The organism is Streptomyces sp. CA-142005 (genome assembly GCF_050942335.1).
Taxonomy (GTDB): Bacteria; Actinomycetota; Actinomycetes; order Streptomycetales; family Streptomycetaceae; genus Streptomyces.
Map to the genome: position 1 here is coordinate 55,239 of NZ_CP192079.1, position 115,343 is coordinate 170,581.

78 protein-coding genes and 7 pseudogenes (1 of these 85 only partly in view) are annotated in these 115,343 nt (G+C 67.2%); 43 read left to right on the plus strand and 42 right to left on the minus strand.

Annotated features, from left to right (window positions below; all coding sequences use genetic code 11):
• Window positions 1-386: 386 nt before the first annotated feature.
• Together ACQPXS_RS46830 and ACQPXS_RS46835 are read right to left on the minus strand one after the other, a co-directional pair.
• Window positions 387-1,244 carry an ABC transporter ATP-binding protein gene (locus ACQPXS_RS46830; RefSeq protein WP_433456430.1) on the minus strand — a complete coding sequence of 286 codons (858 nt, stop codon included), beginning with the start codon at window positions 1,242-1,244 and terminating at the stop codon, window positions 387-389.
• Between the two features lie 441 nt (window positions 1,245-1,685).
• A complete protein-coding gene (locus ACQPXS_RS46835) occupies window positions 1,686-2,009 on the minus strand; it encodes a WhiB family transcriptional regulator (protein WP_433456432.1) in 324 nt (107 codons plus the stop codon).
• 998 nt (window positions 2,010-3,007) lie between these two features.
• Between ACQPXS_RS46835 and ACQPXS_RS46840 the strand changes: the two genes are divergently transcribed.
• Together ACQPXS_RS46840 and ACQPXS_RS46845 are read left to right on the plus strand one after the other, a co-directional pair.
• Window positions 3,008-3,181: a hypothetical protein gene (locus tag ACQPXS_RS46840; RefSeq protein ID WP_433456434.1), complete on the plus strand. Its 174-nt coding sequence runs from the start codon at window positions 3,008-3,010 to the stop codon at window positions 3,179-3,181.
• An 812-nt stretch (window positions 3,182-3,993) separates the two neighbouring features.
• Window positions 3,994-4,329 carry a histone-like nucleoid-structuring protein Lsr2 gene (locus ACQPXS_RS46845; RefSeq protein ID WP_433456436.1) on the plus strand — a complete coding sequence of 112 codons (336 nt, stop codon included), beginning with the start codon at window positions 3,994-3,996 and terminating at the stop codon, window positions 4,327-4,329.
• A 1,076-nt stretch (window positions 4,330-5,405) separates the two neighbouring features.
• Here ACQPXS_RS46845 and ACQPXS_RS46850 read toward each other — a convergent pair.
• A pseudogene (locus ACQPXS_RS46850) lies at window positions 5,406-5,633 on the minus strand (IS701 family transposase); the annotation flags it as partial.
• Window positions 5,634-5,740: 107 nt separating this feature from the next.
• On the minus strand, window positions 5,741-6,619 hold the full coding sequence (locus tag ACQPXS_RS46855; protein ID WP_433456438.1) for an alpha/beta fold hydrolase: 879 nt from the start codon (window positions 6,617-6,619) through the stop codon (window positions 5,741-5,743).
• Between the two features lie 123 nt (window positions 6,620-6,742).
• On the opposite strand from ACQPXS_RS46855, the gene ACQPXS_RS46860 reads away from it, so the two are divergent.
• A complete protein-coding gene (locus ACQPXS_RS46860; protein WP_433456439.1) occupies window positions 6,743-7,654 on the plus strand; it encodes a LysR family transcriptional regulator in 912 nt (303 codons plus the stop codon).
• Window positions 7,655-8,276: 622 nt separating this feature from the next.
• Window positions 8,277-9,992, plus strand: a complete 1,716-nt coding sequence (locus ACQPXS_RS46865) for a PucR family transcriptional regulator (protein ID WP_433456440.1) — start codon at window positions 8,277-8,279, stop codon at window positions 9,990-9,992.
• 545 nt (window positions 9,993-10,537) lie between these two features.
• On the opposite strand, the gene ACQPXS_RS46870 is transcribed toward ACQPXS_RS46865, so the two are convergent.
• The 3 genes and pseudogenes from ACQPXS_RS46870 to ACQPXS_RS46880 form a co-directional block, all read right to left on the minus strand.
• Window positions 10,538-11,659, minus strand: a complete 1,122-nt coding sequence (locus ACQPXS_RS46870) for a DegT/DnrJ/EryC1/StrS family aminotransferase (RefSeq protein ID WP_433456441.1) — start codon at window positions 11,657-11,659, stop codon at window positions 10,538-10,540.
• Window positions 11,656-12,120: a sugar 3,4-ketoisomerase gene (locus tag ACQPXS_RS46875; RefSeq protein WP_433456443.1), complete on the minus strand. Its 465-nt coding sequence runs from the start codon at window positions 12,118-12,120 to the stop codon at window positions 11,656-11,658. The genes ACQPXS_RS46870 and ACQPXS_RS46875 overlap by 4 nt, the downstream gene beginning before the upstream one ends.
• 587 nt (window positions 12,121-12,707) lie before the next feature.
• Window positions 12,708-13,213: pseudogene (locus ACQPXS_RS46880) on the minus strand (transposase family protein).
• Window positions 13,214-13,891: 678 nt separating this feature from the next.
• Here ACQPXS_RS46880 and ACQPXS_RS46885 point away from each other — a divergent pair.
• Entirely contained in the window at window positions 13,892-15,001 is a 1,110-nt protein-coding gene (locus ACQPXS_RS46885; protein ID WP_433456445.1) for a SagB/ThcOx family dehydrogenase, read from the plus strand.
• 171 nt (window positions 15,002-15,172) lie between these two features.
• On the opposite strand, the gene ACQPXS_RS46890 is transcribed toward ACQPXS_RS46885, so the two are convergent.
• The 3 genes from ACQPXS_RS46890 to ACQPXS_RS46900 all read right to left on the minus strand — a co-directional run bounded on the left by ACQPXS_RS46890 (window position 15,173) and on the right by ACQPXS_RS46900 (window position 19,091).
• The gene (locus ACQPXS_RS46890) at window positions 15,173-16,549 is read right to left on the minus strand and encodes an IS1380 family transposase (RefSeq protein WP_433456447.1); all 1,377 of its coding nucleotides are present in this window, start codon (window positions 16,547-16,549) and stop codon (window positions 15,173-15,175) included.
• Window positions 16,550-16,927: 378 nt separating this feature from the next.
• The gene (locus ACQPXS_RS46895) at window positions 16,928-17,941 is read right to left on the minus strand and encodes an IS110 family transposase (protein ID WP_433456449.1); all 1,014 of its coding nucleotides are present in this window, start codon (window positions 17,939-17,941) and stop codon (window positions 16,928-16,930) included.
• Between the two features lie 250 nt (window positions 17,942-18,191).
• The gene (locus ACQPXS_RS46900; protein WP_433456451.1) at window positions 18,192-19,091 is read right to left on the minus strand and encodes a hypothetical protein; all 900 of its coding nucleotides are present in this window, start codon (window positions 19,089-19,091) and stop codon (window positions 18,192-18,194) included.
• Between the two features lie 931 nt (window positions 19,092-20,022).
• Between ACQPXS_RS46900 and ACQPXS_RS46905 the strand changes: the two genes are divergently transcribed.
• The 9 genes from ACQPXS_RS46905 to ACQPXS_RS46945 all read left to right on the plus strand — a co-directional run bounded on the left by ACQPXS_RS46905 (window position 20,023) and on the right by ACQPXS_RS46945 (window position 29,896).
• Entirely contained in the window at window positions 20,023-21,180 is a 1,158-nt protein-coding gene (locus tag ACQPXS_RS46905; protein ID WP_433456453.1) for an inositol-3-phosphate synthase, read from the plus strand.
• A gap of 80 nt (window positions 21,181-21,260) precedes the next feature.
• On the plus strand, window positions 21,261-22,268 hold the full coding sequence (locus ACQPXS_RS46910; protein WP_433456455.1) for an SCO3242 family prenyltransferase: 1,008 nt from the start codon (window positions 21,261-21,263) through the stop codon (window positions 22,266-22,268).
• Window positions 22,265-23,134, plus strand: a complete 870-nt coding sequence (locus ACQPXS_RS46915) for a sugar phosphate isomerase/epimerase family protein (RefSeq protein WP_433456457.1) — start codon at window positions 22,265-22,267, stop codon at window positions 23,132-23,134. Before ACQPXS_RS46910 ends, ACQPXS_RS46915 begins: the two co-directional genes overlap by 4 nt.
• Window positions 23,135-23,270: 136 nt before the next feature.
• Complete coding sequence (locus ACQPXS_RS46920) at window positions 23,271-23,933, plus strand: EboA domain-containing protein (RefSeq protein ID WP_433456643.1); 663 nt, start codon at window positions 23,271-23,273, stop codon at window positions 23,931-23,933.
• Entirely contained in the window at window positions 23,903-24,751 is an 849-nt protein-coding gene (locus ACQPXS_RS46925) for a TatD family hydrolase (protein WP_433456459.1), read from the plus strand. The genes ACQPXS_RS46920 and ACQPXS_RS46925 overlap by 31 nt, the downstream gene beginning before the upstream one ends.
• Window positions 24,752-24,753: 2 nt before the next feature.
• Complete coding sequence (gene eboE, locus ACQPXS_RS46930; RefSeq protein WP_433456461.1) at window positions 24,754-25,938, plus strand: metabolite traffic protein EboE; 1,185 nt, start codon at window positions 24,754-24,756, stop codon at window positions 25,936-25,938.
• Window positions 25,935-27,359, plus strand: a complete 1,425-nt coding sequence (locus tag ACQPXS_RS46935; RefSeq protein WP_433456463.1) for an alkaline phosphatase family protein — start codon at window positions 25,935-25,937, stop codon at window positions 27,357-27,359. Before eboE ends, ACQPXS_RS46935 begins: the two co-directional genes overlap by 4 nt.
• The gene (locus ACQPXS_RS46940; protein ID WP_433456465.1) at window positions 27,356-28,594 is read left to right on the plus strand and encodes a cytochrome P450; all 1,239 of its coding nucleotides are present in this window, start codon (window positions 27,356-27,358) and stop codon (window positions 28,592-28,594) included. Before ACQPXS_RS46935 ends, ACQPXS_RS46940 begins: the two co-directional genes overlap by 4 nt.
• Before the next feature lie 87 nt (window positions 28,595-28,681).
• A complete protein-coding gene (locus ACQPXS_RS46945) occupies window positions 28,682-29,896 on the plus strand; it encodes an amidase (RefSeq protein ID WP_433456467.1) in 1,215 nt (404 codons plus the stop codon).
• An 819-nt stretch (window positions 29,897-30,715) separates the two neighbouring features.
• Here the strand turns inward: ACQPXS_RS46945 and ACQPXS_RS46950 are convergent.
• From ACQPXS_RS46950 to ACQPXS_RS46965, 4 genes and pseudogenes are all read right to left on the minus strand, one after another.
• The gene (locus tag ACQPXS_RS46950) at window positions 30,716-32,230 is read right to left on the minus strand and encodes an MFS transporter (protein WP_433456469.1); all 1,515 of its coding nucleotides are present in this window, start codon (window positions 32,228-32,230) and stop codon (window positions 30,716-30,718) included.
• Window positions 32,231-32,622: 392 nt separating this feature from the next.
• Window positions 32,623-33,105: pseudogene (locus tag ACQPXS_RS46955) on the minus strand (carotenoid oxygenase family protein); the annotation flags it as partial.
• Between the two features lie 32 nt (window positions 33,106-33,137).
• A complete protein-coding gene (locus ACQPXS_RS46960; RefSeq protein WP_433456471.1) occupies window positions 33,138-34,427 on the minus strand; it encodes a hypothetical protein in 1,290 nt (429 codons plus the stop codon).
• Between the two features lie 450 nt (window positions 34,428-34,877).
• Entirely contained in the window at window positions 34,878-37,016 is a 2,139-nt protein-coding gene (locus tag ACQPXS_RS46965) for an ATP-binding SpoIIE family protein phosphatase (protein WP_433456473.1), read from the minus strand.
• A 323-nt stretch (window positions 37,017-37,339) separates the two neighbouring features.
• Here ACQPXS_RS46965 and ACQPXS_RS46970 point away from each other — a divergent pair, with 323 nt between their 5' ends.
• Entirely contained in the window at window positions 37,340-37,987 is a 648-nt protein-coding gene (locus tag ACQPXS_RS46970) for a response regulator transcription factor (RefSeq protein ID WP_433456475.1), read from the plus strand.
• Between the two features lie 362 nt (window positions 37,988-38,349).
• Here ACQPXS_RS46970 and ACQPXS_RS46975 read toward each other — a convergent pair whose 3' ends face one another.
• Both ACQPXS_RS46975 and ACQPXS_RS46980 read right to left on the minus strand, forming a co-directional pair.
• A complete protein-coding gene (locus tag ACQPXS_RS46975; protein ID WP_433456477.1) occupies window positions 38,350-39,576 on the minus strand; it encodes an MFS transporter in 1,227 nt (408 codons plus the stop codon).
• 257 nt (window positions 39,577-39,833) lie between these two features.
• Window positions 39,834-40,640, minus strand: a complete 807-nt coding sequence (locus ACQPXS_RS46980; protein WP_433456479.1) for a class I SAM-dependent DNA methyltransferase — start codon at window positions 40,638-40,640, stop codon at window positions 39,834-39,836.
• A gap of 653 nt (window positions 40,641-41,293) precedes the next feature.
• Between ACQPXS_RS46980 and ACQPXS_RS46985 the strand changes: the two genes are divergently transcribed.
• From ACQPXS_RS46985 to ACQPXS_RS46995, 3 genes and pseudogenes are all read left to right on the plus strand, one after another.
• Window positions 41,294-42,400 carry an FAD-dependent oxidoreductase gene (locus ACQPXS_RS46985; RefSeq protein WP_433456481.1) on the plus strand — a complete coding sequence of 369 codons (1,107 nt, stop codon included), beginning with the start codon at window positions 41,294-41,296 and terminating at the stop codon, window positions 42,398-42,400.
• A 218-nt stretch (window positions 42,401-42,618) separates the two neighbouring features.
• On the plus strand, window positions 42,619-43,038 hold the full coding sequence (locus tag ACQPXS_RS46990) for a hypothetical protein (protein ID WP_433456483.1): 420 nt from the start codon (window positions 42,619-42,621) through the stop codon (window positions 43,036-43,038).
• 227 nt (window positions 43,039-43,265) lie between these two features.
• Window positions 43,266-43,678: pseudogene (locus ACQPXS_RS46995) on the plus strand (hypothetical protein); the annotation flags it as partial.
• 22 nt (window positions 43,679-43,700) lie between these two features.
• Here ACQPXS_RS46995 and ACQPXS_RS47000 read toward each other — a convergent pair.
• Window positions 43,701-45,734, minus strand: a complete 2,034-nt coding sequence (locus ACQPXS_RS47000) for an APC family permease (RefSeq protein WP_433456485.1) — start codon at window positions 45,732-45,734, stop codon at window positions 43,701-43,703.
• Between the two features lie 127 nt (window positions 45,735-45,861).
• Here ACQPXS_RS47000 and ACQPXS_RS47005 point away from each other — a divergent pair, with 127 nt between their 5' ends.
• A complete protein-coding gene (locus ACQPXS_RS47005; protein WP_433456487.1) occupies window positions 45,862-47,085 on the plus strand; it encodes a sensor histidine kinase in 1,224 nt (407 codons plus the stop codon).
• 469 nt (window positions 47,086-47,554) lie between these two features.
• Here ACQPXS_RS47005 and ACQPXS_RS47010 read toward each other — a convergent pair whose 3' ends face one another.
• Both ACQPXS_RS47010 and ACQPXS_RS47015 read right to left on the minus strand, forming a co-directional pair.
• On the minus strand, window positions 47,555-49,060 hold the full coding sequence (locus ACQPXS_RS47010; RefSeq protein WP_433456489.1) for an MFS transporter: 1,506 nt from the start codon (window positions 49,058-49,060) through the stop codon (window positions 47,555-47,557).
• A 650-nt stretch (window positions 49,061-49,710) separates the two neighbouring features.
• Window positions 49,711-51,072, minus strand: coding sequence for a S53 family peptidase (locus ACQPXS_RS47015; protein ID WP_433456491.1), 1,362 nt, complete (start codon window positions 51,070-51,072; stop codon window positions 49,711-49,713).
• A gap of 703 nt (window positions 51,073-51,775) precedes the next feature.
• On the opposite strand from ACQPXS_RS47015, the gene ACQPXS_RS47020 reads away from it, so the two are divergent.
• Window positions 51,776-52,966 carry a YcaO-like family protein gene (locus tag ACQPXS_RS47020; protein WP_433456493.1) on the plus strand — a complete coding sequence of 397 codons (1,191 nt, stop codon included), beginning with the start codon at window positions 51,776-51,778 and terminating at the stop codon, window positions 52,964-52,966.
• On the plus strand, window positions 52,963-54,471 hold the full coding sequence (locus ACQPXS_RS47025) for a TfuA-like protein (protein ID WP_433456495.1): 1,509 nt from the start codon (window positions 52,963-52,965) through the stop codon (window positions 54,469-54,471). The genes ACQPXS_RS47020 and ACQPXS_RS47025 overlap by 4 nt, the downstream gene beginning before the upstream one ends.
• 126 nt (window positions 54,472-54,597) lie before the next feature.
• On the opposite strand, the gene ACQPXS_RS47030 is transcribed toward ACQPXS_RS47025, so the two are convergent.
• Both ACQPXS_RS47030 and ACQPXS_RS47035 read right to left on the minus strand, forming a co-directional pair.
• Complete coding sequence (locus ACQPXS_RS47030) at window positions 54,598-56,421, minus strand: glycoside hydrolase family 15 protein (RefSeq protein ID WP_433456497.1); 1,824 nt, start codon at window positions 56,419-56,421, stop codon at window positions 54,598-54,600.
• Window positions 56,422-57,465: 1,044 nt separating this feature from the next.
• Window positions 57,466-57,657: pseudogene (locus ACQPXS_RS47035) on the minus strand (IS30 family transposase); the annotation flags it as partial.
• A 588-nt stretch (window positions 57,658-58,245) separates the two neighbouring features.
• On the opposite strand from ACQPXS_RS47035, the gene ACQPXS_RS47040 reads away from it, so the two are divergent.
• A complete protein-coding gene (locus ACQPXS_RS47040; RefSeq protein WP_433456645.1) occupies window positions 58,246-59,589 on the plus strand; it encodes an MFS transporter in 1,344 nt (447 codons plus the stop codon).
• 83 nt (window positions 59,590-59,672) lie between these two features.
• On the opposite strand, the gene ACQPXS_RS47045 is transcribed toward ACQPXS_RS47040, so the two are convergent.
• On the minus strand, window positions 59,673-60,452 hold the full coding sequence (locus tag ACQPXS_RS47045; RefSeq protein ID WP_433456499.1) for an IclR family transcriptional regulator: 780 nt from the start codon (window positions 60,450-60,452) through the stop codon (window positions 59,673-59,675).
• Window positions 60,453-61,256: 804 nt separating this feature from the next.
• Here ACQPXS_RS47045 and ACQPXS_RS47050 point away from each other — a divergent pair.
• Window positions 61,257-61,505, plus strand: a pseudogene (locus ACQPXS_RS47050) (IS630 family transposase); the annotation flags it as partial.
• Window positions 61,506-61,776: 271 nt separating this feature from the next.
• On the opposite strand, the gene ACQPXS_RS47055 reads toward ACQPXS_RS47050, so the two are convergent.
• The 4 genes from ACQPXS_RS47055 to ACQPXS_RS47070 all read right to left on the minus strand — a co-directional run bounded on the left by ACQPXS_RS47055 (window position 61,777) and on the right by ACQPXS_RS47070 (window position 64,311).
• Window positions 61,777-62,634 (minus strand): ETX/MTX2 family pore-forming toxin, encoded by an 858-nt coding sequence (locus ACQPXS_RS47055; RefSeq protein ID WP_433456501.1) that lies wholly within the window; start codon window positions 62,632-62,634, stop codon window positions 61,777-61,779.
• Window positions 62,635-63,197: 563 nt separating this feature from the next.
• Window positions 63,198-63,650, minus strand: coding sequence for an IS110 family transposase (locus ACQPXS_RS47060; protein ID WP_433456503.1), 453 nt, complete (start codon window positions 63,648-63,650; stop codon window positions 63,198-63,200).
• Between the two features lie 245 nt (window positions 63,651-63,895).
• A complete protein-coding gene (locus tag ACQPXS_RS47065; protein ID WP_433456505.1) occupies window positions 63,896-64,165 on the minus strand; it encodes a hypothetical protein in 270 nt (89 codons plus the stop codon).
• A 2-nt stretch (window positions 64,166-64,167) separates the two neighbouring features.
• Window positions 64,168-64,311, minus strand: a complete 144-nt coding sequence (locus tag ACQPXS_RS47070; RefSeq protein ID WP_433456507.1) for a hypothetical protein — start codon at window positions 64,309-64,311, stop codon at window positions 64,168-64,170.
• Between the two features lie 358 nt (window positions 64,312-64,669).
• Here ACQPXS_RS47070 and ACQPXS_RS47075 point away from each other — a divergent pair, with 358 nt between their 5' ends.
• Entirely contained in the window at window positions 64,670-65,827 is a 1,158-nt protein-coding gene (locus ACQPXS_RS47075) for a globin domain-containing protein (protein ID WP_433456509.1), read from the plus strand.
• Between the two features lie 2,141 nt (window positions 65,828-67,968).
• Here ACQPXS_RS47075 and ACQPXS_RS47080 read toward each other — a convergent pair.
• Window positions 67,969-68,175 (minus strand): hypothetical protein, encoded by a 207-nt coding sequence (locus ACQPXS_RS47080; protein ID WP_433456511.1) that lies wholly within the window; start codon window positions 68,173-68,175, stop codon window positions 67,969-67,971.
• A 1,536-nt stretch (window positions 68,176-69,711) separates the two neighbouring features.
• Window positions 69,712-70,287: an ATP-binding protein gene (locus tag ACQPXS_RS47085; protein ID WP_433456513.1), complete on the minus strand. Its 576-nt coding sequence runs from the start codon at window positions 70,285-70,287 to the stop codon at window positions 69,712-69,714.
• A 646-nt stretch (window positions 70,288-70,933) separates the two neighbouring features.
• Here ACQPXS_RS47085 and ACQPXS_RS47090 point away from each other — a divergent pair.
• From ACQPXS_RS47090 to ACQPXS_RS47100, 3 genes are read left to right on the plus strand one after another with little or no spacing between them, the layout of a single operon-like run.
• Window positions 70,934-72,040, plus strand: a complete 1,107-nt coding sequence (locus ACQPXS_RS47090; RefSeq protein WP_433456515.1) for an FAD-dependent oxidoreductase — start codon at window positions 70,934-70,936, stop codon at window positions 72,038-72,040.
• A 14-nt stretch (window positions 72,041-72,054) separates the two neighbouring features.
• Entirely contained in the window at window positions 72,055-72,735 is a 681-nt protein-coding gene (locus ACQPXS_RS47095) for an SDR family NAD(P)-dependent oxidoreductase (RefSeq protein WP_433456517.1), read from the plus strand.
• A complete protein-coding gene (locus ACQPXS_RS47100) occupies window positions 72,732-73,895 on the plus strand; it encodes a glycosyltransferase family 4 protein (protein WP_433456519.1) in 1,164 nt (387 codons plus the stop codon). Before ACQPXS_RS47095 ends, ACQPXS_RS47100 begins: the two co-directional genes overlap by 4 nt.
• 7 nt (window positions 73,896-73,902) lie before the next feature.
• Here the strand turns inward: ACQPXS_RS47100 and ACQPXS_RS47105 are convergent.
• Together ACQPXS_RS47105 and ACQPXS_RS47110 are read right to left on the minus strand one after the other, a co-directional pair.
• Window positions 73,903-74,149, minus strand: a pseudogene (locus ACQPXS_RS47105) (IS982 family transposase); the annotation flags it as partial.
• Between the two features lie 358 nt (window positions 74,150-74,507).
• Window positions 74,508-75,881 (minus strand): sugar porter family MFS transporter, encoded by a 1,374-nt coding sequence (locus ACQPXS_RS47110; protein ID WP_433456521.1) that lies wholly within the window; start codon window positions 75,879-75,881, stop codon window positions 74,508-74,510.
• Between the two features lie 814 nt (window positions 75,882-76,695).
• On the opposite strand from ACQPXS_RS47110, the gene ACQPXS_RS47115 reads away from it, so the two are divergent.
• From ACQPXS_RS47115 to ACQPXS_RS47125, 3 genes are read left to right on the plus strand one after another with little or no spacing between them, the layout of a single operon-like run.
• Window positions 76,696-77,205 carry a thiopeptide-type bacteriocin biosynthesis protein gene (locus ACQPXS_RS47115; protein WP_433456647.1) on the plus strand — a complete coding sequence of 170 codons (510 nt, stop codon included), beginning with the start codon at window positions 76,696-76,698 and terminating at the stop codon, window positions 77,203-77,205.
• Window positions 77,202-78,344: a lanthionine synthetase C family protein gene (locus tag ACQPXS_RS47120; protein WP_433456523.1), complete on the plus strand. Its 1,143-nt coding sequence runs from the start codon at window positions 77,202-77,204 to the stop codon at window positions 78,342-78,344. The genes ACQPXS_RS47115 and ACQPXS_RS47120 overlap by 4 nt, the downstream gene beginning before the upstream one ends.
• A gap of 11 nt (window positions 78,345-78,355) precedes the next feature.
• On the plus strand, window positions 78,356-79,309 hold the full coding sequence (locus tag ACQPXS_RS47125) for a thiopeptide-type bacteriocin biosynthesis protein (RefSeq protein WP_433456525.1): 954 nt from the start codon (window positions 78,356-78,358) through the stop codon (window positions 79,307-79,309).
• Between the two features lie 242 nt (window positions 79,310-79,551).
• Here the strand turns inward: ACQPXS_RS47125 and ACQPXS_RS47130 are convergent, their stop codons facing one another.
• The 7 genes from ACQPXS_RS47130 to ACQPXS_RS47160 form a co-directional block, all read right to left on the minus strand.
• Entirely contained in the window at window positions 79,552-80,418 is an 867-nt protein-coding gene (locus tag ACQPXS_RS47130) for a 3-hydroxybutyryl-CoA dehydrogenase (protein WP_433456527.1), read from the minus strand.
• Window positions 80,376-81,581 carry a CocE/NonD family hydrolase gene (locus tag ACQPXS_RS47135; RefSeq protein ID WP_433456529.1) on the minus strand — a complete coding sequence of 402 codons (1,206 nt, stop codon included), beginning with the start codon at window positions 81,579-81,581 and terminating at the stop codon, window positions 80,376-80,378. Before ACQPXS_RS47135 ends, ACQPXS_RS47130 begins: the two co-directional genes overlap by 43 nt.
• 7 nt (window positions 81,582-81,588) lie before the next feature.
• Window positions 81,589-83,079: a purine-cytosine permease family protein gene (locus tag ACQPXS_RS47140; RefSeq protein WP_433456531.1), complete on the minus strand. Its 1,491-nt coding sequence runs from the start codon at window positions 83,077-83,079 to the stop codon at window positions 81,589-81,591.
• Entirely contained in the window at window positions 83,076-83,819 is a 744-nt protein-coding gene (locus ACQPXS_RS47145; RefSeq protein WP_433456533.1) for an enoyl-CoA hydratase/isomerase family protein, read from the minus strand. The genes ACQPXS_RS47140 and ACQPXS_RS47145 overlap by 4 nt, the downstream gene beginning before the upstream one ends.
• A complete protein-coding gene (locus ACQPXS_RS47150; RefSeq protein ID WP_433456535.1) occupies window positions 83,816-85,003 on the minus strand; it encodes an acyl-CoA dehydrogenase family protein in 1,188 nt (395 codons plus the stop codon). The genes ACQPXS_RS47145 and ACQPXS_RS47150 overlap by 4 nt, the downstream gene beginning before the upstream one ends.
• A gap of 105 nt (window positions 85,004-85,108) precedes the next feature.
• Window positions 85,109-87,190 carry an acetate--CoA ligase family protein gene (locus ACQPXS_RS47155; protein WP_433456537.1) on the minus strand — a complete coding sequence of 694 codons (2,082 nt, stop codon included), beginning with the start codon at window positions 87,188-87,190 and terminating at the stop codon, window positions 85,109-85,111.
• The gene (locus ACQPXS_RS47160) at window positions 87,187-88,023 is read right to left on the minus strand and encodes an SDR family oxidoreductase (protein WP_433456539.1); all 837 of its coding nucleotides are present in this window, start codon (window positions 88,021-88,023) and stop codon (window positions 87,187-87,189) included. Before ACQPXS_RS47160 ends, ACQPXS_RS47155 begins: the two co-directional genes overlap by 4 nt.
• 232 nt (window positions 88,024-88,255) lie before the next feature.
• Here ACQPXS_RS47160 and ACQPXS_RS47165 point away from each other — a divergent pair, with 232 nt between their 5' ends.
• The 7 genes from ACQPXS_RS47165 (at window position 88,256) to ACQPXS_RS47195 (ending at window position 96,975) form a co-directional block, all read left to right on the plus strand.
• Entirely contained in the window at window positions 88,256-89,137 is an 882-nt protein-coding gene (locus ACQPXS_RS47165; RefSeq protein ID WP_433456541.1) for a TetR family transcriptional regulator C-terminal domain-containing protein, read from the plus strand.
• A complete protein-coding gene (locus ACQPXS_RS47170) occupies window positions 89,124-89,768 on the plus strand; it encodes an NUDIX hydrolase (protein WP_433456543.1) in 645 nt (214 codons plus the stop codon). The genes ACQPXS_RS47165 and ACQPXS_RS47170 overlap by 14 nt, the downstream gene beginning before the upstream one ends.
• A 552-nt stretch (window positions 89,769-90,320) precedes the next feature.
• Entirely contained in the window at window positions 90,321-91,097 is a 777-nt protein-coding gene (locus tag ACQPXS_RS47175; RefSeq protein WP_433456545.1) for a class I SAM-dependent methyltransferase, read from the plus strand.
• Window positions 91,094-93,748 carry an SUMF1/EgtB/PvdO family nonheme iron enzyme gene (locus ACQPXS_RS47180; RefSeq protein ID WP_433456547.1) on the plus strand — a complete coding sequence of 885 codons (2,655 nt, stop codon included), beginning with the start codon at window positions 91,094-91,096 and terminating at the stop codon, window positions 93,746-93,748. The genes ACQPXS_RS47175 and ACQPXS_RS47180 overlap by 4 nt, the downstream gene beginning before the upstream one ends.
• The gene (locus ACQPXS_RS47185) at window positions 93,745-94,011 is read left to right on the plus strand and encodes a hypothetical protein (protein WP_433456549.1); all 267 of its coding nucleotides are present in this window, start codon (window positions 93,745-93,747) and stop codon (window positions 94,009-94,011) included. The genes ACQPXS_RS47180 and ACQPXS_RS47185 overlap by 4 nt, the downstream gene beginning before the upstream one ends.
• 248 nt (window positions 94,012-94,259) lie before the next feature.
• Window positions 94,260-95,291, plus strand: coding sequence for a hypothetical protein (locus ACQPXS_RS47190; protein WP_433456551.1), 1,032 nt, complete (start codon window positions 94,260-94,262; stop codon window positions 95,289-95,291).
• A 475-nt stretch (window positions 95,292-95,766) separates the two neighbouring features.
• A complete protein-coding gene (locus ACQPXS_RS47195; RefSeq protein WP_433456390.1) occupies window positions 95,767-96,975 on the plus strand; it encodes an IS110 family transposase in 1,209 nt (402 codons plus the stop codon).
• A 68-nt stretch (window positions 96,976-97,043) separates the two neighbouring features.
• Here the strand turns inward: ACQPXS_RS47195 and ACQPXS_RS47200 are convergent, their stop codons facing one another.
• Entirely contained in the window at window positions 97,044-98,804 is a 1,761-nt protein-coding gene (locus tag ACQPXS_RS47200; protein ID WP_433456553.1) for a zinc-ribbon domain-containing protein, read from the minus strand.
• 310 nt (window positions 98,805-99,114) lie between these two features.
• On the opposite strand from ACQPXS_RS47200, the gene ACQPXS_RS47205 reads away from it, so the two are divergent.
• Entirely contained in the window at window positions 99,115-102,597 is a 3,483-nt protein-coding gene (locus ACQPXS_RS47205; protein ID WP_433456555.1) for a DEAD/DEAH box helicase, read from the plus strand.
• Between the two features lie 4 nt (window positions 102,598-102,601).
• On the opposite strand, the gene ACQPXS_RS47210 is transcribed toward ACQPXS_RS47205, so the two are convergent.
• Window positions 102,602-104,284, minus strand: a complete 1,683-nt coding sequence (locus ACQPXS_RS47210; protein WP_433456557.1) for an Hsp70 family protein — start codon at window positions 104,282-104,284, stop codon at window positions 102,602-102,604.
• Between the two features lie 70 nt (window positions 104,285-104,354).
• Window positions 104,355-106,382, minus strand: a complete 2,028-nt coding sequence (locus tag ACQPXS_RS47215) for a hypothetical protein (RefSeq protein WP_433456559.1) — start codon at window positions 106,380-106,382, stop codon at window positions 104,355-104,357.
• 678 nt (window positions 106,383-107,060) lie between these two features.
• Between ACQPXS_RS47215 and ACQPXS_RS47220 the strand changes: the two genes are divergently transcribed.
• The gene (locus tag ACQPXS_RS47220; RefSeq protein ID WP_433456561.1) at window positions 107,061-107,795 is read left to right on the plus strand and encodes a hypothetical protein; all 735 of its coding nucleotides are present in this window, start codon (window positions 107,061-107,063) and stop codon (window positions 107,793-107,795) included.
• Between the two features lie 175 nt (window positions 107,796-107,970).
• Here ACQPXS_RS47220 and ACQPXS_RS47225 read toward each other — a convergent pair whose 3' ends face one another.
• Window positions 107,971-108,729 carry a hypothetical protein gene (locus ACQPXS_RS47225; protein WP_433456563.1) on the minus strand — a complete coding sequence of 253 codons (759 nt, stop codon included), beginning with the start codon at window positions 108,727-108,729 and terminating at the stop codon, window positions 107,971-107,973.
• Between the two features lie 229 nt (window positions 108,730-108,958).
• Between ACQPXS_RS47225 and ACQPXS_RS47230 the strand changes: the two genes are divergently transcribed.
• The 3 genes from ACQPXS_RS47230 to ACQPXS_RS47240 all read left to right on the plus strand — a co-directional run bounded on the left by ACQPXS_RS47230 (window position 108,959) and on the right by ACQPXS_RS47240 (window position 110,789).
• Window positions 108,959-109,084 carry a hypothetical protein gene (locus ACQPXS_RS47230; protein ID WP_433456565.1) on the plus strand — a complete coding sequence of 42 codons (126 nt, stop codon included), beginning with the start codon at window positions 108,959-108,961 and terminating at the stop codon, window positions 109,082-109,084.
• A 212-nt stretch (window positions 109,085-109,296) separates the two neighbouring features.
• Window positions 109,297-109,662, plus strand: a complete 366-nt coding sequence (locus ACQPXS_RS47235; protein ID WP_433456567.1) for an effector-associated constant component EACC1 — start codon at window positions 109,297-109,299, stop codon at window positions 109,660-109,662.
• Window positions 109,659-110,789: a caspase family protein gene (locus tag ACQPXS_RS47240; RefSeq protein ID WP_433456569.1), complete on the plus strand. Its 1,131-nt coding sequence runs from the start codon at window positions 109,659-109,661 to the stop codon at window positions 110,787-110,789. Before ACQPXS_RS47235 ends, ACQPXS_RS47240 begins: the two co-directional genes overlap by 4 nt.
• Window positions 110,790-111,818: 1,029 nt before the next feature.
• Here ACQPXS_RS47240 and ACQPXS_RS47245 read toward each other — a convergent pair.
• Entirely contained in the window at window positions 111,819-112,259 is a 441-nt protein-coding gene (locus ACQPXS_RS47245) for a hypothetical protein (RefSeq protein ID WP_433456571.1), read from the minus strand.
• A gap of 585 nt (window positions 112,260-112,844) precedes the next feature.
• On the opposite strand from ACQPXS_RS47245, the gene drmD reads away from it, so the two are divergent.
• Window positions 112,845-115,343: the 5' portion of a DISARM system SNF2-like helicase DrmD gene (gene drmD / locus ACQPXS_RS47250; RefSeq protein ID WP_433456573.1), read on the plus strand. 717 nt of this gene lie beyond the right edge of the window; 2,499 of the gene's 3,216 nt are visible here — the first part of the coding sequence; its start codon is at window positions 112,845-112,847; the stop codon falls past the right edge of the window.

Genomic DNA, 115,343 nt, shown 5'->3' on the forward strand with positions numbered 1-115,343 from the left:
TCCTGATGTTCCGTCAAGTAGTCGCGGATTCGGGGCTTGTTGCGTCCCAGGATGGTGACGCGGACGATTTGGGCGCCTGCCGGGTGTGCCGTTTCCTGACCGATGCACCAGATGCCGCTCTCCCACTCGGGTGCTGTCGCTGCAGGACAGCCGGGCCCGACGGAGATGTATGTACCGATTTGCGATTCCCGCTGCAACGGCCACAAGAAGGCTGCGGGGTCGGCCTCGTCACGAGGGGCCCGGCGGGCAGCCACAGCACGGCATGCTGACAGAGCGTAAGAAAAATCCCCGCCTTTTGCCATTTCCGGAGCGCGGCACGGCACATCCGCCCGGGTGCGCACGGGAGGCGCTGCCCGATGCGTGTTACGCCCCCTTGTACAGGCCGGCTACGGGAGCCGGGACGGCCCCGGCCGCCCGTCGATGTGGCCAAGCGGCCGGTATCCCGCCAGCTCCACCACGTCCGACACTCCCACGGTGCGCGCGTTGCCGGACACGCCCAGCACTACATCGTCCACGACACGTCCGCCGGACAGGCTCACCACGCGGTCTGCGGTAGCGGCCACGCGAGCGTCATGCGTGACCACCACGAGGGTCTGGCCCCTCTCATGGAGCCGGCGCAGCAGGTGCAGCGCCCCACCGGCATCCCTGGCTTCCAGGCCGTCGGCCGCCTCGTCGACGAGCAGCAGCGCCGGACGATGGACCAATGCCACCGCGATGGCGACCCGTCGCCGCTCGCGGCGGGACAACTCCCCCGGAAGGCATCCCTCATAGCCCTGAAGCCCGCATACGTTCAGCACCTCGGCGCGCCGCTCGCGGGCCGCCGCGGACGAACCGCCCGCCAGCAGCACGCGCAGCTCGATCATCCCGGCCACGGTCGAGGGAGGAAGCAACGGCAACGACGAAAGGACCAGCCCGACGCGCTGCCGGCGCAACGCCACCCACCGTTCGCCCGACCATTCATCCACCCGCTCACCGGCCAGATCCAGGCGTCCGCCATCGGGCCGCTCCAAGCCGGCCAGCACATGCAACAGCGTCGACTTGCCCGCACCGGGCGGCCCTGTCACGGCGACGAACTCCCCGCAACCGGCCACGAGATCCACCCCTCGCAAGGCCCGCACCACGGTGCCCGGACGCCGGTACGTCTTGACCAGTTGCTCGGCACGCACGACCTCAATGGCGGCCTTGGGTGAACTCTCCGCCCCTGGCGCCCGCATCCGGCTGGGATCCGGTGCAGCATCCCTCATCCGGCACCTCCTCCCCGCAGGCGAACCCCACGGCCCCGGGCCAGCCCACGCCCGCGGATTGAAGACCACCCGCGCCGGCTCGGCCGCCGTGCTCACAAGATGGCCTCCCGCGCGCTGTGAACCAACCCCCGTTGCCCCCTGCGCAACCGTCCCGCCGCTCCCAGACGCCACACCCTGCGGCGTCAAAGCGCCCTGCAAGCGGGCACGGCCCACGCGCTGTCCGGCACATCTGGGCTTCGCGGGATGGTGCGTGTCACCGCGTTGCGGGCGCAGTGAACGCCTCGGCCCCCGCACGTCCACCCGTGCGCACCGTTACCTCCTCCACCCCGCCCAGACACGCCCGACGTCTACGCGAGCCCGGCAGCCACGCCCCGCACTGCCCCGGGCCGGCAGCCAGGCGCCGGCCTCATGGCGGCAAACGGCCCGGCTGCTCGTCCGCGATCAATCCGTGTGGCCATCATGCTCGGCACGGGCCGTCTGCAGCAGACGGCCCCACGACACCACGCCCGGACGCCGCCGCAGCAGTGCCCGCCGCTCCCGCTCGGTCATCCCGCCCCACACCCCGAACTCAATACGGCTGTCCAGCGCGTGAGCCAGGCACTCCGTGCGCACAGGGCACCCCAGGCACACGGCCTTGGCCCGGTTCTGCGCCGCGCCTTCCACAAACAGCTGGTCCGGATGGCCCTGTGCGCAGGCAGCCCGTCGGCCCCAGTCCGAATCCGTCGTCACCCCGACCAAGTCCTCCCATCCGTCTGTCCGCGCCAAACCCCCAGCTCATACAACGCACGGCAGGAAGGCCCCACACACGATGATCCAGCCCTGCATGCGGCGCCGTCCCGGCCGATCCCCGTCCCGGCGGGCCCCATCGCCTCAGCCCACGCCGGCAACGACGGACCGGCGCCCGTCGCGCACTCGGTTCCCTGGCCGAGCCGGACCTCACCTCCTTGCCACCCGCACCGGCGCCCGGCAGCCAGCCTCCTCCTACAGTGCCGAGCAGCCTGGGCACCCCGCCGGGTAAGCCCGCCGCACTCCCCTTTTCTACCGTCCGCCCGCCCACCCCGAGCCCCGATATCGGGGCCTGCATACGAGGTGTAAAAACTTCGCCGCAGCCTGCACCCACCCGTAAAACCCCTCAGCCCGACCAGCCTCCACAGGCCCGGTGTCCAAGACGTCCACGCTCTCCAAAAGGAGCGCTCGGCCGGGGCCGGGGTCCGGCCCCACAAGTCAACGACCAGGGGAGCGATGCGATCGAGACCGTCGCACACCAACACTGTCTGGCGGAGCGGCCGGTCCAGTGACAGACCGCCTCGCAGTCCGTCGAGCACCTCCTCGACGCCGCTCGCCGCCCCGGTGGGCCAGCTGACAGCCCTGCGAGCTCACACCGGCCGGTCGCCGCCTTGCGCGGGCAGACCACGTCGATAAGGCGCACAACGCCCAGGCCATCCGGGAAGCCCCTCGACGGCTGCGGCCGCGGGCGCGGCTGATTGTCGGTCGTACAGGCCGGCTGTGGTGTCCGGTGCACCTCTCAAGGTCCCAGAAGGAAGTCTTCGCAGGCGGCCGTCCACTGAGGCGATGCCGCATCTCGAGTGCCCACGGGATGGATTTGTACCGTTCTTTGTTGAGAGCCGATTCGGACGTACAGCGCACCGTCCTCGTCGTACCGTTCCCGGAGCCACATCGTGCCCGGCCGCCTTGGCGAGAGACAGCTTATCTCCTCACTGAATTCGCCAAGCAATGCGCTCCGCAATGCTCCGGGAGTACTCGTGGCTCAGAGCAGTCCATCGCCCGGAGTCGATATGGCACCGTTCCGCGGGGGATTTGATGCACTGGGGATCACTGGCAGCGCAGTACAAGCCAGAGAAATCCGATGGACGGCAACCGCCGACTGGAAGATCATCGCGGGCTGGAAGGTCACCGGCGGCCAGCAGGATCGGTGATTCCGCATCCCACGGCAGCTCACACATGCCGCCCAGCGCCACCACGAGTCCCAGTCCCGACACCTCCTGCTCCCTGGGCCACAGATTGTCATCCGAAAGCAGCGCGCACGCACCGCGGCGGCAGCAGGTAGCCCATCTCCTCGACCCCGGCCCCGTCGGCATCGAAGAGAGCAGACATCGCAACACCCCGTCAAGGATTCCAGAATCCGACGTGCTTCAACCGGCATGTCCCGCAGATACGCATACGTCTCGTCGTGAACTTTATGTAGGGCATGCCCGCTCTCCTCACTCGGGTGGATTTTGTTTAGCGCGGGCTGCCCGCCTGCGACAAGCACACGGTTTTGATCTGCCCGAAGACAGCGCGTATCCCCCCTTTCGGGAGCCGCCCCCCGGCCCCCCGGCTGGCACTCCGGGCACCCGCACCGCACGGGCCATCATCCCCACGGGGGCGGGCGGGACCGGGTACGGGCTGCGTCCGCGGCCCGTACCAAGTCCCGTCGAAGGCCGGCCCGGGCGCCCGCCCGGAGATGCCCGGCCGGGTATATCCAAAAGCCGTGGACCGCGCAAGCGGCCTCCCGCCCCAGGTGAATACCCCTCCCCAGCGGATCGCAATCGCGGAGTTCCAGAATCCCCGAACGCGCAGACCGGCAAGGAGCAGACATTCCGCGTCGTTCAGGGCCGGCCACCAGCGGCTCTTGTCGCGCACAGGCAGACTGTCACACACCTAATCCCGCGACGCAGTCCATCCGTCACCGAGCGGCGGATTCTTGTCACAGTTGATGCAGTGGTTTATGACGTGTACGATCCCCCGCATGGCCCAGAAAGTGATTACCGTCTACACAGACGACCTGACCGGTGAAGAGTCCGAGGACGTGCAGACGCACGCATTCTCACTCAACGGTGTCACCTATGAAATCGACCTCACGTCAGCCAGCTACGACGGCCTAGCCGACGCCCTGAGGCCCTTCATCGAGGCCGGACGCAAAACCGGACGCCTGAAGACCGGACGCGGCGTCCGAAAGGCTAGCCGCGACGGAGGGCCAGCACCGGAAGAGGTGCGCGCCTGGGCGCGGGAAAACGACTACGAGGTGAATGACCGCGGTCGCGTCCCCGGCTCGATCCTCGACGCATACAACAAGGCCCACTAAAGATCGCACGGGCTGCATTCACCGCGCACAGACAACCGCGGATCAGGCAGATCATTGCCGCAGCGGCACCATATACGGCCGGGCGCCCGAGGGGCGAGCGGCCCCTCGCTGCCTCAGAATCGCTTCGCCCGTCCTACGTGGGATCCGAGACGGCGTCAGTCCCGGCATTCCCCCGCTTCATCCGTCAGCTCATCCGCCGGTGACGCCGAGAAACACACGGCGCCCAGAGCGCGCCCATCACCACGCCCGCCAGGGATGCGTGTTTCTGTCCCCGGAGCCTGATGCGCGAGCCGTCCACTGCCCGTGCCAACTGACCAAACCGCTGGAGTCGGCCCTGGTCAGATGGCTCGACGAGAGGGAACTTCCAGGTCGCTCTCTGGTGACTGTGCGAGCAGCACGCCGTGGCCGTCCCGCTGAAGAAGCCGGTATCAGTGTGCTGCGCTTCGCCATCCAACCCGTCTCGGACGAACCCGAGCAACAACGTACCCCGATGCAATGATGCGCGACAGCGCCGCAGCGGCTGCCTGTCCAGGAACACCGAGGCCAGCAGGGAGTCTGCTTCCTACTGGAGCTGCTGCGCGTCAAGACCAGGTCGAGGCCGGAAACGGACTGGCCATGTGAGTCGCGACTGCGGGCACTTCCGCAAGGAAGAACCCACGAGGGCCCGTTGGGTGTTGGACTGAACGCCCCACGACGTCGCCGGGGCAGGTGAAGTCCACCTCGTGCTCGGCGAGCCGGGGTGGGCGAACGCACAGGGGTAAGACCCACTGACCGAGGGCGGTTACAAGAGGCACATCTTGAATGCGAACAAACTGCCTTCCTTGCCGGCATCTGATCCGCCAATGCCCACGGCGGCAAAGGGGCTGAAGTCCATGGTGACGGGTTACCAGTTGAAGCACCCGCTACCGCGGCCGCCGCTTCAAGACCCACCGGCTTCTTTGCCGCTTCGGTGTCCTGTCTGGGGCTGTGACGGCTGTGGAAGTTCTCTCGCTCTGCGCGCTTGCCCTCCTGGTGTCGACAGAGCTTCCCTGCCTCGGTTGGTGCAGTCCCAGCGGCCGTTGACCAGGAGAGCGTCGAGGGTCTGTAGAGAGTGAGCCCGGTGCGGGCGCTTTTGGGGCCAGCGGTTGTCCGGCGAGGAAGGCGTGGGCGGCGGTCGCGAGGGTGGCGTGGTGGTGCCAGCCGGGCCAGGAGCGGCCTTCGAAGTGGTCCAGGCCGAGGCCTGGGGCCGCCGTAACAACGGATTAGTCATGCTCGATGCGCCAGCGGACCTTGGCCAGGTGTCGGCGTACGAGCTCACGTGCAGAGCGAAGTACAAGCTCAAGTGCACAGTGACGTACGAAGTGCGCCGACGCAACCGATCGCCGACCGCGGTGTCGGGGGTCCGACGCTCGGTGGAGGGCAAGACGAGGGCCTACCTGCAGGGGGATGAAGGTCCTTCCCCGCGGACAAGAGCGACGACTCTTGCGGCATCGAGGAGGGGAGCGAGGTGATAGGAGCCCTCCAGCAGGTGAAAACGAGCCTCCCGCAGGAGGCCTGCCATGTCCTTCATCGCTTCCGGGGAAGCCACATGGTCGTGCTCCGCGGCAATGACCGCCGTCGGCGCCGTGATCGCCTGCAGAGCGTCTCGGCCGTCGAACTCGGCAATCATGCGGAACTCCGACGCCCAGACGCCCGGATCGGCCCGGAGAAGGCAGGACCGGGCGTAACGGACCGGCGCCGCATCCGCCGTGATCGCCTCGGGCGGGAACCAGCGGGCAAGGATCGGGCCGGGGTCCGGCAGGCCGCTGTGCTCCAGCACGCTCGCCGCATCGGCGAAGAGAGGGAATGGTGTCGCCCGCGTACACAGCAGAGCAAGCCGCCTTGTCCGCCCGGTCAGGCGGGCTGCAAAGAGCTGTGCGATCTGACCGCCGAACGAATGGCCGAGCAGGTGCACCGTCGTGATCTGAAGCTGATCCAGAAGCGTCGCCAGGTCGTCAACGAAGTCGTCGCGCGTGCGGGCGGGTGGGGCACTTGCGGCGGTGCCGTGTCCCCTGAGGTCATAAGTGATCACCCTGGCGCCGGTGGCCAGCAGCGGCATGATCCCGTCCCAGGCGCGCTGGTCCAAGGGTGAACCGTGCACGAGGACGTACGGTTCACCCGCACCTTCATCCCGGACGCTGGTCACATGCCCATCGCCGATACGCACACGATGTACGGCCACAGGGTCACCCCGGATCAGCTCAGGACGCGGAGCCGGCGGTTGCAGCAATTCCGGTGGGCTGAATCGACTCGGGCATGGCGGTGCTCCCATCTGAGCAAGGGGGGTGATGAGGCGGACCAGGCGAAAACCGTGTTCTTTCGCGCCCGCATCTCGAAGGTAGGAGGGCCCATCATTAACTGCAAGTGCATGTAAAGCACGGCTAGGATGAGTCTCATGCAATTGGATTTGAACCTGCTCGCCGCGCTCGATGCGCTCCTGGAGGAAGGCAGCGTGGCCGGAGCTGCTGAGCGCCTGCACGTCACCGCCCCCGCGATGAGTCGAAGCCTCGGCCGGATCCGGCGCACGACGGGGGATCAGATCCTGGTGCGTACCGGGCGCACGATGACCCCGACGCCGTACGCGATCGCCGTCCGGAAACAGGTGCACGAGCTGCTGCAGCAGGTCCAGGGTGTGCTGGCACCGAGCCGCGAACTCGACCTCACCACGCTCGAACGCACCTTCACACTCCGCTGGCACGATTCACTCGTCGCCCTCAGTGGCCCCGCGCTTCTCGCGGCCGTACGCAAGCAGGCGCCGGGCGTGCGTTTGCGCTTCATCGCGGAATCGAGCATCGACACCCCCGAGCTGCGTCGCGGCGAGGTCGACCTGGAGGCGAACGCGAACCGCCCGACCGCACCCGACATTCGCGCCGATCGGGTGGCTGAGAGCCAGCACGTCATCGTCGTGCGGCGGGGGCACCCGCTCACCCGAGTCAAGGCTGTCACCGCCGAGCGGTACGCCGCGGCCGAGCACATCACCGTCTCGCGGCGCGGAAGGCTCGTCAACGCCCTCGACGACGCTCTCGCGCAGCTCGGCCTCACCCGTCGGGTAGTGGCAACCGCGCCCACCGAAGGGGCCGCGTTCGAGTTCGTGCGCGGCTCCGACCTCCTCGTCACAGCCCCCGAATCGACGACGCGTTCAGCGGCGCCGGTTCTCGGTCTGACCCTGCTCCCACTGCCGTTCGAACTGCCGTCGGCCGCGGTGTACCTGTCATGGCATCAGCGCTATGACACCGACCCCGCACACGTCTGGCTACGCGATCTGGCGCGGACCGCGTTGTCGCCCCGACGTAACCCACACCTTTAAAGATCTCTAGCCAGTATGTCTCATCGGCCGGGCCCGGTTGCGGAGCACTGGGCCCGGCTCCGTTGCCGTGGGCGATGTAGAGGCCGACCACGCCGGCGACTTTGCCGAGTCCTCCATGGTGCACTGAAAAACTGCTCGAAGCCCGGCCGGAAGCCGTCGCCGGACATTTCTTGCAAGCGACCGTAGTGCTTGCTGGAACGCCTTCTGCCAGGAGTACTCCGAGATCCGCCACAGCCGAAAAGCAACGGCGATCGATTTCGCAAGCCCTGCAGGCAGCCGGCCACATGCAGAACATCGCCTTACCGCATGGCCGAGATTTGCATAAGCCGCTTGATGCCTGCGCCGGCTTCCGGCGGAATTTACCCCACAGCGCAGTCGCAGCGCAGTCGGATGGTGCCTGCTCCGTAGTCCCGCACACCGGGCAAACGTTGGTCGAGCTGTTGCGTAGAGAGCAACTGCGTGAGTGGCGGCTGCGCAAGGGGTCTTACAGTCGCGTTTCGGTGGCAGGCGCCCCTGGCTCGAGCGGCTCCTGGACTCGCGTTCTGCGGCGATCCCGGAAGACCTGTGAGCCGGTCGCTCACCGGATCCGTGGCTGTCTCTGCCCATGAGGGGAGCTGTTGAGGTGTTTCCTACCCTCAAGGACATTCTCGCTTCGGACGCTATCTGCTACAGCGCCCCCGCTGTCCTGTCCGGAGAAGACCAACTGCACAGACCCGTGCGCTGGGTGCACACCAGCGATCTCCTGGATATCGGTAAACTACTGCGCGGAAACGAACTCGTGCTTGCGACCGGAATCGCATTCTCGGACGACCGCAACGGTCTGAGAGGCTATGTTCAGCATCTAGCCGAAGCGGGGGCCTGCGGTTTGGTCGTTCAACTGGGCCGCCGCTACACCAAGAAAATCCCCCAACCCTTGATCGAGGCGGCTCGGCAGAACAGCTTTCCGCTGGTCACCCTTCTCCCGGCGGGACGGTTCACGGATATCGCCGAAGCTCTGAATGCGATGATCTGCGCCAGTCGGCTGAAGAACCTTGAGGCTGCCGTGGCGGCGCATCGCACCTTCGAGGAGATGGCCTTGGGAGGAGCTGATCCGGCAAAGATCGTCCGTCAGCTGGCGGCCATGTCCCAAAGCTGTGTCGTACTCGAAAACCTCGCGCATCAAGTGATCACACTCGGGGGCACGGACCTCGAGCAGGCCTTTGCCTTCAATGACTGGGAAGAACGCTCGCGTGGCGTGCGCCTTGCCTCCCGTCTAGGGCGGGACCAGGAAACGGGGTGGCTTGCGGCAATGGTCGGGACCCGCGGACACGACTGGGCGCGCCTGGTCATGCTGCCCCGTCCGTGCGTCGAAGGCGACCCGGCCGAGGACACCGACTCCCACGCGCGCATGATTCTGCTGGAGCGGGGGGCCGCGGCACTGGCGCTCAACAAGTTGGTCACCACCACCGACGGTGCACTGCAACGGCACACGCACAGCGCCCTGCTGACCCGCCTCCTTGCGCACTCGATCACCACTCAGGAGATGGTTCTGCAGGCCAGTGCCCTTGGAATCCCGGTGGAAGGTCGTCGCCTGGTCGGCATGGTGCTGAGGAGGAGCAAAGACGGTGATCCCCAAGCGTCCGATACAGAAGTGCGCGGCCTGATCGAGGCAGCGGAGAGTGCTGTACTCAGGCTGCGGTTGAAGGCAATCATCGGACGGCTCGACGAGCGCACGGCGGGGCTTCTCGTAGCGCTGAGCCCCACGGGATCGGGTGGCGCTGTGGTGGAGGAGCTGGTCACAACGGTCCGGCAACTGCACCAGCCGATGGGGGAAGGCCTTGCACGGCGACGGGAGAAACCAGCCCAGGTTCCGGACCAATTGATCATAGGAGTAGGGCCGCTCGTCGATCGGGCGATGGACGCTCGGCATACCCTGACAGAGGCTGCTATGGCCGCCGAGATAGCAGCGTACGCGGGTCCCGTAGCCCAAGGCCATGACCGGATGGCGCCCACACATCATCGCCTTCACGACATGCGCCTGAGAGGCCTGCTCCATCTTCTGCGAGACGATCCACGCCTGCAGGCATACGTAGAGCACGAGATCGGTCTGCTGCTGAACTACGATACCCGCCACGGCACTCACCTCATTACCGCGCTGGCTGCCTATTTGGACCAGGGCCGCAACAAGACGGCGGCCGCCGAGGCTGCTCAACTGTCACGCCCGTCCTTGTACGAGCGCTTGGCTCGTATCGAGCGAATCTTGGGCGTAGACCTCACCAACCGTCAGACTTGTCTCTCGCTACAGGTCGCGATTCAAGCGCTCCATGCGATCCGCAGCGACGCTCCAAGAAGCGGTTGATCGGCCGAACCCAGAGCGTGGTGCCCGAACCGCACGGCATCGGGCATCGCCTGTACTTACGCACCAGGGTGCCGCGACGGTTGCCGGCCTGGTCGCGTGTCTCCAGCGCCCGCTGGGCGATCGATGGATTCCTCAGGCTGCCGGGATCGGACGAGGCCTGGAGCAGTAACGAGGTTCGACGGGGGCGGAATCGACACGTCTCCTTTCCCTGCTGACTCACGCCTCCTTTGGGCTTTTGTCACAGCCCAGACCACCGAGAAGCAGCCCAAACAAACGATGCCAGCTGCACGATGCAGGTGCATGGTCCCGGATTGCCACAGAGCGTGCTCGACATGGTGGTCGTCGTCATGGTGGACATGATGAGGACGAACAAAGACCGAGGGCTGCGGGCCGCGGAGTGGAGGCGGTGTTCTCGCACGGATGGCGGGACCGTGGTATGCGGCGGCGGATACCGGACCCCGTGCATGTTGTGCGAGGGCAGTTTGTCTCGCGGTGGGATTGGATGCCTTCTACCCGCCTGAAAGAGAGCTCAGCGGAGTTCACGGTCACAATTCTTCTGCGGCTTTTCGAACTGCTCGCATCACCGCGTCGATTGTGTCGTCATTCACGTGGGGGCCGATGGGGAGGCTTAGAACTTCTGCGGCCAGGCCCTCCGCGAGGGGAAGCACGCACTGGCAACTCCTGGCCTTGTAGACGCCCATACGATGAACAGCCACGGGGTAGTGCACCAGCGTCTCGACTCCGGCTGCCGCAAGTGCGTTCCTCAGCCGGTCGCGCTGAGCCGACCTGATCACATACTGATGCCAGACCGGCTCTGCCCATCCCTCTGCCGTGGGGGTTTGAACGGCAGGTATGTCAGAAAGCCCTTGGTGGTAGCGGAGGGCGATCTCACGGCGCCTGGCATTCCAGCGGTCGAGGTGGGGCAACTTGGCTCTCAAGACGGCGGCCTGCAGTTCGTCAAGACGCGAGTTGACACCCTGCATACCTCGTGTGCATGTTTCCGGCGAAGCGTAATTTCTCAGCAATCTGATACGATGCGCGAGCTCGGCATCAGAAGTAACTACAGCACCGCCGTCACTCAAAGCGCCTAGATTCTTTGACGGGTAAAAGCTGAATGCCGCAGCGTACCGTGCCCCGATCCGCTTTTCGCGGTATCTCGCACCATGGGCTTGCGCAGCATCCTCGATGACGGGCAGGCCGTGGTCGGCTGCGACAGCCTCTACCGCATCCAGGTCGACGGGGTGCCCGTAGAGGTGAACCGGCATGATGGCCCGCGTCCGCCGAGTGATACCCGCCTGCAGGCGTTCGGGATCGAGCAGGAAGCCGCCGCTTTGCGGCTCCACAGGGACGGGTCGTGCCCCGGCAGCCGAGACGGCGAGCCAACTGGCAATACACGTATGCGACGGCACGATCACCTCGTCTCCCTCGCGTATACCCATGGCCCGCAAGGTCAGTGTCAGCGCGTCCAACCCGCTCCCGACCGCAACGCAGTGGCTGTTCTCGCAGTACGCCGCATATTCTGCCTCGAACGCTTCCAGCTCGGGGCCCAGGAGATAACGGCCCGAGCGGGAAACACGCAGCAGAGCGGTGTCAATATCATCCTGTACGCCGGTCTCGACATGCTCTTGCTGCAAAGACAGGAAGGGGATATGTCCACCGACCGTCATGGCAGACTCCCTGCAACATGGAGGAACTCGTTGTAATCACGGCAGTAGTCCGCCTCATCATAATGACTCGAGGCAAGGATCAGTCCGACAGCTCCTGGTGAGAAACTCTCCAATCCCACCCAGACCATGGGGCCGACATAAAGGCCCTGTCCGGGCTGGTCAAGGCGGTAGGTGGCATGATGCAAACCATCAGTTACTGTCGCCTCGAAATTTCCTGCCACAGCGATGATGAGCTGCTCGGTCTCACGATGTGCGTGGCCGCCACGGACCGCCCTCGGTGTAATGTCGTGAAGATAGTAGACGCGCTGAATCGAGAATCCGGTGGCTCCTTCCGAATCCACTACTGTCAGGCTTCCACGCGGATCGTGATGTTGCTCGAAGTCAATGACACGGCAAGGTTTGACCCTTCCCACCGGCATCTCTCCAGCGACCTGCAGGCCCATCTCATTGTCCTCCTTCACCGTCCTCCCTCTGTCCTCCGGATGCGGCCGCCAGGCCGCGTGGGTGATCAGCACGCTGGCCAGAGCCGGCACACGGACTTGCACCACCGCCTCTCTCAGTTCCGCGGCGTCTCGTCGCCTTAAGCCTCCTAACGGGCCACGTTTCAGTCTCGCACTGCTCGGTGAGACGGGCACCTCCGGCTGCCCTCGGCTCCAGCCGGGGATGGTCGGATATCAAAAAAGCTGTGCGTGCTGTTGACGTTGGACGCCGGGCGGTAAAAGGCAGGCCCGGGAACCTCGATACTCGTGGCAAATTCATGCCTTTAGTTCGAGTCGTTCCGAGCGGAAATCGACGAGTACTGTGAGAATGCGCCGGATTCGGTCCAGCGTATCGCAACGAAAACCGGTGCTCCGACAATCTCTCGAGTAGTCAGCTAAAGCTGTCACGTCTTGGCGTCTGGATGCGCTTGGAGAGCCCGGTGCCGGACAGGTGCCGGGCCATTTGCCGGCCGAGCGCCAGGTTGCGCATTCGGGCGATACCGCGGCGGCCCCGCAGAGGCCGGCACGGCGACGAAAGCAGTCCCGAAGGGCTTCCGGCTCTTTCTTCGTCAGCGTTGTCGCTTCAGGGTGAGGACGGCCGCGGTGAGTCGATTCGGGCCGTATCGGGCCTTGTGGAAGATCCGCCAGGACTTCGGACGGGCCGCACCCGCTCCACGGCTCGGGTCGGTGACCACCTGCACGTTCACCCCGTGCCGGCGGTGCTTGTGGCAGTAGCCGGGCCGGCTGTCGCCGCCCCGGTCGCATGGTGTGGGGGTGCCGGTCCAGCAGGACGTGGGCGGGGCCAGCCTCGCGCAGCGCACGCGGCAGCCCGGGCGTGCGGCTCGGTGCGGATCGATGACGGTCCTCGCGTATGCGTGCGCGGTGCCGACGGCGATGCCGAAGCCGGACGCGAGCCGCCCCAGGGTGTCGTGCCGGCACAGGTGCACCAGGCCGACCAGGACAGGCTGGTGCGGCGGGAACATGCAGCGGTGGTCACCTCGCAAGTGACGATGGGCCTGGTGACCCACTCGACCAGGACATGAGAGAGGTCGAGCGCGGCAGGACAGGAAACCAACAAGGCTCCTGCGCGGGTGAGGTTGAGGCTTCAAGCACCTCCCTCAACGGCGCGGGAGCTTCGTGTGCCGCGGTGACCGATCCCGTCACCCCATCAGTGGCCACGCTGAAGGACCTCGCTGAACGGCGGCAACCCGTAACAACACCTCATGCTGTTCCCCCACCTGCGCATCGGGGCACACACGCGCCCACGGCAAGATCGGTCCGTCCGTCGCTTGACGATCAGATTCACGACCTGGCATGTACCTCCCGGCACGCCCTGTCACCCAATCGTCGAGGCACGGTTCAGCCGCCCGGAGGTCCGGTTGGGGGACATGTCGAGGCCGGGCGTCATCCTAAGTTGGACATCGCTGCTGAGCCGAGTGCCGAATAGGTGAACATGTCTCCCCCTCGGCCATTTACCAGACAGGCGGCAGAAGTCGTCATAGCTTGCAAGAGAATAGCCCGTATGTCCATGCGAGCCTGCCTGCCGACACGGCCGTGCAAGCGCATGCCGAGGACTCTCCGATGGCTAGACCCACTGCACAAGGGAGGTGTAATCATGCAGATCACGCTCGTCTACGAGAGCAGCGAAATGCTCACGATGACCAACCACTGACGGCTGATGCCCGCGTGGGGCGACGTGACCTCGGGAACCGTGTTCGGCCGCCATCACGCCCAAAGATTGAGGCTGACTGCCGTGAAGCTCCAGAGATCGCCCGGCATCTACTTCGAGTGGTCGGGTGACACCCTAGTCGCCCGCCATGTTAACTCGCATATAAAATGCCATCTCGGCATTCCGGTCGTGGAACTCCTCAATCGGCTCGAGAATCCGCAGGAAGAAAACGAGCTCCTCGATTCCTATCCGCCGAACAGCCGGGCTGATGTGCGGGCCACACTACAAGGGCTGCTGCAGGGAGGCTTCCTCAGGGAGATTCCCGCCGAGCAGTCAGAGAGCGTGCTGGCGGGCACCGAAGGCTGGTGGGAGGCCTGGGGTACTCAGGCGCGGGCGTTTCACTTCGCCAGCCGGGACGCGAACTTTGCGTCTTTCCGAGGCGAACGGGCCCGCCAGCTCGCCGACCAGCTGGCGCAGGCCGGGCCTGCGCCGCTCATCGCCAAGCGGTGCCCCGGTGCACCGCGGATCCCTTTGCCCCCCGTCCAAGCGGCCATCGATGAGCCCCTGGGCCACGTCCTGGAAACCAGGCGAACCCACCGCCAGTTCCACGATTCGCCGGTATCCTTGGACACCTTTTCTACCGTTCTTCACTACAGCTTCGCGCCCCTCGGCTACCAGGACACAGGGGCCTTCGGCACGCAAATGGTCAAAGCGAGCCCGGCTGGCGGGTCACGCCACGACGGCGAGTGTTACCCGGCTTGCTTCCGCGTGGAGGGAGTCCTCCCGGGCCTATATCACTACGACGCCTGCGGGCACGCCCTGGAACTTGTGCGGCCGGATTTCCCGCCCGAACTCGTGCTTGAGCTCACGGCGGGCCAAGACCACTGTGCGAGGAGCGCCTTCACTTGCTTCCTGACAACGGTCCCTGAACGGATCACGTACAAATACTGCCATCCGCGCGCCTACCGCATGTGGATGTACAACGTGGGCTATGTCGGGCAGACCTTCGCTCTGGTGTGCACCGCCCTGGGGCTAGGAGCGTTTGAGACAGCGGCCTTCGACGACACGCGCGTGGAACAGGCTCTGGACGTCGATCCTCGGCAGGAATTCGCCGCCTTCATTCTTGGAGCCGGCGTTCCTGTCCTCACCGAGCAGGGACTTCCCCCTGATTTCCACCCCGTTCCGCCGCCCTAACCTCGATCTTGCGTGAGGGTTCGTCAGCTTGCTGACGGGCCCTTTCGGCTCATTCGGGGGCGGCCATTTCTGCAGGTGGGCAGGCTGGTGGCCCGGCTGTCGCGTCGGGTGGGCGCCGGGTTCCACGGCTCCGGCCGGGTGGGGCTGCTCGTAGGGACGGGAAGTTGCTGGTCAGTCGGGGGTCGGCAGGGCCGCGAGCCGTTGCAGAGCGTCGGTGATCAGGCCGGTCCAGGGCCAGTGCTTGGCGAAGCGGAGAATGCGGCGTCGTCCGGTCGTGACGAGCTGCGCGGCGGCGGAGAAAAGGCGAAGTCGCAGGCGGCGGGGCTCCCACAGGCGGGCTTGGCCGGTGAGGGCGAGCAGGGGCATCCAGGCCAGCAGGTCGAGGGCGATCTGGACGATCTCCAGCCAGACCTGGTTCTGTGCGGCGTCGTGCAGGGGAAGGTTGCGCAGACCGGTGGCGCGGGCGGCGCGGATACGGTCCTCGGCGCGGGCCCGCTGGCGTTGCCGCAGCTCCAGCTCGGCGATCGAGGTGTGTTGGGTGTTGGTGGCGAAGCAGGTCAGGCGCATGCCGTCGGCGTCGGTGAAGCGCAACTGGGCGCCGGGGTGCGGCCGTTCCTTCCGCACGATCAGCCGCATCCCCTCGGGCCAGCCCTTGAGGCAGTCGCCGCCGAGCTCAGCCACCCAGGCGCCGTCACGGATCTCGCCGTCGGGCTCGACGGCCGGTGTCCAGGCCGGGGCCGGGACCTTCAGGACGGCCTGGTGGATGGCATCGGTGATGGTCATGCCGACCGAGTACGACAGCCACCGACCGCGGGCCGACAGCCAGTCGACGAACTCGTGGGTGCCCCCGCCTGAGTCGGTGCGGATCAGCGTGCGCCGTCCGCGCCGGTACTTCTTCGGCAGCTGCGCCAGCGCGAGCCGGGCGGCTTCGATGTGGTCGGGAGCAGTGTTGCTGCCCGCGTTCCCGGGCCGCAGCAGCCCGGCCACCGGCTCCCCGGACCCGCCCCGGCCGTGGTCGACGAACCCCATCAGCGGATGGTGCCCGAAAGACTTCTTCCAGGTCGCGGCCGCATCCTGTTTCTCGGAATGCGCTATTACCAGCACCCCGTCCAGGTCCACGACCACCTGCCCGGCCGTGTCCGGCGCCGCGTCGCCGGCCAACGTCCATACATGTTCACGCACTTGAGCGCGGGCCTGCCGCAGTGCGGTCAACGCACGCTTCCCGCCCGCTGCCAGCGTGTCGATCAGCCGGGACACCGTCGGATCGGAGGCCACCGGCCCGAACACCGCCGGCTCGGCCCGCAGCATGCCCACATCCGCCAGGCAGTCTCCGCCCAGCGCTACCGCGAGCGCCACATCCAGCAGGATCTTGCCTGGATCATGCACCGCCCGCGGCTTGCGCCACGGCGCCAACGCCGCCGATATCGCCTGATCCAGGCTGGACTTGCGGACCGTCTCCACCAGCAGCACACCACCGGCCTGGGAGACCACCCCGCGACCACCGCCCTCGGTACGGACACGCGGGTAGAACCCGATACGCTTCTTCACCTGGAGAGTGCTTCTTTCACGCGACGACCTGGACCCTAGACAAGTCCCATCGTTGCACCCATGAGGGCCGGGCTTGTCAAGCGCGTAATGGGTCCCTGACCTCGGGTTTTGACTGTCGAGCCATTCCGAGGGCGTTGGAGATTCCTGGCGTGAAGTTGCGGTCCGCAACTGGTCGTTCGCGTGGGATTGGCTCCCGGAGTGACGTGGTCGGCGTGGGGTTCACAAGCACCCATTCGGCGTCTGGCCTGTGTGGTCGGCGCCATGACCGTGGTCCGGGGCCGGGGCTGCTCAGTCAGGTCATCGAGCGCGGCGAGGCCGTCTCATGCAAGAGATGCGAGCTCACCCCGGGGGTCTGCGGGCGGCCGGTGTGGGAGGGATTCATCGCTCGGGTCGTTTCTTGCGCTGCGGCTGCGCTTCGGCGGCTTGGAGGAGGTGGTAGGCGCGGGTAAGAAGCTTGCGGGCGATGGCGGTGGTGGCGATCTTCTTGCCGCGGCGGGCGGTGATGGCGTGGTAGGTGTCGGCGAAGTCCGGGTGACGCTTGGCGGTTTGTGCGGCTTCGCACAGGATCCACCGCAGCCAGGCGTCTCCCTGCTTGGAGATGTGGCCGTGGCGGACGATGAGGTCCGAGCCGCGCACGGTCGGGGTGAGTCCGGCCCAGGCGGCGAGTTTGCGTGCGGAGGGGAAACGGGTGACGTCGCCGACCTCGGCCAGGATCACCAGCGCGGTGAGCGGGCCCACGCCCGGCAGGGCAGTGAGAACTTTGACCCGAGGGTCACCGCGGGCGTGCGCGGCAAGCCGCACGTCAAGGGCGTCGATGGGGATCTGCAGCGCGTCCATCAGCTGCAGCAGGTCGTCGACCACGTGGCGGGAGGCGTCCGGCAGCTCGAGCGAGGCGAGCCAGACCCGCCCTGGTCCGGTGAAGACCGAGCCGGCTCGGTCGTGGCCGAGATCCGCGAGTACCGCGTGGACCCGGTTGCGCAGCAGCGTCCGCAGACGTACCAGCTGGAAGCGGTGGCGCAGCAGGGCTCGCTGCTGACGCACCCACAACGGCGCGATCCATGCCTCCGGCAGGAGGTCGGCACGCAACAGCCGGCCCAGCGTGGCTGCGTCGACCTTGTCGTTCTTGAGTCTGGCGGAGGCGATGGCCTTGCATTGCAGCGGATGCACCAGATGCGGCTGGTAGCCGTAGTCCTCCAGCAGTTCCACCAGCCAGCCCCAGCCATAGGCGGCCTCGAACGCGACCGGAGTGCCGATCGGTAGATCCCCGATCACCGAGAGCACCGTCTCGACCCCGTTGGGCACGTTCCGATTGATTCGAACCGTGCCCTCCTGGTCGAGGACCGCGATCTGCGACCGCTTGCGGTGCACATCGATACCGACGTAGACAGACATTGAGGGCCTCCTTCCCGAGCCCGTCGATACCCGGACGATAGGCATCGCCCGGCTGAGCACGGAAGGGGGCCCGGCCCTCATAGGGTCAGGTCAGGAGCACTCTTCGCGTTTCTGATCACCCACCGGACGCCCTGCCCCGTGAAAGCCCGAGGCTAACCCGGCGCGCTCGCTGGGCTTCGCCTCGCCTACGACGGTTGGATGGCCACGGGCGCCGGCCCAGCCGGCCGCGTTACGCGCTTGCCGAATGTGCTCAGCGAAGGTGGACGATCCGCCAGGCACCGAGACGGACTTGGGACGCTCCCGTCCTGATATCGGGCGCGTCGGACAGGAGTACGTAGCGTCCAGGTCGGCTGCGGTCGTCAAGGGTCTCCGAGTGACTGGCGGACAGGCCGCCGAGGCCGTATGCGGGTCCCTCGAAAATGGGTGCTGTGCTGTGCCCGTTTTCAAGCGCCTCATATACCTGTTCGACCGTCACTCCTGCGCGGACGCGCTGCAGCACCATCTCCCCGCCCTGGTTGGTGGCGTTGGTGAAGCGGATGCGCCCGTTAGCGGGAAGCAAGTCGGGGGAACGGAAGCGGGGACCGTTCACGGTCCGCACGAGTTGGACCTGGGCTGGAGTCTGGGCAGCCGGCTCAAACCGCAGACCGTTCGGCCGGTCGGCCTTGGGATCAGCACCGGTGCGCGGCCCGTTGGACTCACAGGCCCTGTGGTGCCCCCTCACCTGCAGTCGTCGCACCTTGTTCGATCCCTGCAGCACCCGGATAAGGTCGATCACGTCGTAGACGCCGGGGCACAGGACGATGGTGACCTGTACCGGACGATCACGGTCGACCTGCGCGCCGCCGAAGAATTCGGCCTCCTGGTCCACCTTCCTGGCCGAGGCCGACACGAGAGGCGGCGGGTTTTGGAGCGAGGTTCCCCGCAGGTCTCCCAGCACTCGCCGGACGGGGCCGCCTTGTCGCGATTGGAAGAGATCGAGTAGGTGTTGCCGTCCGTCAACGGATGACACCCGGAACGCTACCGGCCCGGCAGGCACGGTTTCGGGAAGGTCGAAGCCCGCGTTACTCATCCGCACTTCGACGGTCGGCTGATTCGTCGGGTCATTGGTGGCCTGTGCTGCTGCCGGTGTGACGATGAGACAGGCAGTCATACAAGCGACGAGCGACACCTGACGGGCTGTGGCCCATCCATTCCTGGCATTCACGGATAGTCCTTTCGAAAGCAGAGTGGCCGTCCCCCCTTTCCCTTCGACCCTAGGAAGTCATACCAGTCGTACCTCGCTATGAACGCACACCATCGGGGTGTTGAGCGAAATGACGACCACGTGGCAGGTTGTACGCCCCCGATGACGCAGGCCTCATGAGAGACGGCTCTGCGTGCCCTGTGCGCCGCATCCGCCCGGCTCCTCTGAAAGGCCCACCCGGAACACTCGTTAGGGCGAGAGTCACCAGCAGCGGCAAAAGGCCGGATCCTCGCCCGGGCACAACTCCACCACGGCCGTATGCGCCCCGGCGTGTGCCGCAGCGGGACCGAGCAGGACGGGCGCGTGCGGCGGTGCAGCGGTCCCTCTGGAGAGTGCGTGACCGAGGAGACACGGGCCTTGCCTATGACCTGCTGCGAAGGGACTTGCTCGCATCACCCGGTCGGACCTGCCCTGCGCATTTGGCACGTGGCATGTGGAGATCGAGTGAGGCGAGGCCGACCCGGGAGCGGACGAACGTATTGATCGGTGGCTCACGGCGCAGTGGGGACTATGGCCGTGGCGGGGGCACGCGACCCTCGGCAGGAGATTACGGAAACCGCTGGTTGTGGTGGCTGCATCGTCGGAGCGCAGTCAGCCTCCAGGAGGACCGGTCGGAGGACAGGCCGAGGCCCTGCACCTCCCTACGCTGAACGAAGCTATTCACGAAGGGCTGGATATGTGAATTGTATTTCCGTGTCCATTCCCCGGGCGGTCGCCGCCGTGAATCGATCTGGAACCAGTCTGTGCGTACCTGAGGAGGACAGCCCGTGCGAATGACCTGCTGCGAACGGAGTCACCCACGTCACCTCGTCGGGCCTGCCCTGTCCTGCCTCAGCCCATGGCAACACTTGGAGATCGGACCGTGATCAGGAAGAGCGATACGGGAACGGGCCGGACAGGCGTGTGGTTGGTGGGGGCTCGCGGGTCGGTTGCGACCACGGCCGTGGCGGGGTGCGCGGCGCTTGCCGCAGGCCTGCACGAACCGCTCGGCATGATTACTGAGACGGCCGTCTTCGAGGGGTGTCGGCTCCCGTCCATCGGTTCACTGGTGTTCGGTGGGCATGACATCGCGGAGGTGTCACTGTGCAAGAGGGCGGAAGAACTCGTCGCCAGCGGTGTGCTGCCGCACACTCTGCCCGGCGCCATCTACCGGGAACTCGCGGAAGCCGACGCCGCCGTACGGCCGGGCGGGCCCGCACCGGACGATCGACGCAGTGATGAGGAACTGATCGCCGACTTCGCCGAAGACATTTGCGCGTTCGTCCGCGAGAAGGGTCTGGCGCGTGCCGTGGTGGTCAACGTAGCCTCGACCGAACCGATTCTGGACCCTGCCCGGAAACGACTGCCGGTCAGCGCCCTCTACGCGGCGGCCGCCCTCCGTGCCGGTTCGCCGTACGTCAACTTCACGCCGTCCACAGGACTTCACCATCCAGCACTGGCAGAGGCGGCTGCGGCCTCCGGGCTCCCCTATGCGGGACGGGACGGCAAGACGGGCCAGACTCTGCTGCGGTCCGTGCTCGCCCCGATGTTCCGGCAGCGAGCCCTGTTGGTACGGGCGTGGTCAGGGACGAACCTGCTTGGCGGGGGTGACGGAGCCGTTCTTGCTCACCCGGGCGCGGCGGCCGCCAAGAATGCGGGCAAGGCCAGAGTGCTCGCCGACACTTTGGCCGACGTGCCGGACGGCAGGGTCCACATCGACAACGTTCCCGCCCTCGGCGACTGGAAGACAGCGTGGGACCATGTCGTCTTCGACGGATTCCTTGGCACCCGCATGATCATGCAGGCCCTCTGGCAGGGCTGTGACTCGGCGCTGGCCGCCCCCCTCGTCCTGGACCTGGCACGGCTGACGGCTGCCGCACATGCTGCCGGTCTGTCCGGGCCGCTTGCTGAACTCGCCTTCTTCTTCAAGGATCCCGAGCCGGGTGCTCCTGGTGGCCTCGCCGACCAGTGGCGTGCCCTGCTGGCGTTCGCCGAGCAGCTTCGGGGGGCAACGTGACGTGCGGGGCCGGAGCCCAGTACGCGCCATGCTCGCCGGGCAACGCCGGGCAGGATCGGCGGCCCTCCCGTCCCCTCGGAATGCCCCTGCCTACGACCGCAGGAGCCCGGACACCCGCGGGCCGTATCGCCGTCTGGGCCGAACTCTTGCGTCTGTCGGCGTTGTTCACCGTGCCCGGCGACGCCCTCGCCGGTACTGCCGCGGCGGGCCGGCGTGTGCACCGTGGCACGGCGTACGCCATCGGGGCCTCGTGCTGCCTCTATACGGCCGGAATGGCTCTCAACGACTGGGCGGACCGGCATGTCGATGCCGTGGAACGCCCGGAACGCCCGCTTCCTTCCTGCCGTATCGCGCCCGCCGCCGCGCTGATGGCCGCAGGCGGCCTGACCGCTGCGGGCCTGACCCTCGCCACCCGTGCCGGGCCGCTCGCCCGCGCGACGGCAACCGCACTGGCCAGCACGGTCTGGGCCTACGACCTAGGGCTGAAGCGCACTGCCGCCGGGCCCGCCGTCATGGCGGCGGCCCGCTCTCTCGATCTGCTCCTGGGTGCCGTAGCCGACCCCGGAACGGCCGTACCTCCAGCTGCCTGCGCAACAGGCGGCCCTGGCGCAGACGGAATCCGTCCATCAGCATCGAGTGCACGGCCACAGGGGACTGTGGGTTCGGTGTTGGGCTCGGCCGTCCTGCTGGGCGCCCACACCCTGGCTGTCACCGCAGTCTCCCGCCAGGAGGTTTACGGCGGGTCCACCCCCGCTCCGACGGCTGCACTTGCCACGACAGCCGCTCTCGCCTGCGGCCTCGGACGCTCCCTCGCAGTATCCGCCGGTACCGGGGCCGCGCGGCTGGGACTGCTGGTGAATGCCACGACGCTGCTCATCTACACGGCTACGGCCGGGCGCCCCTATCTGCACGCCGCGCTCAATCCATCCCCGCAGCTCACGCGTCGAGCGGTTGCCGGCGGTATTCGCGCCGTCATTCCTCTGCAGGCGGCCCTCGTCCAACGCCACAAAACGGCGCGGGCGGCTCTGCCGGTCCTCGCCCTACTGCCCGCGGCACGCCTCCTCTCCCGAAGGATCAGCCCGACGTGACACCTCATGTGGCATCCGAGTTGCGCCTCGCCTACGGAACCAACGGTCTCACCGACCTTCGGCTGGAGGACGCCCTACGTCTTCTCGCCGAACTCGGCTATAGAGGCGTCGGACTGACGCTGGACCATATGCACCTTGACCCACTGGCCCCCGCCACCGAATTGACCTTCAGAACCCGGGCCATCGCCCGGCGCCTTCAGGCCCTCGGTCTCGGTGTCACCGTCGAGACTGGGGCCCGCTACATCCTCGATCCGCGCCGTAAGCACCACCCCACCCTCCTTGACCCCGACCCGGATGCCCGTGCGGCGCGGGCGGGGCTGCTTCTCATGGCGGTGCGAATCGCCAACGAGTTGGGGTCGGACACCGTACATTGCTTCAGCGGTCCCGCCCCTGACGACATTGGCGCCGACGACGCCTGGCGGCGTCTGGCGGACGCCCTCGCTCCCGTGCTGGACGCCGCCGACGCGGCAGGCGTGGCGCTGGCCGCCGAACCAGAACCGGGACACCTGCTGGCAGACCTCGACGGCTTCCACCGGCTCCGGAAAATCCTCGGTGAACCGAACACGCTCGGCATCACTTTGGACATCGGCCACTGCCAGTGTCTTGAACCAGCACCGCCTGCTGAGTGTGTCCGTCACGCCGCGCCCTGGCTCCGTTACGTGCAGATCGAAGACATGCGGCGGGGCGTGCACGAACATCTCCCGTTCGGGGAAGGCGAGATCGACTTCCCGCCCGTCCTGGCCGCACTGCAAGACGTCGGCTACGACGGCCTGGTCACCGTCGAACTCCCGCGCCACTCCCACGCCGGACCCGCTCTCGCGGCGGCCTCCCTCGCCTTCCTGCGTGCGGCAGGCCGGTCACCATGATTCGTCTCCGGCCCACTGCCGCCGGTCACCCGGCGGAGCAGGAGCGGGGGTTCTCCCACCAAAACGCCAGTCATCAGCAGAGGGCATCCGAACCGTGAGTGAGCACAAAACCAGCGCCGGCCCCTCCCTCCAGCACATGCGAGAAACGGTGGAGCAACTGCTCACCCACCAGGCACGAGTCTGGCTGGACCTAGCACTCGCTGACGCGGGGCGGCGCCCGCTGCCGACCCCGTGCCAGCGCCCACCGGCTCCCCCCTCATGGGAAGTGCATTTCGCGGCCGCAGGACGCCGGTGCATGACGCCCGCCGCCGGCCCAGACGTCGTGGATGTCGTACGGCTGCTGATCCTCCATGCAGCCGCCCCCGATCTGGCCACCGTCAGCCGCCTGTACCGGCAGGGCACCGGCGCCGAGCGGCGCGCCGTGCTGCGGGCACTGCCCCATCTCGGTTTCGGTGACGGCGCCGTGCCTCTGGTTGAGGACGCCCTGCGCACCAACGACACCGGACTGCTCAGGGCGGCCGTCGGACCGTATGCGGCTTGTCACCTTGGCCCCCACGCCTGGCGGCACGCCGTCCTGAAGTGCCTTTTCACCGGCGTGCCCGTCGCCGCCGTCGCCGGCCTGGAGCGTCGCGCACACGGCGACGTGGAACTGGGCCGGATGCTCACCGCCTACGCCGGCGAGCGCACCGCGGCTGGCCGAACGGTCCCACACGACCTCCACCGGGTCCTGGCCCTCACGGCCGGCACCCGTGCGCCCAAGGAGCCACGATGCGCATCTTCGACCCACACATTCACATGACCTCACGCACCACCGACGACTACGCGGCTATGTACGCAGCGGGCGTCCGGGCCGTCGTCGAGCCGTCGTTCTGGCTCGGGCAGCCACGCACCTCACCCGACACCTTCGTCGACTACTTCGACTCCCTGCTGGGCTGGGAGCCGTTCCGGGCGGCGCAGTACGGCATCGCCCACCACTGCACACTCGCGCTCAACCCCAAGGAAGCCAACGATCCCCGTTGCCGGTCCGTGCTCGACCTGCTGCCGCGCTACCTCATCAAGGACAGTGTGGTGGCCGTCGGCGAGATCGGCTACGACGCGATGACTGCGGCCGAGGACGAAGCACTGGCGGCGCAGCTGCAACTCGCCGCTGACCACGCCCTGCCCGCCCTGGTGCACACTCCCCACCGGGACAAGGCCGCTGGTCTGCGCCGCACCCTCGACGTGCTGCGCGAGTCCGCAGTTCCCCCAGAGCGCGTAGTGCTCGACCACCTCAACGAGACGACCGTCGAGCAGGCCGCCGCAAGCGGCTGCTGGATGGGATTCTCCATCTACCCCGACACCAAGATGGACGAACAGCGGATGGTCGCCATCATGCGGCTGTACGGCACCGACCGGATCCTGGTGAACTCAGCCGCCGACTGGGGCCACAGCGATCCCTTGGCCACGGTCAAGGTCGGCGAAGCCATGCTCGCCGCCGGCTTCAGCAGCGACGACATCGACCGGGTGCTGTGGCGCAACCCGGCAGAGTTCTACGGCGCCAGCGGCCGTCTGAACCTGTCCTGCGCCACACGCGCCGCCACCCACGAGGGCAACTCCATTCTCCGCGGGAGCGACTGACCATGCGGTTCCAACATCCCGACGGGTCCGTGGTCCACCTGGCCTACTGCACCAACGTGCATCCTGCCGAGGATCTCGACGGAGTGCGCAGTGTCCTTCGTGAATACGCCGAACCGGTCCGTCAGCGGCTGGGACGCAGCACCCTGGGCATCGGCCTGTGGCTGGCCCGCGATGCGGCCCGCACGCTCGTCGGTGACGCCACCGCTCTTCGGGCGCTGCGGGCCGAACTCCACGACCGCGGGCTGGAGGTCGTCACCCTCAATGGGTTCCCTTACCGCGGATTCGGCGGCGCCGTCGTCAAACACCGCGTTTACCGGCCCGACTGGACAGAGCGCGAGCGCCTGGAGCACACCACCAACCTGGCAGAAATCTTGGCTGCCCTGCTGCCCGACGACACCGTCGAGGGAAGCATCTCCACCCTTCCCCTGGCCTGGCGCACTCCGCTGGGCTCGGCACGCGCGCACGCCGCCCTTAAGGCCTTGGGAATTCTGGCCGAGCGCCTCGCCGTCCTCCGCCAGGGCAGTGGACGCAGCATCCGGGTCGGTCTGGAACCCGAACCCGGCTGTGTCGTCGAGACCGCCGCCGACGCTACCGGCGTCCTCACCTCGCCAGGTGCCCCGTCCCACGACTCCATCGGAGTGTGTCTGGACACTTGCCACATCGCCACCCAGTTCGAAGACCCGGATACCGCCATCGACACGCTGCTGTCGGCCGGCATCCCGATCGTCAAGGCCCAGCTCTCCGCCGCTCTGCATGCCCAGGTCCCGCACCGCTTGGACGTCCGGCAGGCCCTTGCCGCGTTCGCCGAACCCCGCTTCCTGCATCAGACCCGCACCCGTACACGCGACGGCATCGTACTGGGCACCGACGACCTGCAGGAGGCGCTGATCGACAGTGGCCTCCCGCGCACCGCGCCATGGCGGTGCCACTTCCACGTACCCCTGCACGCCGCCCCCGAGCCACCTCTGGCCTCCACAACCGATGTGCTGCGCGCCGCACTCGCCCGACTGGTCGGTGGGCCTGTCCCCCTCACCCGACACCTGGAGGTCGAGACCTACACCTGGCACACCCTCCCCGCCGCACAGCGCCCCCACAACAGCAAGCTGCTTGCCGACGGTATCGCCGCGGAACTCGCCTTCGCCCGTGACCTGCTGACCGATCTCGGCTTGAAGGAGGCCGAAGCATGACCGCCTCCGCCACGCGCCCCCTCCTCGTCCTGAACGTCGTCGGCCTCACCCCCGCCCTCCTGCCCCGCATGCCACGGCTCAGGCACCTCGCCGCCACGGGCTCGTGCGCACCACTGCGCACCGTGCTGCCCGCGGTGACCTGCACGGTCCAGTCGACGATGCTCACTGGTGCCCCGCCATCCCAGCACGGCATCGTCGGCAATGGCTGGTACTCCCGCGGCCTGGGAGAAATTCTGATGTGGCGGCAGCACAACGGACTCGTGGGCGGCGACAAGCTCTGGGACGCTGCCCGCCGCGCACACCCCGGCTACACCGTGGCCAACCTCTGCTGGTGGTACGCCATGGGCGCCGACACAGACATCACCGTCACCCCACGCCCGGTCTACCACGCCGACGGCCGCAAGGAACCCGACTGCTACACCCGCCCTGCGGCCCTGCACGACGAACTCACCGCCAAACTCGGAACGTTCCCTCTGTTCGAGTACTGGGGGCCTCGCGCGGGGCTCCGCTCCAGCGGATGGATCGTCAACGCAACCCGGCATGTTCTGCATGCCTACGGCCCCGACCTCACTCTCGCGTATGTTCCCCACCTCGACTACGCGCTGCAGCGCCACGGCCCGGACGACCCGCGCGCCTACGCCGCGGCCGCTGCACTCGACGGTGTCCTCGCTCCCCTCCTCGACGAGGCCCTGGCGCAGGACCGCACCGTCGTCGTGCTCTCCGAATACGGCATCACGTCTGTCCGTCGTCCCGTCGACATCAACCGGGTCCTGCGCCGTGCCGGGCTCCTCGAGGTGCACACCCAGGCTGGCATGGAGTACCTCGACCCGGGCGCCTCCCGCGCATTCGCCGTGGCCGACCACCAGATCGCCCACGTGTACATCCGCGATCCCGACGCCACCCACCGAGTCCGCGCTGCCATCGAAAAGGTGCCCGGAATCGCCCACGTTCTCGCCGACGAAGGCAAGAAGACCCACAGCCTGAACCACCCGCGTTCGGGCGAGCTGGTGGCCATCGCAGATCCTGACGCCTGGTTCACGTACTACTACTGGCTCGACGACACACGTGCCCCGGACTTCGCGCGGCTCGTCGACATCCACCGCAAACCTGGATACGACCCAGCGGAACTGTTCATGGACCCGCTCGACCCATACGTGCGGCTGCGTGCCGCAACCGCACTTGTCCGCAAGAAGGCCGGTCTGCGCTACCGCATGGCGGTCGTCCCCCTCGATCCCTCCCCGGTCCGCGGCAGCCACGGCCGACTGCCCACACAGCCCAGCGAAGGACCGCTCGTCATCTGCTCCAAGCCCGACACCCTGCAGGACACGGTGGCCGCCTCCGACGTCAAGGGACTCCTGCTCAGCCTCGCCGGACTCCCCATGGATGATCCGTCCGGGCGCCGAGAGGAGGGCGCCGCGTGAATCGGCAGCCCCCCGGCGCTGACCTGGAGACGGTCTTCCGGGATATGAGCCAGGATCCTTTCGCGGCTTACCGCAGACTGCGCGAGGACTACCCCCTGATCGAACATCCCCGCCTGGGATGGCTTGTGAGCCGCTACCGGGACGTCGCCCACGTCCTAGCTGATCCGGTCTTTTCCACGCGCGCCTACGCCCGGCACCTCGAGCCGGTGCTCGGGAGGACCATCATCCAGATGGAGGGAAAGGAACACGCCGACCACCGGAAAGTGATCTCCGGAGCCCTTCGAGGCAAGGCGCTGCATACGGACCTCGCCCCCAGCATCGCCCGCACCGTGCGCACCCTCATCAGGGACTTCGCCCCCAACGGGCGAACGGACCTGGTAGCGAGCTTCTGCCGACGTCTGCCGGTCCGTGTCATCCTCGACCTCCTCGCACTCCCCCAGCAGGAACAAAGTCAATTCCAGCGCTGGTACTCCACCTTTGGCCCCTTCATGGCTGCCGGCCACCACGATCCGGACGTGGCGGCGGCCGGACTGCGGGCCTGCGAGGAGATGCGCACATACCTAGACGCCGTGGTCACCAAACGCCGCGCCCGCCCGGGCACGGACCTCATCTCCCGGATGTGCACAGCGCGAGTCGGTGGATCCACCGTGAGCGACGAGATGGTGAAGAACTTTTCCATCCTGCTCCTCAGCGCCGGTGCCGAAACCACCGACAAAGCGCTGTCTTCGCTGCTCTGTCTCCTTCTCGACCATCCCGCCCAACTAGCGGCGCTCCGCGCCGACCACAGCCTGATCCCGGCAGCCCTTGCCGAGACCCTGCGCCACAGCCCGCCCACCCACCTGGTGTTCCGCGAGGCAACCGAAGAAGTCGCCCTGTCCGCGGGAACCGTCCCGGCCGGCGCTCAGGTCGCCTGCCTCCTGGGGGCCGCCGGCCGCGACCCAGAGCGCTACACGGACCCGGACCGCTTTGACATCACGCGGGATGATCTCGATCCCGACCGAGCCTTCGGCGCAGGAGCAGACCACGTGGCCCTGGGCTTGGGCCGGCACTTCTGCGTCGGTGCCGCGCTGGCAAGGGCCGAGACAGAGATCGGGCTCAGCGAACTGCTGAACACACTGCCGGACCTGCGGTACGCGGACGGCTTCATCCCCAGCAGTACCGGCGTGTTGGCTCACGCACCGGCCCGGTTGCTTGTCACGTTCTCCCCCGTGCGACCGCGCGCAGGCAGCATGTGACCACCACCTTTCTCTCGACGGTTCGCAAGGGTGTGATCGGCTCTTGCCCCGCGCCTGGGAGCGGAGTTCCGTACGGAAGGAGAACGCATGGGACACGATGCGGTGTGGCGAGTGTACGGGGAGCCGCTGGTCGCCGGGGCGGGAGCAGGTCCGCTGAAGGGCGTCCGGGTAGCGGTTAAGGACCTCTTCGCTGTGGCGGGGCAGCGGGTCGGGGCGGGCAACCCGACATGGCTCGCCGAGGCCGACGAAGAGTCAGCGCATGCCTGGGCCGTACGGGCCCTGTTGGAGGCCGGTGCCGATGTGGTCGGTATCGCGCACACCGACGAGTTCGCGTACAGCCTGGAGGGGACCAACGCACACTACGGCACCCCGCCCAACCCCGCTGCGCCGGGCCGCGTTCCGGGCGGCTCCTCCAGCGGGCCTGCCAGCGCCGTCGCCCTCGGGCAGGCCGATGCCGGGCTCGGTAGCGATACCGCCGGCTCGATCCGGGTTCCTGCCTCCTACTGTGGGCTATACGGCATGCGCCCGACCCACGGTGCTGTGCCCGTCACTGGCATGCTGCCTCTCGCCCCTGCCTTCGATACGGTGGGCTGGCTGGCGCGAGACGCCCGGATGCTCGCGCGGATGGGCGAGGTCTTGCTCCCCGCCGCAGTACCGGGTCTGTCTGCGATCCGCAACGCGGTGGTTGCAAAGGAGCCGGTACGACTCGTCGAGGACAAAGTCCGGCAAGCCTTCGAGACGTCGGTTCAGGACATCGTCGCCGGGGGAGGGCTGGCGATCGAAGAACGCCGTCTCACCACTGCTCACACGGGCCTGCACCCCGTTGAGGGACCGGCTGAATGGGCCGCGGCCTTCACCACCGTCCAAGGCGCCCAGGCTTGGGAGTGTGACGGGAACTGGGTTGACGCGCACCCCGGTGCTCTGGGGCCGGCAGTGACACAGCGTTTTGCCTGGGCCGCCTCGGTCACCGCCGACGATCGCGTAGCCGCTGAGCGCATCCTCAGCCGAGCCGGCCTCGTCCTGCGAGGCGTGATTCCGCCCGGGACAGTGCTGCTGCTGCCTGCCACCGGCGCACCAGCACCGCTATCCAACGCCGCCCCCGAGCTGAGAGCGGCGATCCGCCAGGCGACCGTAAGCCTGACCTGTTTGGCATCAATCGCGGGTCTGCCGTGCCTGGCGATGCCGCTGATGTCCCTGGGCGGGCTGCCCGTTGGCGTGTGTGCGATCGGGGCGCCGGGAAGCGACCGGGCGCTGCTCGAGCTGGCGCAGCGAATCATGCCCCGTGAGGAGTCTGGGAGTTGAGACGTCTCTTTCGGTGGGATGATGGCGTTGCGGCTATCCGCCGGTCGATACCCGAAGCGGTGCGGCCGGCGGTGGACCGTCTTCGGGCTGCACCGCGACTCCTTCGCGATGGCAGCCACTCACTGTCCAGACCGGTTCAGCTCGCTCATCCGTGCCCGCATGACCAGATCACGCGGCGCCCTACGTGCCCGCGTCAGTGGGGGCACGAGCCGTTCCTCGCATTCGTCACGGCTCGGCCATACCTGTAACACCGCCGTCCCGCATCCGCCCCCGAGTAGCCGAACCGCCCCGCCGCCAGGACATATGCCCAGCGACAGAGGAGTCCAGCACTACTAGCGCTCATGAGTCCGGCGGATGTGTCCTGCAGGTCCGCGGGGCCAGGGCCAGGCCCGTCCCCTGCCCAACTGGCCGCCCTGCCGGGCGTCGGCCGCCTCGACACGCTCCTGACCGTGGTGGGCGCCCAAAGCAGCGTCCGGACTGGCCTCATCCACCTCGGCTGCCGCCATCAAGACCTCCACCCGCGCGCCGCCAAGGCCGTTCTGACCGATGTGCAGCCGGCCACCCTCGCGCTCACGTGCGACCAGGCAAGCATTCTCCCGCGCGACCTTTAAAAGAAGGAAAAACGGATCGGTCGGGTAGCTCCTTTGTCGGCCAACGTGCGCCAGCGCGGCCACCGGCTATAGGAGGAGGGCGCCAAGGGCGTCCGGTTCGATCGTGTGTGAGGTGAGCCATGAAGCATGAGGATGGTTTGCGGGGCCGTTCCCGGGCGCGCGTCCGAAGCGCAGGAGCACGATGGCGAAGAACGCCGGAGCACGCCCATCAGCGGGCCTGGCATCGGCGTGAGATTCCACGGGAGGCGCAGGAACGCGGCGGGACGTGCCGCCCGCCGGGTCGTCGGCCCCCGGATCCACTGCATCGGCCTGTGCATGTCCTCGTCGATCTTCCGGCACCCGTCCGGTGCATCGCGTGAGGCCCAGGGATCGTGAGCTGATCACCGTCGCGATTTGAGCGATGGACAAGCACCCGGCGCAAGCGCCCCGGAAGGGCGCGACCTGTGACGAGTGCGCCAGCGGTGAGCAGACAGACCGAGGCCCCTAGAAGAAGGGGCATGTTCAGGCCCGGCGAATGCATCCTGGACGTCGGAACCGACACGCCGGCAAAGGCCAGGCCGAGCCCCCCACCGACGCAAATTCCCGCAAGGGTGACCCCTGACGCCTCGCCTGCACGGTATCGCGGCACCACAGCCTGCGTCGTCATGGTGGGCAGACGAAGCGCCATGCCCAGCGTCCCTCCGCACAGACCCAGGGCCACTACATACAGCGGCAGTGTCCGGGACAGCGACAGGAGCAGCAAGGACATGCCGCCCAGGGCGAGAGCTGCGGCCATGCCCTGCAGGGGCGGGACCCGAGTGACAACGCGGGTGGCCACAATCCCGGAGACTGTGGCGGCTGCGGCAGGAATCAGGAAGACCAGTCCAGTGATAAACGGGCTGAGGCCGCACGCCCGCTGCAAGTAGACGGTGGACTGAAAAAGGTACAGCGTGCACGCACCGCTGGCGACAGCACCAGCAGCCGCCAGGGCTGTGAACTGCCCGTTCTTGAAGAGCCTCAAATCTACGAGTGGCGCCTCCACTCGCAATTCAATCGCGACGAACAGAGCGACAAAAAGAATGCCCCCCGCCAAGAAGCCGCAGGTTTCGAGTGAATCCCATCCTGACACGCTGCTCTGCTCCACGGCGCCGCCTGTCAAGCCGATCGCGGCAACAATACTTGCAAGGCCTCGGAAATCGATCTTGGGCGAGGGGCGCCGATGGTGGTATTCAGCGACTCTGGTGACCAGATACACAGCTGCTGCGGCGAGGGGAAGATTGACCAGGAAAACGCATCGCCATCCCATCATCTGCGTGACGGTTCCGCCCACGAACGGGCCGACCGCGTTACCGACTCCGGCGGCCGCCAAGGCGAATCCTATGGCCTTGGCCCGACGCTCCCTCGGAAAAGTATGCGTAAGGAGAGTAACACCAGAAGGCATGATCATCGCGGCGCTCGCGCCCTGCGTCACCCGAAAAATGATCAGCAGTTCGACATCATTGGTAAGCGCGCAAAAAAGTGAGCTAAGACCGAACAGAGCAGTACCGAGCTGCAGCGTGCGCCGCTGGCCCAGGAGGTCACCGACCCGGCCTGATGGAATGAGCAGGGTACCTGCGGCCAACTCGTAACCACTGATAACCCATCGCAAAGCGGAGGCCGGCACGTGAAACCCGTGGGAGATACTGGGAAGCGCGAGATTCAGCGAATAGTAATCCAGCTGCACGCAGAACAGTGCCAGCGCCACTGCGGCTAGGGCGTAACGGGCAGGACGCATTCCCAGGGTTCGCATTTCACTCCTTCCCAATTACCGCCATGGCTGCCGCCCTGGCCCTGCTACCGCAGCAGATCCCATAGTGATGCCACGCCAGGCAGGAGGTTGTCCGCCAATGGGGCGAGCGCACGGAGGATCTGAAGGCCTTGCGTGCGATGGCGGCAAGGAGAGGGTTCAACCATCGCAAGGGCTATGGCCACCCGAGTGGGAGGCCCGTGCCCGCACCGTCGAGTCGACCATCCCCGCGCCGCGCAGGCACTTACGTGCCACACCGGCTCGTCGATCGGCGCCGCAGGAGAGGTATGCGCTCATGAGCGCGGGCGCCACCGCTGCCGGCTCCCTGTCTCCGGTTGCCGCGTCGGGGCCGTCTCCAGCTTCGGTGTCATGCGAAACGGGCAGTCGGACTCGGCGAGCGACAGCAGTCGGCCGGCGTGGCGGACCACGTTAATGTTGGGGAGGTTCTTGAAGGTGTGGGCGAGTTCGGAGCCTACCTGCTCGGGTCCTGGCGTGATCCCCGACTCGATCCCGCCCCACAGTGCCCGGCCCGCTTCCTCCTCCGCCAGCAGGGCGGGGGTGCGGACGAACCGGTTGCGGTAGCGGGCCGTGTCCCGCTCGAACCAGACACCATGCAGCATGCCGTCGCCGTCGATGGGGAACAGGTAGGAACCGATCGGCGTGAAGCACGGGTTGGGTCCGTTGCGCAGGTAGACCCCGTCCAGGTCCTCCGGCAGCTGCCCTACGACCTTGAGACGCGCTTCGTCGGCCTCGTCCGTCACCCGGGCGAAACGACCGGACAGGTGAGCCACGCGCAAGGGGTCGCAGAACGCCCGCGGGGCGGAAGCGCTCATGTCTGCCTCCCAGGGACCGTCTTGGGGCGCGATCAACGGGCATGTGGGGCGGCCGCGGATCCGGAAGGTCGCCGCACGAAGACGGAGTCCGGCGGGGTGGCTCTCGGGTGTCTCGTCGTAGCGGGTCGCGATGCCTGGGTGGTGTACTGATGCCGTAGCGTGTCAAGACCCCGGCCGCTCAGTGTCTTTCGCCCCTGGGGTCCCGTGAAGGTCACCTCGGTGACCGGTCCGACGCGGTAGGCGACGCGGTCGGCGATGAGATATCCGGCCTGCCTGGCGTTGGCCAGCGGGCTGAGGTCGCTTAGCCGGGCGGGCGCCGTGTCGACGTCGGGCGGCAGGTGGGTCACAAGATGGGTGCATACCTGCGCGGCCCGTTTGGACGCTAGGTTCGCCTCGTAGACATCGGGGTGCCACGGTGTGTCCGAGATACCGCGGATGAGGGCCCATGGAATGCCGGTCATGGCATTGGCGAACGCGAATCCTGTGCCTTCGTTTTCCTCGGCATCGGTTTGGTAGAGCATGTTCTGCACCTGAATCCAGTCCAGGGATTCGGTCCACACGGGGGCCTGGCCGATCGCACCTATGACCACCTTGTTGGCCACTTTGCCGGTTGCCGTGGGGCTGCCCGTTGCCCGGGCAAGGGGGATCGAGCCGAGTTCCGGGGTTGCTGCACCGATCCGCACCAGTTCCCTGTTCGCGGCCAAAGCCTGCAGGTAGGCCCAGCTGGGATCCACAGGATGCGGCCCATTGCCGTACGTGTCCGCGTTCGAGGGCGTCGGGTACCGGCGTCCTTTGCGGCTGATTACGGCCCCCGCAATGTTCACCCGCCCGGTGACATGGATCTCGGCAGCCGGGTATGGGTTTTGCCGGCCGTCGCGCCCGTAGTGGATCGCCGCCTTGTCCACAACATAGCCGCTCAAGACCACGTCGCCGACGTTGACGGCGGCGTTCTGCGAGCCGGCTGTGCCGCAGAACAGCGTCGCGCGGGGCTGGAAGGCGCTGTTCAGCAACCATGTGGTGAGCTGTGCGCTGGGATCGAGTTCGCCGCTGGCGACGCTCACCACCGGATGGCCGTTGATCGTGCCCACATAGAAGCGAAAGCCGTGGAGGTCCTCCTGACGCTCGACCGCCATCGTGGCCAGCACGGCGGCCTGCTCGATCGGAACAGCGCTGACGATGCCAATCGGCTTACGTCCAGGCTGTCCGTCACCGCCGCTGACGGCACCGGACGCCACAAAGTCCCTGGGAGCCGCCGCTGTCAGCACCGCAGCGCCCAGCACAGTCCTGCGACGCAGCCGCACCAGGGAAGGCTTGACGCTCAAACGTCCTCCTCTCGGCAAGTGCCCGGGCCGTCTCACGTCTCCTCGGAGTCGTCCGTGCCTCCAGTCAGGGTAGGTTCGAGGTGTCCGAGCGGCACTTTGGTCGGGTTCCTGTCCCGCAGGCGGTTTCCGCCAGGCCGCTGTTCACTCACCGGGTCGAAGGCCCCTGGTTCCACCTGGATGCGGTCGGCTCCTCACGCGGGCTCGACGGCGAACGGCGGACTCTGTACTCCCGGCAGTCCGACGACCGACGGCATCCGCGGCCTGCCGGACGCACTGGCGTAACAGCCCAGCGGTCCCACAAAATCACCGGCCCTACGCCCGGTCTGCGGCAAGGTACGGGCACAACACTTCACTTGAGGCTGCAGGTGGGGCCGGTGGCATGGCTTGGGCCCATGATGGATACCGGAGAGGGCGGTTCAGGCTCGCTCCGGGCTCACTCCGGCCGGCTCCTCAGGTAGAGACCTCCACCCACACTGTCTTTCCTCCTCCGCTGGGGGAACTGCCCCATTGGGAAGCGAGGCCTTCGACGATGACAAGTCCTCGGCCGTGTTCGGAGTGGGATTTGGCCTTCTCGTCGATTCGCATGATCGAGGCCGGTACTGGTGGCGCGGGGTCGGTGTCGCGTACTTCGAGCCGTACATGGTGGGGATACTCGCGAAGCTGCACGTCGACGTTGCTGTCTGCGTGGATGAGAGCGTTGGTGACCACTTCGGAGATCACCGTCTCCAGGTCATCGCACAGGGGATCCAGGCCCCAGTGGTGCAAGGAGCTGCGGACGAAGCGGCGGGCGTCCTTGACCGCACGCAGATCATGACGCTGGATGCTCAGGCGGCTGATGTGGTGGTGCGGGCCCAGGCGTGGTCCCTCGTAACGGGCCAGGAGCAGGGCGATGTCATCGTGACGGTCGCCCGCGCCCGCGACGGTTTGCACGATGCGGTCGGCGATCGTCTCCACAGCGTCGTTGGAATCGAGGGAAAAGGAGTCGAGCAGGGCGCGAGCGCCGGTGACCGGGTCAAACGTGTGGGATCCCGTGAGCCCGTCGGTGTAAAGCACCAGCAGGGCCCCGGGGGGAATCGACAGCAATGTGCTGTGGTACCGCGCTTCCGGTTGGATGCCCAGGGGGACGTCGGCTGTGAGGTCGGGCACCGTGATCTTTCCCTGGGCGGTGCACAGAAGCGGCGGAGGATGGCCGGCCAGGGCGACCTCCGCAACGCCACTGGCTGTGTCGAATCCGACGAAGCAGCATGTGGCCATGAGATCGGTGTCCAGCTCGGTCAGAAGCCGGCTGGACCTGGCGAGGACCGTGCCGAGGTCGTGGCCTTCTGAGGCATAGGCGCGGACAGCACTTCTGAGCTGCCCCATGACCACCGAGCTCTCCACGTTGTGGCCCTCGACGTCGCCGACCAGGAGGCCGATGCGGCCGCCCGGAAGGGTTATCACGTCGTACCAGTCGCCTCCGAGTCCCACGGAGCCGGCGGCCGGAAGGTAGCGGGCGGTGGTGACCACTTCCGCAACGTCGGAATGGTCCCCCGGCAGCAGTTTCTGCTGCAGACTTTCTGCCAGCGCACGTTCACTCTCCCCCAGGCGTGCCCGCTCCAAGGCCATACCGAGGTGATTGCTCATCATCGTCAACACGGTTTGCTCTTGGGGGCTGAACCGGCGGGACCGGGTGAAGCCCAGAGCGCAGGCGGCAACTGGTCGGCCGCTCACCAGAAGCGGCAGAAACACGCTGGCTTCCATCCCGTCCTCTGTCGCGTCCGGATACGCCTGGGTGAGGGCTGCCCGGCTTTCGAAGAACAGTGGCGACCCGGTGAGCAGCACATGGGTATCGGGTGCGTGGGCGGTGACCTTCGAACCATGCAGGTGCCTGACTACTTTGTGGGGATAGCCGCTGTGGCCGGCCACCCAGACCCGACCGTCTGTCTCGTAGCTGAGGAGCACCGCATCGGCGCCGAACGGCAGCATGATGCGGGATCGGGCGACCTCCGCTACATCGGTCACGCTACTGGCAGCGTTCAGCGCGGCGGCCAGCTTGTGTACCTGATACATGAAGGTGAGGCCGGATGAGCCCGGGATGAGGGGTAGTCCCCAACTCGAGGAACTGTTCCCGGCCGCATCTTCTTTTGGTTCTTCTTGGAAGACCGGTACCAGCAGGGGCTTGCTTCCGACTCGGACGCAGGCCCCCGAAGCCGCAAGGTCTTCCAAAGCGCATCCCAGCTTGGCCCCTGCCTTCAAGAGCCATTGGCATTGCGCGTTGTGCATGCCCTGCGTCCTTGGCGGCACCCAGATGATCGTGAGTGCGCCAAAACGGTGCTCAGAGCTCTCCACCGGAACGGAGGCCACCGAGTACGGGAATTGCACATGGGTGGACAACCGGAGGATCAGGGGTTCCGACTCAAGATCAGTGGAAAGGACGAGGTCCCCGGCCTGGTATGCCTCTGCGGGAGAGTAGGTTTCGTCCACCCCTATCCGCTCCGGCATCACGAAGATCGTGGGCGGGGACCCGCCGATGACGGCTGCCGCCAGAGTTTGCATGGTGTCTTCGAGCAGGTAGGCGATCGCCGTATTCGCCTTCAACTCTTCGATCACATTGCGTACAGTCGCGGCTACAAGAGTGTCTCGTGTCTGTTCCATGGACGGGGCATAAATGGCAGGCGCGGGTATTTCGCCCCCATTGCATGACGTCTCGAACCGGCTCACGTCCTCGCCCCCAGCTCGTCCCTACCCATACTGGCGAGTAGGGCGCCGTGCGCTCGCTGCCACCAGTATGGGTCACCGCGAAGAGATCTGCACGGCTGCCCACGGGGGCCGGTTGCACCCTCCCCTCGCGGCCTCGCTGCATGTATCGGATGCTGAAATGAGGTGGCACCAGAGGCCCCGCGGCAGTGCGTGCGCGTGAAAGTGGTGGTCGCATGTCTGGAATGGCGGCACGGGTGCGGGTGGTCGTTGCGGATGATCACCCGATCTACCGGGAGGGAATCGCTCGCGGCCTCAGCCTGAGCGGTCAGATCGAGGTCGTGGCCGAAGCATCTACCGGACGTGAAGCACTTGAGGCGATACGCGCGGAGAAGCCCGCCGTGGCCGTGGTTGACTACCGGCTGCCCGATTTGGACGGCATCGCGGTCGTCCATGCGGTTCACCGGGACGAACTGTCCACCAGGGTGATCATCCTCTCTGCGACGACAGAAAGTTCCGTCGTCTTCCGGGCCATCCAAGAGGGCGCCGCCGGCTACCTGGCGAAGGAGGCCCGGCGAGCTGAGATCGTGGATGCCGTCCTGAAGGTCGCCAAGGGCCTCACCATCGTTCCTCCGGAGCTGACCAGCGATCTCGCCGCCGAAATCCGCATGCGAGCAGCACACGATGCTCCCGTGCTCTCCGAGCGTGAGCGCCAAGTCCTCCATGCGTTCGCCCGGGGGCTCAGCATTCCGCAGACTGCGCAAGAGCTCATGCTGGGCGCCAGCACAGTGAAAACTCACGCCCAGAGACTCTACGAGAAGCTAGAGGTCTCCGACCGCGCCGCCGCTGTGGCTGAGGCGATGCGCCGTGGTCTGCTCGAATGACGTCAGGTACTCAACGGCGCCGTCCACTTCCCTGAAGGGCATCCGATCAGGGGCAGTTGGCGGCCGGATCGGCACCCCCGGGTGCCTGCTGCACGCCCTCCCTGCACGGCCGTAGACGACTGCTGCGCGCGGTGAGGGGCCGATGGCCCCGCCGAACAGGGCCCTGCCTACTGCGGGGACCCGCCGGACACACGGCCGCCCCCGACCTCATCGGCGGCGTGGCCGACGCGCGGAGCGTGCTGCTCCGAAGGCGGCCATGAGTCTGCCTGCGCTCCGAGGCCGCCCCTCGCCGCCCGGCTGGTTGATGCGGAACGGCGAACCCGCCACGCATCGCGAGGGGTGATGAGTGGCGTGTGTAGCCCTCACCGCGAGCGGGGTGACTGTGCGGGCGCAACCCTTGTCGCCGCAGTGGCACCGACACCCACGATGGCGAAGAGACAGGCGGCGCCCATGACGGTGTGCAGCGCACCGAAGTGCACAGAGATGATGCCAACCGCGACCACCGGCAGGGAGAAGCCCAGGTAGGCGGCCACCCACAGGGCGGAGATGACGCCGGCGCGCTGGGTGGGCGGCGCGATGCGGTTGACCGTCCCTTGCGCCCCCCTGAAAGCCAGCCCGCAGGCGGCACCGCAGATCAACGTGCCGATCACGAACACCACCAGGCGGGCGGCCGCGATGGCAGGCACCAAAACGGCCAGGCCGATCGGCTGCGCCACCAAGCCCGCGGCCAAGGCCCGGCGGTCGGTGAGCGATCGCGTCGCAATCTGGGTCACGGCCGCGGTAGCGAACAGGAGAAACACCATGGCCCCACCCAGCAAGTGACGGCGCGAGTGCAGCTCGTGGACGAGCAGGGAGGGGACCAAAGCGGCGAAGAATCCCTGCAGGAAGAAAGCCGAGAAGGCGCCGGCGGCCGCGGGCCAAAACTCCCGTCGCCGAGACGGAAGCGTCACGGTGGGCCGCACGGCCCAGGTGCCGTCCTGAGCGTCCACAGTCTCCGGGACGAACGCCAGCACCACAGCGGCGATCAACAACAAGCCCAGGTACAGGGCGTAAGCCGACTGCATGGGCGCCGGTGCGGCATCCATGACGAGCCCGGAGTACAGCGGGCCCAGCCCGAATCCGCACAAGCTCGCGACGCCGGAGATAGTAGCCGCTCGCTGCGGGTCACCGGACGGGATGAGTTCACTCAGCGCGGCAGCAGCAGTGGTCACTGCCAAAGCGACCGACACGCCGGCCACTATACGGGCGACGATCAGCCACACAAGGCCGTCAGCCGAGAGAAAGAGCAGGGCGCTGACCGCCGCTCCGCAGATCGTTGCTGCCAGAACCGGCCTTCGCCCCAAATGATCAGAGGCACGCCCAAGGCACAACAAAGCCATCAGCGCACCGGTGGCGTACACCGCAAAAACGACCGTGGTCATGTCCGGCCGAAAGTGGAAGCGTGCTTCGTACAGCACATACATCGGTGAGGGGATGTTCGACGTCATCGCCAACACGACCAGGACACCGGTCAGCAATGCGAAGCCCACGTGTGTGTTGCGTGCCTGCTGCGGGCCGGACGCGCCCTGGGGAGATCGCTGCTTGGCCAAGCAATATCTTCCAAAGGTCCGACGAGGGCCTTTCCCTCGTGCGCCGATTCTCGCCGCCGCACATGGCCGGTCCAAGCCGCCACACCCTCGTGCGTCCCTATTGCCGTCAGGGCTCCGCCATGGAAACGGCCGGCAGGTCAGCCGCCCCGTCTCACGCCACCGATGCGAACCCCGTCGAGCGGCCAGTCCCAGGCTGAAGTCCTGCGGCGCCCGTCTCTGGGCTCGCCGCAGAGAGAGGCGAGATGCGGTCGTCCCTGTCACCGGGCCAGCATCCCTCTCAGGCTCCAAGGCGCAGAACACCCCGTGCACCCATGAGCCGTCCGCGCTGCAGGAAGATCCCATCGGCGGGCTACATAGACAGCCTTGCGGTGTTCTTCCTCATCGACCCCTTCCTGTATATGGCCTCGACGCATCCCGTAGACCCCCAGGGGCAGCAGCGAAGAATTTTCCAGCATGCTCACGATAGCTGCCGGCGCATAATGCCGCACCGTATTACGGTAGGTGCCTATTTTCCAGTCGCGGCCGTTCCTCGAGGTAAACCGGTCCAGTCTCCGAACAAGTCTGGCGCCCGGCTCGAATTCTGCACCGCTCCACGAGTCGACCTGCCCGGGCCCGGTCCGCACATACCCTTCAGCATACCGACGAAAATTACAGGCGGTAGAAGCGTCGAAGATGAGCAGCCCGTTCGATGCGAGGACCCGGTATATCCCATCGAAGGCATCCAGAACATCAGACTCGGTGAGCAGATAATTGACTAGGTCACCCATTCCGGTGACGATATCGCAGAGGCCGACCGCAGGGAGACTGCGAACATCGGCGACCGTAAAGCGGATACCCTCCGCTCCCGGCCTGACTCGCGCCCTTGAGATCATCTTCTGAGAAAAGTCAATTCCCGTAACGGAGTAACCGAGAGTGCGGAACCCTACAGCGTCGACGCCCGTTCCGCACCCGATATCAAGAAGACGCTTTCCAGGCGCACCGTATTGACGGATGAGTTCATCGTAGCCGTTGAGGCACTGTGCGTAATCGATTCCGCTGGTGATGTCATCGTAGTCATCCGCCACACCCTCATAGAAAGCGAGAGGTGAATTCTCGGCGTCCCTGGAACCTTGTACTGCGCAGATCACTGTCCGGAACCTCTCGTTAGGGCTCGGGCCCAATAGGCACCCCGGGGGGTTGACGCCTCAAAGCTTATCGCCAGACCCGCCCGATATTCATGGCACGATCGGAGGTGCCGCCGGGTCCTTTGCAATCAGCCTGCCCGACCACCCCCGGCTCCTCCTGCCGGTCCGCCAAGTGGCTGATAGGCGAGTCATCTGCAGGACGCTTTAATAGACCAACGACCGCCTCACCACATAGGACACGACCTAAAGGGCCCTGCCCTGGAGACTCGCGAAATGACCGCTTCCATGGACACCCCGCCGTGGAGGCCCTCTAATTCCACCCCGTTGTGGCCTGGTCGGTGGATAGTTCGCCTCTATCACCACGACATGATGGCTTTGCACGCAAAAGGACGGGTCGCGCCCCTCCGGGAGCAGGAGCGCCGCTACCAGAGTCCGCGCTGCTTCCCCTGAGCGAGCAAGAAACCAAACAAAAACCGTGCCGCTCCTTACGCGGCCCCAAGAGACAACGACGCCGGGAATTCCCGCTTACTCAGGCGCGTCACCGGTCGGCGTATCCGAAAACACGAACACACAGCAGATCCCAAGGAGACGCGATGGCCTCCCTCACCCCACCCGCAAGCAAGGCGTCCCCACCAGAGGTCCTGCGACGCCGCATCGCTGTGGTGGGAGCAGGCTGGTACGGCTGTCACATGGCCATGACGCTGCGTGCCGGTGGCCACGACGTGCATCTCTTTGAAGCGTTGCCTCATATCCTCGGAGGTGCTTCGGGAAGTACTGAGAGCCGGCTCCACATCGGCTTCCGCTATCCGCGGTCAGGAGCGGCGCGCAGACGAGCAAGGGAAGAATTCCACCGGTTCAAGACGACCTACCCCACCCTGAGCGAGCCTGTCCCCCACAACGTCTACGCGCTCCCTCGTCATGGGTCGTTGCTGGACGCGGAGACCTACCGGCAGATCATCGCATCCTCCTGGTTGCCGTATACGGATGTCGACGCGACCCGACTCGGGCTGCGCAACATCAGCGCAGCATTCTTCACTCCGGAAGAGCGGTTGTGCTCCGCCCTTGCCATAGCCTATTTCGAGGATCGACTTGAATCCGAGCTGAGGCTTGGCACGCCAGTGGATAAAATTGAGGAGTTCAGCGACCAGATTTTGGTGAATGGCGAACCCTTCGATGCGGTTGTGGACTGCACCAATGGTGCGGCATTCGAGGAGTATCAGTGCCGGTGTTTCACCGTCCACTTCGAGCCTTGTGTGATGTTCATCTACGCCGCCGAGAGAAAGAACTTTGCTTTGACGTTGGTGGACGGCCCCTTCTTTTCCCTCCACCCCTACAGGGAAGTCTTGTACAGCCTTACGCCCCTCTCGCCGGCTCCACTAGGGCGCGCCTGCCGATATTCGGAAGCACGTCAGATCATAGCCGCACAGAAGAGTGACGACCTGCAAGCGCTCCGCAGGTTCCTGGAGACACAGGTAATGAATTACCTACCCACATTCCCGGAAGACTTCCTTTTCTTGGGCAATACTTTCACAGTGCGGTCCAAAATGACACCGGCCAGTGATTCGCAGGGTGTCGTAATCCAGAGGTCCGTCCGTCATTTCGCGGTCGTCAGTGGCGAGCCGGACGCCATTTTCACCGCTGCCGACCAGGTGCGCGCCTACCTCAGCGGAGCGGAGAATGACGTTGAAACTGCTCGGTGACCTCGAGTCTCGACTCGGTACCGCGCAGAGGGAGGCCGGACCACCTTGCACGCGACCCTACCCACTTCACCAGAGCCCGCCAGGAGGAAGTCACGTCGCCCGAGCGGTGACTTGACGAGGCGACGGAGATCATCGCCGCGCCGCCGCCAGGGCACGCAGTCATTTCAAGTCACGGACTCAGGAGCCGTGGCAGTCTTTCCCTGAAAGGAGAACCTCTCGTGATCACAAGGCGCATCGGCACTGCAATCAGCACCCTGGCCGCATTCGCTGTTCTGGCGAGCCCATCCGTCGCGCATGCCGCCTCCGGCGACGACGCAAACATCGACCCCAATCACATCCTGGTCGAGCCCCGGCAAGCCCACCCCGGCCAGCGCCTCGCCGTTGAAGTAAACGGCGCCCATTGCAAGCCCGCCCTTGCCTTTGTTACCTCGCCCATCTTCCCTAAGTCGGATCTGAACGGCGAACGCCAACAAGGCGCAGCAATCGCATATCCTGTGCTCACGGCCAACGCAGTGCCCGGTGTTTATCGCGTTACTGCGACGTGTCACGGCAAGCAGGCCACTACGGCGTTCACCGTCACAGTCCCCCCAAGCCACACCATTTCAGCGGTCGCTGATCGCACCAGTATCCGCCGCTAGGAGACGTTCCGTATTGCGGGCCGTGCCACAGGACTGCCCTTGCGCTTCGGCTGAAGGCAGGGCACGGACTGGAAGGCGCTTCCTGCGGCGACGACCGTCGACCGCGACTACTCGTACAGCATGCGGGCCAAGCTCGGCATGGTGGGGAGCAGCACGCTTCGCCTGGTCATCGGCGCACCCTACTCCAGGCCGCTCACCGTGTGCTGAAGAGCTGTGCCGGTGCCTCGTTGGCCTCCTGTCCTGCCGCGCTCGACCTGTCTCCTGTCCTGGTCGAGTGGGTCACCATGCCGATCGTCACTCGCGAGGGCGACCGCTGCTGCAGGTTCCCGCCGCACCAGCGTGTCCTGGTCGGTCTGGTGCACCCGTGCCGGCACGACACCCTGGTGCGGTCGGCGGCCGGCATCGTGCACCCAAACGTGAGGGCCGTCATCGATCTGCGCGCCGAGCCGCACGCCCGGGCTGCTGCGTGCGCTGCGCGAGGCCGGTCCCGACGCCCGCCTGGCGGTGAGCTGTCGCTGACCCAGCGCATGGTCAACCGCGCGCTCTCGATGGTGCGGGCACCCGTCGAGCGCGGCGCGAACCGGCTCAAGTGCTGGTCGTCTTCCGCAGAGCCCGGTGTTCCTCCAACGGCCAAGTGGTCGGGTGTCCTGCGCAGCATCGCGCTACCGGCCCGCTGCCCTGGTGTCTTCCGGTTGGGCCGCTGGCCTCCCCCGGCGCACCGAGCCGGGAGCGTCATAGGCCGGTTCGGCCGCGTGGGCGGAGGAGCGCATCTGCCAGGGAACGCTGGTCACGGTCACTCCGGGGGTGAACCGTAGGCGGCTTTTGAGCCAGAGGGCGGACTGGTTGTGCAGCAGGTTTTCCCACCAATGGCCGACCACATACTCGGGGATGAAGACCGCGACCAGCTCGCGGGGACTGGCCCGTCTGATGGAGCGGACGTATTGCACCACCGGTCTCGTGATCTCACGGTAGGGAGAGTTGAGCACTTTGAGTGGTACAGGGATGTCGAGATCGTGCCAGCGCTGCTCCAGTGCGGCGGCCTCCTCCCGGTCCACCGCTACGTTGAGCGCCTCCAGCGTGGTGGGGTGGAAGGAGCGGGCATAGGCCAGAGCCCGCAGGGTCGGTCGATGCAGTCTGGAGACGAGTACGACTGCATAGACCTGGGCGGGTGGCTGTAGTTCGTCATGTGGGTCGGCCACGTCGAGTTCCGCGGCGGTCGCGTCGTAGTGGTGGCGGATACCGCGCATGGCCGTCCACAGGAGGACGGCGGCCAGCACTGCCAGCCAGGCTCCTTCGGTGAACTTGGTGATGAGTACGATCACGAGCACCAGCCCGGTGGCAATGGCACCGGTGCCGTTGATGGTGCGGGCCAGGACGTGATGCCGGCGCAGAACCGGATCGTCCTCGGTGCGCAGTTCGCGGTTCCAGTTCCGCACCATGCCGGCCTGGCAGAGGGTGAACGAAGTGAAGACGCCCAGGATGTAAAGATGGATCAGGTCGGTGACGTTGGCCCTGAACCCCCACAACAGGGCGCCGGCGGTGAAGGCGAGGGCCAGGATCCCGTTGGACAGGGCGAGTCTGTCCCCGCGCGTGTGCAGTTGCCGCGGGAGGTAGCGATTCTGGGCAAGAATCGACGCCAGCAGGGGGAAGCCGTTGAAGGCGGTGTTCGCGGCAAGGACCAGCACCAGGGCGGTGACAATCTGGACGTAGTAGAAGCCGATGCTGTGTGTGCCGCCGAAGACCGACGCAGCCAGCTGGGCGATGGCTGTGCGCTGGGCGAAGGAGGAGCAGTTTCCGGGCAGACCGATCAGTTGGCAGGGGTCGGCTGCGATGTGGACCTTGGCGATGACTGCGAGTGTGGTGACCCCCGCGAACAGGGTGACCGCGATGATGCCCATGGCGGCCATGGTGGTGGCCGCGTTCTTGGTCTTGGGCTTGCGAAAGGCGGGCACACCGTTGGAGATCGCCTCGACTCCGGTCAGCGCCGTACAACCGCTGGAGAAGGCTCTCAGGCCCAACATGATCAATGCTGCCCCGGCAAGGCCCTCGCCGCCCGGGGCCGGGCGCACACCGTATGCCGCGCTCTCCGCCACCGGGGCAGCGCCGGCAAGGTAGCGGAAGAGGCCGCTGAAAATCATGATCAGCATTCCCGCGATGAACAGGTAGGTAGGCACGGCGAACGCCGTGCCGGCCTCGCGTACGCCGCGCAGATTCGCCGCGGTGAGCACCACGACGAAGAGCAGCGCCATCAGCACCCGGTGCTCCGCCAGCGCGGGCACGGCCGAGACGACGTTGTCGACGCCGGCAGCCACCGAAACCGAGACGGTCATTACGTAGTCGACCAGCAACGAGGCCGCCACCACCAGTCCGGCGGAGGCTCCGAGATTCTCGGTGGCAACCGTGTAGGAGCCGCCACCGCTGGGATAGGCGCGCACCACCTGTCGGTAGGAAAGCACCACCACGGTGAGCAAACAGATGACCGCTAGAGCGATCCACGGCGTGAGGTTGAGGTAGGCCAGGCCTCCGAGGGTGAGGACGACGAGGATCTCCTGAGTGGCATAGGCAACCGAGGAGAGCGGGTCGGAGGCGAAGACGGGCAGCGCCAAGCGCTTGGGCAGGAGCGTCTCCTGCAATTCCTCGCTGCGCATGGGCCGGCCGAGGACCAGGCGTTTAAGCACCGCTGTCACGTTGAACACAGCGCGAGGGTATGCCATGTTTTGTCCGAGTTATACACGAACCTGCGGGCTCGCCAGGCTCATGCCGCAGCCCGGCATCGGAACTCTTCGACCCGCTCGCAACTCGGCGGCATATCAGGGGAGCACAGTGACACTCACCGCCACGGACATGGTGTTCGTCGAGTACGGGATCCGGATCCAGCTGCTACGAAACTGGTTCCGTCTGGTCCTGGCGGCACTGCTGGCCGCGACGGCTGTCGTGGACACACCCTCCGCCCGCCGGGAAACGCTGCTGTGGGTCACCGCCGCATATGCGGCAAGCGCTGTGGCCGGACTGCTGTGGTGGCACACCAGGCCTCCGCAAAGACTCTTCGTACCGATCGTGGCTACGTGGGGCATCATCGACATCATCGCGGTCTTTCTCCTCCTGCAGCTTTCCAGCGGAGCCAATCTCTTTCTGCTCTTCCTCTTCGTGCTTCCTTTCTTTTCCGCCTTCAACATTCGGCAGAGTACGACGGCCATCACGCTGGCCTTCAACACCGTCGCCCTCGTCGTTGCCCTGGTGACAGACCCCGTCGTCCTGAGGCAGCTGACCTGGCCTCGCGTGGGGATTGTCATCTGTGCATATCTCCTGGTGGGCACGCTGGTTCTCCTGCTGTCGACAGCGCAGCGCGACAGGACCGTGCGCATCGGCGAACTCATTGACAGCCGGTCAGATCTGCTGGCCCAGGTGATGGGGGCGGAGGAGCGACAGCGGAAGATCATGGCCGAGGCGATCCACGACGGGCCGCTGCAATCCATCCTCGCTTCCCGCCACGATCTGGAGGAGTTCACGGAAACCGGCGCCACGAGTGTCCTGAGCAGAGTGGACGAGACGTTGACGGAGGTGGCCCGGGATCTGCGGGAGGCAACCTACCAACTACACCCGTCGGTACTGGAGACGGCGGGTCTGACCGCGGCAATCATGTCGTTGGCACAGACAGCACAGGTACGCGGCAAGCTGAGTGCCGAATGCGACCTTTCCGACGTGCCAAGCACCCACGACGTGCTGTTGTTCAGCGTGGCCCGTGAACTGATCAACAACGTCGTCCGGCACTCCGGAGCTTCTCACCTGCGTATCAAATTGAAGGAGACGGACGATCATATGTGCTTGTGTGTGACCGATGACGGCAGGGGGTTCGATACGGCGATGCTGCGAGAGCGCCTTTCGCAGGGTCACATTGGGCTGGCGTCGATGCGTGTGCGTGTGGAGGCCGCACACGGAAGTTTCCAGTTTCTGCCGGTCTCCCGTGGCACGTCGGTGAGGGTCTGTCTTCCCACGGCCGGTCACCCACGCCGAGGTGGTGTACCGGGGTCCCCTCGGAGGTCTTGATTTTGCGGCGGTGAGCTCGGTGACAATACGGCACACGGAAGGTGTACCGGGCACGCCCGGAGTTCTTCCCGGTCACCTCTGTCGTCATGCATCCGAACGTACCCGAGAGGACTGACAGTTGAGAGTTCTCGATCATCGCGGGCGACAACACCTCCATGCGGGGTGGACACCGAATCGCACCGACGGCGGACCGGCTATCCCTGCCCTGCTCCGCAGGAATCCGATTCCCCCCGGCCTGAAGGCCGGGGCATCCTCGGGGGAACCCGGTGAGGGCCGGCGGCCACCGACCGGGAATCGTCGCCGTGTTCTGCGGTGAGCTGACCCGCGGATCAAGCGGCGCAGTGAACATCTTGGGGTGCAGGCGCACACCACTGGCGCTGCCTCGCCCTCGCGTCCCTCACCGGACCGGTTGGAACGACGAGCCCAGTGGGTAGGAGATGTCAGCTGCGCCCTGGAGGCTTTGGGCACGTCATGAGGGCGGTTCGGCCGCACTGTGTTGCACGGAGGCACCTGGGGGTTGCCGTGACAGGAGCACCGCTGCCGCTGAAAGGGCCACAACCATGACAGCGAAGGCGAGATAGAAGGCGGCTGAGACGGCTTGGGTTACGGTCTGCTTGAGCGCGGGAACCAGGTCAGCGGGGATGCCGGCGGGTAGAGTCGTCCGGTTCTGGGCCGCCACGGCCTTGCCGATCGATCGCTCCACTACGGGAAGGCTGCTGACCGGAACACGCCCGTCGTGCCGGAGAACGGCGGACAGGCGTGCGCCCTGCACATGGGTGACAGTCATGCCCATGACCGCGAGGCCGAGGGTGGCACCGATCTCACGAGTGGTCTGCAGGGCGCCTGCTGTCTGGCTGCGTAGTTGGTGCGGCGTGGAATTGAAGGCATCGGAAAATGCCGGGACTCCGATGGTTCCCACTCCGACGCCCACGGCGATCCAGAACGGCAACAGCCAGAAGTAGGTCTGCTGGTGGAGCGTAACTGCAGCCCCCAGCATGCCCCCGGCCAGCAGGGTGCCCCCCATCACCACTGGTACTCGGGGCCCCAGACGGTCGTAGAGGATGCCGCCCAGGGGGGCGCAGAGGATGGTGGGGAAGGTGAGAGGCAGCATGAACAAGCCGGCCTGAACGGCTGAGAAACCGAGAACGTCCTGGACCCAGATGACTCCGAAGACAGAGAATCCGATGAACGAAAAACGCACCGCCGCGAGTACTCCTGAGTCAACGCTGAAACTGCGCAGGGCGAACAACCGGACCTGGATCAAGGGCTCGGCAAGACGGAGTTCCCGTATGACCATGACCGCAAGGAGGAGGAAGCCCCCTGCCAAGAGACCGATCACAGCCCGCGAGGCCCATCCCCAGTCCCGCGACTCCATGAGCGCAAGCACCACGCACCCCAGGCCGCCGACGAGCAAGGGTGCACTCCCCCAGTCCACCGGGCTGCGCTTCGGCTTCACCCGGGGCAGGAGTACCCGGACGAGGGCCAGGCAAGTCACTCCCAAAGGCAGGTTGAGGAAGAAAATCGCCCGCCAGGAGACCGTCGCTGTCAGCACTCCTCCCACCAAAGGCGCCACACCGTAAAAAAACGTGGCCACGCTGGTGGAGATCCCCTCCGCGCGGCCTCTCTCCTGCCGACCGAACTGGGAGACGGCGATCCCGTCGGCGGACGGTCTGAGGATGGCTGCGGCCACGCCTTGAGCCGCACGCGCGGCAATCAGCCAGCCGACAGACCCGGCCAGACCACTGGCGACCGACGCCGCCAAAAAGAGCACGACGCCAATACGGAAGGTTCGGATACGGCCAAGAGCATCACCGGCCCGCCCGCCCAGAACGAGCAGTCCGGCATACGGCAGAAGAAAAGCGTTGACAATCCACTGCAGCTCGATGGGCGACGCATCGAGGTCCCGTTGGATCGTGGGAAGAGCGACAAGAACGGCCAAAGCATCGATGGCGACCATCGCCACGGCTGCGGTCATGGCGCCCAGAACCCACCACCGGTGGTGCTCCTCACTGACGTGTAGTCGCCTCAACGCAGACTCGCCAGCCGGCGATGACGAACCGATACGGCCGTGTGAGCACCTTTCCACGTAGTCCTGCGGACGAAATGGGCGATCACAGCATGAGGGTACGTACGATGCGCGCCTTCTGTCCGGTAGCGGTTCCCCGGCCCGAGGTCATGACCATCCGATTGGCAGCGCCTCGGCCGGGCCGGCACGGCAAGGAGCTCCCCAGGGCCGTTGGGGGGCTCGCCGAGCGGCTCTGACATCCCGTATCCGGCCCCATGCAGGCGACCAGGCGCTGCCAGCGGATCACGGACGGAACCCAAGCCCCTCCTGTGGTGGCCGGGACGGCTGGGCCTGGCCCGGCACGCCTGTGCTCGGCGGTGGACGTGCCCTCGGCGCGGGCCTGGTGCAACGCTTCAAAGCGTCCAGGCGGCCCCGTCTCTCCCCGGTCTGTGCGGTCAACCCGCTCTACGCACAGGCCAGTTGGCTGTGTTCATTGGGTGGTGGTGCTGGGCGGCCGGTGCGGTGCATCGCGTGATCCTCGGCAGTCCACGCTCCCTTCGGCGAGTACGGCTCGCCGCCGACAGCGAGGAACAAACCGTCACGTCACGACCCGTGTTCCGTCAGCCACCGGGGTGGGTCAGGTCGCATGGTGGGCGCATTGCACCTCTGGACAGGGTACAAATGAGCCGGCTGCTGTGGCGTACCGTGCCCAGGCCGGTGACGAGGTCGTAGCCCGGGAGAGCCGGGTATCCGCGCCAACCCGGGGGTTCGGGTGGGGCTGGTCGGTCCGGGTGAGCGTTGCGATCGCTCCTTCCGGCCGTCACGTCGACGAGCCCGGCGCGCTTCAGGTCATGCACGTTGCGGTAAAGGGTGGGGTTGAGCGGGCCGAGGCGATGCCCCGCGGCCTCATCGGCGAGAGCCGCGATGCCGGCGAAGAGTGGAGACGACAGGCTCGTGCCGCCCGCCAACTGCCAGCCCGCCTGCTGAGGGTCGGCGCTGTCGTACACCCAGAAGGGACCTGCGGACATACTGACGTCCGGTTCGCCTCGTCTGCCGTCGACGATGTTCGTCACCGGCTTTTGATAGGTGGGTCGGGGGAACCACTGGGACAGGCCGCCGGTGCTGGCGTCCCAGGCGATGTCCGGCCGTCGGCGGTGCCCATACTGGTCGAGGTCGAGATCGGTGCCGCCCACCGATGTGACCAGCGGGTCAGCGGCGGGCCACAGGGCTCCTGCCGACGGCGCGAGGCCCCCGTAGTCGCCGGATGAAGCCACCATCGTGATGCCGCGGGCGGCAGCCTCCACGAGCGGACGTCTCAGGTGGGCCAGCGCAGGCGAACCCTGGCTGATGCGAGGGTTGATCTGCTGCAGATGCTGCTCGAAGTCGTTCCAGCTCATGGACAGTACGTCTCCCGCGTCCTGCTCGATGGCCTTGATGTAGCCCTCGGGCAGGGTGGCTGCAAGGTCGCCGGGAATGACGGGCACCCCTACAACGACGATCTTCGCTCTGGGGGCCATCGCATGCAGAGCCGAGACGTCGAGGATGGCCTCGCGGTGTGCCGCATGATCGTGCGGATCGAACGGTGATGCGCCTTCCTCGAAGGCGAACTCCAGCCTGGTCCGGGGAAGCCGAAAGCGGTCGGAAAACACGTTCACATCATGCTGAAGCGTCGGGGGGATCACGCCGATGCCGGTGACAATCGTGACGCCCTTCCCGGTCAGGCGCTTCGCGGCTGCCTGGTCCAGGCCGTACGCCGTGCGGAGCTGGTGCGGGGTGTAGCAGGAAGTGCCGAGGCGGTCCCTGCACTGAGCGAGGTCCAGGGGGTGGGGGAACACCTCGTCTGTCCAGGCCCCCGGCGGCGCGGATCGATTTCCCGAAGCGGGTGGCCTGGTGGTTCCCGCGGCTCTCGAAGCGACAGAAGCCGTGCCGGCGGCAGCCGTGCCGCGCGCGGCCGGCAGCACGCAGCACAGAGCGACGGCCAAGACGAGGAAGGTTCGGACGGGGAGGGTCTCCCGGTTCCTTGGCGCCCGCGATACCGAGAGCTGGTTTGAGTTCTGCTTGTATGAGTACCGCACGATCCCATTCGAGGCGGCTTACAGGCGACTGGCAACGCGACAGTCGGTGATCCCGCCAAAGCGTCACCGCAATAGCGTCATGGGTCCTGACCGCGGAGAACAAGTGCGCCAAGCGGTGTCTGTCCCTCTCTTCGGGCCAACGGCCCGCCCTCCGGTTCGTCCCGGGGCTCTTGAGGGCCTTGCCGTTGCGGCTGGGTTGACCAACCGACGACGAGCTCCCCGGGTTCAGCCGGGTATGCGCCAACCGGCACGCCGCACAGAAGACGTGCATGTGCCGAGGCAGCACCGAGTCCCTGCGCATGCGTCCGCTCGACCACTCCAGCTTTTCGGGTTCCCCACCAGGGCGAGCACGGCCCGAGTGATCTGGTGAGCTTGTCGGGGCGGCGGATGCTGCCTTGAAAAAAGACAAGCTGGCGCATTGACGATGGCATGCCGGACATGGCGTGCGCCCCCCGATCGGTGGACCACGCTTTCGTCCGCTCCTCAGCCCAGTGGGGTACCGCACGGAAGCGCTCGCGAGTGAAGGATGGAAGTGCAACCCGTGAGCAGCGATCTACGACGACGCACGCACGGGCCCCATCACTCCTTGTGGAAAAGCGAACGACCAGCCATGTTCCCCTCCTCAGAGGCCAAAACCGTTCCCCATGTCAGCGCGTGGTGTGTCGGAACCCACCGGGTCCTTCCGCCGCAGCAGACATGGCAACGTCTGCAGCCGTTCCTGAGCGATGCCGGGATCACCCGGGTCGCGGACATCACCCGGCTCGACGATATCGGCATACCGGTATGGCAGGCGATCAGGCCGAACTCCAAGAACCTCACAGTTTCCCAGGGCAAGGGCATCTCGCATCAGCTGGCTCGCGTGTCGGCCGCCATGGAGTCCTTCGAGCTGTTCTGCGCGGAGCAGCCGCCGCTGGAGACCCGCAGCGCCACTGTGGCTGACATGGCTGGCCGGCTGACCTATGCCTGGCCGGACCTCCTGGTACTGCAACAGTCTGTACTGGGTCCGGATACCCGGCTGGGCTGGGCTCGTCTCGAAGACCTCCGTCTGGGACTCGACACCTGGGCACCGGTGGAGTCGATCGTGGTGGACCTGCGGATGCGTGCCCGGTGGGCTCCCCCCACGGTGCATACCTGCAGCAATGGCCTGGCCAGCGGGAACACGCTGACGGAGGCAACCGTCCATGCGCTGCTGGAGCTTATGGAGCGCCACGCCCTGAGCATCGCCCACCGTCAGGGCGCCATCTGGCGGTCCGCTGTGCAGGCGGCCCCGGGCCGCTATGGGGCAGCGGCCGAGGTCCTCAAACGGTGCGAGAAGGCAGGAGTGGTGGTCCAGGTCGACGATGTGACGTGCGACCTCGGCGTTCCGACCTTTGCGGCCCGGATCTGGTCGTCCTCGGTACCGTGGTGGTTCTCCGGGTCAGGCGCGCATCTGGATGCCGATGTCGCTTTGTCCCGGGCGATCACCGAGGCGGTGCAGTCGCGGCTCACCCTCATCGCGGGCGCGCATGACGACCTGCCGGCCATCCGTTTCCAGGCCCCCGACCCCAGGACTCCTGAGGGATGCGGCAAAGATTCATTGTCCGTACGCACCAGTGACGAACTGCTTGCCGTTCATGGCGGTGCTCCGGGACCGCATCCCTCGCCCAGGGATTTGGACAAGGACGCGGAGTACCTCCTGCAGGTGGCGGACCGGCACGGTGTCACCATTCTGCGCGCCGATCTGACGGCGCCCTCCTTCGGCATCCCGGTGGTGCGCGTGATCGCCCCGGGCCTGGAGTTCAACACAAAGGCGTGGGCATGAACAGGAATCGGATTGTTGTCACGGTCGGCCCGACGATCAGTCGTGAAGAGGTCTTGCTGCGGTTGCCTCAGGCAGAGGTGCGCGGACCGGTGGCGGCCGACGAGGTGCTGCGGTGGGGCCTGCAGTCAGGCGACAGTCTGCTGATCATCGATGGCCTTTTCCTTCAGGCACGAGCGGTCCGTCATAAGGAGTTGCTCGCTGTGTTGGACCGCGGTGTGCGGCTGTTCGGGTCATCCGGCATGGGCGCACTGCGCGCAGCAGAGCTGGAGGCGTTCGGAATGCGCGGGGCAGGCAAGGTCTTCCGTGATTACCGCGATGGCGTCCTGGTCGGTGACGATGAGGTGGCGGTGACCCACGCCGACGCCGAGGCCGGCTATCGGCCATTGGGCTGGGCGTTGGTCGATCTTCGCCACGCCGCTGCGGTCGCGGTGCGCTGCGGTGTCGTCGATCCCGGTAGCGCCGACACCATCGTGAGAGCGGCCAAGGCGCTTCCCTTCGCGTTGCGCGACACCCCCACGGTGATCGAGGCTGCTCGGGCGCAGGGCTGTCACGGTGCGGCGCTCGCCGCGTTCGGTGCTTTCTGCCGGCAGCGCAAGCCATCGGTCATGCGCACGGACGCACTGGCCGCTCTGCGGATGGTGGCGGCGGACGCACGCAGGGCAGGCGGTGAACGGCTGCCATGCCCTACCGGTCATCTGCGCTACCGGGGAAGGCCCGCCGAACTCTCCGTCACCACGTATCTGCGGTACTGGGCACCCTCCGATGGTGCCGCAGACCAGGCGGGAAACGCGCCGGCTCTTTGCTGCACAGCCTCGGACCCGGTCCCGCCGGGAGGGCTGAGGGACGACGAGGTGATCAACGCGTTCGCGCTCACCTGCGCGGGCTTCCCCGATCTCCTGCGCAGCGTCGCGGCCGAATGCCTTCTGCTCGACACACTCGGCGTTCCGGTCGGGGCAGGATTGCGCGATCAGCGCCGGCTCCTGAGCACCATGGTGGAGCTGGACGACCCCGCTGCCTTGTGTCTGCCATGGAAGCCTCTGTGCCGGGCGCTGTCCTCCCGTCTGACCGCGCTGAACCTCCCCGTGTCCGCTCTCAGCGCTGCGGGCGGCGACCGGAACTGCAGCCATGCCACCTCGGCGCTCTTGCGCTCGCACGAGAAGACCCTGCCGTGGCAGGAGGCAGGTCCCCTGCTGGCCACCAGGGTCTGGCGATGCGATCCACGGGTGGACTGGCGGTCACCGCTGATGCAGCGACTGCGGATATCACCGGATTTCGTCAGGATCTGCGCTGCCGTCGCACGCGGCCAGCATGCTCCCCTCCCCGCCCCCGACCCGGGCGAACTGCGTGAAGGCTGCCGACAGGTCCTGATGGCCTGGGGGGCGCATGATTCAGCCGACATCCCTCCCAGTTTGGCCGCTCATGGGTTCCTTGGTCTCGGTGAACTCGTTCGGGCTGTCCACGCCGGCTGGTCCTACCTACACGGAAATACCACCCTCCGATCTTGATCTCGAGAATTCTCAAGCTCTCCTCGGAATCTGCTGAACCGTCTCCCGGAATGCCGGCTCAGGCGAGTGGCAGGAAAAGTGGCACTGCAGGCTTCACCCGGATATGAATGCATCCCGCTCGCACGGCTAGCCACCACGGGCTGCGTGATGATTGTTGCGGCGCGCCCGGTGGAGTGGGCGACCGCTGAGAGTCAGGGCACTGTTGATCAGCCCCACGTGACTGAACGCTTGGGGCATGTTGCCCACCTGTCGTTGGGTGACCGGGTCCCATTCCTCGGCCAGCAGTCCCACATCATTACGCAAGGCGAGAATTCGTTCGAAAAGCTGCCGCGCCTGTGAGGCGCGGCCGGTCATGGCAAGAGCATCGATCAGCCAGAAGGAGCAGGCCAAAAAGACGCCCTCCTGGCCTGCCAGCCCATCCAGGCTGCTCGAGGCGCCACCGCCGGTGGGATATCGCCTCAGCAGCCCATCCTGGCCAAGGGAGGCGGCCACCACGTCCGTTGTGCCCCGAACCCGGGGGTCGTCAGGCGCAAGAAAGCCGACCTGAGGGAGGAGGAGCAGGGCTGCGTCCACTTCGGTGGATCCGTAAGACTGCGTGAAGGTGTTGCGGGTCGCGTCGAACCCGCGGCTGCAGATGTCCTGGTGGATCTCCTGCCGCATGGCGCGCCAGCGGTCCACGGGGCCAGGCAGGCCGAACTCTTCCACCGTGCGGACTGCCCGATCGGCTGCGACCCACGCCATCACCTTGGAATGGACGAAGTGCCGGCGCGGGCCACGGATCTCCCACAGGCCTTCGTCGGGCTGCCGCCAGGCGGTCTCCAGATAGTGCATCAAGGCCTGCTGGATGCTCCAGGCGTGAGGGTATCGCGGCACTCCGAGAGATCGAGCAAGGTAGAGAGCATCCATCACTTCGCCGTACACGTCCAGCTGCAGCTGATCGACAGCCGCGTTGCCGACGCGTACCGGTGTCGAGCCCTCGTAGCCGCGCAGCCAGGACAGGTGCGCCTCGGGAATCCAGCGCTCCCCGGCCACTCCGTACATGATCTGCAGATCTTCGGGGCTGCCCGCCACGGCCCGTGCCAACCACTCTCGCCAGGCCTCGGCCTCACGCCGGAAGCCCGTGCGCAGCAGGGCGGACAAGGTCAGCGTCGCATCACGCAGCCAGCAGTAGCGGTAGTCCCAGTTTCTTACCCCACCCAACTCCTCGGGGAGGGACGTGGTCGCCGCGGCGACGATTCCGCCGGTCGCCTCGTAGGTGAGCGCCTTCAGGGTGAGCAGGGAGCGTGTCACAGCATCGCGCCATGGCCCCTCATAGGTGCAGTCGGCGAGCCAGCGCTCCCAGTATTCCCGCGTCGCGGCCAGCACTGTCTGTGGTGTGCGCTGCTGCGGTCTGGGCAGGTGGGAAGAATTCCACGTGAAGACGAAACCCGCCTGCTGCCCCGCCCGAAGGCGAAAGTCGGCGAGGGTCCTTTCGTGGTCACCATGCTGCTCGACGTCGGAGGCCAGCCACACCGCGTCCGGGCCGGCCACACCGACGTACCCGCCGTCTACTTTACGCATCCAGGGCGCGAACTGGCCGTAGCCGAAACGCAGACACAGTTCGCTGCGCATGTTCACGCTCCCCGACACGCACTCGGCAATGCGCATGACCTGAGGGCCGTGGGACTCGCTGGGCGTCATGAAATCCAGGACATGAACACAACCTCCCGGCTCGTCCCAAACGGTCTGCAGAATCAGGGTGTCACCGAGGTAGCTGCGACGAGAGCATGTACCAGCCCCGGCCGGCGCCAGCCGCCACCGTCCGTTGTCCGGCGTGCCGAGCAGTGCGGCGAACAGCGCCTGGGAGTCGAAGCGCGGGCAGCACAACCAGTCGATGGAGCCGTCACGACCAACCATGGCCGCAGACCGAAGACCACCGATGATCGCATAGTCCTCGATTGTTCCGGGCATCGCGCCACCCAGCACTGTGGACGCTGCCGCCGCGCGCAACCATCCGCAGGGTTTACCCTTCCTGCGACGCCTGCGTCGCAGCGGCAGCGAAAAGCGCCCCAGGCCTTCAGGCCGACAACGCTCGCCTGCCCGTTCGCCTTTACGGTACGGGCCTCTCATCCGACGGTAGACCTCCCTGGGGGCGTTCGCATGCTGCAGACGGTCCCGCCCCCGGGAGCCGGGACCGGCTTTTTGGATCAGTCCATCGCCGCGGCGGCGCAAGGAGCCGAGATCGCACCCAGTTCTTCGGCCACGGCATCGTCGAGTTCAGGGAAATCGACCGTATTGCCCAGCGTTTCACTCTGCGTGTACATGACTTGCCTTTCCGATGATAGGCGTCGCACGGTCCGGTGTTCTGCCGAGTGGCCGCAGGATCACGGGGTCACTCGCCCGTGCATCTCCAGCCTCTGACGCTTCGGCACCGTGCGGTGTCCCCTGGTCGGAGGGACCGACGGAGGAAAAGAAGGGGATTCGACCGCCGGGCTGCCGCCAGCACGATCTGGTGTGCTGCAGCCCGACGGAGGCCACTCCCGCCGGGTCGGGGCGCGGACGGGGCAGGAGCACGCCGCCGCCGTGCCGAGCCGGCAGGTCCATCTCCGACATCACCGAATGATGGATCGTGGAGAGTGACACCCGCCAGAGCCACCTGCGTTCAGTGTGAGTTATGCGTTCCCCCCACTGCGGGGCGGTAACAACCGCCGGCCCGGCCCTCACGGTCATCGCCGGCCATGTCACCGACCGCAGCAAGATCGAGCAGGTCCTGGAGCCGACCCGGCCCAGCGCCCCAGGACATGTCCGGGCCGAGTGGTTGCGGACAGTGCAGCGGCTGCCTCGTCCAGGGATCCGCATTCCGCTGAGCCGACAAACGAACCAAGGGCCATGATTCCCAAGCGCATGGACCGGATCAATGGCCGCATCCACCTTGGATGAGCCGACGCCGTAGCGAAGGCCCGGCTCCCAGCTGGGTGCTTTCTAGAGGTCGTTGCAACGCGTGGTTCGTGTTGGTCAGGCCGCGAGCAGTTTATGCAGGCGCTCGGCTGGGGTTTCCCAGCCGAGCGTTTTGCGTGGGCGTCCGTTGAGCACGGCGGCGACGGCGCTCAGGTTTTCGCGGGTGTGCGGTCACAGGGGTGCCCTTGGGTCGGGGAAGTACTGGCGGAGCAGGCCGGTGGTGTTTTCGTTCGAGCCGCACTGCCAGGGACCTGCCTTGCGGCTCTGACTGTCCTGACATTGCGGACGCGACCTATAGCATCCCTTGCGCCGTCGAACCGTGCTGCGACCTCACAATTTCCTTGGCCTTGCAGCAGTCGTTCCGGTCCAGCCCCAGAGCGTCACAGATCATTTCGGTGTCAGCGGCGGTAACGTCCCGCGCCCCCGCTATCGCAAGGACCGCCCGGGCACGTTGCTCGGCACTGAGTCTGAGTGTGTGTCCGACCACGAGTCCGCCGTCGACAAATTCCGGTCCGATCACTCCGGAGCGGGGAGGCCAGCAATCCGCGTGCTCTTCCACACTGACTCCTGTCACAGCGCCGCCAGACCAGCGGCCGGGAATGAACAGTGACCGTATTGAGGAGTTTGCCGGAAGGGCAAAGCCACGTTGCCCAAATTGCAACCGACGCCTGGGCCTGCGGAGCAGTGTTCCGGGGAGCGCCTCACGTTGGCGGCCAGATGAGGCCAGGGTGATGATGGAGGTGGCTGTCTGCAGCGGGGCGTCGAACGGGGTGAACGGTGAACCGACTCCTGCCAGGTCTTGACTTCCTCAAGCGGGAACGCCCTCGTCCGACTGTCATTCGCCAGCTTCCCGGGGGGTGGCGCCTGGCCGTCGCAGCGGTGTGTTTCGGTGCGTTCATGGGGCAGCTCGACGCAAGTATCGTGACGCTGACGTACAGACCCCTGCACGACACATTCGGGTCGTCGCTGGCCGCAGTGCAATGGGTCTCGCTGTCCTACCTGCTCACCTTGGTGGTCCTGCTCATCCCGGTCGGCAGGCTGTCAGACATCCACGGCCGTAAACTCTTCTACCTTCACGGATTCCTGATCTTCATCGTGGGATCCGCCGCATGCGGCCTCGCCCCTTCCTTGGGCTGGCTGGTCGCTTTCCGTGCCCTCCAGGCCGTGGGTGCCGCCATGCTGCAGGCCAACAGCGTCGCCCTGGTGACGACGACCGCACCGCCTGGTCATCGGCGCTCCGCCTTGGGCGGCCAGGCGGCGGCTCAGGCCCTGGGACTGGCTCTGGGGCCCACAGTTGGTGGCGCATTGGTGGACACCGTCGGCTGGCGGTGGGTGTTCGGGATCAACGTGCCGGTCGGGATCGCTGCCGTGATCTGGGGTCATTACCTGCTGCCCCGCACACGCCAGCGCACTGCACCGGTCTCCTTCGACCACCGGGGGATGGCGCTGCTCGCCACCGGCTTGACGAGCGCCTTGCTGGCCTTGTCCGCAATTTCCGGCCTGCACCTGCCCGCATGGTGCCCGGCGGTGTTGGCGGCGGTCTCGGTGGCAGCTCTGTTCGCCTTGCTGGGCACGGAACAGCGGGCAAAGGCGCCCCTGGTCGACCTGCGCCTCCTGCGCTCCGCAGGGGTGGGTGCAGGCCTGGTCGGAGCTCTGTGTGCCTACCTGGTCCTCTTCGGCCCACTGGTGCTGGTACCCGTCGTCCTGACGCAGCACGGCAGGTCCAACCTCACAGCCGGCCTCGTGTTGACCGCTCTTCCCGCCGGCTTCGGCGCCGCGGCAGCCGCAGCGGACAAGATCCTGCCCCGAACGTGGGGCAACCGCGTTCGCTGCACTGCGGGAGCGTCTGTGTGTACGGCGGCACTTGCCGCACTGGCCGTCTCACCCACTCTCATCGCCTTGGCCGCAGGAACACTGGCTGTGGTGGGCGTGGGGCTGGGTCTGTACACCCCCGCCAACAATGCCGACATCATGGGAAGGCTGCCCACGCGTGCTGCGGGTACGGGCGGGGGCCTGGTCAACATGGCACGGGGATGGGGCACCGCTTTGGGCGTGGCGCTGGTTACCTTCACCCTCAACGCCCAGGGTCCCCAACTAGCCCTGCTGAGTCTGTGCGGGGCCGCCGTATTGGCGGGCATCTGCGGGTTGTTGGTTCCCCGCACGCACCCGCCCTCTGCTTAGCAGCCGGCTCCGAGGCTGCTTCCCCGCCTGGACGCACCGGGCGCTTTCCCTCCGGACCGCTGTGCCGGGCCGCACCGACGGGGTCAGGCCTGGGCTGTCCCCTTCTTCTGCACCACTGTCGCAGCCCTGGCAGCACGTGAGGGTTCCGAGTAGCCCAGCGCGTAGGAAAGCTGCGCCGCGCAGCGCAGGGTAGCCCGGCACATCGCGTCGGGTCCCGCCACGGTTCGGCTCGGGTAGATCGGAACGCTGACCGCGGCCACCGCTCGGGCGTTGAAGTCCCGCACGGGCGCGGCCACACCGCCCAGCCCGTTGTGGAACTCGCCGTCGAGCAGCGCGTAGCCGGCACTGCGGACCCGTCGCAGTTCATCGCACAGCGCCTCGGCGCCGGGCAGCCCCGGTACGGCCGGTCCATGAGCCAGCGCGGCGCGGACGGTGGTTTCCTCCCATTCGCTCATGAGCACCCGTCCGGCAGAGGTGTGCAGGGCGGGGACGGTCAGTCCCTCCGCGCCTACGCCACGGCCGGCGCTGCAGGCAGGCTCCGCCAACAGGACCACGATCTTGTCACCACGCAGCACACACAAATACGCGGGCTGTCCCACCGAGGTGGCCAGGCGCTGCATGCACGGCCGAGCAGAATGCACCAGATGGCTTTCCCTGGTCGCGGCCGCAAGGTCATACAGCCGCCAGCCGCACCGGTAGGCCAGCGTCTCGGGGTCACGGTCGACCAGCCCCACCTGGTACATGCCCGCCAGCGCCCGGGAAACCTGGCTCTTTTGCCGGCCGCACAACTGTGCAACGCGATTGACCCCCAGCCCAGATGCCCGGATGGCCTCCTGGCTGCTCAAGGCATCCAGCAGATCCATGTCCCGACGCAACCCGGAGGTCGTCCGTCCAGCCATGACGAACCTCACTTCCCAATACTCGCCGCTTCCGAGGGCGGACTCGTCATCCTCGAGAGCGGCTCAATACGCCACCGAGTGTCCGTCCGTGCCGGCGGACAGGCTGACGCTCGCGCCGATGGCCAAGACCACACAGATGTGCCGTCCACGGGCGCAACCCAGCAGCGCCTCCGGCAGAAGGTGCCACACGCAAAAGCCTGACCACGGGGACCAGCCTGAACGGCCGTCTGCGGGGATCCGCCCCACCCGCCGTTACCCAGCGTAGGGCGAAGAAGCGATCGCTTCCCGGGGCCGGTCGGACGACTGCACTGGTTAACGCGACAGGACCGACCGGGGGACGTCACGCTCCCCCAATCGGCGCCCGACACCCGGCCGAGCAAGCCAAACCAATGCGGCAGCTGCGGTGCGGCCGGCGCACCGGACGTCCCGACGTTTGCCGCGGCCAGGCTGCTTACTCAGGAGGCAACAGGTGCCGGTGGGGCGTAACTCTTGATGCTCGCGCCCTCAGGTCCAGCGCTCAGCCCGCATCCACCGAACATCGGCTGCACGATTGCACGCCCCTCCTTCTCATGACCCCAGCGGCCCGAGGAGTTCATCCACACCGGAGCGCTGCAGGTCTTGGTGGTCGTGCCGGCCAAAGGCGGCAAGCCTCGTCCTGGTCTGCCAGCGCACCCCCTGGCCGGTGACATCCGACAACTCCGGGAAGCTGCGGGACACGTGAGGACCTGTGCCGGAACAGAGGCCATCCCTCTTCTTCGGGGGGATGGCCCTGATGACGAGGAGTGCATCGTCCAGACGGCCACCACCCGCCCGGCCATGCTCGGCCAGCCCTTCACTCGCCGGTCGATCCGCATGCTCGCCGCCGCCCTGTTAAGCGCGCACGGCCGCGTGACCCGGATCGGCCGCGAGGCGTCACGGTACCTGCCCGCCCGCCACGGCATTGCCTTCCAGCACAGCAAGACATGGCAGGAGTCCCCGGACCCCGGGCATGAGGACAAACTCGACCCGGTCGAGCGCGCTCACGCCCGTGCGACGACAAAGGGCGCAACGGCACATCGCGACGGTCCCCGGCGGGTGGTCGAGTTCAGCGGCCGCACGCGCGAGGACGCGAGGGGGTGAGCAGACGGCACAGCAGCCACCAGCAGACGTCCGCCACGCGGGGTCAGCCGGACATTGCGGTGCAGCACGAAGGCCTCCGTGCCGTGAAGATCCGACAACCTCCACCGCGCACCGAGGCCTTCGTGTGGTCAAGACCTGCGAGTGTCAACAACGCTCGTGATCAATGCGCCTAGGGGGAAACCACCCTGGACTGGGTGGGCGTGCCTCCTGCGACGGCGCGTTGCTGGACGGTGGGCGAGGACATACACATCGTCTTCTCCGTAGCCGTCATGGGACGCTGCTGGGCGATCAGGCCCGTCGCCGGCTGGACGGCCACCGCCGCCGGGTTTTCGGGCTTGGGCAGATCTCCCTTGATGTCGGTCACCACCTTGTATACGCCGCGCCGGATGTGAGCGTCCGAGGTGTAGGTGTCCTCGATGTACACGTCTGCCACGCCGTGCGCGGTGCCGTGGAAGGTTCCGTAGTCGAACCAACCGACGTAACCGGGACTGACGTTCAGTGTGGTGGTGCCGGACTGGGTACTCGCAGTGCCCCAGGCATAACTGTAATTGGCAGCCACCGTAGTCGTGACGGACCCTTCGACGCCCACCCCGAACGGTTTGACCCCGTAGTTGACCGATACGGCCACCGACACGCTGGCTCCGACGGTGTTCGTGGCCGTTCGGGTGAAGCTCCAGCCGATCGCCTGCTGCGCCAGGTTGGAGGTGCAGTTGAACAGCACTTCACTGGCCTGGCGCATGTAGTTGGGCACGTACTCCGGCCGGTTTTCCTCGTAAAAACCCAGGAGTTGGCACTTGCCCGTTCCATAGGGGTACCCGAAGCCCACCTTCTCGCAGTAGTCACTCAGATACTTCCCCGAGACGGTCGGGTATCCGCTGATCGGCCACGGGTACTGGCTCAGGACCTGCGTGTCGTAGGGCGTATTCACGATGTAGGCGCTGGCCGGCGACGCCGCCATCAGCGAGGTAGCCGTAGCCATCACACATGCCGCGAACGCAGCTTTACCGATGTGCGCACGTATTTTCATGTCTCTGCCTCCTGGACCAGCACCCGCGGGTGCGAACCCGAAATCCGCGCTGCAGAGGCTCTGCAACCCGGCAACTCGCATGGTGCACGTCCGGCGCATGGAAGGAAGAGGGGCAGGGCTGTACAAGAATCCTGGTAATCCTGACGAACGGGGAAGCCTGCCAGGCGCACAGGCCCCTCACCGTCCAGGCGGCCATGCACCCTGGCGGCGAGGCGGAGCGGCGGCCTTCCCGCGGCTTGCAGCCCCACGCGCTTCGACGAAGCCGTCACCAGCCGGTTGCCGTGCATGCCTCCACCGCTACGAACTCATGTCGATGCCGTCGGGGGCTGTATCCGGGCTCGCCTCCCGACAGCCCGGCGCCCGGCAAGACCAGGAGCGTTGAACCTCATGGCCGGCTCGTTGCCAAAGCTCTGCCCGACGCCGAGGCCGCAGACCTGCTCCAGAAACGGCCCGGCCACGTCTGCCGCAACTCCTGACAGCGCGGAAAGACATCACCATGCGGGCCACATACAGCCGATTCGCACAAAAAACGTTCTTTCCGTAAACGGACTCCGTCCGCGACTTCATCCGAGATCCGCGAGTACCGCGTGGACCCGGTTGCGCAGCAGCGTCCGCAGACGTACCAGCTGGAAGCGGTGGCGCAGCAGGGCTCGCTGCTGACGCACCCACAACGGCGCGATCCATGCCTCCGGCAGGAGGTCGGCACGCAACAGCCGGCCCAGCGTGGCTGCGTCGACCTTGTCGTTCTTGAGTCTGGCGGAGGCGATGGCCTTGCATTGCAGCGGATGCACCAGATGCGGCTGGTAGCCGTAGTCCTCCAGCAGTTCCACCAGCCAGCCCCAGCCATAGGCGGCCTCGAACGCGACCGGAGTGCCGATCGGTAGATCCCCGATCACCGAGAGCACCGTCTCGACCCCGTTGGGCACGTTCCGATTGATTCGAACCGTGCCCTCCTGGTCGAGGACCGCGATCTGCGACCGCTTGCGGTGCACATCGATACCGACGTAGACAGACATTGAGGGCCTCCTTCCCGAGCCCGTCGATACCCGGACGATAGGCATCGCCCGGCTGAGCACGGAAGGGGGCCCGGCCCTCATAGGGTCAGGTCAGGAGCACTCTTCGCGTTTCTGATCACCCACCGGACGCCCTGCCCCGTGAAAGCCCGAGGTTAGCCTGCGATTACCCATGCCATACCGTGGGCCATGCCCGCGTACCGCAACGTTGTGAGTCGTGTGTTGGTCACACCTCGCAAAATGCCCCGCTACGGCGAGGTGCGCACGATCGTGGTGCGCGGGTCCACGCGCGACAAGGCGTCGCTCGGGAGCGGGACACGGTTGCGTGTCAGGAAGTGGATGCGTCGGGTGAGCTTCTTCAGCGGTGCTTGTTCAAGGCGAGCATGGCCTTGGTCATTGAGGGCAGGCGGCTGGCGGGTGCGGCGGTTGATCTGCCAGGACGTGGGGTGGGTGAAGGGCCCGCTCAAGCAACACAGCACAACCGGGTAGGCGAGCGGTCGGACGGACTTCTGGTGCACGGTCAGCTCACGGCACCAGTGCCGTTTGAACGCTCTGCAGACACGGTGATGATGCGGCAGGTGCGGGCGACGGTGATGTCCCCGTGCGGCCCTGGCAGTTCGATCGAATACCACATCAGCTCGCCAATCGGGGTGGTGGCTGTCACGACCGCGAGTTGTTCGAGCGAGGGACACCATGAACGCTCCCACCCCTGAATCAGCCGGTTCTCCCGGAGGGAAGAACGCGAACCTGGGCCTGCGACACCCGCTTTCCCAATGGGGCCCGGCTCAGTTGCCACCTCAGTGGAATGCAGCCCTCAGCCGGCAGGGCACCCCCGCGACCCACGGCCAAAGTGCCGTCTCGGACCGTGCCGGTGCATCTTCCATACACACACGTTTGCCGAGCGCGGCTCCGCCAACCGACCACAGCGGCCCGGGTGCCTCAGCGCCCCTGTCTGCGCCAGCATCCGCCGCCCAGGCAGGCCCACCTTATGGTCTCGACCGGACCTGCACCTCCCCCCAGCCTTGAGCCGGCGCCCTTTCGCGCAGCCACCGCCCCCCGACGAACCCGGGCGTGACGTCCTGCTCATCCGGCGCACTCTGGAAGAGATCAGGCCGATTGCCGACAAGGTGATCTCCTACTTCTACGCGCTGCTGTTCCTTGATCGCCCGGACCTGCGGGCGCTGTTCCCGCCAGCCATGAACACCCAGCGAGACCGGCTTTTGAAGGCACTGCTCACCGCGGCCGAGCACATCGACAACACCGACGTGCTCATTCCATACCTGCAAAACCTCGGCCGGGGCCACCGCAAGTACGGCACCCGCCCCGAGCACTACCCAGCCGTCGGCCAATGCCTCGTCCGCGCATTGGCCCGCTACGCCGTGCGCATCTGGGACGGGCAGACGGAAGCCGCGTGGCTGCGCGCATACACCATGCTGTCCCAAGCGATGATCGACGCAGCCGCCGAGGATGCCGAGCAAGCGCCGGCCTGCTGGTGCGCGGAGATCGTCGCGCACCATCTGGCCACTCCTGAGATCGCAGTGATCACTCTCCGCACGGACCACGCCTACCCCTTTCTAGCGGGCCAGCACGCAATGATCGAGACGCCGTGGTGGCCGCGGATCTGGCGGCACTACTCATTTGCCTCCGCACTCCGCCACGACGGATTGCTGACCTTTCATATCAAGGCCGTTGCGGCCGGCTGGGTCTCCAACGCACTTGTTCACCGCGCCAGACCCGGCGACCTCATCCGCCTCGGCCCACCGGAAGGTGCGATGGTCGTCGACCACACCACGGACAGCGGCCTGCTCTGCGTGGGGGGCGGCACCGGCATCGCCCCTATCCAGGCCCTCGTCGAAGATGTCGCCGAAAACGGGGAGCACCGTCCGATCGACGTGTTCTACGGAGCCCTGGCCGACCGCGACCTGTACGCCATCGACACCATGCTGCGACTGCGCCAAGTCCACCCGTGGCTGTCCCTGCACTCAGTGACCGAACAAAGCAACCACGTGCAACTGCCTTACGCAGTCAGAGAGTACGGGCCCTGGGACGGCTACGACGCCTATCTGTCCGGTCCTCCCGGCATGATCCGCACCGGGCTGCGCATCCTGCAGGGCAGCGGAGTTCCGCTGGAGAAGATCAAGCATGACTCGGTGGAAGAACTTCTCGCCGCCTGTACATGACCGCCGTGGACCGGCATCACCCGCACGTCACAGAGCTGATCGCGGCACCCCCTTCCCCGTGCAGAACCGCCGCATGCCCGCTTCGGATGGTCAGCTCGTCACCGGCACCAACGGCTTCGGCCGTGCCCCCCGGCATGATCACGAACGTCGTCCCTGGCTGCACCTGAGGACCGCTGTGGCGCCGATGGTAGCCAGCGCAAATGCGCTGCCTGCGCAGAGCGCTGAGACCGCTGTGACGGCGGATCGCGAAGAGGGGGCGCGGATGAGGCGTCCGGCATCGTTGACCCACGCCCTCTCCTTGAAGCCTTCCGGGCTGTCCAGCGGCGCCATGACCTGCCCGCTGTGCTCACGGCCAGCGGGATAGGCCCAGCGCGCCGGCACACGACCGTATATGAGGCCGTTCATGCCCGTCCGGCCCAGCCGCACGGGACGCACAGTCACGGCCTCGACAGCGTGGGAATGTGCCGTTTCCCACTCCGCGCCGGACCGGAGCTGGTGATAGGCAAGCAGACCGGCTGCGGCTGCGACCACCGAAGAAATAAGGAGGACGACACCGACAAGCCGTGGCGGGATGCGTCTTCCGGCACCGGGGCCAAAACGCCCCGCCCTATTAAGCGGCCAGGAGACGGCAGAATCCATCAGTTGCCATATCCGAGGCATCCCTACGCTCCTCACCCTGCGGCTCATCCCCGCACGTCTGGGACCTCCGATGCCGGGGTTGCTGTCTCTCTTCCGCCGGCGTCCTTCCCTTAATGGTTCAACCCGGCCAGCTGTCAGCCCATCCCCCGATCGTCCCATTCACCCGTTGACGAGCTGTACCGTCATCGATCTTCCCGGTGTCGGGGCTGCTGTCGGGCACCGCCTGATAAGACTGAAGCCAGGACGTCGTCCGGGAAGACGGGGTGCGGCCAGTCGGGCGCGGAGCGCCGATCCAGCCGGTACACCTCAATCGCGGACCGTCTACGACCGGCAGTCGTGGGCTGCAGTGGCCGGCCCGGCTCAAAGCACCGCTGACCCGACCGAAGCCGGGACCAGTGACCGGGAGGCGGCCGGGCGGTTCAGGGCGTCCCGGATCTCGAATCGCCGAATGTGGCCGGTGGCAGACCCGGCCTCCACGAGCCCCGACGGTGCCCGCTGCAAGGCTGAGCGCCGGACAACTCCGCATGGTTGGCCATTGCAGCCTGGCAACGTCATCCATTGCATCGGCCGATCGCATGACATCGCCCTTCCCCCACCTCGCCATAGATTTGACGAATCCGAATACGCACAGCCGCCGGCGCTCATGCCGGGCTTTACTGAAGAGGCACCTATGACTCCCAGCCACGTCGGCGCACCTGTCCAGGTTCCCACTCCCGCTCAGGAGACGTATTCCTTTATCTGCCTGGAGTGCGCAGCGGGGTGGGAAACAGACGTCGAGATCAGTCGCGAGCAGCAGCCGGATGGCCACACGCGCGTGGTGTACCACACCGGCGACCGCGTGGTCCCCTCGCCTCTCATTCGCACGCGATGTGCCCGTTGCGGCGGGGCAAAAGTCCGTTGGCTCCCGCCTCACCTGGTCACGGCCGAATGATAATCCAGACCACTCATCCTCGAGCATCAGAAGCCGGAGACGGGAACACGGTTCACCTTTTCTTCAAAATGCCTGCGAGTAATCACAAGAGGCTGTATAGCGGCACATGAGTCGAGGTGGATCCACGAATCCCTTGAGGGCGAAGATGTCTTTTCACTTTTATATCCTGAATCTCCTTCGACATTGCCCCTAGTCCTGGAACCTGCAGACACGCCGCTTTGGTCGGTCTTATCACCTCTCTTTTCTTGCGTGGCGTTCATTTCTTTGGCCTTTGATCCGTCCACGGCGCAGTGCGCTCGCGAGTCCACGCCGTCAAATGAATGGAAAGCGGAGAGTTCAAGCGGTCAAATCAGATCCTGACCCGGCTTTGCGGCGTATATTTTCGTGCTCATTGCTGTTCTCGTCCTGCTCTCGGTATACGGTCAGGGGCTGACCGGCTCGGCTGGCCGTTGCCGGTTGCTCTCCTGCGCATACATTCCCCGCGCGATACAGCGGGATGGGACCAGTGATCTACGTCGGGCACAGCAGTTGCGCACGACCAATCGGCTTCCTTGGCCAGGTCTCTCACTGCTCACACGTCTGGTCTACCTGTTGCCGCCCGTTGAAAGGCCCGGACGGCCAGCCAGCCCTGGCGCAATGCCAGCACAGCCCATACTCCCGCCAAGGCGGCCAGCCAGGAGGCCCGCACGAGCACCGTTCCGGTCAGCGTCAGCGCCACGACGAGCATGTCCAGACCCGTCACCCATGCATCGCGCAACCATTCGGATCTGCGTTGCATCGCCGCTTCACCCTTTCGTCGCTGCCCGTCGGACGCCGCGCTTCTGGGCTGTCTTGGTCCTGTCGGCCCAGTCGGCCGCCGACCACGTGGTGAAGCCGACTCGTGCGCCAACGACATCTTTCCCGCGCGGCCAGGACCCACTCAAAGGTGAGCCGTTGCCCCCCGCTCACGTGGGGGCCATGCACCGCACAGGTGACATGCTGCAGCGCCACACCGACCAAGTGAGCACCGGCGCCGTGTGGTAGCTAAGGTGTGAGCGGTGAGACGGCTACGGCCCGGAGGTTACAGCCAGCAGTCCGCCGCCACACACACGGTCCCGACCAGAGCTGCGAAGTGTCGCCCACGGCTGTCCTGTTGACCTCCAGCGGCGCCGCGTTCCTCCTGGGAGTCAACACCACCGCCATCAATACCGCGCTGAAGGCGATCGCCGGCGATTTGGCGATGGGCAGTAGCGCACTGAGCTGGGCGGTAGGCAGCTATCTGCTCGTGATCGCCGCCTTCGTCGGAGTGAACTCCCGTCGAAGACGCCAAGACGCGCCGCGTACACGGTCGCAGCAGCTATCCGTCAACACGGCAAGCGATACGCAGAACGTGGAAGCCTCGGGCAACGACAGCCCAGCCGGCGGTCCTCATGGCAATACCGGCAGGCTGGTGTCGAACGATCTCTCGGAGGTCGTAAACCCAGGCCGCCGTTCCGGGACCGATGCCTGTCGCCCTCCAGGAGGTGAAGACCGGCCCACCCAAAACCCAGCGGGCATCGGACACGTCACTGCGGTACGGACGACGAGTACTTCCAGAAGCCGGGCAGCACCTCCCCCACCTGGGGGATACCGCCCGAGAAGAGGTACGGCCAGATTGGGACCGAGAGACGTTCCGCCCCCGGTCGAGGAAAGGGATCGTCACCGTGAATACCGCACAGATCCCAGCAGCTCGCTCATGTGCAACCACGTCAGGAGCTCTTACTGGCCTGGCTCTGACCGAGCACGCATTCAAGGACTGATGACCAGTGTCTCTACCACGCACGGCGTGTCGAGGTACGGCCGCGACACGTTGTGGACAGCCGGCCCATGACCGAGCACCCACCGCGCGGTTGCCCCCGGCCCAGGCAGGCGCCCCGCTCCATCCCCGATGCCCGGCCCGCTTCACCCCGCGTCGCGGGCAGCGGCTGGGCGATCCGGAATCGCTCCGGCACGCGAAGCCGTCATGCGGTTTGACCGGCGACTACCAGATCCGCTGTGATCCCGGCTCGACCGCCGCCCGGCCAAGAGAACCCTCGTGCAGGGCGGGCCACGATGCCAGGCCTCACTGTCCGGCCTGGTCCCGGAGACGGCCCACAACGACATCCCGGTCGCAGACGCCGTCGACCCGGTGAACCAGGGGCAGCGCTGGGCGCCTTCTCGCGCATCCTGACACTCGCCGCTCGGCTCAGCCGGGGTGAGCGTTTTCGGGAACCCGGGGTAACAGCGCCGGGTGGCATGCACTGATCGCCGTTGGCCACAGACTCTCATCGGCGCATGCCACGGCAGCGTTGGTTCCTTAGAGAGCAACGACGGCTCGGGCGGTCTTGCCGCCACTCTCCTGAGCGAAGAAGTCAAGGCGCGCGGACAGGCAGGCCACGATGCCAAGTCCATAACCACCGCTTGTCGGGACTGCGTCGGAGAGCGGGGCCCTGGATCGGGCGGGAACTGCGGGAATGTGCGGATTGCTGTCCCACACCTCGACCACCGCCGCACCGGCTGACATCTCGAGACTCAGACGGCACGGACCTGACGAGTAACAGCAGGCATTCGTCACAAGCTCGGACACTATGAGTGCCAGATCTTCCTGAGCCTCAGGCAACCATCCAGCATTCCCGGCAAGGCTGCAACAGGCTGTGCGAGCCCGGGAAAGGCAGTGGCCTCCCTCAATCCAGACTTCCACCCGATCCGAAACCATCTCTACAACAGGGCCGTCCATCACGATCATCTCCCGTACTCGCGGCCAGCGACCTGGAATCCGACTCAGGCTATTGCGCCTCCGAGCGATTACGACAACCGAAGTTGCCCATACCGCAACGAGCCCCGGCGACAAGATTGCGTTTCCGCGCGACGAAGCACGACCAGAGACCGGCATCCGCGCCGGCCCCGCGGAAGTGGCCGGACAGCTGGACGACTTCGTCAGACGTACTCATTCATCTGTCTGGAATGCGCTGCGGGGTGGGAGAAAGACATAGATATCAGACAGCAACAGCACTCGAATGAGCCCATCCGTGTCCCGGACGACACCGACGTCCGCGAGGTTTGCTCCCCCTCATCGGCTTGCGATGCATCCGTTGCGGCGGGGCAAAGGTCCGCTGGTTCCTGCCCAGCATGGACGCATGAGACGCCTGGGCCGGATCAAACTCGTGCGCGGCGTCGACCGGGTGTCTTCAACAACCTCATGCCGCCGCCGACTACCCTCGGTCTCCGCTCCGTGAAGCGTCCGGTGTGCTGCTACGCCGATTTGAACCTGCGTCGACCGACACACCTGCAAGGCCGCATCAGCATCGACATTCTGTTGACAGCGCCTGTGATCAGCTTCTTCTTTGCGGAGTGCTGGGTGGCTGGGCAGATTAGCCGAGCTTCAGCTCGTCCGACAGGGCGTGTCTCCTTCAATCGGTGGAGTGAGGTTTTCAGGAAGGTGCTGGCCTTATTGGCTGATCCAAGAAGCGTTGTGCACGGGAAAGACTTGAGCCTATCGACACCGGAGACCACCCTCAAACTCACGTTGGAAGAAGACCATGACGCCCAGCGCCGGCAGCCCCGCAACGGCAATCAGCGATCCTCAGTCCTCCTGCCCGCCTTCACGCGTCCCTCCTCGTCAGATCGCCGTGATCGGCGGTGGGTGGTACGGGTGCCACCTGGCCACGACCCTGCGCTCCGACGGTCATGAGGTGCATGTATTCGAGGCGCAGAACGACATCTTCCAGGAGGCTTCGGGCCACACTCAGAACCGGCTCCACCTGGGCTACCACTATGCCCGGTCAGCTATCACCCGCCGCGAGGCCGCCGAGGCCTTTGCCGAGTTCAAGAAGACGTACCCGTCCTTCAGCACGCCTCTGGCTGCCAACATCTACGCCGTTCCCAAGCGCGACTCCATCCTCGACGCCGAAACATACGCGCAGGTCATGACGGCTTCGGGGCTAGATGTCGACGAGATAGTCCCGCAACAGGTTGACCTGAGGGGCTGCGCCAGCGCTCTGGCCGTCAAGGAGGAGGTCCTTCACACTGACCGAGCGCGGACTCACTTCCGAACGGCCCTGGCCGACAGCCTGCACTTGAACGCGCCAGTCGATCACATCACGCCGGTGTCCGATGGTGAGATGGTGCACGGTGAGCGCTTCGACCACGTGGTGGACTGCACGTGGGCGACGAGGATGCCGCGGGACGGCCAGTTTGATGATGTTTACTTCGAACCGTGCGTGACCTTCACCTACCGGTCGGATCTCACGGATTTCGCATTGACTCTTGTCGACGGACCCTTCTTCTCCGTATATCCATTCCGTGACGGTCTGTACACGCTCACATCAGTACCTCACACGCCGCTGGGGCGATTCCCCACCCATGAGCAGGCTCAGGGAAGGCTCAACTCTCTGACGGCTGAGGAGCTTGGTCGGATCCGGTGCAGGATGGAGGACCAAGTGATGTCCTTCTGGCCGCGTTTTCACGACGAGTTCGCCGCCGAAGGATACTTTCTTTCGGTGAAGACGAAGATGGTTTCGGGCAGCGACGCGCGCGTGGTGTCAGTGCGCACGCGCGGCAGGAGGACGTTTGTCTTCGCCGGCAAGGTGAGCACAGTCTTCACCGCGGCCCGGCAGGTCCAGAGGCAGCTGTGCGTCTCCTCGTAACGGGACCGTCCTCGGTGATCGCCGAGACTTTCATCGACCTGGTTCGTAGGCACCGACCCACAGATGAGGTACTCACCCTCGGCAGAGGTGTCGAGTGCACTTTCAAAGCCGATCTGCGTGACATCGAAGCTGTCGATGACCTCCGTGATGAATTGGCGACGGTGGACCGCATCTTCATCTGCCACGGCGTTCTGTCGTCCAAGCCGCTGGTCGAGCAGTCGGCCAGCGAGGCCGCGGACAGCCTGGCCGTCAACCTGCTCTCCGTCGTTCGCCTGATCGAGATCGCACTGCGTGTCAATCCCTCAGTCCGCATCGTGGCCATCGGCTCCGAGTCGGGGATCAAGGGTTCCTACGACGACTCTTACGCCCTGGCCAAGGCAGCGCTCCATGCGTATGTGGGCTGGCGCATGCCGGAGTTCCAAGAGCAGCAGCTCGTCTGTATCGCCCCCTCCATGATCTCGGACACCGGCATGACCATCCGTCGTGCCGACCAAGAGCGGGTCGAGGAACGCGCGCGGTCCCACCCCCAGGGCCGCCTGCTGACCTCTGCTGAGGTGGCTTCCTTCGCATACCACCTGCTTTACCAACACAGCAGCTATCTGACCAACACTGTCATCCCGATGACCGGGAGCAAGTTCGCCCATGGCCCCGCTCCCCGTCCCGTACCCCCTTCCGGTCAGGAACCACGCACATGAACATCACCGTGTTCGTCGACCACAGCAATCCGCTCAACGGAGTGCTGTCCTGGATCAACGATCTGACGGAGTACAGCCCCGACCTGGACCTACTGATGGTTGGCATGCTCACGCAAGACGAGCGCACCCCCTGGGCCGAGACGGTCGATCAGGACATCTTGGGGACTTTGGTCCGGCTCTCCCCCGAGCAGGTGAAGGTCGCCGAAAACGCCCAGAGCCTGGATGAACTGAGCGCCGACATCTCAAGTATCATCCAGCGCACCGACGTCTACCTGCCCAACGGCTATGAGAGCGGATACCGTCTGGCCGCACTGGCTCGCCGGCTGCACCACCCCAATGGTGTCGTGGCCTTCACCCACACGGACGCGCCGCACGACCACTACCTCACCAAACGCTACGCCGATATCGTTTCAACGTTTGTCGCGGCGGATTCGCCCAGTCTGCGCCGCACCCGCGAGCGGCTGCCCGATCGTGTGTCCAGCATTGTGCAGGTCCCCCACGGTTTGACGGCCCCGCCTTTTGAGGCCCGCCAGCCTTCAGAGGAGCACCTCGCGCTCGTGTACGCCGGACGCGTTATCCAGGAGCAAAAACGCATCTTTGATCTGCTCCCCATGTGTGCGGAACTTCGCCGTCGCGGGGTTAGGTTCACCCTGGATGTCATCGGTGACGGAGCGGATCGTGAAGCCTTCCAGCATCGGGCTGCCCTACGATATCCGGAGATCCGTTGCCGAGGACTCATGCGCCGCCAGGACCTCCTCGCGACCTACCAGCACTACGACTGTCTGGTCATGTGCTCACAGACTGAGGGGATGTCGGTGGCCTTGATGGAGGCCATGGCCCGGGGGGTCGTTCCGGTCGTCACCGACGTCGGCGGCGCGAAGGATCTCATCGCTCAGGGCCGCGAGGGATACACCTGGCCTCCCGGGGAGACCGCACGCGCAGCCGATCACTTGGAAAGGCTCTGGAAGGATCCGGCTCTGCTCGCCGCCTGTTCAAGGGCCGCGCATCACACGATTGCGACCCGTCACGCTCCGGCTACTGCTGCGGCCCGAATGACGGCAATTCTCCGCAACGCGGCGGCCCATCCCGTCGGCAGCCCCGCGCAGGTCGAGGCCCTGCTCGCGGACACCAGCCGCTCTCCCTATCTTGCCCGTACCTGACCTGCCGTTGTTCGGTCAGTGACCGTTCAAACGGCTTGAGCAGACTCAGTCGTTCACGCACAAGGCCGGTGTCGACCGCCAGCATTCGACCAGCACCTCGCGCTCGCCGAACTTCGGGTCGGCAAGTTCCCACAGGATCGGCACCCTGGATGAGGTGCAGACCAAATACTGCCGCAGGCCAGGACGCGACGCGCAGTAACCATAGAGTTGGCCCAGGCCGCCAGCGCCGAATCGGCCGTACCTGCCGGTGTTGGGACAACACGCTCGCAGAATCGTTCTTCTCGGCCCTGAAGAACGCGCTGAACGCCACCCACCCAGGGTCGCCGCCTATGCCGCCGTATTCGAGTGGAGCGAGAGCTGGTACTACCTGTGCCGACTCCGCAGCAGCCTCGGCCGCCGCAGTCCCGCTGGATACGAGATCGCATTCGCGCCCTGACCAACACATCGAGGGTGTCCGTCAAAGCGGAACAAGCTCACGAACCCGTTTGGGCGCCCTCCACGACCGGACCTGCGCACGCCTCCGGAGTCCTCCGTCGCCTTGCGGCGCTCGGGGTCTCTCATTCCTTTCCGTGCGGCTGTCTGTCCCGTCCTCAGGGCAGCCGCGCCCCACTCTCACGACTGCCGCAGCAGTGCCTGTACCTCGGCCAGCGGACGGTCCTTGGTCTCGGGCACGAAGCGGCGCAACAGCATCAGGAAGACCAGGCTGAGCGCGGCGAAGCAGAGAAACACAGCACCGACCCGCACCGGCGAGGCGGGGGTACCTGTGACCACCGGAAAAACCAGCGCCACCAGCATGTTGGCCGCCCAGTTCAGGGCGAGGGCCACACCGGCTACTGGAGCCCTGATCTCCGTCGGCAGCACCTCCGCCATCAGCACCCAGGCCAGCGGGCCGGCCGAGAAGGCGAAGCACGCGATGTAGGCGAGTACAGCCGCCACCGTCAGCCCACCACTGAGCAGCCCTCCCGCCATCAGCCCGGATGCCGTGACACACAGCGCCGCCGCCATCCCTACCAGCCCGGCACCAAGCAGGGTGCGTCTGGCGTACCGCTTGATCAGGACGAGCGCGAAGACCGAGGCTACGACGTTCATAATGCCAATTGTCAGGCTGGCGACCTCGGGCCCGTTATGGCCACCGACACCGGCGGACGCGAAGACGAGCGACGAGTAGTAGATGACGGCGCCAACGCCCACCAGGGCGTTCATGAGAGCGGCGCCCACAGCGATTGCGACGGGCAGTCGGTGATCCGGTGAGAGGGCTGTCTTAACAATGCCTGCCGAGTGTCGACGGCGCGTCGCGCGTAGTTCTGCCAGTTCCTCTGCGGCCTCATCGGGTCCACGAGTCAGCTGCAGCACTCGCAGGGCTTGCCCGGGCCTGCCCCGGGCCAGCAGGTCTCCGGCAGCAGGTGGTACGAACGCGACAGCGACCGCTTGCAGGATCGCCGGCGCACCGTTGGCGGCGAACATCAGCCGCCAGTCGCGGTTGGCTAGGTCGGTGGCGCCCAGGGCCAGCGCGGCAAGGATGCCCACGGTGAGGCACAGTTGATAGGCGGTGATCAGCGCCCCGCGGGAACGGGCCCCGGCCAGTTCGGCGAGCAGCAAGGGGGCGATGGCGGAGGTGATTCCGACCGCAAGCCCCAGCAGCAGTCGGCCGGTCACCAGCACGGACGCATCCGGCGCCGTCGCGCAGATGGGTGCCGCCGCCGCGCCGAGCAGCCCGGCGCCGATCAGCATGCGTCTGCGACCGAGCCGGTCGGTAAACGCGCTCGCGCACGCGCAGCCGACCAGCGCGCCCACGTGCATGACGCTGACGACGATGCCCTCGTGCAGGTTGGTCAGACCGAACTCGCGGTGCACCTGGTCCAGGATCTGGTTCATCGCCGAGATGGAGAAGCCGAAGAAGGCGCCACTGAACGCCGCCATCAGCGCGAGCCGGGCACGCAGGGCGGGGACGCCGTCGGACCGTGCTGCGCTCGCCTGGCCTTTCACGGCCGCCGCCCTGGCTGGGGCCGCCCCCTGAATCTCGCTGGTGTGAAAGCCGTGCACACCATGTGGCGGGCGGGGCACCAATGGGTCATCGGTAGTAGCCGGAACGCCGGCATGGTCGCCTCTCACTTCTCCGGTGGCTCGCAAAGGTCCTCAGCGAGCCAGTTCCCCGGTCGATGCGCAAGCCCGGGGCGGGGGTGGAACCACTCCTGCCGCGCGACGACGTACCGCACCGGCGAGGCCCGGGGTACCTATCCGTGGCGCCGAGAGGCGGATGTGCGCGTTCCGCTGTCGCAGCCGGACTTTTCCCTCAGCGACGTGTTCGTCTTGTGCACCGCTGCCCCACTCACGCTACGCCGGGGGCTCGGCCCACGCGCGGCGGCCCACCCGCCCACCTCAGTCGGTGCTCATGGCCCAATCACGGCCCCCCAGGTAGCGGTCCGTGAAGTCGTTAGCAAACTCGCCGTACGGGTCAAAGTGGTCCCGTAGACGGCGGAAGTCCTTCATGCCGCTGTAGGTGCGCCAAGCGGGAGGAATACGCTTTGCCGCCCTCACCCGCAGTGAGCGAACACGGGGATGGCCGGATCCCGTGCAGGGCACTCAGATGTCTTCCAGGACAGCGGCGAACTGACTCACCGCGTTGGCTTGCGATGACCAGCAAAGACAGCGGCCGCCGGCCTTGGTTCACGAGCTAGGTCGTTTCGGTTTGGATCAACCCGCTGAGCGATGTTGAGTGTCCGTGTGACTCACCGCATCAGAGATCGGCGGGCGGCCACGACATGCGGGGTGGGCCGCCAGGCGGTAGGAACAAAGGGTCCTGGAGGCTGCCGAACGGTGCTTCGCAGCCGACTCCGCCGCCGCCATCGCCCAGCTCGTCCTGCCCATCCCCGACAGCCACAAGCCGGCGGTCACCGCGGCGAGCATGGTGGACATCGCCACCGCCTTCCTCGGCTCTTGCCCGGCCGGCCGGGCGTGGCTGACGACGAACTTCCTCAAAGGCGAGGGCGCCGCCTGCTCCCGCGACGTCCAAGACCTGGCCGTCCGCCTTGCCACGGCGGACGCCGACCAGACGGCTGCCGCGCTCCGCGAACTACCACGGGGCGCCCACGTGGCCGGGACCTGGGCGCTGCGCCGCAGGCACCTCGGCGAGTACCGGCAGGCCCTCGAAGAGGCCGGCACCGACCCCGCCCATGTGCTGCCGTCCCTGCTTCACATGCACCACAACCGCGCGGTAGGCATCGACCCCGACGCCGAAGCCACCTGCCGCCGTCTGGCCCGCACCGCCGCACTGTCCTGGACCTCCCGCGCAGAAGGAGCAACGCGGTGACCACCGCCCCGCCCGACACCGACCCCGCCACCCGGCAGTCCCTGGCCCACGGCCCGCTCGGCACTGCACTCCTCGACATCGAGCGCGCCCATGCCGGACTCATCTCCTTCCACGTCGCGCACCGCAAACTCGCCGGAGCAGGCCCGCTCATCGACGGCGACGACGCCAACCTGTTCCTCGGCGCCCCCGCGATGGCCTACGTCCTTCACATGGCCGCCACGGGCAGCGACCGATACACCGGAGCACTCCACACCCTCGACGACGTCGTAGCGGCCCACACCCGGCGCCGTCTGGCTGCCGCACACGCACGCATCGACGAGGGCCGCTACACCGCCTTCGCCGAATACGACCTGTTCCGCGGCCTGACCGGCATCGGTGCCCTCCTTCTACGCCGACAGCCCGACGGCCAGGAGCTGCGGCGCGTGCTGGAGTACCTGGTCCGGCTCACCGAGCCGGTGACCGGGCCCGAAGGCGAACCTTTGCCCGGTTGGTGGGTCGGCCACGCTCCGGCGAACAACCAGGCAGTCACCCCGAGCGGACACGCCAACGCCGGCCTCGCCCACGGCATCAGCGGCCCCCTCGCACTGCTCGCGCTCGCCAAGCGCCAGGGCATCAGCGTGGACTGCCATGAACTCGGCATGTACCGGATTCTGCGCTGGCTGGACAACATCCGGCAGAGCGACCACCACGGCACCCGCTGGCCCCGCTGGGTCAGCAAGACCGGCCCGGCCCCCACGCACAGCGCCGCGCCGTCCTGGTGCTACGGCACCCCGGGCATCGTCCGCGCGCAGCAGCTCGCCGCCCTTACTCTCGGCGAGGACGACCGCAAACGGACGGCCGAACGCGCCCTGCTGTACTGCCTGGCCGACTCCCGACAACTCGACCTGCTCACCAGCCGCGGCCTGTGCCACGGCGTCGGCGGACTGATCCGCACCGTCCAGCGCGTTGCGCAGGACGCGGAGACCTCCGTGCCGTTCAACAACTGGCTGATGAGCGCGTCCGAACGCTTCCTCGCCGCCCCGGCACCGGAACAGCCCGACTTCCTCGAAGGCGCGGCCGGGGCCACTCTCGCCTTCATGGGCGCCGAGCCTGACACCCTGCCCGCTACGGACTGGGACGCCTGCCTGCTGCTGATCTAGGAGACGAGCAGATGCAGCGTTACGACAACCCGACCGAGAACGCCGTCCTGGCTGTCCTGGGAGGCATCCCGATCGAAGAGGCAGCCCGGCAGGCGCCGACGTCACCCGCCCGGCTGGCCGAAGCGGTCGAACGCTACCGCGCCGCCGGCCGGTCCGCCCTGGAACCACCGCCCTCAGGCTGGTATCAGGCGTACGTCTCGTTCGCCGACTACCCCTCCGCCGCGCGGACCTTCCGCACATACCTCCTGCCGACCCTCAGCAACGACGAGACAGGCGCCTGGTGGTTCGTACGGAAGTACCCGTTCTGGAGACTGCGCGTCCAGCCACCCCAGGGCGCGCAGATGGATCGCACCATCGCACGCACGAGGCAGGCACTCGACTCGGCAGTCTCCTGGGGCGTGGTGAAGCAGTGGCGGACCTCTCTGTACGAACCGGAGTCCATAGCGTTCGGCGGGCTGGTCGGCATGACGATCGCGCACAGCCTGTTTCACGCCGACAGCACGGGGGTGCTCACCTACGACCAGCTCGTCGAGAAGCACACGGCCGGGCTGTTCGACGCCAAAGTCACGTCTCTGCTCGTCGTTGCCGTCCTCCTACGAGCCGCCGGACTTGAATGGGGGGAGCAGGGTGACGTCTGGGGCCAAGTAGAGGCCAGGCGACCACTGCCCGAAGACATACCCACCGACAAGGTAAGCGGGATGGTCGACCCAATGCGGAAACTCCTGACCCTCGATCCCGGCCGCCTGCTCACAAACGGCCCTCTCACGCCCCTGCAGGACTGGGTAACCGGCATGAAGCACGCAGGCACACACCTCAAGGACGCCGCCGAACTCAACCGTCTCGGCCTCGGGCTCAGGTCCATCCTGGCCCGGCACATCATCTTCCACTGGAACCGGATGGGCTTCAGCAACAGGCAGCAAGCCATCTGGTCACGTGCAGCACGCGAAGCCGTCCTCGGGCAATGATGCGCTGCCTCCAGTTGACGTAACGGTTCCGAGCACTGCCGCGTCTCCTTGAACAACCACGGCCTTGGAGCGGGCCCGAAATCTTCATGGGGAAGACCCGCACCTGACCGACGAGTCCTCGTCCCATTCCGCCGTCATCAACAAGCACCCGCACAAGTGGGTCGTCGCCGCCGAGACAGGTCCGCGCGACCCTAAAGGAGGAGCCCCGCAAGGAGCCCGACTGGCCCGGCGGTCGCTGAGGCCTACGCGGTCGCGTAGTCGTGGAAGCCTCGGCCGGTCTTCGTGCCGAGCAGACCGGCCTCGACCATGCGCAGCAGCAGCGGAGGCGGCGCGTACAGCGGTTCCTTGAACTCGGCGTACATCGACTCGGCGATCGCGTGCGTCGTGTCCAGCCCGATCAGGTCGGCGAGCGCCAGCGGGCCCATCGGGTGCGCGCAGCCGAGCACCATGGCCTGGTCGATGTCCGCGGCGCAGGCGAAGCCGGACTCCAGCATCCGGACCGCGGAGAGCAGATACGGGATGAGCAGCGCGTTCACCACGAAGCCGGCGCGGTCCGTGGAACGGATGACCTGTTTGCCCAGGACGACGGTGACGAAGTGCTCCGCACGCCGCTGCGTGTCCTCTGCGGTCAGCAGGGACGGCACGAGTTCCACCAGGGGGAGCACCGGCACCGGGTTGAAGAAGTGGATGCCGAGGACCTGCTCGGGACGGGCCGTGGCCATGGCGAGCTTCGTGATCGGTATCGAGGAGGTGTTGGAGGCGAGGACGGCGTCCTCGCGCTGCACGACTTTGTCGAGGGTGGCGAATACGTCGATCTTGATCCGTTCGGTTTCGGCTGCGGCCTCGACGACCAGGTCCCGGTCGGTGAACTCGCCGAGGTCGGTGGTGAAGCGCACGTGGGCGAGTGCCCGTTCGCGGTCTGCGTCTGAGAGCTTTTTGCTGCTGACGCCGCGTGCGAGGGACCGCTCGACGCGCCGTCGCCCGGCGGCCAGTGTGTCCGGGCCGGTCTCGGCGACGAGAACGTCCAGCCCGGCCCTGGCGCAGATCTCGGCGATGCCGGAGCCCATCAGTCCGGCGCCCACGACGCCGATACGGCGGATGGTGTCCATAGGGTCGTTCGTCCCTTCAGGAGTACGGAGGCCTGGGGAGCACGGTGAGCTCCAGGTGGGCGCCGTCGTGCCCGCCGGTCAGTAGGCGCTGGGTGCTGCCGTGGGGCGGCGCGCCCGCCAGGGGTGCGCGGTGCCCCCCGCTGTGCGGGAGGTAGAGGGGGAAGCAGCTGGAGGCCGGCTGGACGCGGAGCCGGTGGCCCGGTTGCAGACGATGTCCCGTGTCGCCGAGCTGGATGGGGAGCCGGTGCCTCCAGCATGGCCTTGCGCGCGACCGGATCGGTGAGGTGGTCGGGGCTGCGCCCGCTCGGGGTGAACACGTCGTCCTGGTGGTCGGTGGCGCCGGCGAGCAGGTACTGCGGTGCGCTCGCCCAGCTTCGGGCCCGCTGCCAGTCGCGCAGCCGGCCGCGCTGGAACAGGTCGTACCAGCCCGTGCAGTGCAGGGTAGGTATCCGTCCGTGCCCCGGGACGCGGCCGCCGAACGCCGGCTGCCGCCAGCGCGCGTCACCGGGCCGTGCGGTGGCCCACCCGGCCGGCGGCAGCGGGGAGCCGGTGTCGGGCAGGGCGTCGAGCAATTCGGCGAGCGGCCGCCGGGACCAGTCGGGGGCGGGCAGGACATCGGCGCGGCCGGCCCAGGTGGACGTCAGCCACTCCCCCATCGGCCCGAGCCTGAACACCCCGCCCCGGTGGACGAGTTCTCGGCCGATGTCCGTGGTGGTCAGACGGGACACGCGTGCGCGTAGGACCGGGTGGCCGGACGCGGCCGCGGCCCAGGCGGTGAAGCCGTAGGAGGAGTTGCCCCAGCAGCCCACCGTGCCGTTGGACCAGCGCTGGGCGGTGACCCAGTCCAGGGTGTCCCAGGCGTCGGCGACTTCCGCGGTGAAGGGGACCGGCCGTCCCTCGGAGCGGATCTTGCCGCGGACGTCCTGCGTCACCACGGCGAGTTGGGCCTCGGTCAGCCGGGCCGCGATGTCCGGCAGCAGGGTGTCCGGGTGCGTCTTGTCGTAGGGGGTGCGGATCAGCACCGCCGGGAGCCGTGGGCGGCGCGTGCGCGACGGGGGCAGGTGGACCTCGGTGTGCAGCCGTACGCCGTCCCCCAGGCGCACCCGGTGGGGCTCCGCCTGCGGGACGGGCGTACCGAACGGCACGGGGACGGCCGTACTCACCCGGCGCTCACCCGGAGTGCGCCGAGGGGGACGTGCCGGCCGGCGCGTCGGGGTCCAGGCCCTCGTCGGCGGTGGCGACCTGGGCCCGCTCGGCCGTCAGGTCCAGCGACCGGCAGACCAGCAGGTACAGCCCCGCCGAGACCACCAGGCCGACGATCATGGTGACGTCCAGGCCGCCGAGCCACTTCGCCAGCGGGCCCATGCTGTCGCCCACGACCGCGAACGGCATCATCGAGGCGAAGCCGACGACGTAGGAGACGAGGCCGCGCCAGCTCCACCGTCCGTAGATGCCCCGCGGGTTGAAGATCTCGCGGATCGAGTAGTGGCCGCGGCGCACGACGTAGAAGTCGACCAGGTTGATCGCCGTCCACGGGGTGAAGAGGTAGCCGAGCACGACGAGGAAGTGCTCGAACTGCTTCAGGAACGTCTCGTCGGAGCTGAACGCGATCGCCGTGGACAGCAGGCCCATGACGACCAGCGTGACCACCCGTTTGACCACGGTGGGCCGGATCTTGCGGATGGAGTCCATGCTGGACAGCAGGGTCAGGCTGCCGCCGTAGAAGTTGAGTGTGCCGATGGTGATCAGCGGCACCACGGACACCAGCAGCAGGGTCATGCCGAACCCGTGGAAGATCTCGTCACCAGCGGAGATGACCGATTCGACGAGGGCCGCCTTGGGGAACAGCCCGGCGGCGACGGTGCCCACGAGCATCATCCAGGCGCCGCCGATGGTCGCGCCGAGGTAGGTCCACCAGAACGAGGAGCGCACGCCCACCGTCGGCGGCAGATAACGCGAGTAATCCGACACGTAGATCGACCAGGACAGCTGGTAGACCGCGGCCGTGAAGAACTGGACCAGGAAGGGCGCGAGGGCGAAGGTGCCCAGGTCGAGCTGTTCGGGGCTGAAGGGGTTCACCGCAAGGATGCCCACGGAGAACACGAGCAGTGCCACGAACATGAGGTACGTCAGCCAGCGCGACGCCCGGTGGATGAAGTCGTAGCCGACTACCGCCAGCACGATGCCCACCACCGCGTAGCCGATGTAGCTGACCGGGTTGGGCACCTGGGCCAGATGCTCCATGGTGCGGCCCACCAGGATCTGGTTGAACGCGGTGTAGCCGATGTACGTCACCAGCGCGGTGATCCACACCAGGAGGGCGCCGACGTACCCGAACTGCGGGCGGGACTGCACCATTTGCGGCAGACCGAGCTGCGGGCCCTGGGTGGAGTGGAAGGCCATGAAGAAGGTGCCGAAGGCGGAGCCGAGGACGACGGCGATGGCCGTCCAGATCAGGTTGCCGCCGAGCGCCACGCCGATGGCGCCGGTGGCGACGGTGGCCAGGTGCGCGTCGCCGGCGAACCACACCGGGAACAGGTGCCACACCTTGCCGTGGCGCTCGGCCAGGGGCACGTAGTCGATCGAGCGGGTTTCGATGACCGGGCGGCTGCCGGGGGACGTGGACGGCGTGGCGGATGTCGAGTTCGAGGTGACGGTCATCTCGGGTCCTCGTTCGGTGGGTGGGTTGCCTGGTTGAGGGAGGCGTACGCCAGCTGCTCCAAGAGCAGGGAGGCCTCGCGCGGGGAGTCCGCCGCCACGTCGATGACCCGCTTGGTGACGGCAACCGCGAGCGGGGGCAGCGCGGCCAGTTCCTCGGCGAGCCGCAGGGCGGTCTCCAGGTGCGCGCCCTCGTCGGTGACCTCGGTGAGCAGGCCCCAGCCGAGGGCTTCGCCGGCGTTAAGCCGGCGGCCGCGCAGGACGAGTTCGCGGGCGCGGGCCGGGCCGACGATCCGGGTCGTGCGGTACGTGCCGCCGGAGCTGGGGAGGATGCCGATCCCGACCTCCGGCAGGCCGAACGTCGCGGTCGCATCCGCGATGCGGAAGTCGGCGGCGAGGGCGAGTTCCAGTCCGCCGCCGAGGCAGTATCCGGCGATCGCGGCGACGGTGGGCTGCGCCAGCCCGGCGACCTTCTCGTAGACGGCGCCGGAGTCGCGGTAGTAGGCGGCGATCGCCTCCGGGGTCATCTCGCGCAGTTCGCCGGTGTCGGCTCCGGCGGAGAAGACCTTCTTCCCGCCGGTGAGGACGACGGCTCGCGCGGTGGTGACCGCCTTGTCGTCCAGGGCGCGCAGCAGTGCGCGTTCGAGGTGGGTGGACAGGGCGTTGAGCTTGGCCTCGCGGCGCAGCGTCAGCACGGCGGTGCCCCCGCTGCGCCGGATGTCGACGGTGCCGGATCCCGTCATGCCTGAGGGGCCTTGTTTGTGGGGAAGTTCAGGAAGCCGAGGCCGCGCTTGCCGATCTCGTTGGCGATGACGAGGCGCTGGATCTCGGAGGTGCCCTCCCAGATGCGGTCGACGCGCAGTTCGCGGTAGAGCCGCTCGACGGGGTAGTCGCGCATGTAGCCGCGGCCGCCGAAGATCTGCACGGCGCGGTCGATGACGCGGCCCGCCGCCTCGGAGGCGGACAGCTTGGCCATGGCCGCCTTGGCGTGCAGCATCTTGCGGTCGCCGCCCTGGTCGAACTCCCAGGCGACCTGGTGGACGAAGGCGCGGTTGACGGCGATGTCGACGGCCGAGTCGGCGAGCATGGCCTGGATGAGCTGGCGCTCGATCAGCGGCTGTCCGCCCTGGACGCGCTCGCGGGCCCACTCGGTGGCGAGGGCGAGGGCGCGCTCGGCGGCACCGACGGTGCGGGCGCCGATCATCAGGCGCTCCTCGGTGAACCAGCTGCGGGTGAGGTCGTAGCCGCCGCCGATCTCGCCCAGGACAGCGTCGCTTGCGACCTCGACGCCCTCGAAGACGTACTCGGGGTGCTCGTAGACGAAGGTGTGCATGTAGCGCGGGACGCGCTTGATGCGCACACCGGGCAGGTCCTTGTCGACGAGAAAGAGGGTCGGGGCCTTCTCGTCGCCGACGAGGGCGAGGACGAGGAAGAAGTCGGCGGCGTCGCCGACGGTGACGAACCACTTCTCGCCGTCGAGCCGGTAGCCGGTGCCGTCGGCGTTACGGGTGGCGGTGGTGGTGATGCCCTGCGGGTCGGAGCCCGCGTCGGCCTCGGTGATGGCGACGGCGTCACGGCGCTGTCCGAGGATGTCGGGGATGAGGTAGCGCTCGCGCTGCTCGGGGGTGCAGGCGGCCAGCGCGTTGGCGGGCCGCCACACCGTGTCCCACAGGGCGCCTGTGAGCTTGCCGAGCTCCTCTTGGACGACGACCTGCTCCAGCACGCTCAGTCCGGCGCCGCCCCATTCGGTGGGCATGTTGATCGCCTGCAGGCCGCTGGCCAGCACCGCTTCGCGGATGGACTGGTGGACTTCCGGGGACAGTCCGTTGTCCATCTCGCACGCGTCCTCGTGGATCATGATCTTGTCGGCGAGGGCGGCGGCCCGTTCCTTGAGCTCGGCCAGGTGCGGGGTGTAGGCGAATTCCATCTGTGTCTCTCCCTGCTGGGTACGTGAGTGCGTGAGTGCGTGAGTGTGAGTGCGTGAGTGTGAGTGCGTGAGTGCGTGAGTGTGAGTGCGTGAGTGCGTGGTGTGTCAGGCGTCGAGGACGATGCGGGCGTCCAGGCCCCTGCAGCCGCGCGGGGTGACGAGCAGAGGGTTGACCTCCAGCTCGGCGATCTCCGGGTGGGCGGCCGCGACGCTGGTGATGGCCTCGATGGCGCGGGCCGCGGCGGCGAGGTGGACCGCGGGGCGGCCGCGTACGCCGTGCAGCAGCGGGGCAGCGGTGAGGCGTTCCAGCAGGGCGCGGGCGTCGGTGGCGGTGACGGGTGCCAGGCCGAGGCTCACGTCGCGCAGCACCTCGGTGAAGATGCCGCCGAGGCCGACGAGCGCCACGGGACCAAAACGCGGATCGCGCCGTACGCCGACGATGAGTTCGACGCCGTCGCGGGTGTCGGCCATGGCCTCGACGCAGTAGCCGGGCGGGTCGAGGCGGCGGGCCATGTCGGCGTGCGCGGCGCGGACGGACGCCTCGTCGGCAAGACCGAGGGCGACGCCTCCGGCGTCGGACTTGTGCAGCAAGCCCATGGCCTTCAAGACGACGGGCCCGTCGATCCGGGCGGCGGCCGCGGCGGCCTCGTCCTGCGTACGGACCAGGTGGGCGGCGGGAAACTTAAGCCCGCCCTGACGCAGCAGTTCGCGTGCACTCCAGTAGTCATCGGCCACGACGGGTGCCGCCGGGGCGGGCACGGCCGGTACGTGCGGGGCCGTCCGCTCGGCCCGGTCCGCGATCCGGCCGAGGACTTGGGCGGCGTGCTCCACCGACCCAAAGACGCAGACGCCCTGCCTGCGCAGTTCGACGGCGGCGGGCGCGTCGGCGTACATGGTGTGGACGGCGACGGGCTTGCCGTGGTCGCGGATGTGCGCGGCCATCACGCGGGCGGTGGCGACCTCGGCCTCGGCGAGGGCCTCGCCGTAGCCGCCGTAGCCGCCGAAGTAGCCGGTGACCAGCACGCAGTCGACCGAGTCGGCGCCGAGGGCGAGGTCGAGGACGCGGCCGAAGGAGGTGATGTCCTGCTCCCCCGCCCCGGCGAGGTCGACCGGGTTGGCGGTGCCCGCGGACGGGGGAAGTTCGGCCTTCAGCCCGGCGACGAGGTCGTCGTCGAACTCCGGGACGTGCAGGCCCCGGGCCTCGGCGACGTCGCTGGCGAGCGAGGCGTGGCCGCCGCCGTCGGCGATGACGGCGAGGCGGCGTCCGCCGCCGCGCCGATTACGGTGCAGCGCGCCCAGCAGGTGGGCGAGTTCGGCGACGGTGGCGACGCGGTCGACTCCGGCGGCCCGGCAGGCGGCGTCGATCACGGCAAAGTCGCTGGTGAGCGCGCCGGTGTGGGAGCGGGCCCCGCGCATGGAGGCCTGGCCGGCGCCGACGGTGAGCAGCGCGACCGGCTTCCCCGCCCGTACGGCGTCGGCGGCGGCCCGGGCGAAGGCGCGGCCGTCGCCGAAGTCTTCGCAGTACAGGGCGATCAGCTCGGTGCCGTCGTGCTCGGTGTAGCTGCGCACGAGGTCGGCGGCCGTGAGGTCGGCCTGGTTGCCGAGGGAGGCGAAGCGGGAGAACCCGAGGTGGTCGCGTTCGAGGAAGCGGCTGAGCTCCAGGGCCATGTTGCCGCTCTGGGAGACGAAGCCGATGCCTCCGGCAGGCATATCGTTGGAGGCCAGCCGCAGTTCGGTGGTGGTGTCGAGGACACCGAGGCAGTTGGGGCCCAGCAGCACGGCACCGGCCCGGCGGATACGGTCCGCGAGGGCGGCCTCGCGCGTTCGGCCCTCCTCACCGAGTTCGGCGAAGCCGGCGGTGATACCGACGATGGCGCGGGCTCCGGCGGCGAGGGCGTCCTCGACGGCGTCGGCGAAGCCGGCGGCGGGCACGGCGATGACGGCCAGGTCGACGCCGCCGGGGACGTCGACGGCCTGCCGGTGGACGGCGCGGCCGAGGACGGGTTCGCCGCGGCGGTTGACCAGGTGGACCAGGCGGCGGTGTTCGCCGCGCAGCGCCTGGACACTGAGCCAGTTGCCGTATTTGGTCTCATCGTTGCTGGCACCGATGACAGCTACGGAGGAGGGGTCGAAGAGCGCGGACAGGTCGCGTACGGCGGGGGCCGTCGCATCGGTCAGGATCGTCACCGGGTCACCTCCGCGCGCTGGGGGGCGTCCTCGGATTCCCGTGCCGGGACCGGATGTCCGGTGCCCCAGGCGTCGACACCGCCGTCGACGGTGATCGTGGTTCCGGTGATGTAAGAGCCGCCGGACGAGGCGAGGAAGCACACAAGGCCGGACACTTCTTCGGGGCGGCCGAGCCGGCCGAGCGGCACGGCCTGCTCCCAACGACGGCGATCCGCCTCCTCGTACGCGGCCTGAAGCCCTTCGGTGGCGATGGTTCCGGCAGCGACGCAGAGGGTGCGGATGCCGTAGCGGCTCCACTCCAGCGACAGTCCGGCGGCGAGGTTCTCCAGCGCGGCGCGGGCGGCGGTGGCGTGCACCATGCCGGGAATGCCGCGGCGCGGGGAGAACGCCATGAAGAAGACGACCCCACAGCGGTTGGGGATCATGGAGCGGACGGCGACCTCGCGCGTCATCGCCCAGCCGGCGTCCACGGCCAGGTCGTGCACCGCACGCCAGCCCTTGGGGGTGATCTCCTCGGCGGGGGCGGTGAACTGGCCGCCCGCGTTGTTGACGAGCACGTCGATGCGGCCGAAGGCCTCAAGGGCCGCCTCGACGACACGCTCGACCCCGCCCTCGGCACGGATGTCGGCGGGCACGGCCAGACAGGTGCCGCCGGCGGCCTCGATCTCGGCAGCCACCTTCTGAAGGGGTTCGCTCCTGCGGCCGCACACCACGACGCGGGCCCCCAAGGAAGCGAAGTCGATGGCCACGGCCCGGCCGATGCCGGTACCTCCGCCCGTGACGAGCACGACCTTGCCGTCGTGTACGTCCGGGCGCAGCGGTGTCGATCCCACAGCGCTCTCTTTCCGTGCCCCCAGCGGGGCCCACAGCGGGTTGACGACCCAGATCGCAATCAACTGACTGATCCGTTGGTCGGTAAGTCGGCATCACTGTGAGCCCGCCCTTTGCAGGGTGTCAATAGGCTGTACTAGCTGGACCTTTGCGAATCCAGGCCGAGGTGGTGGCCACCCTGCCGCGACCGGCGGTATTGCGATTTTGGCAACGCACACGCTACGGTTCGGCAGCATGGACGAGACAGCCGAGCGCGTGCGCCGGATCATCGACGCGGTCGCGGAGACGCACCGCGACTTCGCGGCCCGGATCGGCCTCGAACCGACCAAACTGTCCAAGTCCCTCAAAGGGCACCGCCGCTTCACACCCGGCGAGCTGGCGGCCGTCGCAGCGGCCGCAGGCGTGAGCGTCGACTGGCTGGTGCACGGGGTCGGCCCCGGCCCCGCCGAACAGGGAGCCGGCCCGCCCGGGACAACGCCCGGCGACCCGGACCGAACCGACGCGCGCCGTACCGAGTTCCTCGAGGCCGCCTGGCGGCTGATCTCCCAACACGGCTACCACGCCGTACGGATCGCCGACATCGCCCGCGCCTGCGGCACCAGCAGCGGCGCCGTGCACTACTACTTCCCGACCAAGCAGGACGTCCTCACCGCCGCCCTGCTGCACTGCGTCGAGAGCGCCTTCGAACGGCAGAGCGACGAGCTCAAAAGCGTCGACAGCGCACACGCACGGCTGCTGCGGCTCATCGACATGCAGCTTCCGGCCGGCGGCCGGGTCCGGGACGAATGGCTTCTCTGGCTGCAGTTCTGGGCCGAGACCGCCCTGCGCCCCGAACTACGCCCCATCCACAACGACTTCTACGCCCGCTGGCGCGAGGCCGTGGTCCGCATCGTGCGCCGGGGCCAGCACCAGGGACAGTTCCGGGCCGACACCGACGCCGAACAACTCGCCCTCGGCCTCACCGCGCTCACCGACGGCCTGGCCATCCAGGTACTGACCGCAGCGCCCGGAGTGACGCCCGAACGGATGCGGAGCGTCCTGCTGGACTTCATCGACCGCGAGCTCCTCGCACCCAAGAACGAACCCAAAAGCGAGGTGGAACATGCCGACACCTGATCCCAACGAGCCGGCCAGAAGCGCGATGGACCGGCTGGAAGAGCAGGTCCGCGCCCACCTCGCCGCCTTCCCGCGGCGTACCGCGGCCCCGCCGCCGGGCGCCCGTCGCGCGGGCGTATGCCTCACCCTCCACCCACACCGCGGCGAACCCCACGTGCTGCTGATCAAACGAGTCGCCCACGGCCGCAACGCCGGCCAGTGGGCCCTGCCCGGCGGCCGGCTCGACCCCGCCGAGACCCCGCAGCAGGCGGCGCTGCGCGAACTCGCCGAAGAGACCGGCATCCGCGCCGGCCCCGCCGAAGTCGCCGGACAGCTGGACGACTTCGTCACCGACTCCGGATTCGTCATCACACCCGTAGTGGTACTGCCGCGGCTCCCGCTACGACTGCAACGCAACCCAGACGAGGTCCACTCGCTCCACCCGATCCCGCTGCGCCGCCTCACGGATCCCGACATTCCGCGCTGGCGGACCGATCCGCAGGGCCGGCCACTTCTGCAGATGCCGCTGCGACGAGGCATGGTCATCCACGCCCCGACCGGCGCCCTGCTATGGCAGTTCCGCGAAGTCGCCCTTCTCGGACGGGCCACCCGCATCGCCGACCTGACCCAGCCGGACTTCACCCGCACCTGAGTAGGACGACGCGACCCGGCAAGGGGCGCACAAACCCGCCCCCCAGCCCCGAGACGCAGAACCATCAGGAACTCGGCGAAAACTGTCGCCATCCACATGCACCACGTCCTGCTCACGCGGAACCCGGCGAGGGCAGGCCGAGACACCTTCCCCCAGTACAGGACGGCACCCCAGGAAGCCTCTTCCTGCTCACACGGAACCAGAAGCCCCCGAAGAGACCGGCCCTACGGCCTCGGCCGGGAGTCTGCAGTGGATCTATGAACGGCCCCGCTCCATGGAGATCGGCGAGTTCATCCACCGGATCGAGATCGCCTTCCTATCCACGCTGACCGGCAACCCCGGGCCGACCGGCGGCCACGACGCTGATCCCGAGCAGATCGGCCTGGGGGGAATCCACCTGGACAAGCCCCGTGCTCCCCGATGCCGGTGCTCCCGCAAGTCGATCAAGCCCACAGACGTCTGGTTACAGACTGTTGCCGCCAAAGTGCTCGCGATAACCTGCACCGTGCCTCTACGGCACAAACGGCGCGGTGAGGGGGCACGAGGGGGATCGTGGAGCGGCGCAATGTGCGAGGGCACTACGAGGAGTTGGCGGCCGAGTACGACGAGCACTGGGTCTACGGCCCGGACTACGTTCCCTGGATGTCCGGCCAGATCGCCCAGGCCCTACGGCTGGGCACCATGGACCGGATCGCCGACGTCGGCTCCGGGACAGGCCTGTTCGCCAGGGAAGTGGCCAAGCAACTTGGGCCGCGCCACCCCATTTTGTGCATCGATCCTTCCGAGGCGATGCTGCGCCAGCTCGGAACGCCGCCTCCGGCCGTCCTGACACCGATCGTTGCTTCCGCCGAGGACATCGCCGAAGGCCGCACTCAACTGCCATACGAGCAGCTCGATGCGGTGTGGCTGAAGGAGTCGGTGCACCACGTGGCCGACCCGGCGCACACGCTGCGTGGCCTGGCCGACCGGCTGGCGCCCGGAGGCCGGCTGCTGGTGGTCATGCTGCCGGCCAGCATCCAGTACCCGTTGTTCGAGGCGGCCCTCACGCGCTTTGAGGAGCTGCAGCCCGACCCAGCCGATATCGAGGGCCACTTGCGAGCCGCTGGGCTGGAAGCCGGTCTCAGCTATGTCGAGCATGAGCTGCGCATCGACCGGGAGAGGTACTTCGGCATGGTGCGCGCCCGCTACATGTCCCTGCTGTCCACCTTCAGCGACAGCGAGATCGAGAAGGGCATCGAGGAGATGCGCGTGGCCTATCCGGAGCCCGTGCTGGTGTTTGCGGACCGGTTCGCGTTCGTCCTCGGTCGGCGACGGGGGGAGCCCGCATGAGCGCCTTGGTCGACGAACGGCTGCGGCGCCTGCGGGGTGAACTCGACGACCACTCGCGGATCGCCGATCGGCTGGGGCTTGATCTGGAACGGCCGTTACGGTCCCTCAACGACGGCTATCCCGAGAACGCGGTCGCCTTGGTGGGGAAGTTGACCGAGAAGCTCCTCAAGGAGCTGTGGCGCCATCATGGCGTCGAGGGCGACCCGTCGACGAAGGCCTTGAACGATCTGGTCAAGCGCTGCCGTCCGTATATTCGCAGCAGCACCGTTGTGGATGCGCTCGAGGACATTCGGCGGCTGCGTAACCGGTCGACGCACGACGGGTACGACATCAGTGACGAGGACGGGCTGCTGGCGGTCCGCAGGCTCGTGGACGTGCTGGTCTGGTTCACGGACACCGGGAGTGCGGCCCTTCTCGGCGGCGAGCCCGACGTGGCGCCTGAGGTGGCGCGTCGCTGCGAGTTCCTTGCCGGGCTGTACGTCACTCTCGGCTACCGGCAGGCGAAGCGGTTCGTGCTCAGCCCGGACACCGTGTACCAGCTGTTCTGCCGCGAGTCGGGGATGCGGCTGGAGTACGTGGAGCTGATGCTCTCGCGTGATGCCGACGACTTGAGCACTGTCCTTGCCGCCAGCGGTGGAGAGCTGTTACGCACCCGGCTGCCCAAGCTGACCCGGTTCGTTGTCCTGGACGAGGACGGCGATGCGGCGTCGGGCGCGCTCCACCAGATGCTGGGGCTGGACTTTCGGATCGTGCGGTACGACGGTTTCGTCGACACCATCGTCAATATCGACGCCCACCTCGCCGATCTCACCTGCGGTGACAGCCGGGCGGAGAAGAGGGCCCCTGTCGCCGCGGCGGCACTGACGACCGACCCGCGCACCGGCGAGTCGGCGGTGGAGCAGTCCGGCGACGCGGCGCAGCTCGTGGCGCGTCTGGCGCGGGGCAGTGCGAACGTGCTGGTCACCGGTCGTCCGGGGAGCGGTAAGAGCACGCTCCTGCGGTCGCTGGCCGCCGATGCGGAGATCCGGCGTTTTCGCTTCTACTTCGATCTCGGTCTCAAGCCGAAGGACGAGCCGTTCTCCGAGTACGCGGCCCGTCTCCTCGCGCCCGCCATGGCGTCGGATCGCTCGCGCGCTTACGACCTTTTCCTTTACCTCATCCGTTCGGGGACGGCGCTGTGTGTGCTGGATGCCGTCGACGAGGGCGTCGAGGAATCAAGTCCTGCCGGTTTTCTGCGGCTCTTCACCGATCTCGCGGCCGTCCTGTCCGCGGAGTCGGCGGTCGTCATGAGTTCCCGGGTGTCCTTCCTCGCGGACTCGCCGCAGGTGCGTCAGCTGCTGGATAGCGGCGCGGGCCGCTCGGAGCAGTTGGTCGAGCAGATGTACGCCAACGGCGTCGACCCCTCACGGGTGCCGCACTTCCATGTCGTTCGCCTGGCCGACCCCGAGGCAACCCCACTGGAGAAGCACCTCACCGCAACCCTCGACCTCCCTGGGAACACGCCGCTTGCGGACATCCTCGGCGCTCACATCACGCGGACGCTGGCCGAGCGAGGGCGGGGCGATCTGGAGCAGCGGCTGCCCGCCGCGTTCGGACAGGCTTTCCTCACCGACCGCACCGTGTTCTCCCTGCTCGAGGTGCACCGGCTGATGGGGGCCGACGCCTTCACGGACGGACGCCTCGCCCTCGACGCCTGCGTCCTGGCACCGCTGCTGCGGCCCGCCGGCCCCGATCACGTCGCCTTCGCGCACACGGCGTACCAGGAACTGCTGGCCGCCAGGTTTCTGGCCGATCCGGCGAACCGGGACCTGGCAGCAGGCCTTCCCGGCGGGGCCTTCCTCACGGAGCAGGTGCGCGCCTTCCTCGCGGGCATGCCCGGCAGCAAGGAGAGCGATGACTGCGTGCTGCCCGCCGGGGCGTACCTGGTGGGGCCGGCTGAACGGCTGCTGATCCGCTGCGTCGAGCGCCCCGTGCGCTTCGACCGCCATGCGGTGACCGTGGCGCGCTACCGCCGTTTCCTCGACGCCCTCAACGCGGACGGCACCTCGCAGTGGGACCACGCCGACCAGCCGGCCGGCATGACGCACCGCCCCTGGACCGACCGGCTGACCCGGTCCGACTACTACGAGAATCGTCACTACGACGCCTACCCTGCCATCTGCGTCAACTGGTGGAGTGCCTACGCCTTCGCCGCGTTCGAGGGCAAGCGTCTGCCGACCTCCCTGGAATGGGAGGCCGCTGCGCGTGGCAGAGATGGGCGTCTGTTCCCCTGGGGTGACACGCCCGACGGCGCCTTGGTCAACTGCGCGGACACGTGGGTGGGTCGGCCTGTCGTGACGTATCAGGCGTGGTACCGCCACTTCGCAGGCGACGCCGTCCGGAGGGCCGGGACGACCCGCGTCGACGAACGACCAGGCAACCGCTCCCCGTTCGGTGTCATCGACATGGTGGGCAACTGCTGGGAGTGGACCTCCACCAGCCTGGACGACCCCGGCGAGGCCGTCATCTGCGGCGGCAGTTACGACAACCCGATGCGTGCGGTGCAGACCAGCACCAAAGGCATCTACCGCAAGCGCGGCGGGAGCAACGCGGTCGGCTTCCGATGCGTGCAGGACATCGACCCATCCGGACCAGAGGAGACGACAGCATGAGCGGCGGCGGGCCGCGCCACGGAACCATCGTCGACAGGCGCCCCAACGGCGGAGGGCCAAGCGGTGCCATCGGCTCCTACGTCGTCCGGGACGACGAGGACGAGCGGTACTACACCTTCGACTACCGGCAGATCGTGACCGAGGGGTTCCGGACCATCCGCACCGGCGAGCGGATCCGCTTTCATGTCAGCGCCGAACGCCCCGACCAGGCGGAGTTCGTCATTCGTCTCGACCAGCCCGACCCCGCCGAGTACTACCGGTGACCACCCAACCCATGCCGCTGCTCGAGAACGTCACAGGGGCGCGCCAGGAGTTGACCGTAGTGCAGCCCGTGCGGCTGCTATGCGTGCCCAACTGGCCTGAAGGTCCCTTACCGTTTGAGCTGGGCAGCCGCCGTACCAACGCCCGGACACGGTCCACCTACTTCGCCCCCGCCTGCGCCCGCGCACTCTACGGAGCACCAGGACGCCCCCGTCGCTGGCATCTACGGCGTGACGTCAAACACGGGGGGATGCACCTGCTGGGCATAGAGCTTTTGCGGGCGTCCACCGCTCGCAACCCAGAACACGCCCTCGCCGTGCTGCACTTCAGTGTCGACAGGCCGCTGCTGCCTGTCCTGCGGGCTCTGGCCGGTCGGCGACCGGATGCCGCAGACGACCCGCTCAGCGGGCCGTTCGATCCGGCCGGGCTGTTGGCCGGCATCGCCGACGTCCGCGACCCCGAGGCTCCCTTTGCTCTCGCCCGGCCGTACAGCATCGCCTTCCTAGCACCCACGCAGCAGCACACTCCCGCCCTGCGCACAGGCACCGAAGGGGCCCTGCCCGCCAGTGCGGACCGCTGGCTGTGGCAGCTGGCCTCCCGCTCCACCCCGCAGGACTTCCCCCTTCCTCCGGAGACGGCCGGCGAGCAGTTCAAGGACGCCGTGAGAATATCCGCGGACTGGAGCGCCCTGGTGCTGCGTCAAGGGGCCGCCTTTCTCGGCCACCGGCCCGACACCGGTGCGGGCGACTTCTTCGAGTTCGGAGCGCTACACTCCCGCACCGTCTACCTCGATGCCCTGCTCCTCGGCTCCCTCCAACGCGATCACATCGACGAGCTCACCGACGAACTCTCCGAGGTATTCGACTCGACACAATTGGCACGCCGCGTCGCCACACTGGAGAGAAACATCGCTGTCTTCCGCAGTACCTACTGGCGACAGCACCTCACCGCACATGGCGCAGCAAACGATCTACTCCTCGCATTTCAAAACCAGCACCGCCTGCCCTCCCGCTTCAACGAGATCCTTGCCGAGGCAGCCGACTACAGCAGGCTCGTCCAGACACAGGAAAGCCAGCAGATCAGCGGAGCCCTGGGCGTCCTCACCATCCTCGGCCTGCCGCTCGGAACGGCTCTGAGCATCCTGCAGGTCCTCGGCGACAACTCCGCGACACACCTGCTCATCGCACTCGGGCTATCCGTCGCCGCCACAGCAGCCGCCCTCACCACACGCTACGGACGCCTGGTCCTCTCATCCCTGCGAGGCGGAAGCGACAAGACCTGAGCCCGTGCCGACGGACTGCGAGGCGGGCACCAGGGCCTTCATCGCAGACGATGTCAATCTATGTCTGGAGGTCGACAGGTCCTCCTTCGCGATGCTGGCATGCCAGGAAAAGTCTCCCCGGTGTTGCGCCCCGTGGACCCGCATCACATGCCGCGCCCCTGACCCAACGCCGCAGCGGGGTCAGAGGCTCCCGGAGAGCAGTCGGCCGCCCCCCCCGTTATGTTCTTCGCGGTCCTGCAAGAGGGCCGCTGGCCTCCGGGCCCGGCATGACTGTTCCCCCCTGTCGAACGGATGACCTGGGGGGTGGTGTCACCGGGCCCGAGGGGTGCCGTTGGAGACGCTGATGAGAGGTCCGACTACCGCCTGGCCTGGCGCAATGCCCGGCCGCCCGTGGGCGGCAGGTCTGCATAACGTGGATGCGCGCGTACGGCGCCAACTCCCTGGCCAGCACCGCAGCGAAGCAGTTGGGAGCACGATGTTCGACATCGGCGACGTGGGCGTCTTCCTCGGCCTGGACGTCGGCAAGACCGCTCACCATGGCCACGGACTGACCCCGGCCGGCAAGAAGGTCTTCGACAAGCAGCTGCCCAACAGCGAGCCGAAGCTGCGGGCCGTCTTCGACAAGCTGGCCGCGAAGTTCGGCACCGTGCTCGTCATCGTCGACCAGCCCGCCTCTATCGGCGCCCTCCCGCTCACCGTCGCACGGGACACCGGCTGCCAGGTCGCCTACCTGCCCGGACTCGCCATGCGCCGGATCGCCGATCTCTACCCGGGCGAGGCGAAGACCGACGCCAAGGATGCCGCGGTCATCGCCGACGCCGCTCGCACGATGCCGCACACGCTGCGCTCGCTGGAGCTCACCGACGAGATCACCGCCGAACTGACCGTGCTGGTCGGCTTCGACCAGGACCTCGCGGCCGAGGCCACCCGCACCTCCAACCGGATACGCGGCCTGCTCACTCAGTTCCACCCCTCGCTGGAACGCGTCCTCGGCCCCCGCCTGGACCACCCCGCCGTCACCTGGCTGTTCGAACGCTACGGCTCCCCGGCCGCGCTGCGGAAAGCCGGCCGCCGCAAACTCGTCGAGGTGATCAGACCCAAGGCCCCACGCATGGCCGACCGGCTGATCGACGAGATCTTCGACGCGCTCGACGAACAAACCGTCGTCGTTCCCGGCACCGGCACCCTCGACGTCGTCATCCCGTCCCTGGCCCGCTCCCTGGCCGCCGTCCACGAACAGCGCCGGGCTCTGGAAGCCCAGATCAAAGCCCTGCTGGAGGAGCACCCTCTTTCCAAGGTCCTGACCTCGATGCCGGGGGTCGCGGTCAGGACCGCCGCAGTTCTGCTGGTCACCGTCGGCGACGGCACCAGCTTCCCCAACGCCGCCCACCTTGCCTCCTACGCCGGACTCGCCCCGACAACGAAGTCCTCGGGGACCTCGATCCACGGCGAACACGCACCACGAGGCGGAAACCGGCAGCTCAAACGAGCCATGTTCCTCTCGGCCTTCGCTGCCCTGCACGATCCCGCGTCCCGCACCTACTACGACAAATGCCGGGCCCGGGGAAAGACTCACACCCAAGCCCTCCTTCGCCTCGCCCGCCACCGCATCAGCGTGCTCTTCGCCATGCTCCGCGACGGCACCTTCTACGAACCACGAGACCCCGAGCTGGCCGCCGCATGACCAGCTCAGCTTGACGAAGGACATAGAGGCACCCCCCCATCGGGGCGGGCAGTCACACATCCCGGCCGCTACCACAGCGTGTCTGCTGTGTCGTCTCCCAGTGCGGAATCCACGTGGGCGTGAAAGGCTGCTTCCGCGAGGAGACCGGGGGTCGCTGCGTAGGCAGCAGCCGCCGAAATGGGTTGGCCAGTGATCTCGATGATGCGGTTCAGGACCGCGACAACTGCCGCTTTCGTATCACCGACTGGCCCACTTACGTCGTGGGGATGGAGTACGGGCAGCGGATACTCGCGGACCCGGATGAGCGTGTACCCAGCAGCTCGAATGGCGTCAGACTTGCGCCTGTCGCGGGCCTCGGAACCGGGCCGGGCGTGCCAGTAGCGGCCATCGAACTCGACGACGACACGGTGCGTGGGAATGAGGATGTCGACCTCCCAGCGCCTGCCACCCGCAGTCAGCTTGGCGCCGGTCGGCTGTGTGTCTGGGAGCAGGGCCTGGAGTTCGAAGCCGAGCGCGAGTTGCCGGCGGGACACGCGAGAAAGGCGGCAGTGGGGGCAGCCTGAGCGCAATGGGCCGGTCCGGGCCGAGCAGGAGGTGGTCCACACGTGCAGGGGGTTTCGACGGCAGCGCCAGGTGATGCTGCGGCTGCTGGATACGGTGACCTGCCACGATGTGAGGCCGTCGTTGAGACTCGGATCGAGTTCGGCAGCAACATCCGGGGCGCGGGTCGCTAGCGCGTTGGTAACCGAGACCAGATGGCCGGCGCAGTATGGGCACCCACTGCCAAGGGTGGTGCGGACAGACGGCGCGGCTTGCCATCGGTGGTCGGGGCCTGCGGTGCACGCCCACCAGACCTTGGCGCGTGACCGGCCGGAGACCGTGCCGGGGGTCAGCGGAGCATTGCGATCCAGGTCGAACTGGGCCTCAGCGTCGGGATACAGGGACAGACGGTTGGTGACTGACGCCCGTCGGCCAGCGCAGAAGGGGCAGCCGTTACCTGTGGCCGTGCGGTGCACCACAGGTGAACACCAGACATGATCGGGACCCTCCGGACAACGCCAGGTGACGACCCGGCGCGTCCCGGCGAGGACTTCCTCGGGTGTCAGTCCATCGTTAAGTGCCGGATCGAGCTCGGCTGCGAGCTCGGGATGACGCGCGGCCAAACTGTTGGTGACCGACAACTGGTACCCGGAACAGCAAGGGCAGCCCGTTGGATTCGATGCGCTGGTCCGAGCACAGACGGAGGCCTGCCACCGATGGTCCGGGCCAGCAGAGCAACGCCACCACACCACATGCTTGGAGCCGTAAGAGACCTGCCCGGGATCAAGACCCACGTTGCGGTCGACGTCGAACTCCGCCGCCACGCGCGGATGCGTCACCGCCAGCGAACGCAACACGGGGTCGAGCCGATTGCCAGAACACCACGGACAACCCGCCGGCCGGGGCTTCATCTTCGTGCGGGTGTGCACCGCGGCCTGCCACACATGCCCAGGATCGGCGGTGCAGCGCCACCACACGCGCGCATGACTGCCCGGTAGCAGTTTCTCTGCCCGCAATCCATCGTTGAGCGTGACATCGAGCTCCGCCGCAACAGCCGGGTGCAGCACGGCAAGGTTGCGGTCGGCGCTCGGCCGCTTCCCCGTGCAATACGGACAACCATGTCCTAGCACGCCCCGGTTGTATGGGGAGGCCTCCCACCGGTGATCCGCACCCCGCGGGCACACCCACGCCACTTTCCCCCGGCGCCGCAATGACACGAGATGCGCCGGGCCCGACTCCTCCGCCAGCTGCGCCGCAAGCTCTGGACGGTCCGCCACCGTCTCATCCACCCTGTGCTCCTCCTCCGTTTGCGAGGAGGGCAGCATGGCGTACGCCACTGACAACGACCACCGCGCCAACTCCGGTACACAGTCACTGTCTGCGGGATCCGTGTGCGGCGGAACGGGAGGCCACAGTCGTCTCCAGCCGGGGCGAGGTGATGTCGATCAGGACCGCGGCCCGTTCGTTGACGCGATGGTTGACCGGGTGACTATCGTGTGGTTGGTACCGCTAACCGCTAGGGAGCAGGGCGCGACAGGGGTGGGGACACTGAGCGGACCTACGGCGTTTGAGGGCGACGACTCGGACGTATCGAGCGGGATGCCCGTCGATGACGACATGATGCGGCTGCGGTACAGCCCGTGGGGGGATGTGAACGCTGCCCGCGAGTTGGTGGGTGACGTACCGGAGATTCTCTACGACATTCAGCAGGCCGCGGACCGGCTTGGTTTGCCACACATGCGTCAGCTTCCGGCAGCCGCACTCTCGGAAGGCCGCGTCCTGCCGTCCGGGCTGTACGTGTTCCAGTCGAGGAGGCCTTCTGGCGTCGCTTCGGCCGCGCTCGTGCTGTGCGGGGGTGGCAATTCGGTCCCGCCTGAGTACAAGCGGCTTCGGGACGTCGACGACGACCATATGCTGCACCGCGCCCTGATGTTCTACCGGGACTGGAGGGAACGCGCGCGTAGTGGCGCATCGGCTGCTCCTGCGGCCTACACGGTGGGAGACGTCGTATGCGTGGCCGCTCGGGACGGAGTGTTCACTGTCACGGGTGTGCGTGCGGTCCGCGGGGCCGGTCATCAGTACACTCTGCGAGGTCCTGACCGGCGGCCGATCAAGGTCTTCGAGGACGCCCTCGAGGCCGTCGACGACACGTCCGACGAGCCGGAGGACTGGATTCGCAGCGCTCCTGTTGCGGCCGCGGATACGGCGCTGAGGTTGACGCTGGCCAAGCTCAGCACGCCGCTCACTGACACGGTGTACTCGTTCCAGTCGAGCCGGACGGTTTTCCGGCCGTACCAGTTCCGCCCAGTGCTCAAGCTGATGAACTCCGACCGCCAGAGGCTGCTGATCGCCGATGAGGTGGGTCTGGGCAAGACCATCGAGGCCGGGCTGATCTGGAACGAGCTGGAGCAGCGCACCCATTTGGCACGCACGGCGGAGCGGCGCGCTCCCCTTCACTTCCGTGGGTTGGTGGTCTGCCCGGCTGCGCTGGTGCACAAGTGGCGTAACGAGATGAGCCAGCGCTTCGATCGACAACTGCGCGTCCTCGACAACGAGGGGATGGAGGAGCTCCTGCAGTTGTTGCGCCGGGGCGAGGACGAGCAGCCCTTCGCGGGGGTGGTTTCACTGGAGCGGTTGCGGCGTGCGGGCCAGCTCGCCGAACTCGCCGAGCTCCACCCTCGCTTCGACCTGGTGATCGTCGATGAGGCCCACTATGTACGGAATGCGGCCAGTCGTAGTCACGCTGCGGTCAGTCACCTGGCGGACTGGGCCGACGCGTTGATCTTCCTCTCGGCGACCCCGCTGAACCTCGGCAATCAAGACCTTTACACCCTTGTCCACTTGCTCGACCCGAGCGCGTTCCCCGATCCTCGCGTCTTCGAGAGCCAACTGGAGCCCAATGGACATCTCAACGATGTCGCCGCCCGTCTCGCGCAGGGCGCAGGCGGCACCCCGGGTGGAGCGAAGGCGCTTCTGCCGGTCCTGAAACGGGTCAATCGGTCGCGATTCGGGCAACTGGTCGCCAGACGGCCTGAGTTCAAGCGCCTTCAGCGGATCCTTGATACTTCGGAGGTGCTGACGGCGCGGCAGCTGTCCGAGGCCAGGAGGTGCATCGCGGATCTCAATGCCTTGGCCGGCATTGTGACCCGCACCCGTAAGGCGGACACCCCCGATGCGAAGGCGGTGCGGCAGCCCGAGGACGTCCGGGTCCAGTGGACCGTGCAGGAGCGCGAGTTCTATGACCGGCTGCGCGATTGGTGTCTGCAGCGGGCCGCCCGCAGTGGCATGGCGGCAGGGTTCGCCGCGCAGATGTGGCTCCGGCAGGCCGCAAGCTGCATCCCCGCTATGCAGCAACGGCTGCGGGAACGGTTCCAAAAGGGAACCGCCGACCTGGAGGTCGAAGAGGAACTGCTGCTAGAGGACAACGCTGAGAGCGACATCGCGGCGGAGGACGTCGCCCGGGCGGCCGACGACGAGGCCGAGCAGTTGGCACGTCGCCTGCCCGGCCTTCTCAAGCCGCTGCCCGACACGAAGTTCGACGCCTTCCTCACCATGCTGAGGGACGCCCGGGCCAAGGGGCTCCGGCAGGTCATGGTGTTCTCCTTCTTCACCCGCACCTTGGAGTATTTGGCCGGCAGGCTCAACGAAGAGTTTCGTGTGCGGGTCATGCACGGCGGCGTGCCGCAGGAGGAGCGCACCCGCATCATGGCGGACTTCCGGGCCGGGCGTTTCGATCTGCTCCTGGTGAGCGAGGTCGGCAGCGAGGGTCTGGACTTCGAGTTCTGCAACGTACTGGTCAACTACGATCTGCCGTGGAACCCGATGCGGGTGGAGCAGCGCATCGGTCGTCTCGACCGGTTCGGGCAGAAGCACGAGAAGATCTTCATCTTCAACATGCAGGTGCCGGGCACTATCGAGACCGACATCTTCCAGCGCCTGTACCAACGTATCGGCGTCTTCCGGTCCTCCATCGGAGAGCTTGAGCCGATCCTGCGCGGCAGCCTCCGCAACCTGCAGCGCGTCGTGCTGGATCCAAGTCTCAGCCCGCAGGAGCGCCACCGCCAGATCGAGCGGATCGAGGTCGCCCGGGTGGACCGTGAGAAGGACATCCAGAGCCTGGAAAAGGCCAGGAAGGTCCTCACCGGTCTGGACGATCTCCTCGTGGAGGGCTTCGACGAGGAGAGCCCCGGCCGCGGCCGCTACCTCGGTCCCAGGGAACTGCGTGGGCTGGTGGAGGCGTTCCTCGAGGAAACCGGATACGGCAAAGTGCGGCAGGTTGCAGATACTGATCATTTGGTGGACATCACCGGCAGCCCCGAACTACGCAAGACCATGTACGAGGCCAGCAGCGCGGGAGCTTTCCCGTTCCCCCGGGGCAGCGACCTCATGGCTCGGGTAGGGGGCGGCGCGCAGCAGGTGCTGCGTGCCTGTTTCACCTCCCGTACGAGCACGGAGACGGGCGCGCCGCTGCTGAGCGTGCGGCATCCCCTGGTACGTACGGCCCACTGGTGGTTCATGCAACATGAGGGAAGGCTCGGCCGCTACGGCCGGGCACGGGTACCGGGGCTTCCACCGAGTTCCCGCTACCTGGTGCAGGTCACCCTTGCCCGAGTGGACGGTGCCCGTCCGCGCCGCGAGCTGTGGACCACCACCCTCGACACCGCTACCGGCAAGGAGGTGCCGGAGGTGGGTACCGCATTGCTGACCGCCCTTGCCGCCGGCGACCTCGAGGACGCGCCGCAGGCTCTGCCGACCGGGGTGCTGGCGTCCCTGCCCAGGGTCCTCGATGCCGTGCAAGGCCTGGCGGCGGAGAAGGAATACCAGGCCAAGGACAGCTACAAGGCGGAGAACGACGCCGTGGCAGCGGGCCGACGCGCGACGGTCGACGACACCTTCCGCCACAAGATCGAGCAGGCGCGCCGACTCGCCGACGAGGTGAACAATTCGTCCATCAGGCGTCTTCACGCCGGCCGGATCGCCCCCCTGGAGACCCAGCGCGAGGCCCGCCTCGCTCAGATGGACCGTGACTCCCGCTTCAGTCTCTCCACCGAGACAGTGGCGCTGGTCCTGGTCGAGGGCTGACGGATCACTGGTGGGGATGGGAGTAGAAGTCGGTGAACTTCAACCCGGTGTCGCGCTGCTCCGGAACCTTGTTCATAGTGCTCAGCTTCACGGAGGTGCGTTCGCCCCCGCGCAGGATCGGCCACCGGTCCACGCGGAAGCGTGACTCGCGGGAGACACAGTCCCGTACATAGATCTCGCCGGAGACCTTCAGCGCGAACGTGAACTCCGTGTACCGCCGAAGCGAGACCGGCAGATGAGGCATGGGACGGCCGTCCACCAGGAAGTCCAACGGCTCGCCGTCGACCGAGAGGGCGCGCAGCGCCGCGATGGTCTCCCGGCTGAGGCCGCGGACCTGCCTCTGGTATCGGTGGGCGAGGTCCCTCTCGCGGCGGAAGATCTGGTCCGCGGTGTAGAGCGGCTCGAAAGCCGGGTAGAGCGTTTCGCGGCAGACGTCGCCGTGCTCGTCCTGCCACTCCAGCACCAGGTCGAAGCCCGGCCGGGGAAGCGAGAGCCGGTGGTAGCGGTCGGAACGCACCACCAGACCAGTCGCGACGGATTCCTCCGGCGTGTCCAGCGACTGGTCGTACTCCACTTGGGCGTGCGGGAAGATGCGTACGAACTCCTCACGCACGAGAGGGATCTGTGACATGCCGCCGGCCAGGAGGACGTACTCGACGTCGCGAGCCAGTTCCTCCAGAGGCGTCCGGACGAGCGCGTCCAGGTCCGGCACCGTTCGCCGGCGTAGACGCCGCTCGCACAGGGCGGCTCTGACGTGCTGCAGCGCCCTGTCCAGTTGCGGACGGAAGGCGTGCTCCAGGCGCTCGCGCGTGTATTGCAGCATCGGCAAAGAGGTGTAGCCGCCGCCGATCACCACGCTCTGGGTGTCAAAGCGCGTGTCGGAGAGAAAGACCTTGAGGCGGCGGGCTGCCAGCAGGAGCAGCGACCGCACGGTCTGCGGTTCGGGCAGGTGATCGACCGCGAAGCCTGCCGCCTCCAGGTCCCGTTCCAGATCCTTTGCGATCCGGCGGTCCAGGTCGTCGCCGGCCTCCGCGACGCCGCGGGCCGACAGGACGGTCAGTTCCGGCTCGGCATCGTCGAGATCCTCGCCCACCGACATGAGGGCGATGTCGAGCGTGCCGCCGCCGTAGTCGAAGACCAGGACGGTGCCCTCGGGCGCATAACCGTCGCGGTCGTGGAGCCCTTCAGACCAGGCCAGTCCGGCTGCGATCGGTTCGTCGACGATGTTGGCGACGGCCACCGGAATCCCCGCTTCCGCGGCGAGGGCAGCCAGCCGCTTGCGGCGGGGTCCGTCCCAGATCGCCGGGCAGGCCAGGCGGAAGTCCGCGTCGTCGACCTCGGCCCCGTTGGCCTTCGCCAGCAGCACCACATGTCGCAGCAAGCCCACGATGAGCTGGTTCGGTGTGAACGCCGCCGTGTTGCGGGCGCCCGTCCTCAGGAGCAGCGGCTCGTTGCGGCCCTCAGTGATGTTCTGCTTGACGGAACGGATGGCTCCGGAGCCTCCGGCTGTCTCCGCGGCTTCCCCGAACACCAGCTGACCCCGCGGTGAGGCGGCGACAACACTGGGTATCCAGGCTGTGCTGGTGCCGATCGGCACGGTCTCGGCGTAGCTGTAGGGCATTCGCTGGGTCACCAGAGTGGTGGCCGTACCGAAATCGATGCCTACCAGCGGCCTTTCATCGCTCATACATGTCCTCCTGAGGGCCGGCCGTTCGACAAACCAGATGCTGCAAACGGCCCCGGTGATCTGTGTTCGACTACGGTTCTGCTCGCCGAACCTGAGCCGGCAGCAGCACGACTTCTTCCTGCGTGCCTGCGGCCCGCCAGGCGAATCCTGGCCGCTCGACGACGACCCACTCCGCCGGACCAGTCGGTGCTTGATGGCGCGAGGGATCGAATTCGGTCTCCTCGCCGATGGTGCCGATGTCCACCAGGCCGGCCGTCGCCGCCTGGGCCAGGACCCTCCGGTACAGGGCACAAGACGGGTCCGACTCATCCGTCGCGTGCGCCGCCTGGTCGGCGACCTCCGCCAGCACGGCCGCGAGCACCCGGAGTCCGTCGAGTCGCGCCTGCCGCAACTGCGACTGCGAGGCGGCTCGTCCCGCCTGACGCGCATGCCGCAACTCCTGCTCTCGCCGCTGTGCCTGCAGGGCCAACGCCTCTCCACGCCGAGTGGCGGCCGCCAGCTCCGTCGTCGCTGCGTCGAGTCGGGCGCGCAGTTCGGCGAATTCCTCATCGACACGGTCGTACCGGCGCTTCATGGCAGCCAGTTCCTGCTTGAGCTCGTCCCGCTCACTGCGCAGCGCTTGGGCCACGCCGCGCTCCTGGATCAGAGCAATTTCGTAACGGCTGCGCTCCTCGGATGCGAAATCCGTGATGGGCGACGGAGCTTCAGCAGCGCTCGCGGGTGTGTCATCGGTCTCTCCCGACACCTGTGCCGGGGTGCTGGCATCGTCAGTGGCGGCCGATGGCGGCTTGGATGGTGGTTCCTGTGTCTTCGACTCTTCGGCTGGCGCCTCCTCAACCGGGCCGGCACCACCACCGGCTTCCGACTTCTGCGCCCGAGTATCGGCGGTGGCGGTGGCGGCCGGCGTCGGGGGCTCGGTTTGCGACTCTTGTTCTTTCGGTTCCTCGGTTGCAGCCTCCTCGGCCGAACCGGAAGCCATACCGGCGGAGAGGGAGTCGGTGGACTTCGCGGCAACCTCCGCGGGACCACTGGGCGTTTCAGGCCGCCCGGCCTTTTCCTGCGTGTCGGCAAGCGACGCCAGGACAAGCGTCACCCTCTCGCGGCTCCCGTCCGGGCGATCCGGGAGCGCCTTCAACGCCGCCACCAAATCCTCGGTATCGGTGGCGGCGACACCGTGCCGGAGCGTGTGCTCGGGCACCGCGGCCAGGACCAGGTCGATCCACTTGCACTCAGGGTCCGACGGCAGCCGCTGCTCGGCGGATCGCAGGAGGAGACCCAACGCCCGCGCAAGGAGCTTCCTTGCGAATGCTTCGCGCTGCGCAGCAGGCACCAGGGGGCTTTCGGCGAACGCTCCGGGGAGCAGCACGGCGCCTCGACTCAGCAGGCGGTCACCTTCCGCGGTGGTGCAGTCCTCGCTTTCGAAGCGGGCCATGAGGGCCATGACGCACGACTGTGCCATGAGCCCACGAGGCAGCTGGGCCGCTTGGTCGGCTGCAGCACTGCCTTCCGGGATCGTCACCAAGCCCACGAGAAGAGGCGTGAGAGCCGCAGCCGGCGGGGCTCCCCCCTTGCCCAGTTTCGGTGAGGGCTCGGCCGTCGGGTTCTTGGCGTGGCGCTGGCCCTTCGTTACCTCGGCGAGGAATTCCACGGCCACGGCCAGCACCTTTTGCGACACGCCCCGCGGGGTGTAATCGTTCATGCCCACCGGCCATGCGGGCAGAGGCACCTTGAGCGCGTGGGCGGCGACACGCTCGTACGCGGTCAACTCCGACTGTCCGGCGCGGACCGCTTCCCGCAACGCCTGCCCAAGTTCCCTCGGACGCTTGGTTGCCGGCGTCGCCAGGAATTCCAAAGCCTCCCGCGCCGGTAGGCTCCGCTCCTTCTGGAACGGATCGTCGATGAGCTTCAAAGCTCCGTTCCGCTTGCTCTCGGTGACCCGGGGATGTTCAAGCAGGCGCTGGCGGATACTGATCCACCAAGTGTTGTTGTGTTCACCTGCCAGCCCGAGCCGGCGTGCCTCATCGTGTAGTTGCTTGACGGTCGCCTCCTGGCCTATCTCTTCGAGGAGTGCCACGAGGACCGGTACAGGCGACTTCAAGAACTCCTTCTTCAGCCCTTGGAAGTCCCTCAGTGCCCGATATCGTACCGACCCGACCGGTATGACAGTAATGTCGGAAGATACGGGCAGCAAGATCCGACTTCGTCGGCCTCCTGGCCACTCGATGACAGCACTGTCGCCCTCGACCAATCGGACCGTTCCTACGTACTTTTCGCCTCTATTGCCGTCCTGACGGCGCATCACCAGATATCCGCTTTCCACGGCCGCACACTATCGGTCCGCCATCGGACTGAGCGCGGCGCACTCAGACACGGCAACTGCATGCAACTCCGGACCAAGGCTTCCTCGTCAGGTCGGCGCGGCCAGGCCGTTGTTCCAGCGCCGGCGCGCTTCGCGGCCTGTCCCGTTGGTCGCCGCAAGGCTCTGGCACCTACCGTCGGGCCGGGCGGGGACCCTCACACCCACGAAGACACGGGTTCAAGCTCAGTAACTGGATGTCGAGGAAGCAACCCTTGGACGCCTACGACCGGATCTGCGGCGTCATCGACGGCGGCCTGGGCAAGCTGCTGATCTGGCCTGCGGAAGTTGCCAGCTGGCTGGAGGGGCTCGGGTCCATGCCAGCGCTTTCGCTACGAGGCGCGGTGGATCGCTTGCGACGAGTCTGGGTGGGACGGGGAGCAGCTCCTCAACGGCAACCGCTACCTGGTTTACGCGTCCGTGGCCATCGATGACGCGCAGGCCGACCCCGTGGTCAAGCAGTTGCGGGAGCGAGCAGGTGCCCGCCAGGCCCCGGAATGGAAGTTTCGGCCCTTCAAGGACCGGCCTGACCGCCGGGAAGCGCTCTGCGAACTGTGGGGACCGGACGGCGCGCTGGCCGGCCGGTGCTCGGTGTACCTCGTCGATAAGGAGTACGCGGTCGTAGCGAGGGTCATCGACCTATTCCTCGAGGAACAGGCTCATGCTGCCGGGGTCGACCTCTACGCCGGAGGCCAGGTGCAGCGGATGGCCCGCACGCTCGCCACGCAAGGACGACGCGCGCTGCGGAGCCCAGGCTTCACACGGCTGCTGAGCGCCTTCGTCGCGCTGGCCTCGGCTCGGGGGCGCAAGGATCCGGAAGCTGCGGTGGAACGGTTCTATGAGGAGTTGGAGGCTGCCTGGGCCGCCTCCACTCGTCGGGAGGTTACCGAGATCCTCTTCCAACTGCGCGGCACCCGCGGCCATGCCGATCTGCTGCACGACGATGACCTGCCGTTCGGCATGTTGGAGATGCTGGTCCCGGCTCTGGGGCAGGCCGCCCGCTACTGGGCTGGTCGCCTGGGGCCGGTCCATGTCCTTGCCGACGAGCAACGCTCCCTCACCGACGAGGCGCTGGAGGTTCTGGGCCGCCAACTGCGTCGGACCTGGAGGGCGACACCTTCCTCCCTCATTCCCGGTCGGCTATCCGCTCCCTGACCCGCGGAGAGACCATCACTCGCCCCTCAATCCAGCTCGCCGACCTCCTCGCTGGTGCCACAGCCGCAGCCGTAACCAGCACCCTCGAGAATCAGCACAGCGAAGCTGGCGACGACCTGTCGTCCGTGATTCTCCCCCTGATCGACGCGGACTCCCTATTGCCTTGAGCAGTTCGTCAGGAACGGGGAAGGAGGGGAAAACGGTCGTAGTCCCTTTGGCCGGGAAAGGCGATGTTTTCGACGTGGTTGCCGGGCACGGAGGCTCGGTAGAAGACTTCCGCGTCGGCGGGAGCGTATCCCAGGGCCTTGCCGACGAAGGCGTGGAGCAGTGACGGGAAGATGCGGTGGTCGGCGGTGGGATCGGACAGGTCGAGCAGAGCGGTCACCAGCGCCGGTCGTCCGATGGTGGACAGCACTGCGGCAAGTTCGGGGTGGGTTTCGTGGTAGCGCCAGTAGATGGCCTCGCCGCCCCAGAAGCTGAAGAAGCGACGAACGCCTGGCAGGTTGTGCTCCAGCGGCGCCGTCGACAGGACGAGGCACACCTGTCCGTCGCGGCGGCCCCACCTGCCGTGCGTGAGGGAGTTCTCCCGGGCCAGCATCGCGTGCTGTTCCTCGGTGAGCAGCCCGCGCTCGAGGGCCTGGTCGAGACGCTCATGGACCAGGGCGAGATCGAGCGGCCGTAGGCCCTGTGCGCGGATCATCTCGGCTTCGTGGTCGAGAAGGCGTGTGCAGTGCCGGACCCGGACCAGATGCCCAGCCAGCATTCGACGCGCCTCGTCCTCGTGCTCGTGGAGGGGGAGGTCGACGTAAAGGTCCAGCTCTTCCAGGTCGGCTTCCGTCGCTCGCTGCTGGACGAAGGCAGCGAAGGGCTGGGGCCAAGTCGTCGGATCGTCTGCGTCGACAACGAGCACGTTCCCTGCAGCATGAGCGGTCATAGCCGCTCAGTGTCGCGGCTCCGGCGCTGCCCGCGCCAACCACCCGCTCATCGCCAGTTCCCTTCAGAGGCGGGGCGGTTACGATCACTACGGTCGGCCGACGACCGCCGCGTCGCCCGCCCTCGCAGTCCCTGGAAGAGAGCCGGATCGAGCGGCTCTCCCTATCGCTGGGCGGCCGCCTGCACGGCCCGGAGGCAATCCTGGAGGCGCCCTCACCCGTGCCTCGGCCATGTCGATCGGCCAGGCCGAGGCCCTCCTCCACATCGCCCACGCCCGCGCCTACGCCGCCGCCGGCGTAAAGACCTCGGCGGCCCGAGCTCTGCTCGCCGCCGAAGACGCTCTGCTGCGCGCTTGAAGACGACTGCGCATATCGCTACGCAAAACCGTTCGGGGCAACCACCGACCATGACGGATCAGACGCCAACTGCCCTGCGCCCACAGGCCGCTGCTGCCGGGCGGCAAGACGGCTGACGAATTGTCTTAACGGTGCAGGTGCCCGGCCGTGCCGGTGTGGGCAGGATGCAACGAGTCCAGCCACCAGATGGCTTGAGGGCGAAGGGGGAGCGGGTGCGGATTCAGGTACGCGTCGATGGGGTGCGGCAACAAGAAGCTGAGCTGCGCTCCTTGCAGGGCTGGTTGCGGCGCGAACCAGCAGCGCGCGGGGAGACTGTCTCGTTGAGCGGCAAGGCCCCCGAGCCGGGTTCTATGGGGCAGTTGATTGATGTCCTGGAGTTCGTGACCGGTAACGGCTGGAGCGCGGCGTCGTTCGTGTTGTCGCTGGTCACATGGCGGCAGACTCGGCCCCGGCCGACTCGGGTGGTGATTCGACGCGGTGATGTTGAGGTGAGTCTGACAGAGGGGACGGAGGCGGAAGTGCGGCGAATCGTGGCCGCGCTCGAGCAGGCGGAAAGCACGCCGCGGTCCGCGTCGTGAGCGCGCTGCCCAATCCGGTTACGTCCTGGGCCGTGCTCGTCGGTGTCAGCCACTACACCCGGCTTGAGCCACTGCCAGCCGTGGCCAACAACCTGCCCGAGCTAGCAGCCGTGCTGACGAGCCCGCTCTCATGGGGGCTGCCGGCCGACCATTGCACGGTGGTCGCCGAACCGGCCACCGCACCGGCCATGCTGGATGCCGTACAGCACGCCGCGGAACTCGCCGAGGACACCCTGCTCATCTACTTTGCCGGGCATGGCCTCCTCGACAGCCGCGGTGACCTCTTCTTCGGCCTGCCCAATGCGGTCTCCGGTCGCAGCCACACCGGCGTCACCTACCAGGCCCTGCGCGAAATCCTGACGGACTCACCGGCACAGCGGTTCGTCATCGTCCTCGACTGCTGCATGAGCGGACGGGCCCTGGGACTGATGGGCAGCAGCGACCAACTGGCGGACCAGGCCGAGATCGAAGGCAGCTACCTGCTGGCGGCAGCACCCGACAACGGCCTGGCCTTGGCCCCGCCCGGGGCCGCGCACACCGCATTCACCGGCGAGTTGCTGCGCATCCTGCGCCAGGGCGTTCCCGGCCAGGCCCGGGACCTGGACTTGGACCTGGTCTACCGACAGCTGCGCACGACGCTGGCGGCGCAAGGTCTGCCACAGCCGCAAAAACGTGTCCGCAACACCGCCGGACGGCTCATCCTCGCCCGCAATCAGGCCTATCTGCCTACACCGGCCGACGCTCTCGCCGTCCCTGCAGGAGCGGAGTGGCCCGACCCGGAACAGTGCCACACCCCGCGCGCCTTTCTCGACGCCCTCGGCGAAGTTCGCGCAGTCAGCGGCCAGACCATCAAAGCTGTCAGCCAGCGGGCCGACCCGCCCCTGTCCCCTGCCGCCATCAGCGCCCTCCTCAACCGCCCAGCTCTCCCCCGGACCTGGAAGACCACGGCCCTCTACCTCGCCGCCTGCGGCGTGCCCTCGGACCGGATCGAGGCGTGGAAAGACACCTGGCACAACCTGCGCACCGCCGAAGAACTGGCATCCACTCCCCCGCCGACCGGCGACACCCCAATTGGTTCGCGTGGATGGCGGCCGCGCCTGCCGGGAAAGAAGCGCAACAGACCGTGAGTGCGCGTTGCAGCGTGTGAGGCGTCACCGCCGTAGGACGACACGACAGCGGTGCGATGTCACCGCCCCTCCGAGAACGAGGATGTGGGTGAGGGCTGAGGCGTCGTGCCGCTGGCGTCCGACCCGTGCGAAAACAACCCCAACCAGGCCCCCACCACCAGCAGCCCGACCACCACCACACCCGTAGCGGACTTCTTCGCCTGCGTCGCCTTACCTGACGACCGGTTCACCCAGTGCCCTGCCCGGTAGTACCGACCCGAACGCCCCGCCACGTTCACCACCCCCGAAAGCCACGGCATATGACGGCGGACCACCCGCCATTGGTCACAGAGTGTTGCAGCCACAGGGCCAACCAAGCAGTAGATGAAACCAGAATTGGCCGATACACGCCATTACCTACCGTGGCGTCACCGGCACGGCCGTCCAACCCGTGGGACACGTGGACAGTTCTGGTGCCGCTGCAACGCGGGAGACCCGGAAGGGGCCGCGTCCGCCTCGTGCGATGCAGACGCGACCCCGCCTGACCCGCGCCCTGCAACGTCACGCCTTCCGCCACACACGGAGGAGCAGGACATGACCGCAGAAATCCGGATCGCCCTCGCCACCACTCTCTTCGCCCTGACTGCATTGATCACCAGCTGGCGCCGACCTGGCACGTCAAAGGCGCGGTGGACGTCTCCAACGCACGGTACCGGCAGACCCTCGACGAGCTCGAGCTTGGCCGGCCCAAAACGTGGCATCAACGGCGCGCGCCTCCGAAGTCAAGGGTCTGTACGGTCAACGGTGGATCTTCGAACAGGAAGTAACACCTGATGACAGACGTGACCGTGGAGGCGGAGCAAGACGTGGTCGTCGCGACGAGGCAGTCGGTGTAGGGCAGGGTGTGTGACAGCAGTCGGGCGAAGTCCTCGCAGGCCGACCGCACATGGACCCGGTCAAGGCCGAGCCAAACGTGCAGCGTGTCATTCTGAACGGTCAGTTCGACGTCGATCCGAGCGGCGGCTGCCTCGGCCGCCTCACCGCACCACCTCAGCGTCTCGTGCAGCGCGCCGAGATGGAGGGGCAGGGGAGGAAGTCCTCCTGGCGCATGTCGTCGCGCACCGTCAGAGCGGTACGCGACGCCTGTTCGCGCCACCAGTCCTGCACGACGTCGCGGATCAATGCGGCCCACGATCCACTGCTCATCGCGCGCCGCACGGCGTCCGCCGAGTGGCGCCGGATCATACTCGCGGCGTCGGTCCCCTGGTCGGCCGCCATCCGGCGCAGCAGGGACCGGGGCCCCAGGCGGGTGTCGTCGAGCACCCGCCGGTACAGCTCGCGCAGTGTGTCGGGTACGGCCTCGGTGTCCGGCTCGAGTAGGGGGTCGGACGCGTTCGGTCCAGGCGAGGAACGCGTCGGGGTCGCCGGTGGTGAGGATGCGGGCGGCGCGCTGGTGTTCCGATGCCGGGCCACGCCCGTCGAGTTGGGCACGGAGGGGGAGCGGCAAACTCCGTGGGTCTGACGGTCGCCGTCCGGGCTGCCGCACGTGGGCCAGCCGTCGCTCTCGCTGGTGTTCCTGTCGCGACTGACCGCAGCACGCCGCTGCTCTCCGACAGCGCCGATTGCTTGGGCCACTCCGATTGCTCTCCCGCGGGGAAGCGCTTGATCCTCGCCCGCCACTCCAGGTCTGCGGCCGACAAGGCGTCCTCAGCCGGGTACGGAGCCGCGCTCTCTGGGGTGCGCTCCCAGCCCTCGTCGCCCTGGCAGCGAACGCCCGCGCGGAAGGCCTCGCCTCGGGTCGCGGCCTGGTTCTTGAGGCAGGCGTGGAGGACAGTGGTCTAGATGGCACAGACCGCGTCCGGCAACGACCACAGGGTGCAGACGATGACGCGCACTCCGCGGCGGTGAGAGCCGTGTCGAGAGTGCGGACGCCCGCACCGGCACATCTCCAGGCAGACCCCCTGCCCGGGGCTACACAAATCCACTACGATCTTCACACTACTGCCCCGTTGGGGAGACTCGGTGAGGTTCTCTTACCGGGATTCGGGGCGCCTTTCAGGGGTGGGGTTTCGAAGCATGCCTGATCTCGTTGAGGTCAACAGCGCCGGTGCGCCTGCACCGGGACAGCTTGTGACGGTCCGCAATCGTCAGTGGATCGCCTCGGATGTCGTGGCCAGCACGGTGGCCTCCAGCGACGCGACCGCGTCGTTCACCACGCCGCCCCAGCACGTCGTCACTTTGGTGTCAATTGAGGATGATGCCCGCGATGAGGAACTGCGGGTGGTTTGGGAACTGGAGTACGGGGCGGTCGCCCATGACCAGCACGTCCTGCCCTCCCCCAAGCGGGGCTTCGACGAGCCCGAACGGCTGGATGCGTTCTTGGACGCGGTGCGCTGGGGGGCCATCGCCTCGGCGGACCGCACCGCGTTGCAGGCGCCGTTCCGTTCCGGCATTCAGATCGAGGACTACCAGTTGGACCCGGTGGTGCGGGCGCTGTCAATGCCCCGCACCAATCTCCTCGTCGCCGACGACGTGGGTCTCGGTAAGACCGTCGAGGCAGGCCTGGTGATGCAGGAGCTGATGCTTCGCCACCGGGCCCGGACGATGCTCGTGGTGTGTCCCGCTGGCCTGACCGTGCAGTGGCGGGATGAGATGCGCGATAAGTTCGGCCTGGACTTCCGCATCGTGGACACCGGCATGCTCAAGGAGCTGCGTCGCTCCCGTGGCCTGTACGCGAACCCGTGGACGCATTACCCGCGGCTGATCGTCAGCATCGACTGGCTCAAGCGGGAGCGGCCGATGCGGTTGCTCCGCGAGGTACTCCCGCCGGTGCCGAACTATCCGCGGGCCTTCGATCTTCTGGTGGTCGACGAGGTGCACACCTGTGTGCCGTCCGGCACCGGTCGGTACGCGGTGGACTCTCAGCGCACCCGGGCGATCCGGGCACTGGCCCCACACTGTGAGCACCGGCTGTTCTTGTCGGCCACCCCGCACAACGGCTATCTCGAGTCGTTCACCGCACTGCTGGAGCTGCTGGACGACCAGCGGTTCGCGCGCGGCGTCAAGCCGAATCCCGAGCAGCTCGCGCAGGTCATGGTGCGCCGACTCAAGCGGGATCTGCCGCCGCGCTGGGACGGCACACCCCGCTTCCCTGAACGTGTCCTCGAAGTGCTGCCGGTCCGGTACGACGATGCCGAGCGTGAGGCGCACGGCATGCTCGCCTCCTACGCGGCCAGCCGCAGGCAGGCAGCGTCGGGCGCGGCGCAGCGTACCGCGGCGGACTTCGTCACCACGCTGCTGAAGAAGCGGCTGTTCTCTTCCCCCAAGGCGTTCGCCGAGACGGTGGACGCGCACCTGGCGACGATGAACGCCCGCGAGCACGGGCCCCTGGGCCTGGGGGTGCGCCCGTCGTTGGCGGAGGAGGCGGGCACGCGGGTGCTGCGGCCGCTGATCGACCGGCTGGAGGAGACCGCCGAGGACGATGCGGCGTTCGCCTCTGCGGCCACGGAGGCGTTCAGTGCGGTGCGTGAGGTCACTGCGCCGCTGTCGGCCGAGGAGCGGAAGCTGCTGGAGCGTCTGCGGTCGTGGGCGCGGGGCGCGCAGGACCGGGCGGATGGGAAGTTCCGCGCGTTCACGACCTGGCTCGACCCGATCGTGCGCCCGGGCGGCCAGTGGTCCGACCAGCGGGTCATCGTCTTCACCGAGTACCGCGACACCCAGCGGTGGCTGTATGAGCGGCTGGTCGCCGCCGGGGTTCCGGCTGAGCGGATCGCCCAGCTTCACGGCGGTCAGGACGAGAAGGAACGCGAGCACGTCAAGAACGTCTTCCAGGAGTCCCCTCACCTGCCCGGTGGGGAGGTGCGGATCCTGCTGGCCACGGACGCGGCCAGCGAGGGAATCAACTTGCAGCGGTACTGCCACCGGCTGCTGCACTGGGAGATCCCGTGGAACCCCAACCGGCTCGAGCAGCGCAACGGCCGCATCGACCGGCACGGCCAGCGCGCCTCGCGCGTGGAGGTCTTCCACTTCGTGCCTGCCGGTTGGGAGCGCGCGGAGGCTGACCCGGGTGCCTTCGCCGAGGGCTCGCTGGAGAACGAGCTGTACTTCCTGCACCACGCCGCGCGCAAGGTCGACCAGATCCGCGAGGACCTCGGCAGCGCCGGCGAGGTGATCGCCACCCAGGTCGAGCAGAAGATGCTCGGCAAGCGCGCCGACTGGCAGACCGCCGATGCGGAGATCACCCGCCGCTCCGGGCGTGCGGTGCTGAAGATCGAACGTGACCTGGCCCGGGACCTGCAGCGACTCACCGAAGCGCTGACCGACAGCCGCAGCGAGCTGAACCTCTCCCCCGCCACCGTCGAGCGAGTGGTCCGCACCGGGCTGGCCCTCGCCCACCGCAAGGACCTCATACCGGCCAAGGCGCCCGAGGGAGTGCGCGCCGCCTGCTTCCGCCTGCCCGAGCTTCCCGGTGCCTGGGCCGATGCCCGCAACGACGGCCTGCACCACCCGGTCACCGGCGCCGAGCGGCCCGTCACCTTCGATGCCGACGCGGTCGCCGACCGCACCGACCTGGTC

Coding starts and splice junctions, on each gene's coding strand:
- ACQPXS_RS46830 (WP_433456430.1), bottom strand. CDS start 1,244: ATGAGGGATGCTGCACCGGATCCCAGCCGGATGCGGGCGCCAGGGGCG.
- ACQPXS_RS46845 (WP_433456436.1), top strand. CDS start 3,994: ATGGCCCAGAAAGTGATTACCGTCTACACAGACGACCTGACCGGTGAA.
- ACQPXS_RS46855 (WP_433456438.1), bottom strand. CDS start 6,619: ATGGGAGCACCGCCATGCCCGAGTCGATTCAGCCCACCGGAATTGCTG.
- ACQPXS_RS46860 (WP_433456439.1), top strand. CDS start 6,743: ATGCAATTGGATTTGAACCTGCTCGCCGCGCTCGATGCGCTCCTGGAG.
- ACQPXS_RS46870 (WP_433456441.1), bottom strand. CDS start 11,659: ATGACGGTCGGTGGACATATCCCCTTCCTGTCTTTGCAGCAAGAGCAT.
- ACQPXS_RS46895 (WP_433456449.1), bottom strand. CDS start 17,941: ATGTCTGTCTACGTCGGTATCGATGTGCACCGCAAGCGGTCGCAGATC.
- ACQPXS_RS46900 (WP_433456451.1), bottom strand. CDS start 19,091: ATGACTGCCTGTCTCATCGTCACACCGGCAGCAGCACAGGCCACCAAT.
- ACQPXS_RS46905 (WP_433456453.1), top strand. CDS start 20,023: ATGGCAACACTTGGAGATCGGACCGTGATCAGGAAGAGCGATACGGGA.
- ACQPXS_RS46910 (WP_433456455.1), top strand. CDS start 21,261: ATGCCCCTGCCTACGACCGCAGGAGCCCGGACACCCGCGGGCCGTATC.
- ACQPXS_RS46920 (WP_433456643.1), top strand. CDS start 23,271: ATGCGAGAAACGGTGGAGCAACTGCTCACCCACCAGGCACGAGTCTGG.
- ACQPXS_RS46925 (WP_433456459.1), top strand. CDS start 23,903: ATGCGCATCTTCGACCCACACATTCACATGACCTCACGCACCACCGAC.
- eboE (WP_433456461.1), top strand. CDS start 24,754: ATGCGGTTCCAACATCCCGACGGGTCCGTGGTCCACCTGGCCTACTGC.
- ACQPXS_RS46935 (WP_433456463.1), top strand. CDS start 25,935: ATGACCGCCTCCGCCACGCGCCCCCTCCTCGTCCTGAACGTCGTCGGC.
- ACQPXS_RS46945 (WP_433456467.1), top strand. CDS start 28,682: ATGGGACACGATGCGGTGTGGCGAGTGTACGGGGAGCCGCTGGTCGCC.
- ACQPXS_RS46970 (WP_433456475.1), top strand. CDS start 37,340: ATGTCTGGAATGGCGGCACGGGTGCGGGTGGTCGTTGCGGATGATCAC.
- ACQPXS_RS46985 (WP_433456481.1), top strand. CDS start 41,294: ATGGCCTCCCTCACCCCACCCGCAAGCAAGGCGTCCCCACCAGAGGTC.
- ACQPXS_RS47010 (WP_433456489.1), bottom strand. CDS start 49,060: ATGACCGCAGCCGTGGCGATGGTCGCCATCGATGCTTTGGCCGTTCTT.
- ACQPXS_RS47020 (WP_433456493.1), top strand. CDS start 51,776: ATGTTCCCCTCCTCAGAGGCCAAAACCGTTCCCCATGTCAGCGCGTGG.
- ACQPXS_RS47025 (WP_433456495.1), top strand. CDS start 52,963: ATGAACAGGAATCGGATTGTTGTCACGGTCGGCCCGACGATCAGTCGT.
- ACQPXS_RS47030 (WP_433456497.1), bottom strand. CDS start 56,421: ATGCCCGGAACAATCGAGGACTATGCGATCATCGGTGGTCTTCGGTCT.
- ACQPXS_RS47045 (WP_433456499.1), bottom strand. CDS start 60,452: ATGGATCTGCTGGATGCCTTGAGCAGCCAGGAGGCCATCCGGGCATCT.
- ACQPXS_RS47055 (WP_433456501.1), bottom strand. CDS start 62,634: ATGAAAATACGTGCGCACATCGGTAAAGCTGCGTTCGCGGCATGTGTG.
- ACQPXS_RS47060 (WP_433456503.1), bottom strand. CDS start 63,650: ATGTCTGTCTACGTCGGTATCGATGTGCACCGCAAGCGGTCGCAGATC.
- ACQPXS_RS47080 (WP_433456511.1), bottom strand. CDS start 68,175: ATGCAACGCAGATCCGAATGGTTGCGCGATGCATGGGTGACGGGTCTG.
- ACQPXS_RS47085 (WP_433456513.1), bottom strand. CDS start 70,287: ATGCCGGTCTCTGGTCGTGCTTCGTCGCGCGGAAACGCAATCTTGTCG.
- ACQPXS_RS47090 (WP_433456515.1), top strand. CDS start 70,934: ATGACGCCCAGCGCCGGCAGCCCCGCAACGGCAATCAGCGATCCTCAG.
- ACQPXS_RS47100 (WP_433456519.1), top strand. CDS start 72,732: ATGAACATCACCGTGTTCGTCGACCACAGCAATCCGCTCAACGGAGTG.
- ACQPXS_RS47125 (WP_433456525.1), top strand. CDS start 78,356: ATGCAGCGTTACGACAACCCGACCGAGAACGCCGTCCTGGCTGTCCTG.
- ACQPXS_RS47130 (WP_433456527.1), bottom strand. CDS start 80,418: ATGGACACCATCCGCCGTATCGGCGTCGTGGGCGCCGGACTGATGGGC.
- ACQPXS_RS47140 (WP_433456531.1), bottom strand. CDS start 83,079: ATGACCGTCACCTCGAACTCGACATCCGCCACGCCGTCCACGTCCCCC.
- ACQPXS_RS47145 (WP_433456533.1), bottom strand. CDS start 83,819: ATGACGGGATCCGGCACCGTCGACATCCGGCGCAGCGGGGGCACCGCC.
- ACQPXS_RS47150 (WP_433456535.1), bottom strand. CDS start 85,003: ATGGAATTCGCCTACACCCCGCACCTGGCCGAGCTCAAGGAACGGGCC.
- ACQPXS_RS47165 (WP_433456541.1), top strand. CDS start 88,256: ATGGACGAGACAGCCGAGCGCGTGCGCCGGATCATCGACGCGGTCGCG.
- ACQPXS_RS47170 (WP_433456543.1), top strand. CDS start 89,124: ATGCCGACACCTGATCCCAACGAGCCGGCCAGAAGCGCGATGGACCGG.
- ACQPXS_RS47180 (WP_433456547.1), top strand. CDS start 91,094: ATGAGCGCCTTGGTCGACGAACGGCTGCGGCGCCTGCGGGGTGAACTC.
- ACQPXS_RS47185 (WP_433456549.1), top strand. CDS start 93,745: ATGAGCGGCGGCGGGCCGCGCCACGGAACCATCGTCGACAGGCGCCCC.
- ACQPXS_RS47190 (WP_433456551.1), top strand. CDS start 94,260: ATGCACCTGCTGGGCATAGAGCTTTTGCGGGCGTCCACCGCTCGCAAC.
- ACQPXS_RS47195 (WP_433456390.1), top strand. CDS start 95,767: ATGTTCGACATCGGCGACGTGGGCGTCTTCCTCGGCCTGGACGTCGGC.
- ACQPXS_RS47205 (WP_433456555.1), top strand. CDS start 99,115: ATGCCCGTCGATGACGACATGATGCGGCTGCGGTACAGCCCGTGGGGG.
- ACQPXS_RS47210 (WP_433456557.1), bottom strand. CDS start 104,284: ATGAGCGATGAAAGGCCGCTGGTAGGCATCGATTTCGGTACGGCCACC.
- ACQPXS_RS47225 (WP_433456563.1), bottom strand. CDS start 108,729: ATGACCGCTCATGCTGCAGGGAACGTGCTCGTTGTCGACGCAGACGAT.
- ACQPXS_RS47230 (WP_433456565.1), top strand. CDS start 108,959: ATGTCGATCGGCCAGGCCGAGGCCCTCCTCCACATCGCCCACGCCCGC.